This is a genomic window from Bifidobacterium sp. LH_558 (assembly GCF_056356295.1).
Genome location: NZ_JBKETZ010000002.1, coordinates 230,687 through 346,029 on the forward strand (window position 1 = coordinate 230,687; position 115,343 = coordinate 346,029).

Consider the following 115,343-nt stretch of genomic DNA (forward strand, 5'->3'; position numbering starts at 1 on the left):
CGAAGCGCAGGTGTTGATCCTCGACGAGCCGACCCGCGGACTCAACGATGACGAAGCCGTGACGGTGCTGAAGGCGCTGGCCAAGCTGGCGCACAGCGGCGATCCGAAGCATTGCGTGATCATCGTCACCACCGATCAGGAAGTCGCTGACACCGCCGATCAGATCATCCGCGTCTGACGACGGGCGCAACCCCGCCGCCTACGCCATCCACAACCTCAGAAGGCTCGGTCCAACATAACGGACCGAGCCTTCTGCATACTGGGCTATCGCCTAGCCGCGGCATCTCGCGCTCTCCAATCCGCGCACCGTCCACGAACCGTATGCATGACGAACTAATGACAGCCTTCATGACTGTTGAACCGTCACGCAGGTTCCGAGATCAGCGTTCAGATTATGCGCATGTCGTATTGGGCGGCCAGCGCGGGGATGTCGGGCACGCCGTACTGTTCGACGAGTTGCAGCCAGCGGCGTTTGTTCTCCTCACCGAAGCGTTCGGCGCGCGCCGTATAAGCGTCCACGGAAAGGAATTTGGGCGGCACCGACTTGCTGTGGTATTTGTCGGCCACCATCACCGCCTCCTGCTCGAGATTCGCCGGCACGTAGTCGTCGGGCGGCAGCGGTAGCCCTTGGCGCTCCACGTCCTCGCGCGTGAGGCCCACGCCCGTGTGGTTGCGTGCGAACTGGGCGATGTCTTCACGCACACCCTCGCCGATCAGATACTCGTAACCCAGCAGACCATGCAGAATATAGCGTTTTTTGCTGAACTTGAGTTCCTCGCCGTCAGTGCCGTCGTGTTTGAGTACGCGGTAGGTGCCGATATCGTGCAGCAGGCCGCCAATCAGCGTCAGATGCTCGTCCAGCAGACGCGGCGGCGTGGTACCGCCCATCACTCCGTCGGTCGGCGGCACCTCAGCTCCCCGTGGCAGCGTGCATTGGCGCACGAACAGCGCGTTGCGCCGACGCGCCAACTGGCAGGCGATCTGCGCCACGATCACGCAATGGGTATGCACCAGCTCATAGGCGGCCTCGGAAGGCGCGATTTTCCTATGCAGCTCGTCGACTTGCTCCAATGTAGGCACGAATCCGCTCATGCCCACATTGTATGCCGCGCGTTGCGAATCAGATGGAGCGTAGGTGGAAGGTGCCGTCGCGGTTGGAGGCGACGATCATCTGGTCGTTCTCCAAATCGGCCCAGCCCGCTTCGGCCGGCTGCTCGTATCCGGACGACGTCACCACCACGCCGGCATTGCGTCCTTGTTCGTCGCGCAGTTCGCGATAACGCATCACACGGTAGTCGTGCGCCTGCTCGCCGCGGCCGTACTCCTCGTAGACCTCCACGATACGCGCGCTGGTGCGTTCGCGGCCGGCCGCGCATAAGGCGATGAACTGGTCGTTGCTTTGGATCATGCAGTTGTAGCTGGAGCGCGGATACGCCTGGCGCAGTTCGCGCACCGCCTGCGAGACGGCCTCGTCGAGCGCGAAACCGAAGCCGATGTATTCGAGGATCACCGCGAAGAAAATCGCGGAATCGCTGCGTCCGCCGGTGGAAAGGAACACGGGCTGGCTCACCGGATACGTGCGGTTGGTGGTGATGTTGCGGCCGTGCGAATCGGAGATGTCGCCGTTGTGGATGAAGCTCAGCCCGTTGGCGAAGAACGGCTGCTGGTTCTCCATAATCAACGGCAGATTCGAGCTGGCGAGGCGCAGATGCCACAAAGCGCCGCGCGCGGCCTCGCGAGACATGGTCTCGAAGGTGCTGTCGTGGCGCGCGGGAACGGTTGACTTGTACAGTTTGGTGTTCGTTTCGGGCGTGGGCGCGCCGCCATCGGCTGCATTGGCGCGCTCGGCGGGGCTGACGACCTGGGCCACACCCCATCCGTCGTTATGGATTTCGGAGAGCTCGCAGAAGTCCTTAACGAGCTGATCGCCCAGGATATCGCAAAGACTGGCGTTCTCGCCGGCCGTCGCGTATCCCAGTAATCTGCACATAACAGCTCACCATAACGCACATAGGTTACGACGTGCGGCGGCGGTTATAACCATTGCCTATAACCGCCTCATATAGAGCGGAATTCAAGTTTGGTGTGCCGGTTTCGCCGGATAAGGCGAATTTCGCACACCAAACTTTCGGATCAAACGTTTTAGCCGAGCGCCTCTTCGCGGGGCCACACACCAAACTCGATATCGGGCTTTTTCAAGCCCGATATCGCGGGTGTCGAACCGGTTTATGCGGCTGGTCTGTCGGCGCCTTCTTTGGCGGCGGCCGCGGCTGCGGCGCTGACCTTGTCGATTGAAGGCACGGGCGCGGGCTGCGTCACATCGGTGCGCTGCAGACGCGGAGGCCTGCGCGTGCTCACGAACAGCGGCTGCACTTCGACCAGCGGATTGTAGGGCGCCAGTCCGAACCATTTGACCGGAGAGCCGGCCACATGGCGAATCGCGTACTTGGCGGACAGCGACAGCGCGCCGCGCTGCGACACCTTCGACTCCGGCATCAGCGCCTTGTGGATCAGCACGTAGCGGATCGTGCCGATGCCCGGATCGGCGTCCACCTTCGGATAGACGGATTTCTGCTTGGGCAGCTCGCCTGTCTTCGACAGGTCGTGCATGATCTGGTGCAGGTAGGCGGGAATCGACTGCGACACCTTGAACCCCAAGCGAATGCGCACGCGGAACACGTAGTTGGTGCCGAAATCCTCCACCGAGTATTCGCGGGTGAACGGCTCGTCCGAAGTCTCCACGCTCACCGCCCACCAGGCGCGGGCGCGCTTGGGGTGGTCGGCGAAAATCGAGAAGAAGATGTCGGTGTCGAGTCGTTTCATCTCGCAATCGGAGGTGAGGTAGACGATGTTGTCCGCGAAATACGGCACACGGAAGTCGCCGTGCAGCTTGTCGAGCGCGGGCAGGAAGTCCTGCGGCTGCATGTGGCGGCGTTGGGCGCGTTCCAGCTTGGTGCCCTCGTTCCATGTGTACATGATGAACAGAATCGCCAGCGTGAGCAGGATGGTGAACCAACCGCCGTGCAGGAACTTCGCCATGGACGCCACGAAGAACAGCATCTGGATGGCGAGGAACAGCACGGTGAACACCACGGCCCACACGCGCTTGCCCTGATACCACAGGTAGACGCCCAGCAGCACGGTGGTGGTGATCATCGTGATCGTCAGCGCCAGACCGTAGGCGGCGGAGATGTGTTCGGAATCCTTGAAGATGGCGAGCACCGCCAGCGTGGCCACGCACAGCACGATGTTGACGACGGGAATGTACAGCTGGCCGCGGGTGCGGGCCGGATAGCGCACCTGCAGATGCGGCATCCAGTTGAGGCGCGTCGCCTCGGAGACCATGGTGAACGCGCCGGTGATCAGCGCCTGGCTGGCGATGACGCCGGCCGCGACCGACAGCACGACGGCCAGGTAGCGCACGTTGGGACTCATCATCTGGAAGAAGGGATTGAGCGTCGCTGTTTCGGCGAAGGCTGGGTTGTTCTGGTTCTCGAGAATCCACGCGCCTTGGCCGAAGTAGCACAGCACCAGCGCCACCTTGATGAACGGCCAGGTGAAGTAGATGTTGCCGCGTCCCACATGGCCCATGTCGGAGTAAAGCGCCTCGGCACCGGTGATGGAAAGGAACACGGTGCCCATCAGGGCGATGCCGGCGGCGTTGTGCGGGCTGAACAGGAATTCGACGCCGTAGACCGGGTTCAACGCCTCGAACACGCTCCAATCATGGGACAGGTTCAGCACGCCCACCAGCGCAAGGAAGGAGAACCACACCAGCACCACGGAGCCGAACACCTTGCCGATGCGTTCGGTGCCGCGCGACTGCATGGAGAACAGCACCAGAATGATCACCGCGGTGATCATCATCGTCAGCATCGGGTTCTCCTCGAACAACGGCTCCAGCAGCGGAATCGTCTCCAAGCCTTCGACGGCGGAGCTGATCGACATGGCCGGAGTGAGCACCGAATCGGCGAGGAACGCCGCGCCGCCCAGCATGGCGGGGATCACCAGCCACGCACCGCGACGGCGGATCAGCGAATACAGCGCGAAGATGCCGCCCTCGCCGTTGTTGTCGATGCGCATGGCGATCAGCACGTATTTGATGGTGGTGATCAGCGTGATCGACCAGAACACCAGCGACAGCATGCCGAGTACGGCCTCGCGGTCCGCATTCGCGATGCCGCCCTGGCCGGAGAGGAAGGCCTGCGCGGTGTACAGCGGCGAGGTGCCGATGTCGCCGTAGACCACACCCAGCGCGACGATGGCCATGCCCCAGCCGAAACGGTCGGGGCCGGACTGCAGTCGGGCCCACCATCGGCCCAAGGGACCGCGGGTGTGGCTTTTGGCGAGACGCGCGGCCTCCTTGCTTTCGGCTTCCTGCTGCTTGGCAAGCTCTTCCCGCTCCTCGCGGGTCAGCGTGCGCCGGGAGACTTTGGGCGCGTTGGTGAAGGTGTCGGCCCTGAGCAAGGCCTCATCATCACGGGTTGTTGCGCGCGACTTATTATTATGCGTTGACTCCGCCATGCCGCATCCTCCATTGGCGGAGATCCACTCCGCTCATGAACGGTTCGATGTGAACCCTTATGGAATACGTTAGTATCCCGACGAACTTCTCACAAACAAGCCGCCAGTATAAGCCTGTCGCGCCCCACAGGCAAACCGGGCAAAAGCATCTCCGTCACAGGCCGTAGACGGTGGTGACGGACTCGCGGGTGGCGCGCGCCACCTCGACCACGGGCATATCCAGCGCCTCGGCGAGCGCGTTCAGCGTGTAGGGGATCATATACGGCGCGTTGGGGCGGCCGCGGTAGGGCATGGGGGTGAGGTAGGGCGCGTCGGTCTCCACCATGATGTGCTCGAGCCCCACTTCACGCACCGCCTCACGGATGCTTTCGTTGCCTTTGTATCCCACCGTGCCGGAGAAACTCAGATACCAGCCGTGTTCGCTGGCGATCTGCGCCATCTCGCGGTCTCCGGAATAGGAGTGGAATACGGTGTCCGAAGGCGCGTCGTCCCTGATCAGCGTTTCGATGACCTCGCGATGCGCGTCGCGGTCGTGGATCTGCAGGGGCAGGCCGAGTTCCTTGGCGAGGGAGATATGCGCGCGGAAGGCCTCGCGCTGCAGCTCCATCGCGTCTTCGCCGGTGCGGAACAGGTCCATGCCGGTTTCGCCGATGGCCACAACCAGGTCGGGAAAGGCGACGGCAAGGTAATGCACTTCGGCGAGCGCGTCCTCGAAGCTCACGTCGTGGTAGTCCTTGTAGGTGACCGGCAGTCCGTCGGGCCCAGGCACGGCGCGGTGACCGTGGCGCACGGCCTCGTTGGGGTGTATTGCGAGCGCCGCGTGCACGATACCTGGATGATCGAGGGCCATCTGCACGGCGGTCATCAGGTGCGGCAGCTCGCAACCGCACTCGATAATACCCTCAACCCCAACGGATTGCGCCTGGGCGAGCAGTTCGTCCACATCGTAGACGGGAACCACGGGCAGCCCTTTGGCTTCCGCCTCGTGGCTGACGGCCTTGGAAAAGGGCACGACGGAGGACAGATGGGTGTGGTTGTCGATGGTGCAGGCGTCTTCGGGCAGCGCCTCCGGAGCCGGCGCCCAGCTTCTGTCGCGGTGTTTGTTCTTGCTCATGGGTTCTACCGTACACCGCAAGCGAGTTCTCTTGTAAGGCATATAGGGTGGAGATATGGTTACTTTGCGTGATGTGGCGACGCGGGCCGGCGTATCCCCGTCCACCGTGTCGTATGTGCTGCGCGGCGACGCCCGCTTCCAGCCCGATACCGTCGCCCGTGTGCGGCGCGCGGCCGAGGAGCTCGGCTATGCGGCCAATCTTTCCGCACGCATTCTCAAGGCCGGGCGCAACGGCGTGATCGGCGTGGCCGTGTATGGATTGTCCATCTGCCAGCCGATGCGTTTGGCGGCCGCTCTTACCCGTGAGGCCGGCGAGCGCGGGCTGAACACCATCGTGCAGCAGACCGTCAACTCGCGCGAGGGGGAGCTGCGCTCGTTGGAGCAGGTGACCAGCCAGTTCTGCGATGGTCTGATTTTCAGCCCCAGCAGCGTCTCTCCCGCCGAGATTAAAGCGCATGTGGGCACCAAACCGATGGTGTGGTGTGAGGATTTCGCCGCCGAGCCGCTGTTCGATGCCGTGGTGACGCCCAGTTTCGAGGGGGCGCAGGTCGCCGTGCGGCATCTGCTGGGCGTGGGATGCCGCCGTATCGCCGTGCTTGGCGCGAATCCGCCGAAGTCCGGTCATGCCGATTCGGGCAATACCGCGTTCTGCGACCGGCGTCTGGCGGGTTGCGGGAGCGCTTTGGCCGAGGCGGGGTTCCCCTTGCCTTCCGACTCGATTATTCCGTGCCCATGGGATTACGAGGCCGCGCGTCTTGCCGCGATACGGTTGGCGGATGCGGGGCTTGCGGGTGGGTCTGATGCGGCTATTGACGGCCTGTTCTGCATGACCGACGTTGTGGCGATGGGCGCCGTGCGTGGGTTCGCCGACCGTGGCGTCCGCGTTCCCGAGGATGTGGCGATCATCGGCTTCGATGGCATTGCGGAAACCGCCTATACGGTGCCGTCCATCAGCACCATCGCCATCGATTACGACGATTACGCGCGCAAGGCGTTGGATCTGCTGATCGAGCGCATCGATCATCCCGCGGCGGCGGGTGGCGAGGGTGAAAGCGACAGCGTCGAACACGACGCCCCGCGTCGGCTGGTCGCCGATTTCTCATTGATGCAGCGGGAGTCCACGGCACGTCGGTAGGCACGCGTCCGCGACCGGCTGAGGCAACGCCGTCTCCGGTCACAACGCGCCATCATACGACCGGGCGGGTTGGCCGCGACCGCAACCAACCCGCCCAAGTCCTATATCGCGAAACGCAAACGGCTCACGCGACGTAGATCATACGACGTGGCTCACCGACGCCAGACCACCGCGGCCTGTCCGGGCTCCAGCGCGGCCACCGGGCCACGCGAGGAGCGTTCGTCACGCGGGTCGCCGACGATATCGGCATCGAACGCGAACGGAGAGCCGTCCGGGTTCTCGAACCGCTCCTCAACCACACGGGGAACACCGAGATCCGAGGTCCGCACAATCGAACCGGAGCCGAACTCCACCCCGTCGGCCCCCATGCCGGGCGTGCCGACCGTCAGCGTCACCGCGTCGCCGTCGCCGCGCACCGTCACCTCGACCTCGGCGCCTGACTCCAGCGCGCCGCTCTCCCCCAGCAGCGCACGCGCGCCGCCGAGATAGGTGTTGTCGCGGGCGAACACCGGCTGCGGCACCTCGCGGAACTGCTCCTCGTCGCCCGTCACCGTGCGCGAGACCAACCGCTCGTACTCCTCCAATGTCGAGGGGATCTCGCCCCGCTCTCCCACGCCGCGCATCCCGCTGTTCAGCGCGCGCACATTGTAGGCGCGCGTGCCGTGTCCCACGAAGCACCAGCCGTGCTGGTCATCGCTTTCGGGCGGCGCGCCCGCGGGGCGGACGAACAGGTTGTTGAGAAAACGGTCGTCGCCTCCGTAGACGAACATCGACCCGGCAACCTCGGTGGTGTGCGGGAAATGGTAGGGGGTGGAGCGGTCCAGCACCTGGATAAGCCTGATTTGGCCGGCGATGAGATTGTTCACGTACGCGCCGCCGTCGGAGAACACATCGAGCGCGAGCGGGGAGGTGAACACGTTGTTGGACACGGTGTAGGGGCCGTGGCTCACCTCGACCATGAGGTCGCGCGTGTTGTTCCAGTAGACGTTGCGGTCGATATGCGTGCCCTGCGTCTGCCAGTCGAGCCATGTGCCCAGCGTGCAGTCGTGGATGTTGTTGGCGCGGATCACCGTGTCGACGGCGGCGTGCAGTTTGATGCCGCCGATCTCATGGCCCCAGAACTCATGTTTGGTGGCGATGTTGTAGATATGGTTGCCCTCGATGACGCTGAACGCGCAGCCCATATGGCCCACCACGCCGTTCTGCCCGCAGTCGTGGATGGTGTTGCCGCGCACGACATGTCCGCCGACCACGCCTTTGCGCCAGCCGAATCGCAGCGCTTTGAACACGGCCTCCATCTGATATTGGTAGCCGGACTTGCGCCTGGTCACGGTGCAGTCGTTGTCGCCGGTGGAGCCTTCCTTGCCGAGGGAGACGGCGGAGCATTTCGCGTCGTGGATGTCGTTGTTTTCGATGATCCATCCGCGCGACCAATGCGCACCGATCAGACCGATTTGGTCGGCCGTGGGCGGAGCCCAAGGAGTCGCGGCCTGCGCGAGCTCGAAGCCCCGCACGGTGATGTAGTTGATTTGCGGGCGGGTCGGGTAGAACACGGTTTCGCGCACGCTGATCTCGGCGAGACGCTCGTTGGGGTCCGCGCCTTGGAAGTTGGCCCAGATGGTGGTGTTGCCGGTGTTGGCGTCGCCGCTGACCTCGGCGTACCACACGTGGGTGCTGCCTTCGCGGTCCGCGATCGGCGCGTCCAGCCACGAGCCGTGGTCGTGGCCGGTGAGGCGCGGCTTGGGGTCGAGCACCTCGATCAGGGAGAAGGCCTCGTACAAGGATTTGCCGTCGAGATACACGTCGCCCAGATGGCATGCGGGGGCGTCGGGATAGCCGGCGAGGATGCCGGCCGCCGTTTCGGCGTCCACCGCGGCGGCGGCATCACCGTCTGCCGAGGCCGCGGACGCTTCGGCCTTGGTCGAGGTAGTGGCTTCGGCTTCAGCCAGTTCGGCGTCGCCTTGCGCCTTTCTGCGCAATGTGGCCGCATGCGAGCTCGAGTCGACCACCCAGTCGCCGAACACCGTGCGCGCGAAGGGATTGAAGGCGCCGAACAAGGTGTTGGGCACCGTGACCGTCCACACATTCGGGTTGACGACGTCCTGCACCCAACCGGTGACGCGTTCGGCACCGGTGATGGTCACATGCTCCCCATCGGCCGCGCGGTAGACGATGCGGTTGCTCTCACTTTCGCCGCCGTGCGCGGGGTCTACGGATTCGCGGTACACGCCCTCATGCACCACGATCTCATCGCCGGCGAGCGCGATGGCCGCCGCCTCGTTGATGGTGGCGAAGGGCTTGTTTTCGCTGCCTTCGCCATGTGCGTCGGCTTGTTGGGCAACATGGTAGATCGCCATTGAACTTCCTTCCGTTCGCGGTTCGCACAAGCCCGGCGTTTCTTGCCGGCTCGCTGGCGACCATTCTATATTCAAACGTTTGAATAACCAAATGCCAGCGATTCCGCAATCAGATACGCGAATCGCACGCACATGGGGATTCCCGTATCGGAACGAGCAGCACTCGCACCGGCCCGAACAAAGAGAAACCCGGCGGAGGGAGCCGCCGGGTGAGAGAGAAGAGAGAAGAAGGGTTCAGTTATGGGGTTCTTGGGAACCTCACCAGCAGGTTCAACTGCTGACATGTTCTATATAACCGCCCTTTCCTTGGCGGTACGATGCGTGTTCCTGTGAATTGACTTGACGGTTTGTAACGGGTTTGTGATGCCCGTCCTCCGCCGACGTCAATCAGGCGAGCTTGGCCTGTTCGGCGGCCAGGCGCTGCGCTTCGGCCTCGCGGCGCGCGGCGAGCTCGGCATCGAATCGCGCCAGCTCCTCCTCCACGGCCTCCTTCGGAATCTTCGCGAAGATCGGCTCGGGCTTGGCGACGGGCGCGCCGACCTCGATCGGCTCGCTCTTCCACGGATGCACGTTCACACCCAGCTCGTAGTCACCGGTGATGATCGGATAGGTGAAGCCCGGCTTGTCGAGATCCTCAACCTCGCGCAGTTCGGGCAGCGGCGAGAACACGCCGGTGCCGCCGAGCGCCTCCCACACCTTCTGCGCGGCGTGCGGCAGGAACGGGGCGAGCAGGTGGTTCGCGTCGGAGACGGCCTGCGCGGCGACGTGCAGCACCGTGGCCAGTCGCGCCTCGTCGTCCTTGATCTTCCACGGTTCGGTGGCGGAGATGTACTTGTTGATGTCGCCGACCACGCGCATGGCCTCGCCCAGCGCGTTCTTCTGACGGTGCGCCTCGATGGATGCGCCGACCACGTCGAACGCGGCGGCGGTCTCCTCCAAGAGCCCACGGTCCATCTCGGTCATCGAATCCTCGTCCAGCGCGGGGATCGCACCGAAGTTCTTATGGATCAGATTGGCCACGCGGTTGACCAGATTGCCCCAGGAGGCGGCCAGCTCCTCGTTGTTGTGGCGCACGAACTCGGCCCACGTGAAGTCGGAGTCGGAGGATTCCGGCCCGGCCACGGAGATGTAGTAGCGCACGGCGTCCACGGGGTAGCGCGCGAGGATGTCCTTCACATAGATGACGATGCCGCGCGAGGAGGAGAACTTCTTGCCCTCCATGGTCATGAACTCGGATGCCACAACCTGCTCGGGCATGTTCAGCGGGCCATATTCGCCGGTTTCGCCGCCCTTGGAGCCGTCGCCGTTGTAGGCGAGCATCTCGGAGGGCCAGATCTGCGAATGGAAGGTGATGTTGTCCTTGCCCATGAAGTAGTAGCCCGGGGTGGCCGGATCGTTCCACCAGGCGCGCCACGCCTCCGGGTCGCCCTTGCGGCGGGCCCATTCGATGGAGGCCGACAGGTAGCCGATCACCGCGTCGAACCACACGTACAGTTTCTTATTCGGGTTGTCGATCCATCCGGCCACCGGCACGGGGATGCCCCAGTCGATGTCGCGGGTGATGGCGCGCGGCTTGACCTCGGCGAACAGGCCGAGCGAGAAGTTGATGACGTTGGTGCGCCAGCCCTTGCGGGTCTCAAGCCACGCCTTGTTGGCTTCGGCGAGCGCGGGCAGGTCGAGGAAGTAGTGTTCGGTCTCCTCGAAGCGCGGGGTTTCGCCGTTGATTTTGGAGACGGGGTTGATCAGCTCGTCCGGGTCGAGCTCGTTGCCGCAGGCGTCGCACTGGTCGCCACGCGCGCCTTCGGTATGGCAGATCGGGCACTCGCCTTCGATGTAGCGGTCGGGCAGAGTGCGGCCCGTGGACGGGGAGATCGCCACCTGCTGGGTGCCCTTGTAGATGTAGCCGTTGTCGAGGCACTGCTTGAACAGCTCCTGCACCACATGCTCGTGATTGCCGGTGGTGGTGCGGGTGAACAGGTCGTAGCTCAGGCCCAGATCGGCGAGGTCCTTGGCGATCACGCGGTTGTAGCGGTTCGCCAGCTCCTGCGCGCTCAGCCCTTCCTTCTCCGCCTCGACGAGGATCGGAGTGCCGTGCTCGTCGGTTCCGGACACCATCAGCACGTCGTTGCCCTTCATGCGCTCGTAGCGCGCGTAGACATCGGAGGGCACGCCGAAACCGGCCACGTGTCCGATATGACGGGGGCCGTTCGCGTACGGCCAAGCAACATTCACCAAAACATGACTCATAGTCCACGATTATCAGGCGCGGCGGGGACAGGCGGCCTCCCGCATCCAGCGCGGCCCACACGCGCGGGCGGGCAATCCACCGACATATCCACATAACGGCCTCGCGCGGAAAAAGTTGTCCACTTATCCACCAATTCGCATGGGCCTGTGGCGAGGCCCACACACGCATGCCTATGGTCGCCCTCATGATTGATTCACCCACCACCGCCGTGGCGGCGAACCCGCCCGGCCAAGCCGTACGCGACGATGCGACGGTCGCCCCGACGCCGCAGTCGCCCTCCGATCCGGTCCACCCCATGACGCCGCCCATCCTCTATACCAAGGACCTGCCGGGGCCGCTGAGCCTCAACCGGCTGTCCATGTTCGGCACGCTGCGCAAACTCGACGAAACCGCCGGCTATTGGAGCGACCACGGCGACACCCTGTACGGGCGTGCGACGGTCGTGGCCAGCGTGACGCCCTATTCGACCGTCGCCTGCTCGGCGACCGCCGCGTGGGTGTGGCTGGGCGGCGCGTTCCCACGCACGCTTGACGTGATCTCCAAATCGCATTTCCGCTCCATCAGCGTGGGCCGCAGGATCCGCGTGTTCAAGCGCCGCACGGCGGACGACCAGGTGATGCGCATCGCCAACCTCTCGCTCACCACGCCGCAGCGCACGGCCTGCGACCTGCTGATGATGCCGGAGGACCTTCCCGATCCGCTCGAAACCCAGGAGACCATCGGCGCGCTGATGTCGATATACCGCTTCAATCCCGCGGATTGTCTGAATATCGTGCGGCAGCACCGCTACCACAAATTCGCCGCCCGCGCCCGCCTGTTCTTCGAATCCATGCAGCGCGACCTGCTCCGAGAGCCGCCCGACGGGGCGTTCGCCGCGCCGCTGGACGAGTCCTTCGACATGCGGCTTATCCCCTCCTGCACGGCGGCATCCATCCGTTCGGTGGTTCCGACGCTGCGCCCGCAGGCGATGGCGGTCACGGCATGACGCCGCGGCGGAGGGCGCGTAAGGCGCGGCGGCTCAGCCAGCTGCGCCACACGCACCGGCTGCGTCGCGTTCTGGGACAGGAGGGCGTGGCGGAGGCTGATGGCTCCCCGTCCGTGCGCGGTGCGATGCGTGGCGCGATGCGCGCAGCGACGCCTCCGCCCGCCCCGCCGATCGCGCTAACCCCTTTGGTGGCGTGCGATCCGGCGACCGACGCGCAGCTGCTGTGGCATATCGCCCGCGAAGCGCCGGAGTTACGCCGTTGGCTGGTGGCCAATCCGCGGGCCGACGCCGAATTATTGGAGTTCGTCTCCCAGCAGGGCGGGCCGGGCGTGCGTCGGGCGTTGGAGGTGCTGCTGGACTCGCTTGAGGACGAGTAGGCGTGACGGCGAGAGACGCTGCTGCCACGACGGAGCCAGACCAACGTCAGCCGCGGGCCGCCGCCACGCAGTGATTCCCCGCTGGACGAGGCGCGGCATCAGCCTTTGAGCTTCAGTACCGCCGCATACACCTGCTTGCGGTTGGCGAGGCTGCCGTCGGGGTTGGGATGCTCCTCGACGACCTGCGAAATCGCCTCTTTGATGCGCAATCCCTCCTCCAGCGCGCGGTCGATGGCCAGCACGGCCATATCCTCGACGGAAAGCGAGGCGGGAGCGGCGGCTTGCGCCTCCTCGTCGGACGCGCCGCCGATCACCAGCACCATCTCGCCGCGCGGCGGATCGGAAGCCACCGTCTCGCGGATATGCGCGATGCTGCCGCGGCGAATCTCCTCATATTCCTTGGTCAGCTCGCGGCACAGCGCCATCGGGCGGTCCGGGCCGAAGCCCTCCAGCAGGTCGTCCATCGCGTCGGCGATGCGGTGGGGCGTCTCATAGAAAACGATGGTGCGGCGCTCGCCCTGCAGGGAACGCAGATGCTGCATGCGTTCGGCATGCTTGCGCGGCAGAAAGCCCTCATAGCAGAAGCGGTCGGTCGGCAGTCCGGACAAGGCCAGCGCATCAAGCACCGCGGAGGGGCCGGGCGCGCAGGTGACGGGCAGGCCACGTTCGATGGCGCGGCGCACGATCGCAAGCCCGGGATCGTTGATGGTGGGCATGCCCGCGTCGGAGACGACGAGGACGGTCGCGCCGGTTTCGACCTGGTCGAGCAGGCCGTCGGATTTGTCGCGCTCGTTGTGGTCGTGGTAGGCGATGACGCGGCCGCCCACCCGCACGCCCAGCCGGTTCGCGAGGTCGAAAAGACGGCGGGTGTCCTCCGCGGCGACGATATCCGCGCCTTCCAGCAGGGCCTTAAGCCGGTCGGAGGCGTCGGATGAGTTGCCGATCGGCGTGGCCGCCAGCACCACGGTCCCCTTGGGGATGACGACGCGGCGGGCGGAGTCGGAGGATTGCCCGGGATAATCCACCGGGGATTCATTTGCGGAGGTACCGTCTGCCACCTGCCCATCCGCGAGGTCGCTGCGGAACTGATCTGTCTGCTCATCCATCGTCATACGCCCAGTATCTCCCAAGCCCGGCACAACCGGCCGCGCACGGGTCTTCCCCAAAGCAGGCGACGTGCGACCTTTCCGAACAGGTACGTAACAATCGAACATTGCGAGTTTTGACGGAATCTCGCCATATTGCCGATTGTCATGTTCGTTTCGACCACACAAAAGGGTCGCACGGCAGGGGCGGGAGACACCTGCCGTGCGGCCGCCGCCCAACGCACGCGACACTATCCGAAAACTCTTATTTATAACCTTATAAATAATGTGTTACACTGAATGCATCCACACATACAGACGCAATGAAGCAGCCTGGAAAGGACTACAATGCAGTACGGCCATTTTGACGACGCGGCGCGTGAATACGTGATCGAAACCCCCGCCACTCCTCTGCCGTGGATCAACTATCTCGGCAACGAGGATTTCTTCTCGCTGATTTCGAACACCGGCGGCGGCTATTCGTTCTACAAGGATGCCAAACTCCGCCGCATCACCCGATACCGCTACAACAACGTGCCTTCGGACACCGGCGCGCGATCCTACTATCTGACGCTGATGGGCGGCGACGGCGACGAGCTCGCTCCGGTCGAAACCTGGTCGCCCACCTTCCTGCCGGCCAAAACTCCGCTCGACTCCTACCGCTGCCGTCAGGGCATCGGATACACCGTGTTCGAGGCGAGCCGTGGCGGCATCGAATCCTCCCTCACCGCGTTCGTGCCGCTGCGCACCTCGGCCGAGGTCAACAAACTCACCCTGACCAACACCACCAGCGAAACCCGCGTCATCGACGTGACGGGCGCGGTCGAATGGTGTCTGTGGAACGCGGTCGACGATTCGACGAACTTCCAGCGCAACCTCTCGACCGGCGAGGTCGAGGTGGAGCAGCGCGACGGCGCGACCCTGCTCTACCACAAAACCGAATTCAAGGAGCGCCGCGACCACTACGCCTTCTTCGCGGTAAACCACCCCACCATCGGATTCGACACCAGCCGCGACGAATTCCTGGGCCAGTTCAACGGATGGGACACCCCGCAGGCGATCACGGACGGCAAGGCGCGCGATTCCGTGGCGCACGGCTGGTACCCGATCGCGGCGAACCGCGTGCGCGTGACCCTCGCCCCCGGCGCCAGCGAAACGCTGGTGTTCACGCTCGGCTACATCGAAGTGCCGAACGAGAGCAAGTGGGAGGATCCCACCGACCCCGCCAAGGTCGGCATCATCAACAAGACGCCCGCGCACGAACTGTTCTCCCGACTGAACACCACCGAACTCGTGGACGCCGCACTGGCGGAACTCAACGCCTACTGGAACGATCTGCTCGGCATCTACAATGTGGAATCCGGCAATGAGAAGCTCGACCGCATGGTCAACATCTGGCACCAGTACCAGTGCATGGTCACCTTCAACATGTCCCGCTCCGCCTCGTACTACGAATCCGGCATGGGACGCGGCATGGGCTTCCGCGACTCCAACCAGGATCTGCTCGGCTTCGTGCACCTGGTGCCGCAGCGTGCGCGCGAACGCATCATCGACATCGCCTCCACCCAGATGGAGGACGGCTCGGCCTGGCATCAGTACCAGCCGCTGACCAAAAAGGGCAACGCCGACATCGGCGGAGGCTTCAACGACGACCCGCTGTGGCTGGTGGCCGGCGTGTACGCGTACATCGCCGAAACCGGCGACGCCGGCATCCTCGCCGAACCGGTGCCGTTCAACAACGTCGAAGGCTCCGAGAAGCCGCTGCTGGAGCACCTGCGCCGCTCCGTGAACTTCACCATCAACCACCGCGGCCCCCACGGCCTGCCGCTCATCGGCCGCGCGGACTGGAACGACTGCCTGAACCTCAACTGCTTCTCCTCCACGCCGGGCGAAAGCTTCCAAACGGTGGAGAACAACGACACCGGCATCGCCGAATCCGTGTTCATCGGCGGCATGTTCGTGCTCTACGGCGGCCAGTACGCCGACATCCTCGAACGCCACGGCGTCCAGGCCGGCATGAGCGAGGCCGAAGCCGCAGCCGAAGCCGCGGCCATCCGCTCCGCCATCGCCGACATGACCGAAGCCGTGGAGAACGGCGGCTGGGACGGCGAGTGGTTCCTGCGCGCCTGGGACGCCTACTCGCGCCCCGTGGGCACCCATGCCGACACCGAAGGCCAGATCTACATCGAACCGCAGGGCATGTGCGTGATGGCGGGCATCGGCCTCGACAACGGCAAGGCGCAGCAGGCGCTGGCCTCCGTCAAGAACCGCCTCACCTGCGATTGGGGCACCGCGATCCTCGCCCCCGCCTACTCCACCTACCGCATCGAACTGGGCGAAATCAGCACCTACCCGCGCGGATACAAGGAGAACGGCGGCATCTTCTGCCACAACAATCCGTGGATCTCCATCGCCAACGCGCTCGCCGGCAACGACGACGAGGCCTTCGCCGTCTACACGCGCAACTGCCCGGCCTGGCTGGAGGACAAGTCCGAGATCCGCCGCGTGGAGCCGTACGCCTACTGCCAGATGGTCGCCGGCCCCGAGTCGCCGACGCCGGGCGAAGGCAAGAACTCCTGGCTGACCGGCACCGCCGCGTGGACCTTCGTGGACGTCTCGCAGTATCTGCTCGGCGTGCGTCCCACGCTCGACGGACTGGCCATCGAGCCCCATCTGCCCGAGGAGTTCCAGAACCTCACCGTCACGCGTTCCTACCGCGGCACCGTCTACCGCATCGCCATGCGCCGCACCGGCGAGCGCACGCTGAGCGTGGGCGGCAACCGGGTCGACGGCGCGGTCATCCCCGCTCCGACCAACGCGGGCGGTACTATCGCAGGCGAAGGCATCGTGGACGTCCAGGTCACGTTCTGACGCGGCGGACCGGCGGCAAGTCAAGGAGGAACCACATATCATGCGCTATTTCGAACGCACCATCGCGGGCATCGACGGCAGCGAGGCGCTGCTCATCGGCTACTGCATCGACAACAGCCCCGAGGTCGACCCGAACCGCCGACGCCCGTCGGTGCTGGTCGTTCCCGGAGGCGGCTACGCGATGACCTCCGACCGCGAGGCCGAGCCGATCGCGCTCAAATTCGTGGCCGCCGGCTACAACGCGTTCGTTCTGCGGTATTCGGTGGCGCCCAGCCTCTACCCCACGGCTCTGGTCGAGGCGGCCGAGGCGATGCGTCTGATCCGCGGGCATGCGGACGAATGGCATGTGAATCCGGGCAAGGTGGCGGTGATCGGCTTCTCCGCCGGCGGCCACCTTGCCGCCAACCTCGCCACCACGGCCGGTGACGACGACCTGCGCGAGCACGGCTACGATCCGGACGCCGTGCGTCCGAACGCGCTGATGCTCGCCTACCCGGTGGTCACCTCCGGCCCGTTCGCCCACCGCGGCAGCTTCGAGATGCTGCTCGGCGAGCGCGAAGGCAATCCGGAGGCGCTGGAGGCGCTGTCCATCGAGAAGCATATCGACACGAAGACGCCGCCGGTGTTCGTCTGGCACACGATGCCCGACGATTGCGTGCCGGTGGAGAACACGCTGATGCTGATCCAGGCGTGCAAGGCCGCCGATGTGAGCGTCGAGGCGCATCTGTTCCCCGAAGGCGGGCATGGTCTGGCGTTGGGCACCGAGGAAACCGCGTGGGGCGGGCAGGGCAACATCTTCCCCTGCATCCAGGTGTGGCCCGACTTGGCCGCCGACTGGCTGGCGCGCACGTTCAGCGCGGCGGACAGGTAGGATATTCGTTACGCATATCGCATAAGGGAGCTGACATGGTCGTCGCCGCTTGGAACGCATTCCTCGACGAGGGAACGAATCGCCAGTCGGCGTCGCGCACCGCCGTCAACGCGGTGGCGCGCGACGTATCCGCCGGCAAGACCTTCGAGAAACGCAAACGCATGACTCCCGAGGAGCGTCATCTGCAGATTCTCGAGGCGGCGACGAAGGTCATCGCCGAAAAGGGATTCTGGGGCATGGCCCTGCAGGACATCGCCGACGAAATCGGCATCACCGAGGCGGCGCTGTACCATTACATCCGCTCCAAGGACGACCTGCTGCGCATGGTGCTCGCCGAGGGCTACGACACCCCGGACGCGGACGAGTTCAACGCCTCGTCGGCCACGCTCACCGACTGCGACGGCCATCGCGTCATGTTCTTCCCGCGATACTGCCTGAATATCGTGCTGTACAACCTGCAGCGCCCGGAATTGGTGCGTCTGTTCTCCACGCTTAACGGCGAGGGGCTGACGCCCGACCATCCGGCCCATGAGTTCTTCGTCGGCCGCCACCAGCGCAACTGGGAGCTGGTGCGTTCGATGGATTGGGCGCTGCCAAGCAGCTTCGATCTGGAGCGCTTCTGCCATATGCATATGCTCGCCATGTCCGCGATGGACGGCCTGCAATACCGTTGGCTGGCGGACGATTCCTTCAACATGCTCGAGGAGTGGCTCCACTTCTCCGACGAGCTGTTCCCCGCACGCGAATGGGAGGGACTGCGCGCCCCGGACGAGTACGACGCCGGATCGGACGGCTGTCTGCTGCCCCTTACGCTGCACTCCCGTTCATAACCTCGCCGACGAACGCGTAGTACGCGCCGATCAGACCGGCGTTGCCTGAGTGGCGGCAGCGTTTGACCGGCGTGTGGAAGTCCTTCCAGTTGGGGATGCGCTCCAAGGCGTCGCGCACCAAGGGCAGCAGAGTCACCTCGCGGCTGATCGCGCCGCCCAGCAGCACGCATTCGGGGTCGGTCGCGGTCACGATATTGAAAATGCCGACCGCGAGATAGTCCGCCCATCGTTCCACCACCGCGCGCACGCGGGGTTCGTCCAGGCGACGGAACAGCGCGCTGGGCACCACCGCGTCCTCGAGCACGCCGAACTCGTCGGCGTACATCTGCTTAAGTTTGGTCATCGACGCATAGTCGTGCAGATTGCTCATGCCGCCGGTTTCGTAGTTGATCATCATCATGCCGAATTCGCCGGCGCGCCAGTCGCGTCCGCGGTGGATCCGTCCGTCGAGGAACATGGCGCCGCCGATGCCGGTGTCGATGGCGACCAGGACGAAATCCTGCAGTTTCTTCGCGTTGCCGCTCATCTTCTCCGCGATGGCCGCGCAGTTCGCATCATTCTCCAGCCAGATGGGCAGCGGCGAATCCAGATAGTTGTTGAGTTCGTCGCCGATGGCGTGGCGGTACAGCAGAGGTAGAGGCCCGGCGGTGACGGCGCGTTGGCGCGCGGTGTCGACGAATCCGGGGAAGCTGATGGCCACGCCCGCGAGCGGACCGTCCTGCGATTTCACCACGTCGGCCAGGGCACGATAGAAGGATTCCGTGCTGTCCACCGGCGTGGGGATGGTGCCGGGCAGCCCCTGCCGCCCATCATCGAACAGCGAATACCGAATGAAATGCAGCCCCACATCAAACGCGAGCACGCGCGACGAAACGGCCATCACCCCTCCTCTCCTTATCGAGTTATTTAACTATAGCTCAATAAGACCTCCCCCATACAAGCCCTCCTCCGTCCATTCCCACAACAGGCCCATACACCCACATAAAAAACGACGGAGCCGAAGAACCCGTCCATCAAAAGGTTCTCCGGCTCCGTCACATTCCACCTGCGCAGGCGAGCGCGCCCATCGGGAATCGGGAGAGTCGCCTCGCCTACTCCTGGCTCTGGCTCTCGTACTGCTCCTTAACCGCCTGGCGAGCCGCGGTCATCTCCTTGCTGTTGGCCAGATCGACCTGATACACCTCGTCGTAGCCAAGCGACTCGATATTCGCCACGGCGTCGGACCACACCTGGTCGAATTCCGCGTCGCTGGCGCTGAACACCGCCTGCCAGCACGCGTTGACCACCGAGGTCTTGATCTGCCCGCGCACCGCGGAGATCTTGGAATCCTCGTCGGGCGCGCTATAGGTGGCGCCCGGGATCACCGCCAGCTTGCCGGACGATTCGAGATATTCCATGGTGGTGCGGGCGCCGCCCATATGCTCCTGCCAGTCCACGTCGAGCGCGGTGTCGCGCTTGGCCAGTTCGGAATCCCACATCTGGTAGTTGTAGGCCACGCCCGTGTTCGGGTCGATGTCCTTGTTGAGCACGGTGCTGACGTTGAGCTGGGAGGCGCCGGTGGTGTAGTCGCCGCCGCCGTATTCCTCCGGCACGGTCACGCTTTCGCCGGAGACGGCCTTGACGCCGAAGTCGGTCAGATACGGCTTGCCTTCCTCGTCGACATCCCACGTCAGGCCCTGCAGTCCGGCCGCGCCGTTGGTCTGCGAACCGGAGGCCTGGATGCCTTCGGGCGAGTACAGCCAGTCGATGAACTTGACCAGACGCTCCTTGTTCTTCGCCTTGGCGCCGATGGCGATGAAGGTGCTGGTGCCGTTGGGCTGGGCGCCCTTCGAGGCGATGGTCATATCGTCGATGTCGAGCATCATAAAGCCCTGGCCGGCCTCCTTATGGTCGGTGGTGTTGTAGGCCGCCTGCCCCAGCCACGGCCAGAAGGAGAACAGCACCTTGCCCTCCTTGTACTTGGAGTACATGGTGTCGTAGTTCTGCGTGGTGGATTCCGGATCCACCAGTCCCATCTGGTAGGCCTTGTTGAAGAACTTCAGCGCGCGCACGTACTGGCCGTCCTCGTCGATCAGCGACTGGTAGTCGTCGCCCGCGGCGTTGGACAGCACATAGCCGATGCCCTCGGCGTAGCCGTAGAACGCGGGGAACTGGTAGCCGTTCTGCATGGCCTCGCCGTCCCAATCCTTGAACAGCGACAGCGCGTAGATGTCGTTGGTGCCCTCGGTTTCGCGGGCCTTGTCCTGCATCTGCTTAAGCACCGGCAGCAGGTCCTCCAGCGTGCCCACCTCGGGGTATCCGATCGCCTGGTAGTAGTCCCAGCGCACGAACGGGCCGAAGGTCGGCTCCACGCCTTCGCTGGATTCCGTGGGAGACAGGGACGAGACGGAGGTCGGGATGCCCCACACGCCGCTTTCCTGGTTGGCGGTGGCCGTGAGCTCGTCGATCGCGCCCTGATACTGCTTGAGGTATTCCGTGTCGTCGATGTATTCGCTGATGTCGGCCACCAGCCCGGCCTTCACCACATCCTCGGCTTGTCCGCTGCCGCTGCCCATGATGATGATGTCGCCCAGATTGCCCGCGGCGGAACGGGTGTCGAACAGCGTGCTGCCACCGCCGGCCACGTTCGGGGCCACGATGTTGAGCGTGATGTTGAACTTGTCTTTGACGAGCTTGGCGAACCAGCCCTTCTGCTCACCCTGGTAGTTGGCGAGCGCGTCGAAGACCTCGACCGTCATCTCCGAACCGTCGTCGGGACCGTCGGCGGCGGTGTCGGCGCCGCAGGCCGCCATCGACGCGAACATGGCCAAAACACCGATTCCGGCCACCACTTTCCTGCCTAGATGCTTCATGATGCTTCCTCGCTTTCTTTGCCGAACACACGCGCCGCCCATCCTCGTTGATACCGGAGCCGGCGCGATATGACTCGATATTCAGACTATGGCGGGCCCGTTGGCACGCACGAATTATTTCGACGATTTTCGACGATTGCCCCATTCAATGCAGTTGCCCCGCCTCATGCGATCCCGCCGGCCGCCCGCGCGATCAGACCGCGCGATCAGTCCACGCGGTCAGTCCACGCAATCAGCCTTCGGTCCCCTTCGCCCGAGCCACACTGCCCCGGCGCAGATACGACACCGGCATCAGCTCCACATCCCCCTCCGGACGGCGGCGGCGCCTGCCCTCGATCAGATCCACCAGCACATCCACGGCTCGGTTGCAGGTGCTGTATGGCTGCATCGGAATCTCATCGATCTTCTCGCCCATGGCGGAGGCGTGGCCGAACGAACCCAGCATGAGCATGGAGATGTCGCGGGGCACGTCTTTGCCTTGGAATTGCAGCAGCGAGGCGAGGTTCGACAGGGCGGTCACATCGCATTGCCCGATCACCGCGGTGATCTGCGGATCCTGTTCGAACGCGCTCTCCACGATGCGCGTGACGTCCTCGGTGCCGCCGTCGCGCATGGTCACGAACGTCACCTCGACGCCCACCGCGCGCGCCCGCGCCATAATGGCGTCCCTGGTGCGCACCAGAAAGTTCACCTGCGAGAGGTAGGCGGCCACCGGCGAGCCGACGAACAGCACATGCCGGTGGCCGAAACGGCGCAGCACGTCGATCGCCTTGCGCCCCATCCTCTCGAAATCAAGATCGATGGCCACCAGCCCGCCTACCTCGCGCGGGCAGCCGATCGAAACGACCGGCACACGCGAGATCCGGGCGTCGGCCGCGCGCGGATCCTCCAGCGAGACGTCCAGCAGCACCACGCCGTCCACCGCGCCCGAATCCGCCATGCGCATGATATCCGTGCTCGCGGTTCCCTCGGTCATCACCAGCACGTCGTAGCCGCGTTTGCGGGCCTGCTTGGCGATGGCGAAGCAGAACGGCGCCCAGTACATGTAGTCGGTGTCATCGTCGATCGGCGAGCTCATCGCGATCACGCCGGCGCGCTCGCCCCGCACGGCATGCGTTTCGCCGCGCGCATGGTAGCCGAGCTCCCGCGCGGCCTGCATCACCTTCAGCTTCGTCTCGCCGCTGACGGAGCGTTTGCCGCTCATCACATACGAGACGGTGCTGACCGATACGCCCGCGCGGGCCGCGACCTCCTTTATTCCCGGCACTTTATTCCCGGCATCGCACGGCGAACACTTCCACGCCGTAGGGGGCCAGCTCACGCTCGCCGCCCGCGGCGTCGCCCTCCGTGCCACTCAGCAGGGCGTCCGCTTCTTCGGCAACGCAGGCCGGCATCTGCACGCGCCGCGTCTCGCCGGTCATATTCAGCACGAACACGAAATCCGTGCCGTCGTCGCCATGGCGAGCCATCACCTCCACGCCTTCCGGCGTTTCGAAGGCGAAGACGCCCAGCTCGTCGACAAGCGCGCCGAAGAACGCGTCCATACCGGCCTCGTCCAGCGGAGCGCCGACGTAATACGCCCGGCCCTGGCCGAATTCGTTGACGCTCAGCGCGGCGGTGTCGGCGTAGAACTCCTCACCACCGTATGTGGCCAGCGCACGCGCGCCCTCGAGATGCATGATGCTGGCGACGATCTCGCCACGGGCCAGGCCGCCGCCCAGCTCGCCGCCCAGACGCACCTCGATCGCCTCGCCCGGGGCGAGCGCGTCGATCTCCTCGACCCACATGCCGCACACGTCGCGCAGTTCGCCGGGGTAGCCGCCGGGCACCACCAAGTCATGTTCGTTGTGGATGCCCGCCATATAGCCGGTCACGAAGCGGCCGCCCTCGCGCACATACTCCTCGAGGGCCTCGGCCACGCCGGGCTTGACCATGATCAGCGCGGGCGCGACCACCATCGCATAGCGCTTGAGCTCCGCGGCCGGCGTGGTGCTGGCGATGATGTCGACCGACACATTGCGCCGGTGCAGCGCGCGGTAGAAGCGGTGCACCTCCTGCGGATACTGGAATCCCTTGGTCGGACCCACGCATCCTTCAAGCGACCAGTAGCTCTCCCAATCGAACATCACGGCCACGCGGGCGTGCGTCCGGGAGCCCATCAACCGGGCGCCCACGCGCTCCAGTTCGGCGCCGAGGGCCGCCGTCTCGCGGAACACCCGGGAATCCTCGGTGCCGTCGTGGCCGATCACCGCGCCATGGAAGCGCTCGCAACCGCCGATCGACTGGCGCATCTGGAAGAACTGCACCGTGTCGGCGCCGTGGGCCACCGCCTGCCAGCTCAGCGCACGCACCTCGCCGGGGCGCTTGACCTTGCAGAAGGGGAACCAGTTCTGCTGGTTCGGCGTCTGCTCCATCAGCATGAACGGCTTGCCGCCGCCCACACCTCTCATCAGGTCGTGGCACATGGCCGTGAAGCTGGAGGGCATGTCCATGCCGGGGTAGTTGTCCCAGCTGACCACATCCAGCTCGCGGCCCCAAGCGAAGTAGTCGAGGTCTTTGAACGTGCCCATGAGATTCGTGGTGATCGGGGTCGCTCCGTCATGGCGGCGCACCGCGTCACGCTCGTTCACATAGCAGGCGAGCTGCGACTCGTTCTGGAAGCGGCGGTAGTCCATCAGCAGGCCGGAGATCACCGACTTCTCCGTGCCGATGCCGTCGCCGTATTCCACCGGCGGCACCACGTCGGCCCAGTCGAGAATCGTATGACTCCAGAAGTTCGCGCACCACGCCTGGTTCAACGCCTCCAGCGTGCCGTATTTGCCGCGCAGCCATTCGCGGAAGGCCTCGGCGCACGTCTCGCAGTAGCACATGCCGCCACCGCCGCCGTATTCGTTGCCGATATGCCATGCCTTCAGGCCCGGGGTGCCCGCGTAGCGTTCGGCGAGACGCGAGGCGAGTTCGCCGGAGAGCTCGCGGAACACGGCGGAGTTCGGGCAGAAGTTGTGGCGGCCGCCGAAGACGTGGCGTCGGCCGTTGGCTTCGGTGCGGATGATCTCGGGGTGGGTGCGCACCAGCCAGGCCGGCAGCGCGGCGGTGGCGGTGGCGAGCACGATGTTGAACTTGTGGCGCACCAGCAGATCCACGATCTTGTCCAGCGCGGCGAAGTCGTATTCACCTTCCTTGGATTGCAGCAGCGTCCACGAGAACACGTTGATCGTGACCTCGTTGATATGCGCGTGCTCGAGCATCTCGATATCGCGCTCCCAGGTCTCCTCGGGCCACTGCTCGGGGTTCCAGTCGCCGCCGAAAAGGAAGCTGTCAAACAGGGGTTGCATCGCGGGTCTCCTTAGTGATGGTGGGGTATGAACGGGTGATATGGGGCGGGTGCGGGGTCGGCAGAACCGCCGGGCAGGGCACAGGACCGGCTTAACGGGCGGAGTCCGCCGCGTTCGGCGACTCCTCACCCGGCGCGCGGTAGGTCACGTCATGGAAGGCCACCTCGCCGCTGCCGTGCGCGTACACGCCGAGCAGCACGCCGGTGAATCCGCCCGCGTTGGCGAACGCAAGCACCTTGCCGGGCGCGAATCCCAGCGGCACGGTCGCCTCGTTGTCGGCGGAGCGCGCCTCAAAATGGTAGCCGCGATCGTCGCCGCGCACAACCAACGTCAGCGTCGGCGCCGAAGGCAGGCTGGTCATGCCGATTGTGGTGGCCAGTCCGGCGTTATGCACGCTGGCCTCCACGGTCACGGTGCCGTTGTTCGCCGCGTGGGCGGCGAGGGTGAGGTAGTGGCCCGCGTTGGCGTACACCACCACACCGGTCTGCCCCGTCTGCAGGCTTTTCGGATTGGTCAGCGTGGCCTGGAAGTCGAACCGCACGTCGGTCTGTCGCGTGCCGATCAGCGGAGCTCCGTGCGCGAGTCCGAAATCCTGCTCCTGGGCCCGCACGGCGATCGTCGCCGAACCATCCGTCGCATTCGACGATTCGACGCGGTGGCGATTCTCCGTATCGATGGCGGGCGTCACCCACGCGACCGCCTGCTCCAGCGAGCTGCCGTCGCCGACCAGCGCGCAGTCGTAGGACTGGTCGGCGAGATCCGGCCATCCATCCTTCCAATCGAACCAGACGGCGTAGGGTTCGCGCCCCACCCAGCCCTGGGCGGGATACTCGTCGTTGTTGCGGGTGCCATGGAACACCATCAGCGTGCGGTCGGACTCGAAGTGGGCGCAGTCGCAGTGCCCGATGGCCTGCAGCGTCAGGTGGGTGCTGCGGTTGGTGATCAGCGGATTGCCCGGATACATCTCATACGGCCCGTAAGGGTTGTCTGCGCGGGCGATGTTCTCCATATGGCCCGATTCGGTGCCTCCCTCGGCCCACATCAGATAGTATGTGCCGCCGCGCTTGTACAGATGCGGCCCCTCGGGGTTGGATCCGGTGATGCCCGCGCAGATGCGGCGACGCTCGGTGAGCACGGTGCCGCTCGCCGCGTCGATTTCGGACAGGTAGATGCCGGCGGGCTCGTCCTCGCCGCCGCCCTCGTTGCCGCAGATATAGGCCTTGCCGTCATCGTCGAAGAACAGGCTGGGGTCGATGCCGGGCCATCCCTCCACCCAGATCGGATCCGACCAGCCGGCATGGGGGTCGGTGGAGGTGAGGATCATATTGCCGGTGTTCACATTGGTGACGATGAGATAGTACGTGCCGTCGCACCAGCGCAGCGTGGGCGCGTAGATGCCCTGGTTGTTGTCCATCGACTCGTAGGGGAATTGGCTGGCGCGGTCCATCGCGTCACCGATTTTCGTCCAATGCTCGCCGTCCGCGCTTTCGAACACCGGCAGACCGGGGAAGTACTCGAACGAGCTGTTCACCATCAGATAGCCGCCCTCGGGCTTTTCGCAGATGGTGGGGTCGGGGTGGAATCCGGAGGCGATGCGCCGCGCCGGCTTGACGTTGAATAAGGTCATGGATGCTGCTCCCTTGCAACGAGCGAGGGAGAGACATAATCGCTGCCTCTCCCTCGCGTTTGGTTCTTCAATCGCCTACTTAGGCGTTCAGCGGGTCCGCGCCCGGACGCACCAGCACCGGCAGGGTGTGGTAGTCGTAGGTCTTGGTGTACCAGCGGCCCGGCTCGTGGGTCTCACCCGTGATCAGGTTGGTCCACGGCTTGCCCGCCTGGTCGCCGCCGACGTCCGGCACGTAGAAGCGTGCGGTGCCGTCCTCGCTGAACACCGGCGCCACCAGCAGGTCGTCGCCCAGCATGTACTGGGTGTCGATATCCTCGCAGGAGGGATCATCCGGGAATTCCAGCACCATGGCGCGCATCATCGGCACACCGGTCTCATGCGTGACCTTCGCCTGCTCGAGCAGATAAGGCTTCAAACGCAGCTTGAGCTTGGTGAACTCGCGGGAGACGTCCACCGCCTCGTCGCCGTACAGCCACGGCACCTTGTATTCGGTGGAGCCGTGGTAGCGCGAATGCGAGCTGAGCAGACCGAACTGGGTCCAGCGCTTGAACAGGTCGGGGGTGGGCTTGTCCTCGAAGCCGGCGATGTCGTGGCTCCAATAGCCGAAGCCGGACATACCGAAGCTCAGGCCCGCACGCAGGGACTCCGCCATCGAGGGATAGTTCGACGAGCAGTCGCCGCCCCAGTGCACGGGGAACTGCTGGCCGCCGACGGTGGCCGAACGGGCGAAGAGGATGGCCTCGTCCGCGCCCTTGACCTCGGCGATCACGTCGTACACCGCCTTGTTGTACAGGTAGGTGTAGTAGTTGTGCATCAGCTCGGGGTCGGAGCCGTCGAAGTAGCGCACGTCCTTGGTGGGGATGCGCTCGCCGAAGTCCGTCTTGAAGCAGTCGACGCCCTGGGCCATCAGTCGCTTGAGGTGGTTCTGGTACCATGCGGTGGCCTCGGGGTTGGTGAAGTCGACGATGGCCATGCCGGCCTGCCACAGATCCCACTGCCACACGGAGCCGTCCGCGTTCTTGATGAAGTAGCCCTTGGCCGCGCCCTCCGCGAACAGCGGGGACTTCTGGCCCACATAGGAGTTGATCCAGGCGCACACCTTCAGGCCGCGCTCATGGAGTTTGGCCAGCATGCCTTCGGGATCGGGGAACTTGGAGTCGTCCCACTCGAAGTTGCACCACTCGAGTTCCTTCATCCAACGGCAGTCGAAGTGGAACACGCTCAGCGGGATGTCGCGCTCGGCCATGCCGTCGACGAACTCCATCACGGTGTTCTCGTCGTAGTCGGTGGTGAACGAGGTGGACAGCCACAGGCCGTAGCTCCATTCGGGCACCAGCGGCGGCTTGCCGGTCAGGTCGGTGTAGGTGTTGAGAATGCCCTTGAGGTTCTCGCCGCCGATCACCGAGTAGCTCATCTCCTCGCCGGGCAGGGAGAACTGCACGCGGGAGACCTTCTCGGAGCCGATTTCGAAGCTGACCTTGCCCGGGGTATCCACGAACAGGCCGTAGTTCTTGTTGCTCAGGTAGAACGGGATGTTCTTGTACGCCTGCTCGGTGCCGGTGCCGCCGTCCTCATTCCAGATCTCGACGCTCTGGCCGTTCTTGATGAAGTTGGTGAAGCGCTCGCCCAGACCGTAGATCTTCTCGCCCACGCCGAGGTCGAGCTGCTCGGAGACGTGCAGCTGGCCGTCCGGATCGGTGACCAGCGCCTTGGCTCGCCAGCCGGAGTGGGCGATCTCCTTGCCGTCGTAGAGGTACTGGAAGTCGATGGTCTCGCCCTTGGCGATCTTCAGGGTCAGACGGCCGGAGGTGAACTCCCAGGCCTCGTCGTTTTCCTCGATGGTGACGTCCGGATCGGTTTCGTTGAGCTGGAACTTGGGGCAGTTCGAGCGGTCCTTGCGCAGGTTGATCAGACGCGTGGTGATGATGTCGGGGCGCGGCGAGGTGACCTCGATGGTGAGGATGCCGCCGCCGAGCGTCTGGCCGGGGTGGTGGATCGGCACGCCGAACGGGCAGAACAACGTGAGCTTCTTGGGCTCGACGTTGGCCGTGTAGATGTTGGCCGCGTATTTGACGTCGTAGCCGTCACGAATCAGCCAGCCGCCGTTGAGGAACTTCATAAAGCCTTGCTCCTTTGCAGTGCGGGGCCGCCCTCCTTCGACGGAACGCGGCCCGGTCGTCATTTGACTTATTTATAAGTTTATAAATAAGCTCAGGCGACACGCCCGAGAAGTCGAATATCGCGCACGGATTCACCCACATGCACCACAGACTCCGGCGCGAGCGCAAACCCACCGCTTGCATTCGACCAGTAGCGCAACGCCTTGCCCGCATCCATCATAATGCTGACCTGACGGGATTCACCGGCGGCGAGCGCCACCTTGGCGAAGCCCTTGAGCTCCTTGACGGGCCGGTCCTCGCCGGTGCCCTCCAATCCGAGATACACCTGAGGCACGGCCTTGCCGTCGCGCTCGCCCACATTCGACACGGTGAAGCTTACGCGGACGCAATCGCGGATGCCGTCGCGCACGCGGCGCACGTCGAGGTCGCGGTATTCGAAACTTGTGTACGACAGGCCATGCCCGAACGGGAACAGCACCGGCACATCGCGGGTTTCGTAATAGCGGTAGCCGACGTACACGTCTTCGGCGTAGTCGACGTGCAGACCGGGGCCGAAGGTGCCGACCGCATGGGCCGGGCAGTCCTCCAGCGCAAGCGGGAAGGTTTCGGGCAGATGTCCGGAGGGATTCACACGGCCGAGCAGCGTTTCGGCGAGCGCCGTGCCGCCCTCGCAGCCGTTGTACCAGCTCCAGACGATGGTTTTGGCGCGCGCCGCCCACGGCATCGCGACCGGAGATCCGGCCACGAAGGTGAGGATCGCGTTCGGGGCGGCGTCGAGCAACGCCTCGATAAGCGCGTCCTGCCCGTACGGCAGGCGCATGGTCTCGCGGTCGCGACCTTCCAGATCGTGCTCGTGGTCGAGTCCGCCGACGAACAGCACCGGGTCGCCGGCCTCGGCGAACTGGCGTGCCAGAGCCACGGCCTCGTCGCGCAGCTCACGCGCGCGTTCGGCGTCGTCGACATGCTCGCCGGAGGAGTTCTCCAGACTTTCCTCCTGCCAGGTGGCGTCCTGCATCACCTGCTTGGCGTCGTAGCCCGGCGCGTAGGTGATTTCGACGTTGCCGCCCAACTGGCCGTTGAGTCCGAGCAGCGGCGAGATCTCATGCAGCGCCTTGATGACGGCGGATCCGCCGCCGTTGGAGTGGATACGGTCGGCGTTGGCGCCGACGATAAGCAGACGGCGCATGGCGCGCGCGTCCAACGGCAGCAGCCCGGCCTTGTTCTTGAGCAGCACGACAGCTTCGCGAGCCGCCTCCAGAGCCGCGCTCGTGTGCTCGACGGTGGCGTAGGATCCGGCGGCACGGTCGGCGCGGACCTCGCCCAGCATGTGCAGCGCGTCCATCACGCACAGCACCCGCCACACCTTCCTGTCCACGTCGGCCTCGCTCACCTCGCCGGATTCGACGGCCGCCTTCAGCGGGTTGGCGAAGAAGTATTCGTCGAAATTCGCCGTCACCGACATCTCCACATCGAGCCCCACCTCCGCGCTGGCCTTGGTGCGCTTAACCGCGCTCCAATCGGAGACCACGAAGCCGTCGAAGCCCCATTCGTCGCGCAGAATGTCGTCGAGCAGCTCTTTGGATTCGCAGCATTGCGTGCCGTTGACCAGATTGTAGGCGCCCATCAGCGACAGCACGCCTCCGTCGTTCACCGCCTCCTCGAAGGCCGGCAGGTAGATCTCGCGCAGCGCCCGCGCGCTAATCGTCTCGTCCACCTCCAGACGGTCCGTCTCCTGGCTGTTGGCCGCGTAATGCTTGGCGCAGGCCGTCACATCGGATTCCTGCACGCCTTGGATGTACGCGACGCCCATATCCGCGGTGAGACGCGGGTCCTCGCTCATATATTCGAAATTGCGCCCGCATAACGGACTGCGCTTGATATTGATGGAGGGGCCGAGGATCACGTCCTTGCCGCGGCCGCGCGCCTCCTCGCCGAGCACCTCGCCCACGAGACGGGCGAGCCGCGGATTCCATGTGGAGGCGAGGGCGGAGCCGGACGGCAGGTAGGTCACGTAGTCGCGCGTGTTGTACAGCGGCATCCAGTTGTCGTTGTGCAGTTCGGCGCGCACGCCCATCGGGCCGTCATCCATCTTGAGCGCGGGGATGCCCAGACGCGGCACGCCTTCGGTGCGGAACAGGCCGGCGGCATGAATCATGCCAATCTTCTCGTCCAGCGTGAGTTGCGCGAGCAGCTCGCTTGCCTTCGTCTTGTTGGCTTCGGTGATGACGGTCATCGGGGTTCTGTCTCCTGTGGATCGGTGAGGATGCGCGGAATGCGCGGATTCGTGCGGCCGCGTGGTCGTGCGCGGCTGCACGGGTTCGTGTTGTTATGCGATGGTGATGGCGAATCCGACCGGCAGATCGGCCGCGACGCCGGGTCGTTCGGCGGGGGTGACGACCAGCCCCTCGTCGGTGCGTTCCCACGGCACCGCGCCCGCGCCCAGCTGTTCCACGCCGGTGACGATGCCGTGGAACGGCGCGCGCTGGCCGTCGTGGTAGGCGAAGAAGCTGGCGATGGTCAGCTCCTTGACGCCGTTCGGGTTCAGGCAGAAGGCGTAGATGTCGCCGTTGTTCGTGGTGAACCGCCAGTCGGCCGAGGTCCATTCGACCGGCTTCTGGTCGGCGAAGGAGCCCGACTCCGGCTGGGTCGGCCCCTCGCCGCTCACCCGCCACGGGCGCGCGCCGTAGATGCCGGCGCCGTTGGCGGAAAGCCATGCGCCGATGCCCTCAAGCAGCTCGCGGTCGTGCGGGGCGATCGAGCCGTCGGCGCGGGGGCCGACGTTGAGCAGCAGGTTGCCGTTCTTGCTCACCGTATCCACCAAAGTGACGACCAGTTCCGACAGACTCTTGTATTCGAGGCTGTTGGTATAGCACCACGAGTTGCGGGCGATGGCCGTGTCGGTCTGCCAGACGAACGGGGTCGGGGCCGCGAAGCCACCGCGCTCCACATCGGCCAGTCCCGCGCCGAAGGCCATGCCGTCGTCCTTGTAGCACACGATCACCGGCATGCCCCACTCCACGCCGCGGTTGTAGTAGTAGGCGGCGAAGCGCTTGATGTACGGCTTGAAGGATTCGTGCTGGATCCACCAGTCGAAGTAGACCATCTCCGGACGGTACTTGTCGACCAGCTCGCACACGCGCAGCAGCCAGTCGTCGAGGTACTCCTCGTCGGGTCGCGGCAGACTGAACAGGTCCTGGTTGTCGGGCTCGGGGTGGGCGGGCCAGTAGAAGTCGCCGCGGCTCATCGGCTCCTTCACATCCGAGTCGAATTCGCGGCCGTGGCCCATGAACCACCAGTGCTCGGCGCGGTGGTTCGAGGTGGCGAAGTGCATGCCGTGGCGCAGCGTGGCCTCGCGCAGCTCGCCGATGATGTCGCGCTTGGGCCCCATCTCGGCGGTGTTCCAGTGCGAAAGCTCGCTGGCGTACATCTGGAATCCGTCATGGTGCTCGGCCACGGGGAAGTAGTATTTCGCGCCGGCGGCATGGAAGGCGTCAAGCCATTCGTCCGCGTCGAAGGCCTCGGCGGTGAACATCGGGATGAAATCCTTGTATCCGAACTCTTTCTGCGGGCCATAGGTGGCCACATGGTGCTCGAACTCCGGGTACCCCTGGATGTACATGTTGCGCGAATACCATTCGTTGCGGTATTCGGGCACGGTGTACAGACCCCAGTGGGTGAAAATGCCGAATTTGGCGTCGGGGAACCAGCCCGGCACCTCGACGCGGGAAAGCGACTCCCAGGTCGGCTCGTACGGACCGGCGGCGATCACCGCGTCCACTTGCTTGAGATCAATCATCGAATGTGCTCCTGTTCCAATCGAAACCAACGGCCTGACACCACGAGCGTGCGATGATCATCGCGCCCCGCTCGAAGGGGTGCACGCGGTCCGGGCTGGCGAGGCAGCCGTGCAGCTGGGTGAGCCAATGGTCCACGGCGGCCTGGGTGTCCACGAACACGGCGTCGTGTCGCTCGGCCACGCGCTTGGCGGCGGCCGCGTACTCCTCGACTTTAGCGCGCATCTGGTCGTGCGGGTTGGGTTCGAACATGAACGGACGCATCACGATCAGGCCTTTGAGATTCGGCGCCTCTGCCTTGGTGCGCTCAAGCAGCTCGTCGTAGATGCGCTCGTACTCCTCCACGGTGTTGAGGCGGGCCTGCCACAGGGGGCCGTCGAAGTGGCGCCACGCGTCGTTGACGCCGATCATCACGGACACATAGTCGGGGTTGAGGTCGATGACGTCCTGCTGCCACCGCTCGGCCATCAGCACGATGTCGTCGCCGCTGATGCCGGAGTTGATGGTGCACAGCGCGCGGTCGGGATAGACCGCGGTCAGCAGATTGTGCAGCGTGTTGACGTAGCCGTTGCCGTAGCCCCAGCCGCCGGGGGTGGCGGTCCGGTCGCGGTTGGCGTCGGTGATGGAGTCGCCTACGAACACGATGCGTGAGGACTTGGGAAAAAGAAACATGGGATTCCTTGGGGAGGGGACGGCGGCGTCCCGGAACGTGATACGCATGCGGGGTACCGATTCCGGTTCGTTGAGTCGGTACCCCGCATGATGATTCGATATTCAGTTATAAAGGGGGCTCCGGCGGAGACGGAGGCGTTCCGCCGGAGACAGACCAACGGTCTTCACAACCGTCGACGGTCACTCGTCGCTGCCGTGCTCCGCTTCGTAGTCCTTGACGATCTGCTCGCGGGCGGCCTGCTGGTCCTTGGCGTTCGTCATGTCGACCTCAAGCACTTCGTCGATGCCCAGACCCTTGACGGTTTCACGCATCGTGGCCATGATCTGGTCGCATTCCTCCTCAGTTTCAGCGAAGGAAGCCTGCCAGGAGGCGTTGATGATCTCCGTCTTCACCGAACCGCGCAACGTGGTGATCTTGGAGTCCTCGGTCGGAGTCACGTAGGAGGCGCCGGGGGCAACGTCAATCATGTCGTTGGCCTCAAGGTACTCCATCGTGGTGCTGTAGCCTCCCATGAACTCGGACCAATCCTTGTTCAGGGCGTAATTGTTGGACTTCTCCAGCTCGCTCGGCCACATCGAGGCGTTGTACGGATAGCCGGTCTCAGGATCGACGTCGTTGACCACCACGGTCGGATAGTTCAGCGCGGAGATGCCGTCGGAGTAGGAACCGCCGCCCCATTCGTCCGGAACGTTGGCGCTGCCGCCGTTCAGCACGGTGGAGCCGAATTCGGTGAGCACGGGCTCGCCGTCCACGACCTCCCAGTTGAGACCCTCGGGGCCGGCCGCGCCGCCGGTCTGGGCGCCGGAGCAGTAGATGCCCTCAGGCGAATACAGCCAGTCGATGAACTCGACGAGACGCTGCTTGTACTTGCTCTGGGAACCGATGCCGATGAACTGACGCTCGCCATTCGGGTGGGCGCCGTAGGAGAAGATCTTCTGGTCCTTGAGCGGAGCGATCATGAAGCCCTTGCCGGCCTCCTTGTTCTCCACGGTGTTGTAGGCGGCCTGACCCAGCCACGGCCAGAAGGAGAAGAGGATCTTGCCTTCCTTGTACTTGGAGTTCATGGTGTCGTAGTTCTGGGTGGTCGACTCGGGATCGACGATGCCGGCACGGTAGGCGGCGTTGAAGAACTTGATCACTCGATCGTAGATGCCATCCTCGTCGGCGACGGACTCATAGCCCGAACCGTCCGCCTTGGCCAGCACGAAGCCCAGCTCGTCCCATCCGTAGAAGCAGGTGGGCTGCTTGGCGTTGTTCATCATGTTGCCATCCCAGTCCTTGAACAGGCTCATGGCATAGATATCGTTGCTGCCTTCGGTTTCGCGGGCCTTGTCCTGCATCTCCTTGAGCACGGGGATGAGGTCCTCGAGGGTGTTGATCTCGGGGTAGCCGATGGCCTTGTAGTAGTCCCAACGCAGGTAAGGGCCGAAGGTGGGCTCCAGGCCTTCCGAGGGATCGGTCGGAGGACGCGACGACACGGAGCCGGGGACGCCCCACACGCCGGAATCCTGGCCGATGGTCTCGTTCATGGAGTCGATGGCGCTCTGGTACTTCTTGATGTTGTCCATACCGTCGAGGTACGGAGTCATGTCGGCGAGAAGATTGGCCTTGACCAAGCGCTCGCCCTGGCCGCTGTCGTAGCCGTAGATGATCAGATCGCCGAGGTTGCCGGCGGCGGAGCGGGTATCGAACAGCGTGGTGCCTCCGCCCGCGACGTTCGGGGCGATGATGTTGAGCTTGATGTTGAACTTGTCCTTGATGAGCTTGGCAAACCAGCCTTTCTGCTCACCCTGGTAGTTCGCCAAGGCGTCGAACACCTCAACGGTGATCAGCTCGCCATTGTCTTCTGCATCGACGGCGGTGTCGTTGCCGCCGCATGCCGCCAGCGACATCGTCATCGCCGCGGCCAGGCCCACGGCAATCGCCGAGGTGACCTTCTTCTTGATGGACATGGGGTTTCCTTTCTTCTGTTTTCTTATAGTGATGTGAAGTCTTGTCGGCGACCGGGGCGCGGCACGCCCCGGCCCACCTTCGAGATCAGCCCTTGACGGCGCCGAGCATCATGCCCTTGACGAAGAAGCGCTGGAAGAACGGGTAGACGAACAGGATCGGCAGCACAACGATCACGGAGACGGTCATACGGATCGAGGTCGGAGTCTGCTGCGTGGCCAGGGCCGCCACGTTGATCGCGGTACCGGCGCTGGCCTTCACCGACGCGGCCAATGCGTTGGCCTGGTTGATGTAGGTGTAGAGCAGATACTGCAGCGAGTACAGCTTCGAATCGGTCATGTACACCAGCGTGTCCTGGAAGGAGTTCCACTGGCCGACGGCGGAGAAGATGCCCACGGTGGCCAGAATCGGCGTCATCATCGGCAAGACGATCTTCCAGAACACCGTCAGCGTGCCGGCGCCGTCCATCTCGGCGGCCTCCTGCAGCGAGGCGGGAATCGACTCGACGAAGGTCTTGACCAAGATGATGTTGAACGGCTGCACGATGGCGGGCAGGATGTACACCCAGAAGTTGTTGGTGAGTCCCAGGTTCTTCATCGTGATGAACATCGGGATCAGGCCGGCGTTGAAGTACATCGTGACCACGATCACGCGGTACCACAGCTGGCGGTGCCACATCTTCTTCTGAGTGAACATGAAGCCCAGGAAGGCACTGGCGGCCACGGTGAGCACGGTGCCGATCACCGTACGGGCCAGGGAGATGAAGGCGGCGGTGGACAGGCCATCAAGGGCGAACACCTGCTTGTAGTTCTCCCAGTGGATGCCCTGCGGCAGCCAGTTCACCTCGCCCGCGGCCGAGGCCGCGTTGTCGGAGATCGAGTTGATGATCAGGTAGTAGAACGGGTACACGCAGATAAACGCGAAGATGACGCAGAAGATGATGTTGAACACATTGAACGCTTCTTCGCCTTTGGTGCGACGCATCGCCGGAGCGATACCCTGCTTGATTGTACGGCTCATGATGTTTTCCTTACCCTCTCCGCTTGCTCAGACAATCGACTCGCCACGGGTGCGCTTGGACAGCCAATTCACCAGAATCAGCAGGCCCACGCTCACCAAGGACTTCAGCATCGAGATGGCCGTCGCCAGAGACAGGGAGTTCTGTCCCATACCGATGTTGTAGACGTAGAGGTCAAGCACCTGGATGTGCTGCATGTTGAACGCGTTCTGGAACACGTAGTACTGGTCCATACCGTTGTTCAGGAAGTTGGAGACCGACAGCATGAGCAGCACGAAGTAGGTGGGCAGCAGCTGCGGGACGGTGACGTGCAGAATCTGCTGGAAGCGGTTCGCGCCGTCGACCTGAGCGGCCTCATACAGTTCCTGGTCGATGCCGGAGATGCCGGCGAGGTAGAGGATCGAGCCCCAGCCGACGCCCTTCCACAGGTTCCACAGCAGCATCTTGAGCCAGGTGTGGTCGTCGGAGTCGAGGAACTTGATCGGCTCGGTGATCAAGTGCAGGTTCTCCAGCAGCTCGTTGATCATGCCGGTGGAGGAGAACATCGCGAACGCCACGGCGTACACCAGAACCCAGGAGATGAAGTTCGGCAGCGTGGTGAGCGTCTGCACCAGGTTCCTGAACCACTTGGCGCGCACCTCGTTAAGCATGATCGCGAAGATCAGCGGCAGGAACGAGGTGAGGATGTTCAGGCCGCTCATGGCGAAGGTGTTGATGAGCACCTGACCGATGGCCCTGAGCTGAGCCGGGTTCTGCACCATCATCTCGAATCACTGCAGACCGACGAACTCGCTTTCGGACAGCGGGATCGGCGGCTTGTAGTCATAGAATGCGTAGACCCAGCCGAACAACGGCAGATAGCTGAACAGCAGGGACAGAATCAGGAACGGAACGATCAGCAGCCACAGGTTGATGCTGTGGCGCTTGGAGCTGTTGTTCCTATTGAGTTGCTTCTCGGCCTTGCGCGCCATGCGACGCTTGCGGCGGGAATCAATCCCGCCGGCACCGTTCGACGCGACCACGTCGCCCGAAGCAGCAGCCACTCCGGCTCCCTCTGAAGACGGCACCTTCTCCTCCTTTGGTTCGGTGAATATTCCTAACGAAACGATCCAAGACATATCGGTGGCGCATCATTGCCGCCAGACTTGAACCTGCTTATTTATTAGGTTATAAATAAGCATAGTATACTGGTTTTCAGCGGCTGTCAAACCGGCTGCGACACGTGGTGACTGGTACGATTTCCAAGGAAGGAAAGCAGCAATGAAATTTAACCTTGAAGGCCCCTTTTGGCAGTTCGTCACATTGTGCGTGCGATATCTCGCGCTCAATCTGGTATTCATCGTCACGTTGATTCCGGTGGTGACCATCGGCCCCGCACGCGCCGCCCTCTACAGCACGGTGTTCGCCTACACCGACAATGAGGACATCCCTCTGTGCCGCGAATATCTGAAGCGATTCAAACGCGAGTTCGTGCGAGGCATTGGCGCCTCGCTGATCTTCGTCGTACTGGCGGCGCTGATCATCTTCGGCCTCGTGTTCTGGAACGCGCTCGACACCGATCTCGCGTACGTGACCCTGCCGTTCCTTATCCTCGCGGCAGCCATCGTCTTCCTCACCTTCGAATACTACTTCCCCCTGCAGGCGCGATACAGCAACACCTTCCGGGCCACGCTGCTCAACGCGGCGCGTCTGCCTTGGGCGGCATTCCGCCACACGCTGGCCATCATCGCCATCGACATCGCCGCGGCCGCGCTGTTCAGCTTCACCGGATTCTTCCGAGTGCTGTTCATTCTGTTCGGCTGCGCATGGCTTGCCTATGCGAAATCCCTGGTCTACCTGCGCATCTTCGACCATGTCAGCGGCGACCCCACCAAACCGCGCAACGACCAGCCCGACTACTCGCTCCCCACCGCCTCAATCCAGTAAACGGCGGACGCGCCACGCGGAAGTTTTGCTTATCCGCAAGTCGTGGTATCTTATTTCGAGTTGCGTGCAAAACCGCCAGACGGGGTACACGCACTGGAGGATTCGCCTAGTGGTCTATGGCGCACGCTTGGAAAGCGTGTTGGTGTAACAGCCTCACGAGTTCGAATCTCGTATCCTCCGCCACCAGGGTTTTGAAAGAAATTTCAAAACCCTTTTTCGTTTTCAGGGCAGCAAATCCGAGTCAACAACGAGTTTGGTGTGTCGGGTTTGCCGAATATGGCCGATTTTGCACACCAAACTCGAGAATCAATCGTTTTATGCGAGCGAGGCTCAGCGACCCGACACACCAAACTCTTCATGACCTCATTCAGACACGCATTCGGCGGCTGATTCTGCGCAACAGGCAGTTCGAAAGAGGCCCCCTCGTTCCTTGTCGATCCACGACATCGCACGGAGCCAGTTGTATCCTGGATCCATCCAGAATTCGTTGAGCGGGACGGGATGCGTGGGCATATGGCAGAAAACGAAATCGACGGCTGCAAGGTGATTCGAGTCGTCGGAGCCGCCATTATGAAAGACGGCATGGTGTTGTGCGCACAACGCGGCAAGGAGAAATCTTTGGCGGACTACTGGGAATTCCCGGGAGGCAAGATCGAACCGCATGAAACCGCTCGTGAGGCGTTGCACCGTGAAATCGAAGAGGAACTGCTTTGCGAAATCGAAATAGGCGAGGAACTGTGCACATCCACATATGTTTATGACTTCGGCACAGTGCAATTAACGACATTTCTATGTCACCTTATTGAGGGCACTCCACATCTAACCGAACATCAGAGGATATGTTGGCTCATACCGGCAAAGCTGCCCGATCTGGACTGGGCACCGGCGGATCGGGAAGCCGTACGCCTTATCGCCACAGCGACTCAGACACGTCAGTAATCAAGCAAGGACCTCACGTATGAACGGCCAATTCTCCGCCACCGCTCGCTTCGACACGAACTTGGACGCCGGCTCTTCATCAGTGCTGGAGGACGTGGTCTCGGGACTTATCCAATCCACAATGGACGCTCCTGGCGTATACTCGCCAAAACTCATCGCCAACCGACCGGGCAACACCATGTGCGACGCGATCAGCGAAGAGCTGGCCAACAGCGAATCCTTCGACATCTCCGTGGCGTTCGTGTCGGCCAGAGCGATTCGCACGCTTTTTGAGTCCTTTAAAAGCAGGGCGGAATCTCAAACTTCAGACAGCACGCCAAGCCGCCTCATCACTTCCACCAAAAACTATTTCAACTCGCCTTCGGCATTCTGGGATCTGCTGCGTTTGAAAAACACCTCGAATGTAGATGTTCGCGTGTGGGCGGAACCATCAGACAAACTCAGCGCCCACTCGAGGCAAGGGCAACCGTTCCATCCTAAAGGCTATGTATTCGCTCGCCGCATGGAAGACGGCAAGCCATACTACAACCTATATGTGGGCAGCTCGAACCTCACCCACAAGGCGCTCAACAGCCAACGCGAGTGGAATCTCAAGATCTCGTCGCTTAAAGAAGGCGAGTTGGTTGAGCAATTCCAAAACGAGCTGGATTCTCAGGTCGCGAATTCCGTGCCTCTGACCGAAGAGTGGATCAAACAATACGAGGAGGACTTCAAGAAATACGCACCGCCGAGACGCGAAATCCTCAAGTCTCTCGAAAACATTGAAATCACGCCCAACGCCATGCAGCAGGAAGCGTTGATGAACCTTGCGAAGCTGCGCAAGCAAGGCGAGCATCGAGCGATACTCATCTCCGCCACCGGCACCGGAAAAACATATCTGTCGGCATTCGACGTAAGGGCGGTCAAGCCCAAACGCATGCTCTACATCGTGCATCAGCAACAGATTCTCACCAGCGCGATGAAGTCCTATCAGAAAGTGCTGCACTGTGCCCCCGAGGAAATGGGACTGTTCACGGGAGGCAGCAAACAATCCGACCGTAAATACGTGTTCGCAACCATCCAGACGCTCTGCAAGCCAGAAGTGCTGCGCCAATTCGATTCCGACGAATTCGACTATATTCTGGTCGATGAGGCCCACCATGTTGGCGCCGACAGCTACCAGCGCGTCATCGACCACTTTAAGGACGCCGATTTCATACTCGGTATGACCGCCACCCCGGAGCGCACCGACGGCATCAACATCTTCAAGCTTTTCGGCCACAACATCGCGTATGAGATTCGTCTGCAGCGAGCGCTCGACGAAGACATGCTGTGCCCGTTCCATTACTACGGAGTCGCGGAATATCTTGGATCCGACGACCAACACGGCCGGAGAATCGACGTGTCCAACGGCCTGTCGGCCGACGACAGCAAGCAGCTCAATTACGAGATCAGCCAGCTCGCGACCAGCGAACGCGTCCGCTATATCATCGACAAACTTCAACAATACAGCCCTTATCACCAGCCGATCACAGGGTTGGTGTTCTGTAGCAGACAGGAGGAAGCGGTAGAGCTGTCCCGCCTGTTTAATCAGGAATACAACCAGCAGGCCGAGCGTACCTATCGCACCGCCGCGATCACCAGCGCCACGCACCCGAAGCAATCAGACCGAGAAACGATGGTCAAACTGCTGGAAGAAGGTGAATACGACTATCTGTTCACCGTTGACCTGTTCAACGAAGGCATCGACATCCCCGCCGTCAACCAAATCGTGATGTTGCGCAACACGCAGTCCAGCATTGTGTTCACACAACAGCTGGGGCGCGGACTAAGGAAGTTTCCGCACAAAGACAGCGTTATCGTCATTGATTTCATCGGCAACTACGCCAACAACTACCTCATCCCCGTCGCCTTGTACGGCAATACCGGCGACCGCGACACCGCACGCAAGAACCTGCAGCGCCGCACCATCGGATTGTCTTCAATCAGCTTTGATTCCATAGCCAAAGAACGTGTGCTTAAATCTCTGGACACGGCCGATTGGTCGGACATGAAGAAGCTCACCGAACAATACCGGCAGCTGCGCTTCCAACTAGGCCGCATCCCTATGCTCATCGACGTATACGAGCACGACCCGTCGTTGCCGTTCACACTCGCCTCGAAGAGTGGGAATTATCTCGATTTCGTGCGTTCCCGGGAACAGAGTCTGAGCCGCAGCAAGCGCAATGAAAACGATGAGCCCTCATACTTGGATCAACTGGAGCCCGTCGACGACACTGCAAACGGCATTCTGAAAATGGCGACCGAACTCTTGGTTCCCGGGCTACGCCCGCATGAGTTGGTCATATTGGATCGCCTGTGCCGCTTCCAGGAAGAGCGCATAAGCGATGCCGCGGGTTCCCGGAACGTCGGCTGGCAACCGGCAGCGCCACTTGCCTTAACGGAACTGGCCGACGTCATCGCCGAGCAATTCCCCGATGCGTATCTGAACCAAACCCAGATCGACTCGGCGCTTCGCACGCTTGACTTCTCTTACTTCATCGCCGCGAATCATAAACGATTCGGCGCAACACCATTGATTGAAACCACAACCGACGGCCAGCACGTGCAACTGAGCGAGACATTCGCCTACCTGCTGTCCAGCAACCGGACGTTCCGCATCTTCTTTGCCGACGCGCTGCGGTGCGGCCTGTCCAACTGTCGAGATCTGTTCGCCCACGCCAAAGCTCAGCAACGGGAACTCGACCACGGCTTCCTATACGAGCAGAAGTACACACTCGCCGACGTGGTCCGCCTGCTCGGCTGGAGCAAGGAGATGAACGGACAAAACGTCGGCGGATACTTCTGCCACCGCGATACCGGCACCATGCCTATCTTCGTCAAGTACGCCGCAAGCCAGTACGAGGATGAGTTCCTCGGACCGCAGGACATGCGCTATTACAGCAAGAATGGGCGTACGCCCGGCTCACCGGAGTTCCAGTGGATGAACGAAGGCCGCAATACGCCCGGCTGGCAAGGCACCCACTTCATCCCGTTGTTCGTTATGCGCAAAGAGGAGGCCAAAGAGGCTCGATACTATTACGTCGGACATGTCGCTTCATTCAGCGACCTTATCCCCACGCAGAAACCCGACGCGGATGGCTCCAAAACGGTCAATGTCACCGTCACCAATCTGCGTCTTGCCAAGCCGCTCGACACGGAACTCTATCGGCATCTGACAGGGCGGTCGACCTGCTAACCCCACTTTCAGCCCAATTCCTTAGGGAACGGAAGCCAAGCACCGTGGGATTTTGCGCGATTCCGCGACAACTTCATGCGGGTTAGCGCACAAGACGATATCGGCGTTTAGGGCTGTACTTGGAGCCGATGCCCTCGACCACGCCTTCAGCCATCATGCGAGAAATATAATCGCGGATTGTCTTCGTGGATAATCCCGCGGCATTCGCCAACTCAGATGTGCTGGCGCTTTGCCGTTCAGTCAAATACGTCAAGATGGCTTGCTCTATGTTGCCACGCGAATACGAAACACCCTCCTGCTCGGTCATCTTGCGATGTCGGAACAGAATACGAAACTCACTCAACGTGCTTACCGAAATAGGAGGGTCCATCAGAGCCTCGGCAAGAGATCCTTTGATGATCGCGTATCCGGTTCCGCGGTTCTCAACCACACGACCAACCTTGCCATCGATATCGGTATAGGGAACATCCTCAAGAATTCTCGAAAGAAACTGATTTCTAGACTGCGTCCCGCCTTTTTCACCAAGCTCTTCGACTGTCAAAGGGCCAAACAAGCCACCTGGATTAATGATTTCAAGCCGATCCGGATACAGTTCCACACGCACCGGAGATCCCTGCGCATCCAACGAATAGTCCCTGTGCATAAGCGCATTCGCGACCGCCTCACGAACGGCGGCGAGCGGATACTCCGGCACATCCTCGCGCAAGGCGCCTTGGACCACAGCCCCATGCCTAATATTGCGCGACACCGCTCGCAAAGCCGTCAGCAGCATGACGGGAATCGAACCATCGATGTTCTCTGAATCCACGAAACGACGCCCACCCGTAGCGGCATCCCCCTTGACCGAAGTCGGAAAAGCCGAAAAGACGACATTCAAGCGAGGGAAAAACTTTTGGGGAAACGAGCCAAGCGCCAACAATCCCGCGATTGTAGGACGCAGCGCGCCTTGAGAATCATAGGCCACAATCCGGCGATTCACCATCAGCTGCTCATCGCTCATCGAAGAGGTGCCGCCAAACGATCCACCGCGCTGAATCCTCAACCAACCATCCAGCAATTCCTTATCAAGATCATCAACAGTGGCGTCAAACACCATATCAACGTCATTACGAGCCACACGATGCTGGTTTTCCACAAAACGATCGATCTCGTACATCGTCAGGCGGTAGTCGCCATCCCCCGTCCTCAAGTACGAGCCTTGCACCCTGCCATGTTTTTTGACATAACAAGGCTTCTGCGCCGCCGACAATTCAGGAACATTGGCCACAACAACCGGCTTGCCGTCATAACGCAGCACAAGAATATCAGCGTGCACAGCTGGAACGATATGCTCACGAGCCGTCTGGGCCAGCCTCGACTGCAGCAGTTTCACATCGACATCAACCGCTCGGAACGTTTTTTCGGAAATGCCCAGCACTATGACGCCACCAGAAGTGTTGGCGAACGCCACCATTGATTCCACGACCGAGGAAGGAAAACCACCTCCAGCTTCTTTGATTTCGTAATCAGCCAAATCCGTGCCGACCTCACGCATCAAATCAATCGCGTTCGCCAAATCCCTGTCGTTGGAAATTTTTGAGAACATGAGAGCCTGCCTTAAATCAAGAAAGCCAACCTAGGAACTTAGCATAACACAACTTCCTAGGTTCCTAGGTAAAGTTCCTAGGTTCCTAAGTAGACTTCCTAGGTTCCTAGGTAAAGTTCCTAGGTTCCTAAGTAATCTTCCTAGGTTCCTAAGTAATCTTCCTAGGTTCCTAGGTAGAACTTCCTAAGTCCTCGAACCTGCCTTCCGACATACATTCGCCTCACCACACGCGAAGACGCGCCAATGATCGGGCGCCATCTGACCGCGGTGGGCCAACGGACCGGTTCGACACGCCGACATGGGGGTGTCGGCACACGTTTTGCGCGTATAGCCGCGCGTTTAAGGCAGAGTCCTTGATTCGAAACATTGTGGAGGGTAGCGTGTTCGTTGGGGAGGAAGGCTCACTTGCGAAGGGGCTGCTACCCTGAGCGGTCGTCGTTGTGGTTTGAACACGGCCGCACCTTCCCCTTTCTCAGCCCGCGATTCACACCGCCTCATAAGCCGACCTTCGGCCATACGCACATTCACGACATTCCTTCTCGACCTGCGCCCCGCACCATCCCATGAGACTGGACGCATACAGGAAACTCCCATAATCGGCCGGTACCGTAAGTTACGGTTGCGTAGGTTACCGTACGCGAAGAGACGGGAAGTGCCATGAGCCACAGCGAACCGGTCGTATCATCACGTCAGCACGGCGCCGCGCCTTCATCCACAACCGGCGAGAGCGTGCGGCATGCGGTCGAGTCCGTCATCCGCATCACCTTCGATCCGACTTCGCGGGCCGCGCGCAAAGCCCAACGCCGATACGAGCAGGAAACCGCCAAAGAAGCGGCCCAGCAGACCTGCCGCGCGGCCAAAGTCGCGGCCGCCACCTGCACCGACCCCACCGTCATCGCCCAAGCCCAGTCCGCCTATGATGCGTTGCTCGCCGAGCGCCAACGCCGTGCCCAACTCAAACGCGAGCTCACCATCGTGCGCCAGCGTTACATCGATTCGAAAACCGACTGCCGTCGCGCCAAACGCGCATCGCTCGATGCGGATGCCCGCGCCGGCATCGTCACGCTCGACGGCTACGGGCAGCGCAAACCCCGGATGCGCGGCTGGCTGCACGCCATGATGACCCCGCTGGCACTGGCCGCATCCATCGTGCTGATCTGCTTGGCACCCGCCGGCATGATGAAAGCCGCCTGCGCCGTCTACGGATTGTCGGCCGTGCTGCTGTTCGGCAATTCCGCGCTGCTGCACCTGAAATCGTGGAGTCCGCGCATCACACAGCTGCTGTGCGGCATCGACTTCTCCAATATCTTCCTCATCATCGCGGGCACCAACACCCCGATTGTGTGTGCGTTGCCGCCGAGCGTGCGCTGGCCGTATCTGGCGTTCATCTGGTCGGCGGCGCTGATCGGAACCGTACTGCATCTGCTGTGGATCCGCATGCCGGATTGGATCAATTCCGTGATCTATGTGACGATCGGCCTCGCGCCGCTCGCGATTATGCCGATTCTGTGGGCAAGCCCCACGGTGGGACCGGCCGCGACTGTGCTGATCGCCGTGGGCGGGGCCTGCTATATCGCGGGCGCGGTGTGCTTCGCGATCCGCAAGCCCAATCCGATTCTCGGATGGTTCGAGTTCCACGAGGTGTTCCACCTTGGCACCGTCGCCGGATACGTCTGTCATGTGGTGGCGGTGTATCTGGTGGTATGCGGCATGCGTTAGCCTTCCAGCACGCCGAGCACCTTCTTCTCGTTGTAGAACGCGAACACCACGCCGCCGATGCCGCACAGCACCGCGGCGCAGATCGCGGCGATGCGATAGCCGGTCCCGGACGCCATGCCGATGGTCGAAACGCCGGTGAACAGCAGCATGGCCACGCTCTGCCCCATCTTCATCGCGAACGTGCGGGCCGCATAGAACATGCCTTGGCGGTCCTGGCCGGTGGTTTTCGAACTGGCGTCGGCGATATTCGCGACGATCGCCTGCGGCAGGATGCCGAACGCGGCCATCGGGATCGCACCCACCACCGACAGAATCAGACCCTGAACCATCGGCGGAATCGCACCCAACAGGCCCGAGCCGAGCATGCCGGCGAAGGCGAACGCGCAGGTGAACAGCACGAACGCGCCCAGCAGCAGCCTCTTCTTGCCCACGCGGTTGGCGAACAGATTGACCGGCAGATAGAACAGCACGGACACGGCGGTCATCAGCACGAAATACACCGTCGACGTGGTTTCGGGCAGCTTCAGCAGGCTGGTCACGAAGAACGGCAGGCCGGTCTGGAAGGTGGTGATCGCCACCCAATAGACCACGTCGGAGCCGACGAATTTGCGGAATTCGCCGTCACGGAAGGTCTCTTTGAGCGAGACGAGCGTGGATTCGCTGGTCGGCTGGGATTTGACGTATTCCTTCTCGTCGATGGCGAGCACAGGCACAAGCATGCATACGAACGCGATCGCCGCCATGATGGTGAAGGTCACGCGGATGGCGGTGACGCGGTCGAGCCCCGGCGTCATCGCACCCCAGATCACGGGTGCCACGTAGGCGATGGCGGTGCCGAACACCCACGTGAACGAGATGGCGGTGGAGATGTTGAGCTGCTGTTTGGAATCATGCCCAAGTTCGGCGATCAGCGCGTTGTAGGGCGTGCAGTAGAAGGTGAGCGCGATGTAGTAGCCGATCACAGTGACGAACAGGAACGCGGCGTTCACCCAACTGGTGCCGTTCACGGGGCTCCAGAACACGAGCACGGTGACCACGGCCAGCGGCAGAGCGGCGAATTTCAGGAAGGGGATGCGGCGGCCCGCCTTGGACTTGCACCGGTCGGACAGGCTCGCCACCGCCGGGTCCACGAACGCGTCGAAGAAACGCGCGAACGCGGTGATACCGCCCACCACGGTCACCACGCCCAGCACCACCAGTCCTTGCGGCACGAACACGGTCTGCCCTTGGTCGATGGTCTCCTGGTCGGGCTGGTAGAAGTAGACCAGCCAGTTCGAGATGATGCCGGACAGCAGGGCCCAGCCGAACTGTCCGACGGCGAACGCCCACACCTTGGCGGCGGGCAAATCTTTGACCGCACGCGCGGCGCGGGTCGATGGCATCGTTGCATCGCTCATAGTGAACCTCCCCCATTGCGAAGTTGACACTATGTTAACGCAATCCTCTCCCTACAATGGACACCATGAGTCGACTCGCCGAACGCATGCCCCACACGATGGCGCTTCCACGCGCGTTGGGCACAGGGATCATCATTCGCACGTCGGCACCGCTCAGCGGGGAGACGCAGGCGCGAATCCGCATATTTGCCGATGAGTATGAGCGTTGTTTGTCGCGCTTCCGCCCTGACTCGCCGGTTTCGGCGATGCGCGAGGACAGGCACGGCGGCACCTTCTTTTTTCCCAACTGGGCGACTCCGTTGTTTGATCTGTACGATCGGCTGGGGGAGGCCACCGATGGGGCGATCGACCCCTGCGTGGGCGAGGATCTGACTCGGCTCGGCTACGGTGCCGACTTGAGTTTCGTTATGGAGGCGGATGCCGACGGACGTTTGGGTAGCGTTCATGGCCGTCCGACTTGGCGCGATGATGTGGAGCGACATGGCGGCACATTGGTCACCAAACGGCCTGTTTCGTTGGATTTCGGCGCGTGTGGCAAAGGGTATCTCGTCGATCTGCTGGCGACTTTTCTTGGCTCAGGCGAAGATGCCGGACGCGCAGAATGGTCGGATGACGAAATCGGACGCGAGAGCCGGAGAGAGAACGGAGAGATGGGCGCCAGCCGGGCGGACGGTAACGAAACGGAATCCGCTTGCTGGCTCATCGACGCCGGGGGCGATCTGCGCGTCCATTCCCCCGGCGAGCCGATCACCATCGGTCTGGAGGATCCGGCAGATCCAACCAAAGCCGTGGGCGTGGCCGAGATCGATGACGGCGCGTTCTGCGCGAGCGCGCCGAGCCGCCGCCATTGGGGCGAAGCCGCGGGGCAACGGCTGCATCATCTGATCAACGCCGTCGACGGACGACCGGCGAGCGATGTCGCCGCGACTTGGGTTGCGGTGCCGTCGCGGACCTCCGCAGAACCACCCACCGCATTGGCCGACGGGCTGGCCACCGCGTTGTTCGTCGTCAGCCCCGAACGATTGCGCGCGCGGTTCGTCTTCGACTGCGCCGTCATGCGCCCAGACCGCACCGCATCCATCAGCCGCGGCTTTCCCGGCAACCTGTTCGCCTGCTAGACGATTCCCCGCGGCGCGCCCATAAATACCGGTCGGCATGCATGATTCAGTCGCCCAACCGCATGTTTCAGTCATCTTGGCGCTTTTCGTCAAGTTCAGGCGGATACGATGGCGGATAACAGACGGGAGCCGTTTGTAGGACAGTGGCGTTCCATAGTGAGGAAAGGCAGATGATCATGGGGGGGACATGTCTGCTCCATCGCGGGATGCGACCGCGAAGCCGAAGCGCAGGGGATGTGCTGCGCGCATTTCACCGCCGCGCTAACCCACGGCGTATTTCATACACCGGGTTCGCGCGCGTCCTCTCCCCCATCGTCCTGAAAAATCCACTCCGCTCAGGACGACGGGGATTGGACCATCAGACTCGTCAGTCGGTGAGGGCGAACTGCGAGTTGTAGAGGCTCGCGTAGAAGCCGTCGGCGGCGAGCAGTTCCTCGTGTGTGCCTCGCTCGACGATATCGCCGTCGCGCATCACGAGAATCATGTCGGCGTCGCGGATGGTGGACAGTCGGTGCGCGATCACGAAGCTCGTGCGGCCCACCGTCAGCTGGTCCATCGCCTTTTGGATGAGTTCCTCGGTGCGCGTATCCACCGACGAGGTCGCCTCGTCGAGGATGAGAATCGGCGCGTCCTGCACCATGGCTCGGGCGATGGTGAGCAGCTGCTTCTGCCCCGCGGACAGCGCGGTTTTGTCGTCGAGCACGGTGTCGTAGCCCTGCGGCAGCGAGCAGATAAAACGGTGCAGACCCACGGCTCGGCACGCATCCTCGACCTGCTGGTCGGTGACGTCCGGCTTGGCGTAGACGATGTTCTCGCGCACGGTGCCGTGGAACACCCACGTGTCTTGCAGCACCATCGAGAACTGGTCGTGCACGTTCCAGCGCGGCACGGACTTGGTGTCCACGCCGTCGATGGAGATTGATCCTCCCGAGATCTCGTAGAAGCGCATCAGCAGGTTCACCATGGTGGTTTTGCCCGCGCCGGTGGGGCCGACGATGGCGACTTTCTGCCCGGCCTTCACCTCGGCGGAGAAATCGTGGATGACGGTGCGCTCGGGCGTATAGCCGAAGCTCACGTGGCTGAATTCCACGTCGCCGCGCACGCGCGTCGGCTTGCCGTTTTCGTCGCGGCCGTAGCCGAGCATCGGCTTGAAGTCGGATTCGTCGGCCATTTCGGGCTCGTCGAGGAATCCGAACACGCGCTCGGAGGCGGCGGCCGTGCGCTGCAGGTTCTGGAAGGCCTGCGCGAACTGGCTCAACGGCTGGGTGAACAGGCGGATGTACATCATGAACGCCACGATTACACCGAAGGTGATGGTGCCGTTCATGGCGAGCGCCGCGCCCACCACGCACACCACCACATAACCGAAGTTAGAGACGAAGTTCATCAGCGGCATCATCAGGCCGGAGAGGAACTGCGACTTCCAGCCGGAATCGTACAGGTCGGCGTTGTACCGCTCGAACTGCTCGATCGACTTGGCTTCGCCGGAGTAGGCCTTGACGACCACATGGCCGGTGTACATCTCCTCGACGTGGCCGTTGACGTCTCCCAACGCGATCTGCTGGCGGGTGAAGTACTTCTGCGAGGCCATCATAATCACCATCATGATGATGACGCCGGCCACCGCGGCGCCGATGGCGCACAGGGTGAGCTGCCAGCTGTTGTAGAACATCATGACGAGCGAGCCGACGAACAACGTGATCGAGGTGATCAGGCTGCCCAGGCTCTGCCCCAGCGTCTGGCCGATGGCGTCCACATCGTTGGTGATGCGGGAGAGCACGTCGCCGTAGCTGACTTTGTCGAAGTATTTAAGCGGCAGTTTGTTGATTTTCGCGCTGATGGCCGTGCGCAGGTTCTGCGCCACCCGCTGGGTGACGGTGGCCATCAGCAGGCTCTGCAGGTAGCCCAGCAGCGCGTAGCCGACGTACAGCGCCACAAGGATCAGCGCGATATGCGTGACGGCCTCGAGGTCGATCGCACCGAGCACGGGCTTGCCGTCGACCAGCGCGGGCAGGCCTTTGGCGATTTCGTTGGTGACGTCCTTGAGTTTGTCGGGGCCGACGATCTGGCAGATGGTGCCGGCCATGCCAAGAATCAGCGCGATGATGACGGCCGGAATAAAGTTTTTGGCGAAGTCGATGAGCTTGCCCATCGAACCACCGAAGTCGGCGGGTTTCTCGACGACGCCGCCCATGCCGGGGCCGTGTCCGCGTCCGCCCATCGGACGCCTGCGTGTGGTTGTTTCAGTCATATTCGTCACGTCCTTACGAGGCAAGTTCTTCCGGGGTGAGCTGGGATTCCGCGATCTGCCGGTACACGTCGCATTCGTCGAGCAGCTGCTTGTGGGTGCCGTGGCCGACCATGCGCCCCTGTTCGAGCACGACGATCTGGTCGGCGTCCATGATGGTGCCGATGCGCTGGGCGACGATCATTTTCGTCGAGCCCTGCGCGTGGGTTTTGAGCGCGTCGCGCACGGCGCGGTCGGTGCGGAAGTCCAGCGCGGAGAAGGAATCGTCGAAGATGAGGATTTCCGGATTGCGCCACACCGCGCGGGCGATGGAGAGGCGCTGTTTCTGCCCGCCGGACACGTTGGATCCGCTTTGGGCGATGGATGCCTGGTAGGCGCCGTCCATGTTCTCGACGAATTCCGCGGCTTGGGCCACGTCGCAGGCCTCGCGCACGGAGTCGGTGAGTGCTTCGCCTGTCAGCACGCCTTCATTACTCGACAGCACGCCTTCCCTCGCCCCGCCGAGCGCCCCCTCTTTCGTCATGCCGAGCGCAGTCGAGGCATCCCCCTCGCGAGATCCTTCGACTCCGGCCTGCGGCCTACGCTCAGGATGACGGAGCGAGGAACGTCCGTCGCCGTAGCTGACGTTGGATTCGACCGTGCCCTTGAACAGCACGGAGGTCTGCGGCACGTAGCCGATTTTGTCGCGCAGGGCCTTGAGTTCGTAGTCGCGCACGTTCACGCCGTCGACGAGCACCTCGCCCTCCGTGGCGTCGTAGAAGCGCGGCACGAGGTTGATCAGCGTGGATTTGCCGGAGCCGGTGGATCCGATGAAAGCGATGGTCTGGCCGGGTTTGACGGTGAAGCTCACATGTTCGAGCATCGGGGACTGCGAATCGGGGTAGGTGAAGGTCACGTCGCGGAATTCGACTTCGCCGGACACTCCCGGTTCACCCGACGTGCGGGGGCCGTCCGCGATGGTGGGCTTGGTGTCGAGCACTTCGAGCACACGCTTGGCGGACACGTCGGCGCGGGGCCACAGCACGAACACCATGCTCAGCATCAGGAAGCTCATGATGACCTGCACGGAGTAGCTGGAGAACACTACCATATTGGAGAACAGGGTGAGTTTGTCGGTCGCTTCGGCCGCTTCGATCAGATACGCGCCGATCCAGTAGACGGCCAGCATCAGGCCGTTCATCACGGTGTTCATCAGCGGCATCATGATGGCCATGGCGCGGTTGGTGAACAGCTGGGTGTCGGTGAGGTCTTTGTTGGCCTTGGCGAACTTCGTCTCCTGGTAGTCCTCGGCGTTGTAGGCGCGCACCACGCGCAGGCCGGTGAGGTTCTCGCGGGCCACGAGGTTGATGTTGTCGGTGAGCTCCTGCATGGCGCGGAACTTCGGCATGACCAGCGCCATCAGCGCGGCGACGCCCACCAGCAGAACAGCCACGGCGATGCCGGTGGCCAGCGTCCATTCGAAGCCCTTGCCGGCGATTTTGCACACAGCCCACACCGCCATAATCGGCGCTTTGACGATCATGGTCAGGCCCATGGTGATGAACATCTGAATCTGCGTGACGTCGTTGGTGGAGCGCGTGATCAGGCTGGCGGTGGAGAAGCGGTTGAGTTCGGCCGTCGAGAACGATTCGACCTTGGCGAACTCCAGACTGCGCAGACGCTGGCTGAAGGATGCGGACACGCGCGCGGCGAAGAAGCCGGTGATGATGGCGCAGGCCACGGAGCCGAGGGAGATCGCGAGCATCTTGCCGCCCGCGATCCAGATGTCGCCCATCTCGCTGCCCGGGGTTTCGACCAGTGTGGTGATCTGGGACATGTAGTCGGGCAGTTCCAGGTCAAGCCAGATCTGCGCGACGATGAAGACGAGGGCGACGAGCATCTCGCCGACCTCCGTCTTCGACAGATATTTGCAGATACGAAGCATGATTTCCTCTCAATATTTATTTCTTACAGTGTTCATTATTGGACGACACATAGCCTATGACAGGCTTAGACACGCACTCCACGCTCCCAGCGAAACGATCTTCACCGAGATGCTGAATTCACTCCGCCGAAGCGGACGAAGCCTCTGCGAACGCCTTGTCGATCTGCTCTTGGGTCGGGCGCGGCTCGCCCGGGGCGCACAGCGAGGCGTAAGTCATGAACTCCACGACCAGATCGACGAACTCCCGCGTGCGGCGCTGCCCCATCTGCTGGAACACCCAGCACATCATCGAGCGCATCTCCTCGGCGCGCTCCTCGCTTTTCGCGCGCCCCGCATCCGTGAGATTGACCAGAATATTACGCCGATCATCAGGATCGATTTCGCGCGTGATATAACCCTTTTTCTCCATCGAGGCCAGCAGCGCGGACACGCGCCCGGAACTGCTTTTCATCGCCGCGGCCAGCTGCGATGGCGTCATCGTGCCATGGGTGGACAGCTCGCGCAGCGCGAACGGCTCGCCTTTCACGGAACGGCTGACCCGCTCCGCCATCACCGAACGCCGCTCGCGAACCCCTGACATCAGCTCGTCCAAGGCCTCAAGCTCCCACGACGACATATCCACTCCTTTCGCAAACACCCATCATAATATCTTACGGTGTTTACTATTCGCCGTGTGCGAGATTATGCCTTTCCTTAGCCGCGTCGCAAGGCGGCTTTGAGGTCGCGGCTGCGATACCGTTCACGCAGCCAGCAGTAGCCGCCGAACGCGACCAGCCACACCAAGCCGGCGATGGCGGAGCCGCGTGTATCGTCGGCGAGGAACAGCGTGGCGTACACGAACACGAAGAACACGATGGCGATGGTGTTGAGCCACTTCCACGCCGGCATCACGAAACCGTCGGCGATGAAGTCGCCGCTGCGGCGGTAACCGCGGTGCGCGATCATCGTGAGGATGTAGATGAACAGGAACACAGCCGAGCTGGCGGACGAGAACAGCACGAACGCGCTGGAAATCTGCGGGAACGCGTTAACCACCGGGGAGAGGATGATCAGGGCGGCCGAGGCGATGATCGCGCGGGCCGGCACCTTGCGCTCGGAGACGATGCCCAGCTTATTCAGAGCGGGCGAATGGGATTCGGCGGCCAGCTGGTAGAGGTGGCGGCCGGCGGAGTACAGCAGCGAGTTGAGCGCGGACGAGGCCGCGGTGATCACCACGAAGAACACGAGCGCGGACGCCCAGTTGAGGCCCGCGTACTGGAACACCATAATGAACGGCGAGGCGAAGGAGCCGTCGTCGTTCGGCTGGAACGTGGTCCACGGCACAATGCACATAATGGCCACCAGCGCGCCCACATAGAAGATGAGCACGCGCACGATGATCTCGTTGATCGCCTTGGGCAGCACCTTGCGCGGATTCTGCGTTTCGGAGACGGTGACGCCCACGAATTCAATCATCTCGTAGGCGAAGAACACCATCTGGAAGCTCATGAGGAACGCCAGCCAACCGTTCGGTGCGATGGAGAATCCGTCGATCAGATTGGAAACGCTCGCCTGCCCGGCGGGGCTCGCATGGTCCATGCCTTCGATCTGCACGGCCGGGTATTGGAAGCCGATCACCACCATGACCACGGCGGTGGCGATCATCGCGACGATCAGCGTGATTTTGATCATCGAGAACCAGAATTCCACCTCGCCGAACACCTTGACGGCGATGAGGTTGATCGAGACGAGCACCACGAGGAAGCACAGCTCGATCAGCCACTTCCATGAGCTCAGGTCGATGCCGAAGGTGTCGAAGAAGGTGACGAAATACGTGGAGACGGCGGTGATCTCGGTCATGCCGAGCAGCACCAACGCCACCCAATACGACCATCCGGCGAAATGCCCCCAGCCGTTGCCGAGGTAGCGCGTGATGAAGTTGATGAACGTATGCTGGCTCGGGTCGCGGTACATCATCTCACCGATGGCGCGCATCAGGAAGAACATGATGATGCCCACCGCGATATACACGAACACGATGCTCGGGCCGGTGAGGCTGATGGACTTGCCGGACCCCAAAAACAGGCCGGTGCCGATGGTGCCGCCGATGGCGATGAACTGCACATGGCGGTTCGTCAGGCCACGGTTCATCTCGTTGTTCTCATCCAGACTCTCGACGGAGGCGAGCTGGCCAGTGGTGTTCTTCGATGCGGTCATAAGGAGCCAACCTACCCCGCTTATGTTACGAACCGAACACGCGGCCCATCGTGCGGTACATCACACGGCCCATCGTGCGGTACATCGTGCATTCCATCGCGCGGTGGCGCCCATAGTACGGCACTTCCCATGGTGCGATGCCACAGAAACGGCGGAAAATCAGCCCACCGCACCATGTGACGCCGAAACCCTACTCCACGGATTTGAGGGAGCTGACCGGGTCGATGCGGTCGAGCACCGGATTGGTGAGCAGCTGCACTGCCAACGCAAACACCAGCGTCGTGGCGGCCGCGATCGCATAGCTCCACCAGTGCACCGACACCTCGAAGTAGATGCTCGGCATGTTGAGCACGGCGGTGAGCATGCCGCCGACCACCCGGCCGAGCGGCAGTCCCACGGCGATGCCCGCGAGGGTCAGAATCATCATCTCCTTGTTCACGTAGGTATGCACCTCGCGGTCGTAGAAGCCGAGCACCTTAAGCGTGGCCATCTCGCGCACACGTTCGGAGACGTTCGTGTTCGCCAGCGTGAACAGCACCACCAGCGCGAGGCTGCCGGCGAGCGCGACGATCAGCGCCACGACGGCCGCCATGAGTTCGAAGGTGAAGCTGCGTTCCATATCGTCGCAGCTGATGGCGGAGAGCACGGCGGTGTCGGTTTTCAGCTCGTCGGCGTAGGCGATCTTCTCGTCGGCCGTGCCGTCGAGCGTGGCGAGCATGGCGTTGAGGGTGAGCGGCGCCTGCACGTCGAAGGCCTGCCGGTACGTATCCTCGCTGATGTACACGTCGGAGCCGATGAGGTTGCGCGAGACGGCGGCGACCGTGGCTGTGCCGTGGCGCATGTCGCCGTCCACCAGAGAGATGTGGTCGCCCGCCTGGATATCGAAGGCGTTGGCCGCGGACTGGGAGACGATCACGCCGCCGTTGTCCAGCACAAGCGTTTCGCGGGTATCCGTCGCGTCCTGCAGGGTGATCATCTCGCCGAGCGCGCCCTCGCTGCCGTCCGGCACGATCATTAGCTGGACGGTTTCGCTGCCGGAGTCGGATTGCAGTTCGCCGCTTTCCACACGCAGGCTCAGCGTCTCGTCGACTTGGGAGTCGGCGGCGACGCGGGCGCGCAGCTCGTCGGCGGAATCGTCGTTGGCCACCACCATCAGGTCGTACTGGTAGATGTCTTCGTATTGCTTGGGGCCGAGGGTGTCGACGGTGTCGCTGATGGCCAGCCCGCACACGATAAGCGCGGTGCAGCCGGCCACGCCGCCGACGGTCATGATCAGGCGGCTTTTGAAGCGGAACAGGTTGCGCACGGTGACTTTGTTGAGGAATCCCAGCCGCCGCCACAACGGTTTGATGCGTTCGAGCAGCACGCGCGCGCCGGCTTTGGGAGCTTTGGGACGCATGAGTTCGGCCGGGGTATGTTTGAGTTCGCCCGCGCAGGCCACGGCGGTGGCCACAAGCACGCCCACGAGGAACAGCGCGATGCCGGCGGAACCATACAGCCAGTCGTATTCGAGGATGATGCCGGGGATCACATACATATCCTCCAACACGAGCAGCAGGAAGGAGGGGATGCCGAGGAATCCGAGCAGCAGGCCCAGCGCGCCGCCGACCAGGCAGGCGAGCGTGGCGAACAGCAGGTATCGCAGAGCGATGACGCGGCTGCCGTAGCCGAGCGCGGTGAAGGTGCCGGCCAGCGAGCGCTCCTCCTCCACCATGCGGGTCATGGTGGTCAGGCTCATCAGCACGGCGACAAGCAGGAACACGACGGGGAAGGCGTATCCGATGGATTGGATGGAGCTGACGTCGGATTCGAGCGCGCTAAATCCGCCGATCGACGAGCGGGTTTGCACATACCAGCGGGCGGAGGCGATATCGTCGATGGTCTGCTGCTGTTTGGCGAACTCGTCCTCGGCTTGCTGGCGCTGGTCGTCGAGTTCGCTTTGCGCGTCGGCGAGCTGTTTCTCGCCGTCCGCGAGCTGCTCCTCGCCGTCCTCCAACTGCTTGAGTCCCGATTCCAACTGCTGTTTGCCGGAGGCGAGCTGCGCGGCCTGCTCCTCCAATTGGGTGGCCTGCGCCTCGAGTTGTGCGGATTGCTCTTCCAAGGCGGTCGACTGTTGGTTGAGTTCGGCGGCGCCCGCCGCGGCCTCGTTCTCCTTGGCGGTTAGTTGCGCGTTCTGCTCGTCGAGTTGCGACTGCCCCTCGTTGAGTTGGTCGAGGTTTCCCACGAGTTGGTCGCGCTGCGTCTGCATCTGCTCCACGCTTTGCGCGAGTTGCTGTTTGAGATCGCCGATTCCGTTGACTGGCGGCGTGGTGGGGTCGACGGGGATGCCGAGCGCGGTGAGAATGCTCGCGATCCGTTCCCAGGTGGCTTGGTCGATATCGTCTTCGGGCAGCTGGTCCAGCACGGTGAGCGCTTGCTCGGCCAGCGGCAGCATCTGGTCGATTTGGGCGATGCCTTGGTTGACTTGGGTGAGGTTGCTGGTCAGGGTTTGTTGGGCCGCGTCCAGCTGCGCGCGGGCGGAGGCGAGCTGCTGTTGGCCGGATTCGAGTTCGGCGCGCGCCTGCGCGATCTGCTGGCGACCTTGCGAGATTTGCTGACGGCCGGACGCGATCTGCGAGCGCGCCTGCGCGATCTGGCTTTCGCCGGATGAGATCTGCGCTTGTTGGGATTCGAGTTGTTCGCGGCTTGCGGCGAGGGTGGATTTGTTCTCTTCGAGTTGGGCGCGCTGTTCGTCGATCTGGCGTTGGGCGTCATCGAGTTGGGCGAGCGCGTCTTGTTCCGCTTCGTCGAGTTGGGATTGCGCCTCGTCTACGATGCGCTGGCGGCGGTCTTTCTGCTGCTGGTCCTGCACGGTGTTTTCGATGCGGTCGACGACCTGCTCAACGGTCTCCTCGTAGGAGTCGGAGAAGGAGTCCTCGTCCGCGGCGCCCTCGACGGTCAGGCTGATGGCGGTGTAGACGTTGCCGCTCACACCGTCGCTTGAGGTGAAGAAATAATAGTCGGCGGTGGTGGGGCTACGGAACGCGGCGGTGCTGTAGCCGGTCGGGTTGGTCAGATCCTTGGGATCAAGCACCATGCCGGTGATGGTGAGTTTCGTCGGAAAGGACGGGGCCGTCTCCTCATCCTCATCGGCGTCGTCGGAGTCGGTGGCGCTGTCGGAAGCGCCGAAGTCGTCGGAGCCGGCCGCGCCGGAATCAGACGAGTCAGACGAACCGGAGCCAACCGAGTCAATAACGGATTCCTCATCATCAGTGGGGGTGACGGTGAGGGTGTCGCCGATCTCATATCCGGAGTCGACGAGGAACTTCTCCGTGACGGCCACCTCGCCCGCCTTCTCGGGCATGCGGCCTTCCTGCAGGTACGGCTGGTCGAGTCCTTTGGTGCCGATTTCGGTCATCGTCACGTTTTTGCTGGTGCCGGCGACTTTGGTGGCCACGCTTTGCGTGCGTTCGGCCTGCACGGTCTGAACGCCCTCCACCTTCTTGAGGGCGGCCACGTCGTCGTCGGTCAGACCATAGGTGGAGAGCACTTGGATATCATGCAGTCCTTGCGCGTCGTACAGTCGGTCGGCGGCGTGGAACATGTCGCGGCAGCCGGCGTAGATGCCGGTGAGTACGGCCACTCCCAGCATCGAAATCACCGCGATGGAGAGGAAGCGTTTCCAGCCGCGCAGCCAGGCGCGCACCGTGTCTTTGGCGAACGCCCCGCCGGAGACACCGCCCATACGATGTTTCACGGGGTGTTTCACGCCTTGTCTCATGTGTTTCACGCTATGTTTCACGCTCGCTGCGCGCCGGAATGCCACCGTCACCACCTACCATTCGATGTCGGCGATGGGGGTCGGCGTGGGATGCTCCTCCTGGCCCGTCACCTTGCCGGAACGGAAACGGACCACCTTATGCGCCATCGGCGCCAGCGCCGAATTGTGGGTGATGATCATCACGGTCATATTCTCGTCGCGGCAGATGTCCTGCAGCAGCTGCAGCACGTCCTTGCCGGTTTCGTAATCCAATGCGCCGGTCGGCTCGTCGCACAGCAGCAGCTTCGGCTTCTTCGCGATCGCGCGCGCGATGGACACGCGCTGCTGCTCGCCGCCCGAAAGCTGAGCGGGAAAGTTGTTGAGGCGATCGCCCAACCCCACTTTGGCCAATGTTTGGGCGGGGTCGAAATGGTCCTCGCAGATTTGCGAGGCGAGTTCCACGTTCTCAAGCGCGGTGAGGTTCGGCACCAGATTGTAGAACTGGAACACGAAGCCGATGTCGGTGCGGCGGTAGCCGATCAGGTCGCGTTTCTTCAGTTCGGTGATGTCGCGGCCGCCGACGACCACCCGGCCCGAGGTGGCGGTATCCATGCCGCCCAGAATGTTCAACGCGGTGGTTTTACCTGCGCCGGACTGCCCAAGGATCACGGTGAGCTTACCTTCGTCCGCGGTGAAGCTCGCCTCGTCGAGCGCGCGGATGACCGTGCCGCCGGAAGGATATTCCTTGATCACCCGGTCGAATTCGATGTAGGCCATCGTGCACCGCCTTCCCACCATGCCATTGCGTCTGCTACGATTCAGTAAAACAACACCGTGTCGGTTTCGCAACCAACAGTCGCTCCGCAGTTTGTCGGCCACGAAGCCGCACGCCCAGCCCGGCCACTTCCACCCCAGCCCAGCCCAGCATCTTCCCAGCCCAACACCCCCGTCAGAATGTACCGTGAAACATACCAATCCACACTGTTTCACGGGATCTCCTGAACTACCCCCGTCGGAATGTACCGTGAAACACAGCGGTTTGCGATGTTTCACGGCACATTCCGACGGAACGGCATCGAACGAAAGAGTCATCATGTCAGCGAAGACACTCACGGAAAGCCGACGCACACGGTATACCCGCCAGGCCATGCGGGACGCGCTGATGGAGCTGCTCGCCGACCGCACGCTCGCGCAGATCTCCGTCAAACAGCTCTGCGAGCGCGCCGACGTGAACCGCTCCACCTTCTACGCGCATTACGACGGCCTCGAAGACCTGCTGCACGACATCGAAGACGACACCATCGCCTGGGTGCGCGGCGCGCTCGACCAACTGCTCAGCCAGCCCGACCAGGCCGGCATCGAGCACATCATCGCACGCATCTGCCAATACATCGCCGACAACCGCAACCATCTGCAAGTGCTGATGAGCCCCAAAGCCGACCTTGGCTTCCAACAGCAGTTGCTGGGGCTCATCTACTCACGGCGTGACGTGGCGGCCCAGCTGCAGCCATACAGCGCCGATCCGGCCGAGGCCGAAATGCGCATGCGTTTCGCGGTCTCCGGATCAATCGGCCTGCTGCAATACTGGCTGTCCACCGACCTGGCCGCCCCGGCCGACACCATCGCCCGCACCATCTGCGCGATGACGTTGCCCGCCGCCTCCGACACCCCGTCGGAATGTACCGTGAAACATAGTGATCCGCGTTGCTTCACGGCACATTCCGACGCATAGCGAACGACGCGAGGCGACGCGGGATGCCCGACCGTAGAATGGCGGGAGCATTGTTCAAGAAGAAGGTGACCATGAACGAAAGCAATCCCGCCGGCGCGCAGGCGGCAAGCACAAGCACCGCGCATATCGACCACACCGAGCCGCCGGTGCCCGGCACGCTGCGCAAAAGCCTGAAGAACCGCCACATCCAGCTCATCGCGTTGGGCGGCGCCATCGGCACGGGCCTGTTCTACGGCTCCAGCGAATCGATCGCGCTGGCGGGACCGTCGATTCTGCTGGCGTATCTGGTCGGCGGCATCGCGATCTTCATGATCGTGCGCGCGCTGAGCGAGATGTCGGTCGAGGACCCGAAGGCGGGCGCGTTCAGCTATTACGCGACCCAATACTGGTCGAAGCGCGCGGGCTTCGTGTCGGGCTGGAACTACTGGTTCAATTACATTCTCGTCTCCATGGTGGAGCTGGCCGTGGTCGGCTCGTTCGTGAACTACTGGTTCCCCGCGATTCCGCAATGGGTGTCGGCGGCGGTGTTCCTCGTCATCATCACGGCCGCGAATCTGCTGGGCGTGAGCAAATTCGGCGAATTCGAATTCTGGTTCGCGATCATCAAAATCGTGGCCGTGGTCGCCATGATTCTCGGCGGCCTCGCCGTGTTGGTTTTCGCGCTGCCCACCGCCTCGGGCGTGCGCGCCTCCTTCGCCAACTGGTTCACCGCAGGCGACGGATTCCTGCCGAATGGCCTGATGTCGCGCGCGGACGACGGTTCATGGACCGGCCTGCTGATGGCGCTGGTGGTGGTGATGTTCAGCTTCGGCGGCACCGAGCTCATCGGCATCACCGCGGGCGAAACGGAGAATCCGCGCGTCACGATTCCGAAGGCCACCAACGGCATCGTCTGGCGCATTCTCGTGTTCTACATCGTCGCGCTCGGCGTGATCATGGCCGTGGTGCCGTGGAACACCATCGACGGGCAGACCAGCCCGTTTGTGCAGATCTTCGACTCGGTTGGCATCCACGCGGCCGCCGGCATCCTCAACTTCGTGTGCCTGACCGCCGTGATGAGCGTCTACAATTCCGGCCTGTACGCCAACTCGCGCATGCTGTATTCGCTGGCCCGCCAGGGCAACGCGCCCGCATTCCTCGGCAGGCTCAACAAGCGCGGCGTGCCGGTGGCGGGCGTGCTCGCTTCCGCGGCGATCACCGCCGTCGCCGTGGTGGTCGTGTTCCTGTGGCCGACGTTCGCGTTCAACTATCTCATGTCCATCGCCACCATCGCCGGCATCATCAACTGGACGATGATTATGATCACCGAAATGCGCTTCCGCACCATGGTCGCCGCGGGCCGCTCCCCCGCCGATTCCGCGCTGGCCGGCAAATCCGGGCAGGAGGCGCTGGACGCCATCCACTTCAAGCTGCCGTTCGCGCGCGTGACTCCGTGGGTGACGCTCGCGTTCCTCGCGCTGGTCGTGGTGCTGATGTGCTTCTCCGACAGCTATCGAGTCGCCGTCATCGCCGGTGTGATCTGGCTGGCCATCCTGCTGTCCGCCTACCAGCTCACGCAAGCCAAGCGCAAGTAGGAATCGCCATTCTCCGCGAATGCCGCAGCCGACCGGTGCGAACCCGGCCGACTGCGGCATTCGTCATTTTGGATGGCCGTCCACACTTGTCATTTCAAGTGAAATACCCCGTCATTCTGAGCGGAGCGCAGCGAGGCGCAAAGGTCTCAGACATAGCGCATCTGAGATGCCTCGACTCCGCTCGGCATGACGACATAGAACGGCATCGCGCGGAACGGAGCGACCTTCACCCACCACGCTCATATGCGAATTCTTATTTGACTCGCAACTTGGAAAAACGGTAATCACATCCACAAAACGGCTATTTTCCAACGATTCTTTATTTGACTGGTATTTGATTCTTATTTGACTGGCGCGTCTTGTGCGTGCCTTGACGGAGGACTTGCCATAATGGAACGCGGCGCCGGCATGCGTGCGTCACGGGAATCTTAAGGAGCGGAACAGCGATGTTCATCGAACGGTATTACGAGGACCTCAACCATCTGCACGTCGGAACCATGCCGAACCGCGCGTATTACGTGCCGGCCTCGCAGCGCATGGACACGGTCGGCGAACGCCGCGCCGATTCCGACCGCTTCACGCTGCTCAACGGCGACTGGGATTTTCGCTATTATCCGAGCATTTGGGATCTTGACGCGGAGGTCCAGCGCGCGCACCAGCGTCATGAGCCCGCGTTCTGCGACCAGGGTTTCAACGCGGATCCGGCGGCCGGCTTCGGCACGATCGCGGTGCCGAGCGTATGGCAGACGCAGGGCTTCGACGGCCATCAGTACACGAATATCAACTATCCGTTCCCGCTCGACCCGCCCTTCGTGCCGCAGGACAATCCGTGCGGCGTGTATCTGACCGACTTCGAGTGGACGCCCGATCCGGCCGCGCCGCGCGCCTTCCTCAACTTCGAAGGCGTGGATTCCTGCTGTTATGTGTGGGTGAACGGCGTGTTCGTGGGCTATACGCAGGTTTCGCACTCCACCAGCGAATTCGACGTGACCGACGTGCTGGAGCCGGGCGGCAACACGCTCGCCGTGTTGGTGCTCAAATGGTGCGACGGCAGCTATTTGGAGGATCAGGATAAGTTCCGCATGTCGGGCATCTTCCGCGATGTGTACCTGCTGGCCCGCCCTGAGCTCACGATTTGGGATTATTTCGTCCGCACTCCGATCACCTGGGCGGATGCGCCCGATGCGTCCGATGCGCCTGACCCGGTTCGCGCCGACGTGTCGGTTGAGCTTGCGTTCCTGGGAGGCGAGACGGCGGTTGCGGCGAGCCTGTTCGACTCCGACGGACGCGAGGTGGGTTCCGCTCGTTACGTGGCGGATACCTCTGGGCCCGATGCGAGCGCGGCAGACGCGGCGGAATTGACGGACGCTCCCGCACGCATGCTGTCCATCGCAATCGAAAATCCGCATCTGTGGAATGCGGAGGATCCGTATCTGTACACGCTGGTGCTGGAAACCGAGCATGAGACGATCACCTCGCTGGTCGGCGTGCGCGAGGTGGGCAAAATTCTGACAGACGGCCACGAGGTGATCACCGTGAACCGCCGTCCGATCAAACTGCATGGCGTGAACCGGCATGATTCCGATCCCGTGACCGGGCCGGTGATCAGCGAGCAGCAGATGCTGACCGACCTGACGCTGATGAAGCAGCATAACGTCAACTCGATCCGCACCAGCCATTATCCGAACGCCCCGCATTTCTACGACCTGTTCGACCGTCTCGGCTTCTTCGTGTGCGCGGAGGCGGACAACGAAAGCCACGGCACCAGCTCGGCCATCGACCCCGACATGAGCCAGTCGGCGAGCCTGAAGCGCTGGAACCGTCTCATCGCGGACAATCCCGCATGGACCCAATCCACCGTGGACCGCACGCAACGCAGCGTGGAGCGCGACAAGAACCACGCATCCATCATCATCTGGTCCATGGGCAACGAATGCGCGTACGGCTGCACGTTCGAGGCGGCGCTGGCATGGACGAAGGCCTTCGACCCGACCCGCCTGACCCACTACGAGTCGGCGCGATACATCTCCGACGCGCGACTGGACGAGGCCGGCGCCAACGCGACCGCCGATGCCGCCCTGCCCACGCCGAGCGTCCCGGAAGAGCCCACGGGCAGCGTCTCCGCGCCGACCGGCATTCTGGATGAGGGGCTGGCCCGCGCGACCTACGACTTCAGCAATCTCGACATGCATTCGCGCATGTACGCCACGGTGGAGTCCATCGACGAGTATTTCTCCGCGGAGGGCCCGCGCGGCGACGGGTCGAACGGCGACGACGGCGACAATGGCGTCAAACCGTACATCCTGTGCGAATTCTGCCATGCGATGGGCAACGGACCGGGCGATCTGGAGGATTATTTCACCCGCATCCAGCGCTACCCCGGTCTGGTGGGCGGCTTCATCTGGGAATGGTGCGACCATGCGATCGACCGCGGCACCAACGCGGCCGGCCGGCGAGAATACGCATACGGTGGCGATTCGGGCGAGTATCCGCACGACGGCAACTTCTGCATGGACGGCCTGGTCTACCCCGACCGCACGCCCCACACCGGTCTGGCGGAGTTCCGCAACGTGTACCGCCCGGCGCGAGTGGTGGATTTCGACCGTGCCAGCGCGACTGTGACGCTGCACAACTATATGGATTTCCTCACGCTGGGCGAGGCGGCGCGAGTGCTGGTCGAGCTGTATTTCGACGGCGAGCTCGACTCGTATTATCTGTTCGACGACGACGATCAGGCGCAGCTGGACGCCATCAAGCCGCACTGCGAGGGTAAGGTTTCGCTGAGCGGATTGGATATTCCGGATGACGTGACGGGCCGCATCACCGTGGTGTTGCGGTATCTCACGCCGCACGCCGTCCACGCGCATGGCGTGGAGCTGATGCCCGAACTATTCGAGCTGGGATTCGACGAGATCGCCGTGCCCACCGAGGACAACCGCAATCAGATCGCGCTGGCCACCCGCGAGCTCGCCGCCGGGCGTGCGGGCGAGTGGATGGAGGATTATCTCAGCGACGAGGCGATCGAGGCGGGTCGCGCCAGCGGCGCGCACGCCACGCCGACGGTGCGCGAATGCGGTGCCGAACTGGTGATTGAAGGCGAGGATTTCCGGTATGCGCTCGACCGCCGCACCGGCCTGTTTGCTTCGATGGTCTACCGCAACCGCGCGCTGCTGGACCGCCCGATGGAGCTGAACGTTTGGCGCGCACCGACCGACAACGACCAGTACGTCAAGGCCGAATGGATGCGCGCGCAATACGACCACGCCTACGCCCGCGCCTACGAGGTGGCGGCGGCCGCAGATGAGGGTGAGGACGCGACGGCCGAACGCGCCTCCCGCCCGGTGGTGATCAGGGCGCAGATGGCACTGGTCGCTCCGGTGGTGCAGCGCATCGCCGACATCGACGCCGTGTGGACCATCCATCCCTCCGGCGCGGTCGAGCTGAAGATGGACGTGGAGCGCGATACGGCCTTCCCGTTCCTGCCGCGTTTCGGCGTGCGTCTGTTCGTGCCGAAGCGGATGGATCAGGTGGGCTACTGCGGACTGGGACCGAACGAAAGCTACGTCGACAAGCGCCGCTCCAGCTGGCACGGCGTGTTCGAGGGGACGGTGGATTCGCTGTTCGAGCCGTATATCAAGCCGCAGGAGAACGGCAACCATCACGACTGCGATTGGGCGCGGTTGGCCGACGACGAGTGCGAGCTCACCGTGCTGGCCGGCTCCGGCACCGCGGCGGACGGCTTGGGCACTTTCGACTTCCAAGCCCTGCCGTACACGGCTGAGGAGCTGACGCGCAAGGCGCATAACGCCGAGTTGGAGCGCGCCGACTCCACCGTCGTCTGTGTGGACTACCGCCAGTCGGGCATCGGATCGAACAGCTGTGGCCCCAGACTCGCCGCGCAATACCAGCTGGACGAGCCACGCTTCACCTTCTCGGCGATGTTCCGCCCCGCCCTCGCCGAACGGTAGACGTCGACTGACGCTTTACCCGTAGAGATCCCTCGACTTCGCTCGGGATGACGATGGTCATGGCTATTCGTCATCCCGAGCGGAGCGCAGCGCAGTCGAGGGATCCCAAGTGCTCCCGACCCAAGATGTCACGGACGCATCCGCCCCAAGACGTCTCGGTCGCGCTCGGGATAACGAATAGGGGCTCCGCGGTGGCGAAGCCCCTGTGTGATTGGGTGCGCGGAGACGCGCCGTCGCTATCGACTACTGAGCGTCGAAGGCGGTGGCCTCCGGCACGGTGCCGAGGGTCTGCTCGTTGTTGGCCCACTCAGTGGACCAGCCGTCGACGAAGGCGGTCTCGACCGCGGACCATTCGCCGGTGCCCTGCGCGTATTCGACCAACGCGTTGGAGATGCCGTCCTGCCACTGCTGATCCGGCACGGTGAAGCTGCGGATCTCCGTCTTGCCGGCCTCGGCGTAGGCGCGAGCGGCCTCGGTGAGCGGGTTGTCCGGCTGCATGTCGTCGCCGAAGGTGGTGAACGGCACGGAGAAGCCCATATCCTTGGCAAGCACCTGCTGAGCTTCCTCATCGGTGACCAGCCATTCGATGAAGTCGAGCGTGGCCTGCTTGTCCAGATCGCTGGCGTTCTTGTTCACAGCCCAGCTGGCGTCGTACACGCCGGCCACACCGTTCTCCTCCTCGCCTTCGATGCCCATGAAGTACGGAAGCATGCCGAGGTCCTCATCGGCCACCTCGTTGTCCTTGATTTGGGTATAAGCCCACACGCCGTTCGGATAGAATGCCACCGAACCCAACGCGAATTCGGAGGTGCAGTCGTCGTAGGTCATCGAGCTGATCAGACCGGCCTCGGTCGGGCTGTTGTTGAGCTCAAGATCAAAGAGATCCTTGTAGTTGTCGAGGTAGGTGCCTTCGATCTCGCTGGAGAACGTGGTGTTCAGATCCTTGTACTCGTAGTAGATCGGCAGGCGGGCCATATGCGCGGTGAAGCGGTAGGTGTCGGAGGAGTCGAGGCCAGGCGTGGCGATGGCGCCGTCGAGGCCGAGGTCGTCCTTATGCTCCTGGATGCTTTCCACGACCTCCTTGAAGGTGTCGTAGTCGGTGATGTCGTCGGCGGAGTCGATCACCGCGTAGTCCTTGGCGCAGTATTCCTCGAGAATCGCCTTGTTGTAGATGATGCCGTACCATTCGGCCGCGTACGGCAGGGTGTAGGCGTTCTCGCCCACCTTGTAGGAGTAGGCCTTGCCCTCATCGGTGAGCAGGTTGTACACCTCGGTGTCCTGCAGCGGCTCCACATAGTCCTGATACTTGGCGAACTGGTCGTAGCCGGAGATGTTGAACATCGTCGGCGCGTTCGACTTGGCCAGCTCGGAGGTCATCGTGGAGTCGTAGGTGCCCGCGGTGGCCGTCTGGATGTCCACCTGCACGCCGGTTTCCTCGGTGTACGTCGCGGCGAGCTCCTCCAGCTGGTCGACGATTTCGGACTTGCTGTTCATGAAGTAGACATGCCCCTTGCTGGGATCGGCGTTACTGCTGCCGCAGCCGGCGAATCCGACGCCCATGGCAAGCGCGGCGACAACCGCGACGGCCTTCTTCAGATTGTTCATTTCTCTTCCTTACTTCCTTGTTGGATGGTGGATATTCAGTTATGTCGTGTGTGTGGGGGGTGGCGGGGCGATGAGTCAGCCCTTCACCGCCCCGCCTCCGGCCCTGCAATTATTGACCGCCTCCGGCGGGCTCAACGCTACCTTCGCCGACCCTGCCGGGCCGGCTCAGGCTGGCGCTATGGACAGGCCACCGGCCTGTCCATGTGAAGGGCATCAGCCCTTCACCGCGCCAGCCATTACCCCCTTGATAATGTGTTTTTGGCAGAGCATGTAGAAGACGATGATGGGGATGATCGCCAGGACGAGACAGGCCATCATGGCGCCCATGTCCACGGAGCCGTAACCGCCCTTCAAGTACTGGATAGCGATGCTCATGGTCTTGAAGCGGCGCAGGTCCAGCGTGAGGTAGGGCAGCAGGTAGTCGTTCCAGATCCACATGGCCTGCAGAATCGCCACCGAGATAATCGAGGGGCGCATAATCGGCACCACGATTTGGAAGAAGATGCGCGGCACACTCGCGCCGTCGATCATCGCGGACTCCTCCAGCTCGACCGGAATGCCCTTGACCACGCCGGTGAAGATGAACACCGCAAGGCCCGCGCCGAAGCCCAGGTAGACGATCCACAGACCCCAAGGGGTGTTGAGCCCCAGCATGTCGGCGAGCTTGGAGAGGGTGAACATCACCATCTGGAAGGGCACGATCATATTGAACAGGAACAGCACATACAGGGACTTGGCCGCCCAATTGTTCACGCGCACGATCCACCACGCGCACATCGAGGTGCATAGCAGAATCAGCAGCACCGAACCGACGGTGGTGACCACAGTCCATCCGAAGCTGGCGAACAGGTCGGTGGTCTCGACGCCTCGCACGTAGTTATCGAAGCCGACGAAGGCCTTGCCCGTGGGCAGGGAGAACGCGTCCTTGGAGATGTAGGCCTTCTGTTTGAAGGAGTTGATCAGAACCAGGACGATGGGGAACACCCACACAATCGAGACCAGTGAGAAGAACACGGTCCACAGGCGGGGATGCTTGACGGTTTCGCTGTTCACGCGGACACCTCCTTGCTGGTGGTGAGTTTGTTCTGAATGACTGCGATCACGGCCACCAGCACGAAGAACAGCACCGCCTTCGCCTGGCCCACGCCTTCCCAGCCCACACGGCCGTAGAAGGTGCGGTAGATGTTCAGCGCGATGCCCTCGGACGTGTTGCTCGGCGCGCCATTGGTCAGGGCGAGGTTCTGGTCGAAAAGCTTGAAGCCGTTGGTCACGGTCAGGAAGGAGCACACGGTGATGCTCGGCATCATCAACGGCACGATGATCTTGAACATGGTCTGCGATCCGGTCGCGCCGTCCACGGCCGCGGCCTCGAGCACGTCGGTGGGCAGGGACTGCAGGCCGGCGATGTAGATGATCATCATGTAGCCGATCTGCTGCCAGCACACCAAAATCACGATGCCCCAGAAGCCGTACACGCCCGAATAGGTGATCGAGCGCGACCAGTGCGCCAGCACGCCGTTGAGCAACAGCAGCCAGATGTAACCCAGGATGATGCCGCCGATGAGGTTCGGCATGAAAAACACCGAACGGAAAATCGTGGAGCCCTTGATCTTCTTGGTGAGCATGTACGCGATCGCGAACGCGGCCACATTGATCACCACCGTCGTCACAATCGTCATCAGCGTGGTGAACACCAGCGAGCGCAGGAACTCACTATCCTGCAGGGCCCGCACGTAGTTCTCCAACCCGGTGAACTCGGCGTCCGTGACCGTGGTGAAATTGCAGAAGCTCAGGTACACGCCCATCACGAACGGCACCACGAACCCGATCACGAACGCGGCGAACGTGGGCAGTGCGAACAACGCCCACCACCTACGTATCGTTTTGCCGGTCATGGTAATCATCTTCGATTCGACCTTTCTCTCAATCCATCAACAACCACACGGTCGTGTCTTGCGGCAGACGACCGTCTTCGGCGAGCGCGCCGGAGGCCAGCAGCGGTTCTCCCGCCGGCAGCGCGATCGGCGTCTCGCCAAAATTCGTGATGCTCGCCCAACCGTTGGAACGGCGGTAGGCGATGACGCCGCCATGCTGCCCGTCGGCGCCGTCGCGTGCGTCCGAGGCACGGTCCTCGTCCAGCCAGATGAGGTCCGTGTCTTGCGGCATGTACCGGTGACGCAGCTCAAGCGCGCGGCGGTACAGATTCAGCATGGAATCGGGGTCGCTCTCCTGCACGTCGGCGGCGAGGTCCGCATACCAGGCGGGCTGGGGCAGGTGCGGAGGCAAAGCGGGGCAGCCGGCCTGTTCGGCGGTGACGCCGGCGCCGACGACCTGAATCGCCGGAGAGAATCCGTAGCCGGCGGTTCCATCCTCGTCGCTGGACTTCCACGGAAGCGGCACACGGCAGCCATCACGCCCCTTTTCGAGCTGGTGACGGGCGGTGTGGAATGCGGTCGGGTCCTCGAGCTGGTCCCAGGGGATATCCGCCACTTCGAACAGGCCGAGCTCCTCGCCTTGGTAGATGTAGGCGGAGCCGGGCAGCGCCAGTTCCATGAGGATGGCGGCGCGGGCGCGGCGGGTGCCGACCTCGCGGTCCTCCTTGTACGAGGTGCCGTTGCGCAGCAGCCAGTCCTTGACGACCTGATGGTGCGAGGCGGCCGGCATCTGCGGCAGGCCGTAGCGGGAGGCGTGACGCGGCACGTCGTGGTTGCTCATCACCCAGGTGGCGGTGGAGCCGGAGACGCGCGCGGAGTCGAGCCCCTCTTCGATGGCGAGATGCATGGCGTCGCGGATCCAGTCGGTTTTGGCGAATTCGAAGTTGAACACCTGGCCGAGTTCGTCGGTGGAGGCGTACAGATGCTGGCGTTCAGGGTTCACCCACGCTTCGGCGACGGCGAAGGCCGGCGGATCGTATTCGTTGAACACTTCGCGCCATTCGCGGTAGATCTCGTGCACATCGTCGCGGTCGTACAGCGGATGGCTACCGTCGGACGGCAGGGAGGGCAGGATGATACCCCAGTCATCGAGGTCGTCGCGGTCGAGGTCTTTGGCCAGGCCGTGCGCCACATCCACGCGGAAGCCGTCGGCGCCATGGTCGAGCCAGAACCGCAGGGTTGTGAGGAAGTCGGCGCGCACTTCGGGATTGTTCCAGTTCCAGTCGGGCTGCTCGACGGTGAACATGTGCAGATACCACTGGCCGTCGCTCACGCGCGTCCATGCGGGGCCGCCGAAGCTGGCCACCCAGTCGGTGGGAGGCAGCTCGCCGTGTTCGCCGCGCCCGTCGCGGAAGATGTAGCGGTCGCGTTCGGGGGAACCGGGGCCGGCGGCGAGGGCGGCCTGGAACCATTCGTGCAGGTTGGAGCTGTGGTTGGGAACGATGTCCACGACGATTTTGATGCCGGCCTGGTGGGCGGTTCGGGCGAGTTCGTCGAAGTCATCCATGGTGCCGAGCTTGGGGTCCACGTTGCGATAGTCATCCACGTCGTAGCCGCCGTCGGCGAGCTGGCTGGGGTAGAAGGGGCTCAGCCAGATGGCGTCGACGCCGAGCCGCTTGAGGTAGGGGATTTCGCTGGTCACGCCGGCGATGTCGCCAAGACCGGAGCCGGTTGAGTCTTTGAAGGACCGCGGATACACCTGGTACACCACGGCCTGCTTCCACCACAGGGCCGGATCGTCGGCCGCTGCGTTCTGGATGTTCTCGGACACGGTATCTCCTCTCGCGACTGTGCTAGTTTCGCCGAATGATGCTAGCGCTTTCATTGCTACTTCAGCCGGCAGCTTCATGCTTTTTCCTTGCAGAATAAGCGTTTTTTGTTCTTTTTTATCGGCGTTGACTGGTGGCTCTCAGCCACACTGCTGATGTTCGGTGATAGAAATGATAGCGCTTGCACTCAAGGTGCGCAAAATTACATCCACGCTCGGCGTGTCACCGCATTTTTCCTAACATCCGCTACTATGGAAGCGGTAAACATAGCCACAGGGTTCAGGAGGTTCATCATGGAGAGGGCAACCATCAGCGATGTGGCGCAGCTGGCAGGCGTCTCCCAGGCGACGGTCTCCCGAGCCCTGCGCGGCGTCTCCAAAGTCTCCCCCGAAACCCGCCTGCGCGTGGAGCAGGCGGCCAACAATCTCAACTTCACCCTGTCGAAAAGTGCATCCGCCCTCGCCTCAGGCCGGACCATGCGTGTGCTGCTGCTGGTCTCCGGCACGCTTGACCGCTGGTTCAACTCGTCGGTGCTCCAAGGCGTCTATGATGTGCTCTCCCCCGAAGGCTACGACATCATCCCCTCGTTCGTCACCAACCGCGCCCAACTCGACCACTATTTCGCGGAACTGCCCAAAAACCGCAATGCGGACGCGATTATCGTCTCATCGTTCACCTTCACCACGGAGCTACACCACCGCCTCACTTCCATGGGCATGCCGGTGGTCGGACTCGACTCCCCCTCGACCGACGGATTCGACGCCTCCATCGCCATCAGCAACGCCGACGGCCTGAGGCAAAGCGTGAACCTTCTGCATTCGCTGGGGCATCGCAGACTCGCGTTCGTCCGCGACCATGTGCCGCAGGATATGGTCTACAGCACCACCACCCGCGCGGACTGTTTCGCCAGCGCCGTCGACGCGCTGGACGACGGCACCGAATACACCATTCTGACGGCCCACACACACGCCAACACCATCGAACCGGACGAGCTGGCGCCGGAACTGGCCTCGCTCGTGCTGGCATCGCCCCTGAGACCGACTGGACTGGTTGTGGAGACCGACGAACTAGCCGTGCCGCTTATGAAGGAACTGCGCCACCAGCATATGCGATTCCCGGAAGACATGTCCATTGTGGGATTCGACGATGCGCCGATCTCCCGCGTGGTCGATCTGACCACCATCCATCAGAATCCGATCGAACTCGGCCACAGCGCCGCCCGCAAAGCGCTGGCGCTGATGCGGGGCGAAACCCTTGAGCGCCCCCATGAAGTGCAGCCCACCACCTTGGTATTGCGCGACACCACCGGACGCGCGCCGAACGTGGCCTAAGCCGCGAAACTCGGCCGCGCCGGCGCAACACATGAATACCTGAATACATAAAAGGCCGCCGCTCCGAACGAATCGGGGCGGCGGCCTTTCTGGAAGTCTCAGCTAGCGGGCGAAACGGGTCGCGCGGCTAGCGGACGGAATCAGTCCTGCACCTGGGCGCGGGCGATCTTGCCGGTGAAGGAGTTGGCCATATCGGCATCCTCGTCCTCGCCGTTGTTCCAGGAGAACATGGCGCGCAGCTTCGGACCGACGGTCTCGATGCGCACGTTGGAGTACTCCTCCTGCAGGGCCTTGAACTTCGGGGCGCCGGCGTCCTGGTCGTCGATGAACTCCTTGGCGAAGGAGCCGTCCTGGATGCGGGCCAGGTGGTACTCCATACGCTTGCGGCAGTCCTCACCGATGACGGTGTTGACGTAATCGCCGTACTGGGCGGTGTCGGAGCAGGACCAACGATCCTTGTTCAGGCCGCCTTCGTTCATCAGGTCGACGATCATCTTCAGCTCGTGGCACACCTCGAAGTAGGCGATCTCCGGCTGGTAGCCAGCGTCGGTCAGCACCTCGAAGCCCATCTCGACGAGCTTGTTCACGCCGCCGAGGAGCACGTTCTGCTCACCGAAGAGATCGGTCTCGGTCTCCTCCTTGAAGGTGGTCTTGATGGCGCCGGCGCGCAGGGCGCCCAGAGCCTTCGCGTAGGCCAGGGTCAGCGCCCAGCCGTCACCGCGGGGATCCTGCTCGACGGCCACGACGACCGGCACGCCACGGCCGGCGGCGTACTCACGACGCACGATGTGGCCCGGGCCCTTCGGGGCGACCATGAACACCGGGTGGTCCTCGGTGGGCTTGATGTAGCCGTAGTGGATGTTGAAGCCGTGGGCGAAGGCCAGCGCGGCGCCCGGCTTGATGTTGGGCTCGATGTCGTTGGCCCAGATGGTGCGCTGGTACTGATCGGGAGCCAGGATCATGATCACGTCGGCTTCGGCGGACGCCTCGGCCACGGACTTGACCTCAAGGCCCTGCTCCTTGGCGAACTCGACGGACTTCGAGGTCGGACGCAGGCCGACGACGACGTCGACGCCGGAATCACGCAGGTTCAGCGCGTGGGCGTGGCCCTGGGAGCCGTAGCCGATGATCGCGACCTTCTTGCCAGCGAGCACGGACAGATCGCCGTCGTTCTCGTACCAGATTGTTGCTGCCATTCTTGGCACTCCTTTGAATTGTTGTGTGGACGGCAGTCTGCCGCCCGACAGATGTTAGTTCAGTTTTACACAAACCGATGGTCACAAGCATAGAGGGATTTTGTCCCTCAAACCGATGCCTATCCTACCTTTAGCCCCGCACCGACGCGAATCCCGTCCAAAACGTGAACCGCGTTACTGGGCTGCGGCGGCGTGAAGCGGGCAGTCCAGTGGACTGCCCGTAGCCGACGCCCGAGAGAGGCGACAGCCGAGCGAGGGAAATAAGTCAGTCATTGACGTTAGTCAATGTCCGCGTGGGCCTCACTTGGTGAAATCCACATCCTTCGTCTCATGGCAGGTGATCACGGCGATCAGGCAGCACACCGCCATCACTCCGAGATACAGGCCCACGGAACGCACGCCCCAGTTGGCGGACAGCCACGTGGCGATGGTCGGCACGAAAGCCGCGCCCACGATGGCGGCGAGGTTGTAGCTGATGCCGGAACCGGAGTAGCGCACATTCGCCTCGAACAGCTCGGGCAGGGTCGCGCCGATCGGACCGAAGGCGATGCCCATCAGCGCGAAACCGACGCACAGGAACACCATCACGGCCACGAAGTCGCGCTTGCCCTCGCCCATCAGCAGATAGGGGAACGCGAAGGCGAACACCACCAGCGCCACGGACGAGAACATCAGCACGCGGCGGCGGCCGATCTTGTCGGCGTACACGCAGGAAAGCACGATGAACAGCGCGAACACGCACACCGCGGCCATCAGCATCAGCAGATACTCGCGGTTGGCGAAGCCGAGTCCGCCGCCGCCGTTCTCAGCATCCTTGGTGCCCCAGGCGAGCGACCAGGTGGCCAGCGTGTAGAACAGCGTGTAGGTGACGGCCACGAGGAACGTGCCCTGCAGCACCTGCTTCCAGCTCTTGCGGAACACCTCGACCAGCGGCGCCTTGACGACCTCCTGACGCTCCTGCGCCATGCGGAAGATCGGCGTCTCCTCCATATGCACGCGCACCACCAGGCCGACGACCACCAGCAGGGCGCTCAGCAGGAACGGCACGCGCCATCCCCACGAGAGCATCGCGGCGTCGTCGTTGAAGGTTTCGAGCAGGAAGTAGGTGCCGTTCGAGAGGAAGAAGCCGATCGGAGCGCCCAACTCGGGGAAGGAGCCGTACAGCGCGCGCTTGTTTTCGGGCGCGTTCTCGGTGGCGACCAGCGCCGCTCCGGACCATTCGCCGCCCAGGCCGATGCCCTGCGCGAAGCGGCACAGGCACAGGATGATAACAGCCCAGATGCCGATCGTCTCGTAGGAGGGCAGGCAGCCAATCAGGAAGGTCGAGATGCCCATGGTGAGCAGGGAGACGACCAGCGTGGTCTTGCGGCCCATGCGGTCGCCGAAGTGGCCGAAGATAAGCGAGCCGACGGGGCGGGCAATGAACGCGACCGCGAAGGTCAGCAGCGCGCCGATCGAGGCGGCCAGGCCGGTGCCGCCGAAGAACACGGTCGGGAAGTAGCTGGCCGCGGCGGTGCCGTAGGCGTAGAAGTCGTAGAATTCGATGGCGGTGCCGACCATGGAGGCGGCGATGACGGTTTTCACCGAGTCGCGGGCCATGGCTTGGACTTTGCCGGCCGCAGTTCCAGTCGTGGGTTCGACTGAGGTCATGAGATGCTCCTGAAACGTCTGTATGTGGTGTTTTGCATCCGATCTGGGATTTCGTTTTCGCCTTACTCCTTGTGGGAGGCACGAAAAAGCCCCACACCGCGTGCAGGGCTTTGCCGATTGTGTCGACCACCACCCTGCCTTCGTTGGCGGGGCGTGATTGGATGCTCGAAATCAGTCCGCCAGCGAAGACGGAATAATAATTCGTGCGGACACAAAACGTTCCATCATCACGGCGAACCTCCTTTCGTTAACGTTGTCGCTTCGGGCGGCTGCCCGAACTAGGCAATGAACTTAAGCGCGCGGCCGCTCCATCTCCAGCAGAGGTTCACTATGTGGTCACGTCGGCCGCATACAGACGAGCGACCTCACGCATTGGAGATCCTTCGACTCCGCACTTCGTGCTCCGCTCAGGATGACGGAAGAAAAGGCCGACAATCCGCCCAGGATGGCGTTACCGGGTGGTGGCGCAGGGGACGAAGGCTACGGGGATAACGTCTTCGCCGGCGGGGGCGAGCGGTTCGGTGTCATCGGCCTCTCCACGCGCGCCGCCGCCCGCGATGGCCTGCTCCACACGGTCGGCGATCCGACATGCAAGAGCGGCGGAGTCCTGCCGGACGGACGAAAGGCGTAATCCCGCGGCATCGGCCATATACGTGCCGTCATAGGCGATGACCTGCAGTTCCTCGGGCACGCGGATACCCCGGCGGAACGCCTCCTGCACCACGTAGGAGGCCACAAGATCCGATCCCACCACGGCGTCCGCATCGGGGAAACGGTCGAGGACCGTGCGGGCGGTGCGCGCGTGGGATTTCAAATCGGCGACCACGCCGGCGTCCACGTAATCCCAGCGGATACCAACCTGCTCCACCAGCCGTTCAAGCGTGAGATGGTAGCGGACCGTGGGGAATGTGGTGCCGTCGCTTGCCCCTGCGAACTGTTCGCGAGGACCGCCGACCGTCACCACATGGCGAGCGCCGGTGGCGATGAGATGCTCGGCGATCAGACGGCCACCCTGCTCGTGGTCCGAGCTGACGGAGGGGATGCCGGCGCCCAGCCGCCGGTCGAAGGCGACCACGGGTCGGCCGATCGAGGTCCAGTAGTCCGCCGTGTGTTCGGTGTGCGCGGCCATGACGATGCCATCCATCATGTGGCGGCGCAGCATATCAACGTATTCGGCCTCGCCGGTGGATACGTCGGCGGTGGAGCACAGCAGCGTACGCAGGCCGCGCGCGGCGAACTCGCGCTGCAGGGCGGCAGTCAGCGTGGCGAAGAACGGATGGCTGATGGTCGGCACGATCACGCCGATGGTGTTGGTGCGGTCATGGTAGAGGTTACGCGCCAGCTCATTGGGAATGTAGTCGAGGGCACGCATCGCCTCCTCGACTTTGGCGCGCATATCGTCGGAGACATAGCCGGCGTCATTCACCACCAACGAGACGGTGCTCAACGAAACGCCGGCCCGTTTCGCCACATCGCGCATGCCTACCACAGTCGTCACCTCCGCTGCGTTTCCGGTATCGAACAGTTATCGAACACTATTCTCCCAGTGTAGCCCAAAAGCGCGGTGCCACATCACCACTCACAGCGGCCGTCATAAAGCCCTATCCCAAGCGGGACAACGAGTTTGGTGTGCCGGGTTCGCCGGAAACGGCCGATTTTCCACACCAAACTCGAGAATCAATCGTTTTATGTGGAGCCGGCTCGACGGCCCGGCACACCAAACTTAAAAATCCGGGTCGAAAGACCCGGATTTTGTCGATATATGTTGACGACTCAGACGGCTGTGGTGGCGGCGCTGATTAGCGGCTGACGGCCACCGCCAAGACGGCCGCGACGGCGACGCAGACCATCGCCGCGGGGAACAGGGCGATCAGGCCGAAGGCCGAAACCAGCCAAGCGCCCGCGACGGCGGCAACAATCAGGCCCAAGGTGTTGGCCACATTGAACGCGGCCAGGTCTCGGCCGGAACGGCGCGGATCAGGCAGAGACTCCATCACCAGCGTCTGGCTGAGCGCGTCATACAAGCCAAGGGCGAAGCCGGCAAGCAACGCGAACAGACACAGTCCGATGAGGTTCGGCAGCACCAGCGGCAGGGCGAGCGCCACCACATAAAGCACGCATGCCACGCCCACCGGGCCACGAACGTCGTCGTAGCGCTCGTTGATCGGACCGGCCACGCGAGCGGCCACGACGGCACCCAGAGCGGTGGCCAGACCAAGCGCGGCGATCCCCATGCCGGCCGCGAGGGTCAGCGGCGCGGAGTCGCCCGCCTGCTGCACAGCCACATCCTCGTTGTAGTAACGCACGATCAACCACAGGAACACACCGGTCAATCCCATGCCCGCCATCATGAGCAGACGCGCGCAGAACATGCGGGCGAAACGCGGGGCGTTGCGCGGCGGACGCAGCTGCCCCCACACATCCTCGCCGCGGAAACGCTCGCGGGGAATGGATTCGCTGGAGGGTTCGCGCGGCCAGACCAGCGCCACCGCGATGCCCGACAAGGCGAGCACCAGCGCGGCCAGGGCGAAGGGCGCATACCCGCCGTTGCCATCGACGATGATGCCGGCAGCGCCCAGCCACGCGCCCAACAGCTGGCCGATCAGCTGGCCGATGCCACGCCAACGCACCAGCGAGACGCGGAATTTGTCGGGCACACGTTCGCTGAACGCGGCGACCAGCGGCACGGTGAGCATGGCGTACGCGATGTTGAGCACCATCCAGAAGAAGCCCAGCGAGATCGGCCCTTCGACCGCGCCAAGAATCAGCGTGGTCAACGCGGCGAGCAGACCGCCGGCGACCATCCACGGGGTGCGACGGCCAAGACCCACACGCGTGCGGTCGGAGAAGGCCGCGATCAGCGGGGAGGCGACCAACGAGACGACGGCGCCAAGCGTGACGATCACGCCGAGCGGCACGGCGACGGCGGCAGCCGCGGCCGATGGGTCGCCCGCCACCGAATCGGCGGCGAGCGCGGGATTCAGCCCCACCACGCGGCCGACCGCGGCGGGCAGCGCCACCATCGTCAGCGCCACCCAAGGCATGGTGACCAGCACGGCGGCCAGCGCAAAGCCCCACTTCAGGCGCGCGACCTGCACAGCGCTGGGCTTTTCGCCGTTCGCCGCCACTATGGGGTCGCGCATATCAAGGAAGGCCGAGGTCAGGTCGGGCACGGCCGCGTCGACGGAGGCCGCGGCCGACGCGGGCGAGCCCGCGGCGGCCAGCTGGGAGGCCTGCGCCTCGGCTTGCACGGTGGATGATTCGGGGGCGCGACGGCTGCTGCGCATGGCCAGCCGTGCCAACGCCTCCTTCTCCTCCGGGGTCAGCACCTTCTCGTAATCCGGCCTATCGTCGATGCCGGGGCGGACGTACACCGCGCCGGGCAGAGGGGGCGGAGTGGGTTGGCTCTGCTGATCATCGCTCATGATGGCTCCTCACGCATCGCAAGTTCATGTTCATCTACGGTCTTATACGCGAAAAAGGCCTCCCGCGACGCACGTGCATCCACGCATCGCAGGCGGCCTCTCATCCGTGTTCTAGGCTACGCCAAACCCGGCACAATCACCGGGTGGTCTCTCCGAGAACGAGCTTCACCGGCACCACGTCGAGCTCGTCGTCCACCGGGGTCTCCTCGATAATCTGCATCATTCGGGTGACGACCCGTTCTGCCAGACCGTCCATATCCTGCCGCACGCAGGTCAGCCGCAGCCCCGCGGCATCGGCCACGAAGGTGCCGTCGTAGGCGATGACCTGCAGGTCCTCGGGCACGCGGATCCCTCGACCGTAGGCCTCCTGCAGGCAGTACGAAGCCACCAGATCCGACCCCACCACGGCGTCCACGTCGGGGAAACGCTCGAAGACCTCGCGCGCGGCTCGCGCGTGGTCGCCGAGCGCCGACACTTCGCCGGCCTCCACGTAGTCGCAGGGAACGCCATGCTCGCCCATCATCCTCTCCAGCATCATGTGGTAGCGCACCGAGGGGAAGGTGGTGCGGTTCTCGATGCCGGCGGGCAGATCCTCGAACTGCGAGCGCAGACCGCCGACGCTGACCACGTGGCGCGCGCCGGTGGCGATGAGATGCTCGGCGATCAAGCGACCGCCCTGCTCATGGTTCGAGCATACCGAGGGGATGCCGAGGCCGAGGTAGCGGTCGAGCGAAACCACCGGGCGTCCGATCGACACCCAGAAGTCCTCCTGCCATTGCGTGTGCGCGGCCATGACGATGCCGTCCATCATGCGCCGCTGCAGCATGTCGATGTATTCCTTCTCGGTTTTCTCCGATCCCGAGGTCGAGCACAGCATGGCGTGCATGCCTTTGGCCGCGAACAGCCGTTGCAGCGCGGCGACGAAGGACGCGAAGAACGGATGACGGACGGTGGGTACGATGATGCCGATGATGTTCGTCCGGTTGCGGTATAGGTTGCGGGCCAGCTCGTTGGGGATGTAGTCCAACGCCCTCATCGCCGCGGTGACGCGGGAGCGCATCGATTCGGACACATATCCCGTGCCGTTGACCACCAGCGACACCGTGCTCAGGGACACACCCGCCTTCTTCGCCACATCGCGCATACCGACCATGTGTCTGACCTCCGTGTGATTCGGATTTTCGCCGGCCTCGCCGCACCGGTCCCGTTCATGGACCGGCCGTTTGGCGGGGCGACATAGAAATGCCCGGAACATGGCATCATGGCATCCCATGTTCCGGGCGGTTATTCATGCAAGAGACATTGTGCCGTGAACCATCAGCCCTTGACCGCGCCCGAGGTCACGCCGGCGACGACGTAACGCTGCAGGAACAGGTACAGGATCAGGATCGGCAGCATTGCCAGGAGCAGCGCCGCCATGATCAGGCCGATGTCGTTGGAGTAGGTGCCGTAGAAGATCTGCGTCGCGATCGGAATCGTGTACAGTTCCTTGCGGCCCAGCACCAGCGAGGGGAGCAGGTAGTCGTTCCAGAAGGCCATCGCGTTGATGATGGCGACGGTGGCCGTGGTCGGCTTGAGCAGCGGGAACACGATCTGCCAGAACGTGCGCCACTTGGTGCAGCCGTCGATGGACGCGGCCTCCTCCAGTTCGGCGGGAACATTCGTCTTGATCGCGCCGTGGTACATGAAGGTGGTCAGCGAAGCCGCGAAGCCCGTGTGCATCAGAATCAGCGTGATACGGCTGTTGAGCACGTTGAGCAGGCCGCCGTAGACGGAGACCAGCGGCACCATGAGCACCTGGAACGGGATGACCATGGAGGCGACCATCGCGGCGAACAGCAGGCTGCTCGCCGTCCAGCGCGGGTTGCGCACGATCACATACGCGGCCATCGCGGAGAACAGCACGGTCAGCACCGTGGCAGAGACGGTCACGACCAGCGAATTTCCGAACACGGTCCAGAAATTCATCTTCTCCATGGCTTCGGGGAAGTTGTCGAGCGTGAAGCCGCGTTCGCCGATCAATGCCAGAGGCTCGGTGTTGATGTCCGCCTTCTCTTTGAAGACGTTGATGAGCACCAACAGGAACGGAGCGATGAACAGGAAGAAGAGGATGATCAGCAGGACCATCGTCAAGGCATGCAGAACCTTGGTTCGAGTGCTTTGTTGGCCTTTGATGTTCATTATGCTGCCACCTCACCCTTCTTGCCGAAGTAGACCTGCAGCGCGCCGATGATCGCGCAGATCACGAACAGGATCAACGCCTCGGTCTGGCCGACGCCGTAGTTCTTGTAGACGAACGCCTGGTTGTACACGTGCATCGCGGCCATCACCGACGAGTTGAACGGCTCGCCCTTGGTCAAGGAGAGGTTCAGGTCGTAGACCATGAAGCAGCGCGTGGTGCTCAGGAAGATGCACTGCACGAAGGAGGCGCGCATCAGCGGGATGGTCACGTGCCACATCGCCTGCGCGGAGTTGCAGCCGTCGATCATCGAGGCTTCCTGAAGGCTTTTGTCGACGCTCATGAAGCCCGCCACGTAGATGAGCATCATGTAGCCCGCGTACTGCCAGACCGATACGAGTATCAGGCAGAACATGGCGCCGTTGGTTGTGGAAAGCAGCGACGCGTGGTCGGTTTGCGTGATGGCCTCGCCGATGGCGACGAAGGCGCGGTTGAAGACGAACTTCCACACGTAGCCCAAGACGATGCCGCCGATGAGGTTCGGGATGAAGAAGCCGGCGCGGAAGAAGTTCTGTCCCTTGATGCCGCTGGTCACCAGGAACGCGAGGAAGAAGGCGACGATATTCACCAGGATGACGGAGATCACCGAGTAGACGACCGTGCGGCCCAAGGCGGACCAGTAGGCGGTGTCGGCGAATGCCTCGGCGTAGTTGGCCAGACCGACGAAGGGCTTGGAGGTGGCGACGCCATCCCAGCTCGTGAGGGTCAGATACAGGCCGTAGAAGAAGGGCACGATCACCACGGCGCAGAACAGGATGCCTGCGGGGCCGGCGAACATCAGGAACTGCCCAAGTTTATACGTGAACTTGTTTTGCTTCATTGCAAATTCCATTCATGTCCGGGAGTGCGGACGCCCGGTCAGAGGCGTCCGCACTCCGTGTGTTGACATTATCGGCCAGTTCAGGACTCGACGCCCGAGAGGGTGGCGGTCGTCCAGTAGGACTGGATGGCGGAGGCGAGGCCGTCGCGGTCCGTTTCGTCCGCGAGGTACTTCTGGAACTCGGCACCGAGCACGGAGTAGTGGTCATCGGGCAGGTGGCTGTAGTTCGGGTACATCGCGCCGGCGTCCGCGAATTCCTTGACGGACTTGGACAGCGGGTCGGAGACCTCACCGGTGGCGGACTTGAACGGGGAGATCAGCGAGCAGTCGTTCATGATGAAGGACTGGCCTTCCTCATCCTCGGCGAGCCAGTTGAGGAAGTCCTTGGCGGCTTCGCGCTGCTCGTCGGTGGTGTTCTCGGAGGAGTCGATGAACATGAACTTGGAACCGCCGCCGACGATCTTCTCGTTGGAGCCGTCGTCCAGATCGTTCGGGACCGGCATGATGCCCATGTTCTCGGTGTAGTCGTACTGGTTCAGCACGGACCAATCCCAGTTGCCGCCGAACATGAAGGCGATCTCACCCTCGGCCAGCTTCTGCTCGGTCACCTCGCGCTCGGCGGAGATGGCGCTGCCCTTGGCGTAGTTGTTGTCCTTGAGCACATCGAAGAAGTCCATCAGGGAGTTCCACTTCGCGTTGTTCTCAAGATCGGCGGTGCCGTCGAGCAGGGAGCTGACGAAGGCGTCCACGTCTTCCTGCTCCTCGTACACCTGCGGCAGGAAGTGTCCGGCCAGCGACCAGTCTTCCTTCATGATGCCGACCGGGGATTCCATGCCGCCGGCCTTGAGCTCGTCGATCAGGTTCTCGAAGTCCGAGAGGGTCTTGATGTCGTCGGGGTTGAACTCCTCGCCGGTGATGTTCTCGATGGCGTCGGCGTTGTAGATCAGACCACGGGCCTCGACGGTCAGCGGCATGCCGTAGATCTTGCCGTTGACGCCCAGCGCGTAATCCGTGTCGGAGACCCAGGACTCGTCGGACAGATCGACGGCGTGCTCCTCGGCGAGGGAGTAGATGTCCTTATCGTCCACCATCGAGATGGTGTAGGGGTCGTTGGAGGCGTACCTGGTGGCGAGGTGGGCGGCCACGGTGTCGTTCGAGTAGTAGACCTCGACGTTGACGCCCTTCTCTTCCGAGTACTTCTCGGCCATCTCCTCGAACTGGTCCTCGATCTCCACCTTGGAGTTGAAGATGGTGATGGTCGTCTTACCCGAGTCCGCGTTGGACGAACCGCAGGCGCTCACCATACCGACGGACATCAGCACCGCAACGGCGGCCGCGCCGAGTTTCTTCCATGACTTCATGTTTATCCCTTTCTGTTCCAGTGTCGCGAGGCAGCTCTGCCTCGTTCTGGTCCAAAGCCCGGCACCCTGACTGCCATGTACGGTATGCCGTGCTCCTTCTTGCCAACATCCCGACCCGCCTGTGTCGAACCGGTTTGATAGCTGACATGTTCGATGATAAAGTCGAACCGGTTCGACGTCAACCGGATGTGCGTCACCGGCGTGTCTCCCGCCATTGGAAGGCCCCGCCGCCACCGGTTCCGCACGGCCCGCACACCCCACACGCAGGGCATACCAACAAGGAGGTTCCCATGGCCCACTGGCTTGACGACGCGGTGTTCTACGAGATCTACCCGCAGTCGTTCCAAGACTCCGACGGCGACGGCATCGGCGACTTCAACGGCATCGTCTCCCGCCTCGACTACATCCGCGAGCTCGGCTGCAACGCCATATGGATCAACCCCTGCTTCGATTCCTCGTTCTACGACGCCGGCTACGACGTGCGCGACTACTACCGGGTCGCCGAACGCTACGGCACCAACGAGGACCTCAAGCGCTTGTTCGACGAGTCCCACCGTCGCGGCATCAAAGTGCTGCTCGACCTCGTCCCCGGCCACACCGCCATCGACAACCCCTGGTTCCAGGAATCATGCCGCGACGAACGCAACGCATGGACCGACCGCTACATCTGGGCGCCGATGAACCAGGCGCCCGACCTCAACTCGCGCTACGACTCAATCAAGGGCTTCCTCGGCGGCATCTCCGAACGCCCCGACCGCGCCGCCGTCAACTGCTTCTCCACGCAGGTCTGCCTGAACTACGGCTTCGGCACCGTAACCGAGGATTGGCAGTTCGCCGCCGACTCCCCCGAAGCCGAGGCGGGCCGCCTGCTCATCCAAGACATCATGGCGTTCTGGCTGGGACTCGGATGCGACGGCTTCCGCGTCGACATGGCGGCCAGCCTGGTCAAGGAGGATCCCGACCACCGTTGGACCTCCCTGCTATGGCGCAAGGTGCGCGCCTTCCTCGACGAGCGTTTCCCCGACGCGGTGCTCGTCTCCGAATGGGGCAATCCCTCCGAAGCGCTTAACGCCGGCTTCGACATGGACTTCCTGCTGCATTTCGGCCCCTCGCACTATCTGGATCTCTTCCGCGAGAACCCCTGGTTCTCCGCGGCCGGCGGCGGCGACGTCAGCGCCTTCGTCAACGCCTATCAGGCCATGGTCGAGGGCACGCAGGGCCGAGGGCTGATCTGCATCCCCTCCGGCAACCACGACATGATCCGCATGCGCGACACCCTCACCCTAGATGAGATGAAGCTGGCCTTCGCGTTCCTGATGACCATGCCCGGCTGTCCGTTCGTCTACTACGGCGACGAAATCGGCATGCGCTACGAGCATGGACTCAAATCCAAGGAAGGCGGCTACGAACGCACCGGCTCGCGCACGCCCATGCAGTGGAACGACGGCACCAACGCCGGATTCTCCGCGGCGCCCGCCGAAGACCTGTATCTTCCGCTCGACGCAAGCCCCGACCGCCCCACGGTGGGCGCGCAGCAAGGCGATGAGGAGTCGCTGTGGACCACGGTGCGCGATCTGATCACGCTGCGGCATGACCACGACTGCCTGCACGCCGGTACTCTGATCGAATTCCTCCACGTGCCCGACCACGCCTGTCCGCTGGTCTACCGACGCGCGGGCGAAGGCGAGACGATCACCGTGGCGATCAACCCGTCGAACACCAGCGCGACCTGCGCGCTGGCCGACGAGCCCGGCGGCGTGCTGCATGCGATTGGAGAGGCGGCCGACTGGAACGACGGCACGCTTGACGTGCCCGCGGGCAGCGTCACGCTATTCGTCCGCTGAGGCGGGCCTCAACAGCCGACAGACAGGGACGCGAGCGGTCACACGAACGTCGATTTGACGAGTTTGCCGTTCGCGTCCACATCGTTGTCGAGTCTGCGGAAAATCGGATCATACAGCCAAGCGCAGCAGTACTGGGGCAACGAGACGCCCAGCAGCAGAATCAGCGGAATCGCATAGCCCAGATACTGCAGGTACGCCAACACGAACGCCACCATAACCACCAGCATTCCCAACGTGCGCGGAAAGAAGCCGAACGCGAGCTTCGCGGCGTTCGCCACATGTCCCTTCACGCTGTTCTCATAGCGCGACAGCATCACGAAGTAATACTGGCTCACCACAAGCACCAGGCAGCCGGTGATGGCCAACGCGCCCTCCAACAGAATGCGCACCGGGCCTTCCATGCCCATCAGAATCCACACATCCCCCAGGCCGATGGCGACCAATACCAGCACGACCAGCCAGAACGCCGTCGCCTGCTTGAAATTGCGCTTGAACGATTCGAAGAACTGCCGAGCGATGTAGTTCTCCTCACGCCGCACCAGGCGCCACAGCACCGAATGCATCGCCGTGAACGAGGCGCCGGCCGTCACGATGGGGATGCTGCACAGCAGCGTCAGCACGTTCAGCACGATCAGATCGAACAGGACGCTCATGATTCTGAAGAACGGGTTGTTCTGGTCGAATAATTTGCCCATGCGCCACCATCCTAATGCCTATGGCTGTGTTTGTGATTGCAATTGCTCGATTGCACTTACTCGATCGCATACGCACGCGACTGTGCGTGCGACTGTTTGTACGCTTCGGAACCACCCACGCCCGAAGTCCCGCTTGGGGCGCGCTGATGTGATGGATATGCCGATGGCGGGGCGGGCGAGGCGGGTTGATCGCCCGTTCCCGCCCGCCATCGGCATCGCCGCGTCAGGCCGCGACCGGCGGGTTGTTCAGCAGGTCGTCGGTGGTGTGTTCGCCGGCGGCGTCGGTCCAGGTCAGCGAGGCGACCGGAGCGGTGCTGTCGACACCGAGACCGCGCTTGGGCTCGAAGGTGAGCGAAGCGGCGGTGGCGGCACCCTTCCACGTGAAGGTGATCGACTCGTCGCCGTCGGCCGCGTAGCTGAACTCGCCGTCGAAAGCGTCGAGTTCGTTGCGGAACTTGGCCAGCGCGCTCAGGGCCTTGACCACCGGGAGGGCGAGCTGCTCGTCGATTTCGGCGGTCGAATAGTAGTGGCGGTTGATGTCGCGGCCGTTGTTGGTGCGGCGCAGCAGCTCCATGTCGTTCACGCCGGCAAGCGCGCCCACATAGTAGACCTGCGGCACGCCCGGCAGGAAGAACTGCACGGCACGGGCGGCCAGATAGTGCTGGTCGTTGCAGCCGAGGGCCGAGTAGTAGGTGGAGTTCACCTGATACAGGTCGAGGTTGCTGGCGGCCGCACCGGTGGCGGCCTGCGATTCGCCGTGGGTGTTGGCGTGGATGGTGTTGACCAGGTTGTCGACGTCCTCGTCGGGCACGAGGCCCTTCAGGGAGCGGTCGAGCTGGTCGGAGCCGATGTCGATCACACCGATGCCGTCGTGCGTGTCGAGCACGGTGACGGCGTTGTTCGGGCGGATCTCGGTCCAGTGGGCGACGGGCTCCACATGGCCGGTGAACAGGCTGTGCAGCAGCAGCGGAGGCAGGGCGAAGTCGTAGACGCGGTCCACCTTGGAGGCGATCTCCACCTGCTTCTTGTAGTAGGAGTGCACCTCGATGAGGATCTCAAGTCCGCGCTTGACGCCCTCTTCGCGCAGGCGGGAGATGAGCTGGAAGGTCTTGGGGGTCATGAAGCAGCTGGTGCCGGCCTCCTTGGCGCCGTAGCCGACGGCGTCGAGGCGGATGTAGCTCACGTGGCTGGCGGCCATCTGGTCGAAAATCGACATGAGGTATTCCCAACCCTTATCGGAGTCGGTGTCGATGTCGACCTGCTGCGGGGTGAAGCTCACCCACACGAGGCGGGTTTTGCCGGCGAACTTGTAGTGCGTGAACGGCAGGCCCGGGCGCGGGCGGTAGATGCCGGCGAGGTCCTCTTCGGTGGCGCCGTCCGGGAAGACGGAGCTCATGGTCAGGAACATCGGGTAGTACTCGGACTCCTCGCCGTTGGCGAGCACGTCTTGGAACTGCTCGGACTCCCAGCTCATGTGGTTGACGATCGCGTCGACCATGATGTCGTGGGTGGTGGAGAGTTCGGCAACATCGCTCCAGTCACCGAGGCGCGGGTCGACCTTGGTGTGGTCGATGGGGTCGAAGCCGGCGTCCGCGCCGTCGAACGGGGTGAAGAACGGCAGGATATGCACGCCGTCATACACGCCGTCGAAGCGGGTGCGCAGGATGTCGGTCATCGACTTGAGATCGCCGTCGCCGAGGCGGTCGGCGTAGGTGATGAGTTGCACCTTGTTCTTCAACGTGGTCCTCCTTCATATCGGTATCAAACCGGTTCGATACTATCGCCTTTTGACCCCAACGTCCAATTCGTCATAGGTTGCGACGCGTTATCGAATCAGGCGCAGGCCAGGCCGACCCACCAGCCGCAGATCACGCAGACGATCGGCACGGCCACGGTGGCCAGCAGATACAGGCCGGCGGTCGCGAAACGTTCGCGGCGCGCCAAAGACACCATCTCATTGATGGCTGTGGAGAATGTGGAGAACCCGCCCAGGAATCCGGTCACGAACAGCAGGTAGGTCGATTCGGGCACGGACTGGCTCACCCAGGTCGCGGCGGCCAATCCCGCGCAGAAGGTGGCGATCACATTGATCACGAAGGTCGCCAACGGGAAAGCGCGCTCCCACCACCGCTGGATCGACGTGTTGAACACGAATCGCGTCACGGCGCCCAAGCCGCCGCACAGGCACACCAGAAGGAAGGTCGTCATCCTCGCACCTCCCCCGTGGTCGGATCGCCCGCCAACGGAATCTCCGCGGTGATGGGATCCGGCTCGTACGCGGGCGGCCAATACCCCGTCGCTTCGCTGGCCATGCCGTTCGCATCAGCCACACCTGCGGAGGCGACCGCACCGTCCGCACCGGCTGCACCGGCTACACCAGTCATACCAGCCATGCCGGTCGCACCAGCCAACTGCTCGACGCCGGCGATATCGACCGCGCCAGCCGTAGCGGATGAGGCGGCAACGGCGTCAACATCGCCAACGGAAGGGGCCAAGGCGACGTTGGAAAGAGCAGAGGCACCGATGGCCGCACCATCCTGCAGCGACAGGGGCTGCCCGTAGTCGCCGGTCGGCGGACCGGAAACCGGCAGCTGCTCGACGATTTCGACCCGATGCGAATGGATGATCACCGTGCCCGCGGACACGTCGATGGGCTGGTTCTCACCAGCGGGCGAAACGGCCGCATGACGGGCGCTTTGGCTCTGATGCTTGGCCAGCGTCTCGGCCACGGCCCTCGCCGCGCGACGCGACGACATCCGCAATCCCAGCACGGCACCGATCCACGACACCACCAAGCCGCCCACGAAACTGGCGGCCCAGTAGAACGCGAATCCCATGTAGTGGCCGTCCTGCAAGGCGAGCAGCCCCTCGACGGCCATCGCGGAGAGGGTGGAGAATCCGCCGCACATGCCCATACCCACACCGCGCGAAGTGAGCTGGCGCGTGCGTTTGCGGATCCACGTGGCCTGCGAGACGTACGAGGTCAGCAGCGCGAAGATGAAACAGGCCAGCATGTTGGCCGTGAAAGTGGCGGGATGGAAGGCGCTCCAGAAGCCGCTCTCGGCAAACGCCCCCGGCATGGCGAGCCCCAGCCCATAGCGCATGCCCGTGCCGACGCAGCCGCCGACGAACACCACCAAATAAATCATGCCATCGGCAAGCGGATTGAAGCGCGCCTGCACGCGTTTGATCGGAGCCAGCGGAATCTGCGGCGGCGTGGGCGCGGCGGCCGCACCGGTCGGGCGCGGATTCACCTGCGCGGCGGAGATTTCCATCGTGCTGGTCGCCGGCTCGGCGGATTGCGCATCGTCGGCACCGCCGGTGGCTGCCTCGGAGGCAGCGAAATCCGCCCCGACCGTCGGATTGACAAGATCCACAGGGGGCAGTTCAGGGACTTGAAGCGGGGAATCACCGTGTCGCATATGGAACAGCTATCGTGACAAGCGGGCCGACGGGCTTCGCATTAGTCAATCAGCGAATGCACGGCGATGATATGGTCGCGCTGCGGTCCCACGCCGATTGCGGAGATGCGGCAGCCGCTGAGCTCCTCCAAGCGCTTCACATACGCCTGGCAGGTGGCGGGCAGCTCGCTGAATTCATGGCAGGTGGAGATGTCCTCGCTCCAGCCGGGCATCGTCTCGTAAATCGGTTTGGCGGCGGCGAAGGCGGCCTGATCGGTCGGCATATCGTCGTGACGCTCGCCGTCCACATCGTAGGCCACGCAGATCGGGATCTCCTTCAGGCCGGTGAGCACGTCGAGCTTGGTGAGCACGATGTCGGTCAGGCCGTTGACCTGGGTGGCATAACGGTTCACGACCGCGTCGAACCAGCCGCAGCGGCGCGGGCGGCCGGTGGTCACGCCGAACTCGTGCCCCTGCGCGCGCAGCCATTCGCCGGATTCGTCGAACAGCTCGGTGGGGAACGGGCCCTCGCCCACGCGGGTCACATACGCTTTGGAGACGCCGATCACACGGTTGATTTTGGTGGGGCCCACGCCCGTGCCGGTGCAGGCGCCGCCCGCGGTCGGGTTGGACGAGGTGACGAAGGGGTAGGTGCCGTGGTCCACGTCGAGCATGGTGGCCTGGCCGCCCTCGAACAGCACGGTTTTGCCCTCGTCGAGCGCCTTGTTGAGCACCAGCGAGGTGTTGGCGACGTACGGCTTGAGGCGTTCGCCGAGCGCGAGCAGCTCGTCGGTGACGGCGTCCACGTCGATGGCGCGGCGGTTGTACAGTTTGAGCAGCATCTGGTTCTTCTGGTGCAGGCTGGCCTCCACCTTGTCGCGCAGATGCTCGGCGTTGAACAGGTCGTGCACGCGGATACCCACGCGGTTGATCTTGTCCGCGTAGGCCGGGCCGATGCCGCGGCCGGTGGTGCCGATCTTGCGCTTGCCGAGGAAGCGTTCGGTCACCTTGTCGATAGTGCGGTGGTACGGCGCGATGATGTGCGCGCCCTCGCTCACCAGCAGGCGCGAGCAGTCCACGCCGCGGGCTTCGAGTCCGTCGATCTCTTCAAAGAGCACTTCGATGTCGACGACCACGCCGTTGCCGATCACCGGGGTCACGTTGCTGTTGATGATGCCGGAGGGCAGCAGGTGCAGCGCGTACGATTCGTCGCCGACCACCACGGTATGACCCGCGTTGTTGCCGCCGTTGAAGCGGGCGACGTAATCGACTTTCGTGCCGATCAGATCAGTCGCCTTGCCTTTGCCTTCGTCGCCCCACTGGGCACCGATCAGGATGATTCCAGGCATCTCGCACCTCCGCCTTGTGCAGTCGAACGGCGGAAAACCTCACATCTCCCGCCGCCAATACCCTACCCCGAGCCCTAAACCGAGGCCACTCGGAACTACTTGAGGGCGCGGCCGGCGGAACCGAGTTGCTTGCACGCCTCGACCACGCGAGCCGCCATCGCGGACTCCGCCTCGCGCCCCCACGAGCGCGGGTCGTACAGCTTCTTATCGCCCACTTCGCCATCGATTTTGAGCACGGAATCGTAATTGGCGAACATATGCCCGGCGACGGCGCGTGAGAACGCATACTGGGTGTCGGTGTCGATGTTCATCTTCACCACGCCGTGCCCCACCGCCTCGGCGATCTCTTCCGGAGAGGAGCCGGAGCCGCCGTGGAACACCAACGCGAACGGCTTGCCTTCGGGCATATCCGGCAGCGCGCACGACGAAACGGCGGAGGCGGCAAAACTGCCCAACCGCCCATCATGCATGGCGTTCCACACCTCGCTCTGGATCTCGCCCAACAGTTCGGGACGCAGTTTCACCACGCCCGGCTTGTACGCGCCATGCACGTTGCCGAAGGTGAAAGCCGCCATGTATCGGCCGTGCTCGCCCACGCCCAAACGCTCGGCCACGCGCAGGCCGTCCGCCGGAGTGGAATACAGTTTTTCGTTGATTTCGGCCGTGTGGCCGTCCTCTTCGCCGCCGACCGCGCCGATTTCGATCTCCAGCACGGTGTGCGCCTTCACCGACTTTTCCAGCAGCTCGGCCGCGATGCTGAGATTCTCCTCCAGCGGCACGGTGGAACCGTCCCACATATGCGACTGGAAGGTGGGTTCCTTGCCGCGCGCGACCTCGGCCGCCTCGTGCGCAAGCAGCGGACGCACCCACTCGTCGAGGTATTGCTTGGCGCAATGGTCGGTGTGCAGGGCGATGGTGATATGCGGATAACGCGCCGCGACCTCATGCGCGAACGCCGCGAACGCCAGCGAGCCGACCACACGATCGTTCACCGACTGGCCGGAAAGATAGGCGGAGCCACCCACCGACACCTGGATGATGCCGTCGGATTCCGCTTCGGCGAAGCCCTGCAGCGCTGCGTTCAGCGTCTGCGTGCTGGTCACATTGATGGCGGGATACGCGTAGCCGCCGCGGCTGGCGGCGTCGAGCATTTCGGCATAGCGTTCGGAAGTTGCGATCGTCATGCCTCCCATTATCCTCCCGCACAGCGGCAACCACGATAACCCGCTCGCCAATCCACCCATTTGTGCGTGAACTCACACTCATATTGAGGCGGTTTTCGAGTTTGGTGTGTCGGGCCGGAAAGCCTTGCTCAGATAAAACGTTTAATTCTCGAGTTTGGTGTGCGAAATCGGCCGCTTCTGCCGAATCCGACACACCAAACTCGATATGACGTGTATTGGAGAGGAATCTCGGCCGTAGTTGGAACGGCACCGCCGACGAATCTCAAATGCGCAGACAATAGAGAATCCGCGGAAGCCCTGAGAAATGGAGAGAATAGGGGCTTCCGCGGAAAGATTGGATAGTAGGGATAGGGATTAGAGGGCCGGGGTGGCGGAGGGCTGCGCGGCGGCTTCCTTGCGACGGGCGAGGAATCGCTTGATGGCGAGCACTTCGCAGCCGATGAGGGCCAGCGCGATCACCGCCACGGCACCGTAGTAGGCGTACTGCCAGGCCGGGGTCTCCACCTTGGGTTGCCCATCCTCGTACAACCAGCTGTTCACCGCCGTGTAGAGGATGTTGTGCGAGGCGTTGCGCATGGCGATCACCGAGGTGGCGGAGTCATCGGTGATGACGTTCGCGCCTTCGATGGTGGCGAGCATCGCGTCGTTGCCGTTGCGGATGGCCTGGTCGCCGATCTGGTAGCCGAAGCCGCCGAAGTAGTCGGTTTCCACGAATCCACGGAAGCCCCATTCTTCACGCAGCACACCGTTGAGCAGAGCCGAGTTGGCGGAGGAGTATCCGTTGCCCACGTAGTTGAAGGAGGCCATCACCGCGGTGGCGCCGCCGTCCTTCACCGCCAATTCGAAGGGCTTGAGATAGTTCTCACGCATGGTCTGTTCGTCGGCCCAGGTGCACAGCATAGCCACACGGTTGGTTTCCTGGTCGTTAAGCGCGAAGTGCTTGATGAAGGGGTAGACGCCCTTCGCGCGAGCGCCGGCGACCTGCTGGGCGGCCATGATGCCGGAGAGGGTCGCGTCTTCGGAGAAGTATTCGAAGTTGCGGCCGGCGTACGGCGTGCGGTGGATGTTCATGGCGGGCGCATACCAGCCAGTCACATTCATCTCGCGGGCCATGTCGCCGATGGTTTCGCCGAACTGACGGGCCAGCTCCTTGTTGAAGGTGTTCGCCACGCTCACGCCGGAGGGCAGGCCGATGGAGCCGACGCCGGTGAAGTTGTTGTTCAGCGTGGACGGACCGTCGACGTCGCTCTGGCGGGGCTTGTCGATGGAGGCCACTTCGGCGTTGCCATAGCCGGCGAAGGCGATGAGCTGGTTCATCTCGTCGTAGGTGAGTTCGTCGAGCAGCTCGTCCCACAGCGGATCGTCGTAGTCCTTGCCGTACAGCTCGTACAGGCTCACGCCGTTGCTGGCACCAGTGGTCGGCATTTCGTCGGACTCGTCGTTCTCGTTCTCGTAGTTCGAGGCGTTCACGAACGTCGCCTTGTATTCGTCGGGCATGGAGTAGGTGCTCGGCGCGGCTGTGGTTTCCGCCAAGTTCGCGAACTGGTCGGCGCGCGACAGCGTCTCAAAAGTCGGGGCGATGTCGTCGAACTGGTTGGTCACTTCGGTGGCGTCGCTGGAGCGGTGGTTCTCGCCGGAGTAGACGATGGTTTCCGGCACGGTCACGGTCTGTTCGTCGAGCACGGTGTGCGAGTCGGCGTTAATCGAGATCTCGTAGTCGCCGGATTCAAGCACATAGGCGCGAGCATCCTCATAGTCGTACGAGGCCATATCCTCATCCTGGAATTCGATGGTCACGGTTTCGGATTCGCCCGGTTCCAGCTCGCCGGTTTTGGCGATTTCGATGAGGTTCGCAGACGCCTTCTCGATACCACCGTTGGTGTACGGCGGATTGTAGAACACCTCGACCGCATCCTTACCGGCCACGTCACCCGTGTTCGTCACGGTCACATCGAAGCTGATCGTGCCGTCGGAGGCATAGGTCACCTCACCCATCTCCTGAGAGAAGGTGGTGTAGGACAGACCATAACCGAAGGGATACTGCACCACCGCATCGTAATCGATCGCACCTTCATCGGCGGCCGTCTCGTAGAACTTGTAGCCGGTATAGATGCCTTCGACGTAGTTCACGAAGCTGGGCAGCACGTGCAGGTCCTGTCCCGCGAAGGCGGTATCCACGGCGAACTCGTCCATGTTGTCGTACTGGAACTGTCCAAAGTTGTTGTACCACGGCGCTTGGGTGAAGTCGCGCACGAAGGTATCGGTGGCACGGCCGGAGGGATTCACGGTGCCGGCAAGCACTTCGCCGAGCGCGGTGAAACCGGTCTGCCCGGCGGGCGGTGCCCACAGCACGGAGGTGATCTCGTCGTAGCTGTCGACGAAGCTGAGGTTCAGCGGGTTGGCGCCGTTGTAGACAAGCACCACATTGTCGAAGTTCTCGGTGACCAGATCGAGCATGTTCTCTTCGGTCTGGGACAGGTCGAGATACCCTTCGCCTTCCTCGAAGTCGTTGTAGTCGGCCGAGTTGTTCTGGTAGACGGACACGGCTTCGCTTGTCTCACCGGGATCGGTGACGGCGCTTTCGGCGGGGCCGAACTGGCGGTAGGTGCCCATCTTGGTCATATCGGATGGCAGATCGAAGCATTCGCCGCCGGTGCGCGCCAGCACCACAACCGCGGTGTCGGAGAATTCACGCGCGTTGGCGAGCAGATCCTCACCGTAGGATTCCGCGGTGGGTTCGGGAAGCGTCCAATCCTGGGTTCCGGCGCCGTTGACCGGACGGTCCGCACGGTATTCGGTGTAGAAGTCCGACAGTTCCGTATTCGTTTCGATGCCCGCATCGTTGATTCCCTGCAGGATCGAGGTGGTCGGATACTGGTCGTTCATGGAGCCGGATCCGGTACCACCATAGATCGGATTGGTGGAGGCCCAGCCAAACACGTTGACTTTACTGGTCGTCAGCGGCAGACTTCCGTCTTCGTTCTCCAGCAGCACGATGCCTTCGCGTTCAATATCCTCGGCCAACTCCTCGGTCGCCGCGATGGTCTCCTCGGTCAACGTGCCGCTGCCGGACATCAGCGACAGCATGGTGTTGAGTGGTCCGAACAGCATGGTGCTCACAGCCGCGACCATGGCGATTACCGCCACGATCCACGTCTGCGCGTGCGCCATCTTGCGCGCCGCGGTGTTGGCAACGGTTCGTTTGTTCAACGCGAACGTCGCCACCAGCGCCACCACCAGCACGACAGCCATCACAATCAGCTGCGTCTGCACGGAGGCGAGGGTGCTTAAAACATCCGAGATTTCAATTCCCAGCATGCGAATGCTCCTTCATGTCGTCTTCATATCTCCCTTCGCCGCGGTCGCGTCATTGAGGAACGCGCGGTGCGAAGATCCTTGGAATTCCCCGGCTGCAACGCTTGGAATCCTTAGGTGATTTCGACGATATGAGAGGTCGCCGCTCCTCGCGAGCCGAGGTACGGGAGCGGTCGGCGAACGGTCGCGAACGGTTCACGGCCTCCGCTCGAGCTTGCTGGGATCAGGCTCAGCCCACCTTGGGCAGCACGATATTGAGATCGAAAATGCCATCCTGCGCGGTGATGGTCATGTCGCCGCCCAACTGTTCGACGATCATGCGGATGCTTTTCACTCCGTACCCATGGCTGACAGCATCGGCTTTGGTGGTGACCAATTCGCCGTCGCCACCGCGCTTGACCTGATCGTAGTAGTTGGTCACATGGATGTTCACGAAGCCGCCGCGCGTCACGCCGGTGAGTTTCACCACCCGGCGTTCCTCGTCATCCAGCCGCTCCACCGCTTCGATGGCGTTGTCGAGCGCGTTGCCGAACAACGAGTAGATGTTGTAGTCGCTGACGCGTTCCAAGCATCCCGCGTCGACCATGTAGGTGAAGTGGATCGATTTGCGGGCGCATTCTAGGCTTTTCTGCGTGAGCACCACGTCAAGCGCCGCGTTGCCGGTTTTGGCGATGTTGTCGTAGGTTCCCACCGATTCGGCGATTTCGTCGAGCACGGCATGGGAGGCTTGCGCCCCTTCAGCACCGCCATCCACCGTGGACCGCAGACGGGCCACCTGATGTTTGAGATCGTGGTAGCGCACGTTCGTCGTCTCTATGGTGTCTTTCAGCAGTTCGTAGTAGTTCGTGCGCAGATCGTTCATCCGCCGCACGAAGGCGAGTTCGTCGGATAGGCGTTGGTTGCGCGCCAGTTCGGCAAACACCAGCAGGATCATCACGCAAGTGAGTACGGAAACCGCCCTCATCGCGAACAGCGTCGCAGCCGCATGCTCGTCGGTGTAGGCGAAGCTGCTCAATCCGATGGTGACCAGCAGCACGCTGACGACCAGAAAACCCAGACCTCCCGGCGAGAGTCGCACTCCCAATACGTCGAAACGGCGGATATACCACCAGGCGAACGCGCCGTATACGACGGCGAATAATACGATGCGCATCAGCTCGCCGAACGCCCACGTCCGCGCCAACTCCAACGGCAGCATCGCCCTGCCCAAATGTCCGATTTCGACCAGCGCCGCCGCGATATGCTGCAAGGCGTACCCGCAGACGCCGATTTGCGCGGCGACGCGCACCTCGCAACGATAGACGTAACGCAACGCAATCATTGAAGCCAGGAACAACATCCCGAACCGGATCATATGGCGCAAATACAACGCCTGCACACCATCCAGTGCAATCAGACACGCCAACATGCACAGCAGCATCCCCGTCGCAGCCGCGATGGCCCGGCCAAACGGCGGTCGGGGTAGCCAACGCACGGCGAACAACGCTTGCGCCACCACCAGCTCCACGGTGAATGCCCCCAGATTGAATAGACTCAACGGCGTGACGGAGGCGGGCAACCACTCGAGACTCATCACAGCGCGCCTCCCATCGAAGCGGTGACTGCGCGCAAAATCTCCTGCTTTTTGGAGCGGCTGACCTCGATGCTGCTCGACCCAACCGTGACCAGATTGCCGTCGAGCCCGGTGATGTTGTCGACGTTCACCAGGTACCAGCGGTTGCATCGCATGAAATTACCCTGTGCCAGCGCGGCTTCGGCCTGGGCGAGCGTGCCTTTGACGGTGAAATCGCCGTCGGTGGTGTGGTAGGTGATGTAGTGGTTCTGCACCTCCACGTAGTCGATGTGGCTCAGCGGCAGCACCTGCACGGCGCCGCGCGTCACGAGGCGGATGGCGCTCTGCTGGCGGCGCTCCATGCGCAGCAGGGCCTTGCGCATCACCATGTCGAAACTGTAGTAATCCACCGGCTTGACGACGAAATCCAGCGCCTCCACCTCGTAGCCTTTGATGGCAAGCTGCGCCATATTGGTCACGAAGACGAGAATCGTGGCCGGATCGCTTTCGCGGATGACCTGCGCGGCCTTGATGCCGTCGACCTCGTCCATTTCGATGTCCAGAAAAATGATGTCGTACGTAGGCTGATAGTGGTGCAGCAGGGCGACCGCGCTGGGAAACTCCTCGACCGACACGTCCATGCCGTCGCGGTTTTCGGCGAACCGCGTGAGATACCCACACAGCCTCGCACGGGCCTCGACGTCATCGTCAACCACAGCCACCGCAACCATCGCACCCTCGCTTTCCTCGAATCCCAGCTTAACAGCGGACCTCGCACGGCGGCTCGGCTCGCCGACCTACGCGGCGGGAAGGTCGAGACGGTAGCCCATGCCGGGGTCGGTGTGGAGGTATTGCGGGTGGGCGGGGTCGGGCTCGATTTTGCGGCGTAACTGGGAGATGTAGAGGCGCAGGTATCCGGAATCACTGATGTGTTCGGAGCCCCAGATCTCAGTGAGCAGGTCCTGACGGGTGACCAGCCGACCGGCGTTGCGCACCAGCATCTCCAGCACCTTCCATTCGGTGGGGGTCAGCCGCACACGCTCCTGACGGGCGTCCGTGTCACCTACGCTGCGGAACACGGCATGGGCGGCCAAGTCCACGGTCACATCGCCCAGCACGACTTGCGGGGACTGGGCCTCCTGCGCACCGTCCGACTCCTGCGGGATGCGTCGACCCAGCGCGCGGATGCGGGCGAGCAGCTCGTCGATGGAGACGGGCTTGGTCACGTAATCATCGGCCCCTGCGTCGAGCGCGGCGACCTTCTCGCGCGCGTCAGTGCGGCCGGACACCACGAGAATCGGCGCGTCGGTCCAGCCGCGCACGCCTTGGATCACGCCCATACCGTCCATTTTCGGCATGCCAAGGTCAAGCACGAACAGGTCGGGATGCTCCTCGACCGCGACTTGGATGCATTGCACGCCGTCCGCCGCGGTGACGATCTGATACCCCTGCGAGCGCAGGGTGATCCGCAGCGCCTTGAGGAACTGCGGATCGTCGTCGGCCACCAGAATCTTCATCATCGCACCTCCTTCGGGTTCGTACGGACATCATCGACCGCCCCGTCCGGGCCTCCGCCCGCGACGTTCAGCGCGCGGCCCACCAGCCCTTCGAGCACGTCGGCCGAGGCCTCGCCGCGCAACGGCAGCATCACATCGGAGAGCATACCCGACACGGCCATGGTCGAGGCGGGAATGTCGGCCGGCGGGATGGGCTGCCCCAGCCGCAGCGCAGCATCGGCCGCATGCAGCCCGATCACCAGGGTCAGCCCGCCGCCCGGAGTGTCCTCCGCTTCGATCGAACCGCCCATCGATTCGACGAATCCCTTCGACAGCGCCATGCCCAGCCCCAAGCCGGTGGTGTTGTCGGTATCGCCCAGCCGGTGGAACGGCACGAACATGTCGGCCTTACGCTCGTCGGGCACACCCGGCCCACGGTCGGCCACGCGAATCTCCACCATGCCGTTGAACGCGGAGGCCGAGATGCGGATGCGCCCTTCCTCGGAGGTGAATCGCATCGCATTATCCACCACGTTGGCCAGCGCGCGTCTCAGCAGCGGCGGATCGGCCATCACCAGCGGCAGTTGCGGGTCGAGGTCGAGGTCCACCTTGCCCGGCCCGATATGCCGCTCGTCGAGCACGGGCACGATGGCCGCGCCCACGTCGGAGGCAACCATCGCCAGCGGCAGTGCCCCCTCGCGGATGCGTGAGACGTCGAGCAGGTCCGTGACCAGTTTGGTCAGCTGCCCCAATGATTCGTCCGCCACCGCCAGCAGTTCATCGCGGTCCTCCTCGCTGATCGTGTGGCCCATGCGCCGCAGTCCGGAGACCGCCGCGGTGGCCGAGGCCAGCGGACGACGCAGGTCGTGGCTCACCGCGTTGAGCAGGGCCGTGCGCATCTTCTCCGCCGCGGCCAAAGGCTCGACTTCCTGCGCTTTTTGGGCCAGCACATTGTGCTCGAGCACCGTGAGAATCTGCGAGGCGACCGCCATAAGCAGCCGCTGGTCGTTGGCTTCGATGGCGCGGCCGTACAGTTCCAACGTCACGCCCTCGTCACCGATGGCGATGGTGCTGGGAATTGCGGCGTCAGCCTCGTCACCATCCGACGCCAGCACCTCATCACCCCGCACCACACGCACGCGGGTGAAGCCGAAGGCCTCGCGCATGCGCGCCACAATCGCCTCCAAAGGATCGCCGCTGCGCAGCACGGCACCGGAGATGGCGGCCAGCATCTCCGACTCGGCGGACGCGCGCTGCGCCTGCCGCGCCCGCTCGCCGGCCCGGTCCACCACAAACGAGACGATCACGCCCACGGCCACATACAGCAGCATGGTCAGCCAATCCTGCCAATGCGGCATATGCAGGGTGCCGGTCGGCGCGACGTACAGATAGTCGAGCGCAAGTCCGGAGAGCACGGCGGCCATGGTCGCGGGCGCGACGCCGCCGATCAGCGCGGACGCGACCACAATCAGCTGCAGCACCAGCGCGTCGCGTGCGGCGAACATCGGGTCCGAGGCGAACGCCAGCAGTCCGGCCACCGCGGGCACGGCGAAGCAGGAGAACAGGAATCCCGCCGCGATGCGGGGCATGGTCATCGTGCGGCGGGCGCGAGGCAAGCGCCACCGCAGCAGCGTCTGCCGGTGGGCGAACGCGTGGGTGACCACATGCACATCGATATCGCCGGATTTGGAGATGATCTCGTTGGTCGAGGAGGGGCGGCCGAGCCAACGCGAGATCGCGGAGCGGCGCGAGACGCCGACGATGATCTGCGTGGCGTTGTTGGCGCGCGCGAATTGCAGCAACGCGTCGGCGATGCTTTCGCCGGTGATCTGATGGTAGGACCCGCCCAGCTGTTCCACCAGTTCGCGCTGCTGCTCCAGCAGAACGGGGTCGGATCCGCGCAGTCCGTCCTCGCTGGTCACGTGCACGCCCATCAGGTCGCCGCCGCCGGACGCCCGGGCCACGCGAGCGCCGCGACGCAGCAGCCGCTCGCCTTCGGGCCCGCCAGACAGGGCAACGACCACCCGTTCGCGAGTCTCCCATTTGGCGCTGATGTGGTGCTCGTCACGGTAGGCTTTGAGCGCTTCGTCCACGCGCCCTGCCAGCCACAGCAACGCCAGCTCACGCAGGGCCGTGAGATTGCCGAGGCGAAAATAATTGGACAGGGCGGCATCCACCCGGTTCGGCTGGTACACCAGTCCGGCCGCAAGCCGCTCGCGCAGGCCCTCCGGCGGCAGGTCCACCAGTTCGATCTGTGTGGCGGCGCGCAGCACTTTGTCGGGCACCGTCTCGCGTTGCGCGCTGCCGGTGATGCCTCGCACCACATCGTTCAGCGATTCGATATGCTGCACGTTGATGGTGGTGATCACGTCGATGCCCGCGTCGAGCAGGTCCTCCACGTCCTGCCAGCGCTTGGCGTGCACGGAGCCGGGCGCGTTGCTGTGGGCGAATTCGTCGACCAGCGCCACCTGCGGCCCGCGTTCGACGACTTTGAACAGGTCCATCTCGTCAAGCCACATGCCGCGGTAGCGCACACGGCGGCGAGGCACCTGCTCGATCCCTTCGGCGGCCTGCGCGGTGGCCTGCCGGCCGTGCGTCTCCAACAAGGCGATGACCACGTCCTTGCCTTCGGAGCGCAGCCGCCGCCCCTCCTGCAGCATCGCGTAGGTTTTGCCCACGCCAGGCGCCGCGCCCAGCAGCACCCGCAGCGATCCTCGTGTGTTCGCCATCGTCCCGTCCGATCTATCCGGCCTTGCCCACCCCGACTGTACCGCACCATGGACCGCACGATGGGGTGGCGCGTGGGTATTACTCCAGTTCGTCGAGCGCGAGGTTGAGGGTGACGACGTTCGCCACCGGCTCGCCGATGAATCCCAGCCCACGACCGGTGGTGTTGCGCCGCACCAGCTTCTCGACCTGCTCGACGGACAGCCCGCGCGCCTCGGCCACGCGCTCCACCTGGATGGCCGCGTATTGGGGGCTGATATGCGGGTCGAGTCCGGAGGCCGAAGTGGTGACGGCATCGGCCGGTACGTCTCGCACGTCCACACCCTCACGCTCGGCGATGGCGGCGCGACGCTCCTCGACCGAGGCGATCAGCCCCTCGTCCTGATGCCCCTTATTGGTCGCGCCGGAGGCCGCGGCATCGTAGCCGTCACCGGCCGCGGAGGGGCGCGACTGGAAGTATTGGGGCAGCGCGCGGCCGCTCTCGTCGGTGAAGGACTGCCCGATCAGGGACGAACCGACCACCTCGCCCTCGCTGTTGGCCAGCATCGAACCATTGGCTTGGGCAGGGAATCCCAGCTGGCCGATGCCCACCATCAGCAGCGTGTAGGCGATGGCGAGCGCGGTGAACACGATCACCGCCTTGAATCCCGCCCAATAGGTGCGCATATGCAGCGCCAGCGCGTTCTTCATAACAGATACTCCTTTCGTGGGCGAGCCGGCTCACAAGCCGGGGATCAGCCGAATGAACAGGTCGATGGCCCAGATGCCGACAAACGGCGCGATAATGCCGCCCAGGCCATAGATTTTGAGATTGCGACCGAGGATTTTCTCGCCGCTTTCGGCGCGGTAGTCCACGCCTTTGAGCGCGAGCGGAATCAGCGCCACGATGATGGCCGCGTTGAAGATCACCGCGGATAGCACGGCGGACAGCGACGAATGCAGCCCCATGATGTTCAGCGCCGACAACCCTGGAAACCGGTCCATGAACATGGCGGGGATGATCGCAAAGTATTTCGCGATGTCGTTGGCGATGGAGAAGGTGGTCAGCGCGCCGCGCGTGATCAGCAGCTGCTTGCCGATGCGCACGATGTCGATGAGTTTGGTCGGATCGGAGTCGAGGTCGACCATATTGCCGGCCTCCTTCGCGGCCGAAGTGCCGGAGTTCATGGCCACGCCCACGTCGGATTGGGCGAGCGCGGGAGCGTCGTTGGTGCCGTCGCCGGTCATCGCCACCAGCTGGCCCTTCGCCTGCTCGGCCTTGATGTAGGCGAGTTTGTCTTCCGGCTTGGCTTCGGCGATGAAATCGTCGACTCCGGCCTCCTGCGCGATGGCCTTCGCGGTCAGCGGGTTGTCGCCGGTGACCATCACCGTGCGGATGCCCATGGCACGCAATTCCTCGAACCGTTCGCGCAGCCCCTCTTTGACCACGTCTTTGAGTTGGACGACGCCGAGCACGCGCACCGTGCGGCCGGCCGTCTGTTCGGCCACGACCAGCGGGGTGCCACCCTGCCTGGAGACCGAGTCGACCCGGTCGTGCATCGCGTCGATCACGCTTTGTTCGACGGCCGCGCCCTCGGCCGCGATCCACGCTTCGATGGCGGAGGTCGCGCCTTTGCGGATGCGTTCGCCGCCCGGCAGGTCCAGTCCGGACATGCGGGTTTCGGCCGTGAACGCCACCGGCTGCGCGCCGGGAACGTCGTTGAGATGCTGGCCCATGCTGGCGGCGAGCGCCACGATGGATTGGCCTTCGGGGGTGGAGTCGGCCAGCGAGCTCAACGCGGCCGCGCGCACGAGGGCGCTTTGCTCCACGCCGGGCAGCGGGTGGAAGGCCGACGCTTGGCGGTTGCCGTAGGTGATGGTGCCGGTTTTGTCGAGCAGCAGGGTGGTCACGTCGCCGGCGGCTTCGATGGCGCGGCCGGAGGTGGCGAGCACGTTGCGCTGCACCAGCCGGTCCATGCCGGCGATGCCGATGGCGCTCAGCAGCGCGCCGATGGTGGTGGGGATCAGGCACACCAGCAGGGCGAGCAGCACGGTCAGGCTGACGGACGCACCCACCGCTCCGGCCTGCGCGTTGAGGCTCAGCACCACGACGAGGAAGATGATGGTCAGCGAGCTGAGCAGCACGTTAAGCGCGATCTCGTTGGGGGTTTTCTGCCGGTTCGCGCCTTCGACCAGCGCGATCATCTTGTCGACGAAGGATTCGCCGGGCTTTTGGGTGATGCGCACGACGATGCGGTCGGAAAGCACGCGCGTACCGCCGGTGACGGCCGAACGGTCGCCGCCCGATTCGCGGATCACGGGCGCGGATTCGCCGGTGATGGCGGACTCATCCACCGAGGCGATGCCGGAGATGATGTCGCCGTCCCCGGGGATCAAATCGCCCTCTGCGACCACGACCACATCGCCCAACCGCAGATCGGAGGACGGCACCTCCTCGATATAGGCCGGACCATCGCCGTGCTCGGGGCCGCGTGCGTCGGGGTCGGCAGACTCGTCGTAGCCGACGACGCGGCGAGCCGGCGTGGTGGTGCGGGTTTTACGCAACGCGTCGGCCTGCGCCTTGCCGCGGCCCTCGGCCACGGATTCGGCGAGGTTCGCGAACAGGACGGTCGCCCACAGACAGACCGCGACCAGCCAGGTGAAGTAGATCGGCTCGCCCTGGCGCATCTCCACGTCGAAAATCTGCACGATGCCGACCAGCGTGAGGAACACGGCCCCCACCCAGACGATGAACATCACGGGATTGCGCCACATGACGCGCGGATCGAATTTACGCAACGCGGTTATCATCACATCACCAAACCTTCCGCCAACGGGCCCAACGCAAGCGTCGGGAAGAACGTCAGCGCGGAAACGACCACAATTACAAACACCAGCAGGAATACGAACAGGGCGTTGTCGGTGCGCATCGTGCCCACGGTGCGCGGCACCGGCTCCTGGGCGGCGAGCGAACCCGCCAGGGCGACCACCAGCACGATCGGCACGAAGCGTCCGAGCAGCATCGCCAACCCCAGCGCGGTGTTGAACCAAGGGGTGTCGGCACCCAAGCCAGCGAAGGCGGAGCCGTTGTTGTTGGCGGCGGAGGTGAAGGCGTAGACCACCTCGGTGAAGCCGTGGTTGCCGGTGTTGTTCAGCGAGCCCGCGACCGACTCGCGCACGGCGGGAACGGCGAAACTCAAAGCCACGCCCGTAACCACCAGCACCGGCATGACGAGGAAGTAGAGCGAGGCCATCTTCATCTCGCGTGGGCCGATCTTCTTGCCGAGGTATTCCGGCGTGCGGCCCACCATCAGGCCGGCGATGAACACGGCCACGATAGCCATCACCAGCAGGCCGTACAGGCCGGAGCCCACGCCGCCGGGGCTCACCTCGCCGAGCATCATATTGAACAGGAGCATCATGCCGCCGAGCGCCGTGTACGAGTCGTGCATGGCGTTAACCGCGCCCGTGGAGGTGGAGGTCGACACGGTGGAGAACAGGCTGGACCAGACCACGCCGAAGCGACTCTCCTTGCCTTCCATCGAACCGCCGGCCAACAGCGTGAGCGGGTCGGCGGAGAACGATTCGAAGCACACCAGCGCGAGGAAGGACGCGGCGAACAGGGCCGCCATCGCGCCCAGCAGCGCCCTGCCTTGGCGCACGTCGCCCACCATGCGGCCGAACGTGCGGGTCAGCGCGACCGGAATCGCAAGCATAAGCAGAATCTCGACGAGATTGGTCCACATATTCGGGTTCTCGTACGGGTGCGCGGCGTTCGCGTTGAAGAAGCCGCCACCGTTGGTGCCGAGCTCCTTGATGACCTCCTGGCTGGCGACCGGGCCCTGCATGATCGTCTGGGTCGTGGTGCCGGAGACGGTGGCCGTCTCGACGAAACCCGCGAGATTCTGCACCACGCCGAGCGCGATGAGAATCGTGCCCATCACCACGCAGATCGGTAGCAGCACGCGCGTCACGCAGCGGGTCAGGTCAACCCAGAAATTGCCGATGGTCGCGGATCCGCGCCATGCGAAACCGCGCATCAGCGCCACGGCCACGCAGATGCCGACCGCGGCGGAAACGAGGTTTTGGGCGGTCAGGCCGGCAATCTGCACCGCGTAGCCCAGCGTGGCTTCGGGCGAATAGGCCTGCCAGTTCGTGTTGGCCACGAAGGAGACGGCCGTGTTGAACGCGAGCGGCGCGGGCACGTTGGCGTTGCCCAGCGAGTACGGCAGCCAGGCCTGTACGCGCTGCAGGGCGTAGAGCGCGAGCAGACCCACCAGCGAAAAGGCGAGGATGGCGCGCAGATAGGCCTTCCAGCTTTGGCTTTTCCTGGGGTCGACGCCGATGACGCGGTAGATCGCGCGTTCGGCGCGCAGATCGTGTTCGGCGGTGAAAACATGGAATATATAGTCGCCCAGCGGGTTGGCGAGCGCGGCGAGAAGCGCCACGACCAGCGCGAGGGCGAGCAGCGCGTATACGAGCACCATGGCCGCTACGCTTTCAGAATCGCTCCGGGCGGCACAGGGCGTAGAGCATGTAGGCCACGCCCAGTACTCCCCCGACCACTCCGGCGGCGGTGAATACTGCGAGGATCATAGCCGGTCCACCGCCTTGCCCAACGCATCCAACGCGGCGAACAGAACCACCGCGCCCACCACATAGGCCACATCAAGCCACCATGGCATCGTTCTCTCCATTCCATCGAGCGCCTACCATCAGGCGCTTTGCAGCATTCAGCCTAGGCGCGAGGCGCGGGGTGTGGAGGGAAACTAACGGAACCCATACGGGCGTGGAGATAACCCTAACGTTTTGCTAACGGCGGGGCGTGCAGCAGCCGCTTCAGCCGCGGTTGGCGCGCCAGTTGAGCAGCGAACCGGCGACCACCAGCACTGCGCCGCACCAGAACGGCAAGGACAGCGACAATCCCAACAGCAAGGCGCTGGCGGCGACGGAAAGCAGCGGTGTGGCATACGAAGCCACGGCGAGTTTGCTCAGACTGCCGTGCAGAATGCCGTATCCCCAGCAGGCGTAGCCGCCGGCGATCACCGCGGCCGCGGCCGGCACGGCCAGCCAGGCGCCGACCTGCGGCATAACGTCAGGCATCCCCTCGCCGGAGGCAAAGTGGATGACCCACAACACCACGGCCACACAGGGGAAGAACACGGAGGTGCCGTCCTGCCCTTCGGACAGAACCGGTGTGATCACGGCGTACACGGCCCACGCGAACGCGCCCGCGAAGGCGAGCAGATAGGGCAGCGGATTCGAGGCGACGTTGGCGGCGGCGACTTGCCAGTCGAGGCCGCTGTTGCCGCCGACGGACAGCACCACGCCGCAGGTGGCGACGACCGCGCCCGGTAGCACGCGCCAGACCGCGCCTTTGGCTCGAGGTTTGGCGAGGGCGGCGGCGAGCAGCACCATCATCGTGGGCCATAGATAGTTGACAAGGCTGACTTCCACGGACTGCGTGGCCGTGGAGGCCAGGCCGATCGACAAGGAGATCGCCGTCTCGTAGAACACGAACAACGCGCCGCCGATAAGCAGGTAACGCTTGGGATACGCCTTTAAAGGGGCGGGGCGATGGAAGATCATCAGCAGCACCACGCCGGTGGTGTATACCATCGCCGTGCCGAGCGTGGCACCGAAAGCGTCGGTCACGATACGTACCAACGCGACCATCAGGCTCCACAACAGAATCGCCAACAGCCCCACCGCGGTCGCCCGCGAAGAAATCACATGCCGACGCCCGTTCGCCAGCTCGCCCAGTGACTCTGACGCCTCCACCTTGCCCGGTTTGCCTGACTCGTCCGTCTTGACCGGCCCATTCGTCTTGTCCAGCTCATCCACCTTGCCCATGCTGCCCTCTTCGTCGCACCACCACAATTTGCCAATACGCACGCTAGACAATCGCCAAGACGCTTACGCAACGAGCCACGCCGGCAGGAGACATCACCTCGGAATAGATTGTGGCCACCACGCGTTCACGAGGCAGCTTTCATCAGATTTCATCTAACGTTTCTTGTGAAAAATGGCCGGATCAGGCCGATTTGAAGTGGAGCGGATGACGGGAGTCGAACCCGCCTCTAAAGCTTGGGAAGCTTTCGTTCTACCGATGAACTACATCCGCAGATGTCGCCAACCGCAAGCGCGGCCGCGCACAAGCAGACAGTCTACCACGAGTTGGCGAGGCGCGGCATATCCTCCCAGAACATGTCGAAGGCAACCGCCCGCAGGATGCGGAGGCGTTGCCCGGCATCATCGACGACCTCAAAAACAAGACACTCAAAGCGCCGCCATCGACCAGTTTCTGGCGATATGGGCTAAGAAACGAAAAACCGTCGTTCCACACCGTCTCAGAGAAGACGATGCGAAACGACGGCCAACGCTGTCAACGACCTGCCATCAGATGGTGACTCGCCACTTGTGGCCCCACCGGGCGATCACAGGGACGAATCCAGCCGTCGAGACATACGCCGCATAAGCCACGGCGATGGAGTAGTTCGCACATATTTTGCTAGGTGGAAGGCTCATGATCATCGCCGCCGTTCAACCGATCAGAACTTGTGCGCGTTGACGTAGTCCCAATCGACCTCCAGGCCGTGGCCCGGAGCGGTCGGCGGAACCCAGTAGCCATGATCGATGCGGTTCTGGTCCTTGAAGATGCCCAGGCGGGTCCACGTGCCGCCGTCGGTCATCTCGGAGGCATAGATGTTCGGGATGCAGCTGAGCAGCGAGGCGCTCAGTTCCATCACGAAGTGCGGCGTCATGGGCAGGTTGTGCGCGCGGGCGGCCGCGGCGATATCGAGATAGCCGGTGATGCCGCCGACACGTCCCAGATCGGCCTGCACGTAGTCGCAGGAGCCCTGCTCGAAGTGCTGGTTGAACTGGTTGAGCGTGTAGGTGTTCTCACCCAGGGCAATCGGGGTGTTCACGCGCTCGCGCAGCACCTTGTGTCCGACGATGTCGTCGCTGGGCAGCGGCTCCTCGATCCACAGCAAGTTGAGGTGGTCGAACTTCTTAAAGGCACGCAGCGCGGCGGGCAAAGACCAGCCCTGATTGGCGTCCACAGCCAGCGGGAATCCGGGCACGGCTTCCTGAATCTTGGTCAGACGCTCCACGTCCTCCTCGATGTCGGGCTTGCCGACCTTGACCTTGGCGCAGACATAGCCTTCGGCCTTCCAACGCTTGACCTGCTCGATAACCTCTTCAACGGTCAGGTTCAGGTTGATGCCGGAGCCGTACAGCGGCACGCGGTCGCGCACCTTGCCAAGCAGATCGTACAGCGACACATCCAGAGACTTGGCGAGCAGATCCCAGTAAGCGATGTCGAGCGCGGACAGGGCGTGGGTGGTGACGCCGGCGCCACCGACATCGTGGATGTACTTGTAGGAGCGTCGCCACAGTCCCTGCGGGGACACCTTGAGACCGATCACATCGGGGATGATCTCTTCGTCAAGCTGCGCGATGGTGGCGCCACACCAGCCGGAGGTGTGGCTGAAACCCACGCCGGTCAGACCGTTGGAGCCCTGCACCTCGGCGATAACGACCTCGATGTTCTCCACATGGTGGATCTGATCGCCCCAAGGTCCTTCGGGCAGCGGCACGCGGGTCGGGGTGAGCTTGATGCTTTCGATGGTGGGGATGTTGCTCATGATGTTCTCACTTTCTGTATTGATTGCGTATAGCTTTGGGTTGTTATGGATCGCCCATACGGCGGGATGGCCGCGATGGGAACGATTTTTATTTATTCGGCCTGCGCCTGATCCTTCTTCGAGACGGACCCTGCGGATACCGCATGGTCGAACACTTCCGGCAGCACGAAAGTGGCCGCGAGGAAAGCGATGGCGGGGAAGATCATGACGATCAGATCGGCCTTGACCACACCGAGGGTCTCGAACAGCGTCGGGAACACCCACAGCGTGACGAACGAGGCCAGCTTGACGAAGGTGTAGGCGATACCGGAAGCGGCGCCACGGTAAGCGGGCTTGGCCACAAGCGAAGCAACGGTCTGGCCGCTTTCCGAGGACCAGTAGTGACCCCACAGCATGACGCCCGAGCCGAGGATGATGACGACCATCATGCTGTTCGCGATGCCGATCACGGAGATGAGGATGCCGACGAACACCAAGCCGAAGCCCCACTGGCTCAGTCCCTTGTGCCCGACCTTGGGCAGAAGCAGCGGACCGACGAAAGCGGAGATCGAAGCCAGCACGTAGACGGCGAACATGGCGAGATTGTTCTGCACCAGCGTCGCGATGCCGAGGCCGGCGAGGATGGTCGGCAGATAGAAGGAGAACGAGTAGTTTTCCAGAGCCTGCACGAAGTTCGAGGTCCACGCGAAGATGGTGCTGCGACGGGTGAAGCTGTCGGAGAACAGATCCTTGATGGTCTCGGCCCAAGTCGGATGCGGGATGGCCACATCATTGTCCGGAACGATGCCGGCCAGGCAGTCGTTGCCGTAGTAGTCGGCGGCCACCTTGCGGGCTTCCACGAAGCGACCATGCTCGACGTACCACGTCGGCGTCTCAGGCAGGTTATGACGGGCGAGGAGCAGCAGCACCGCAGGAATGGCCGGCACGGCGAGCACGATGCGCCAGGTGACGTTCGGGTCGAGGCTGCCCAGCTCGAAGCAGGTGACGAGGAAGATGGCGCACAGGATGCCCAGCGAGAACATGAACTGCCAACGATTGGCCATAACCTCACGCTTGCCCTTGGGCATGATCTCCATCATGTAGGTGAAGCCGTTCGCAACATCCGCGCCGACCGGAATACCGGCGATGCAGCGGATGATGGCCAGCACCTCCATGCTCGGCGCCATACCTTGGGCCACGGCGCACACGGCGAACATCGTCATGGAAGCCATGAAGATGTTACGGCGGCCGTATTTGTCGGTGAGCCAACCGCCGAGAATCGCGCCTACGATGGCGCCCAGCTGGGTGCCGGCGGAGGTGAAGCCCAGCAGACCAGCGCTCGGGTTAAACACATCCCTCAGATGCGTCATGATGAACGACATCGAGTAGATATCCCAGCTCTCGATGAGCAGGGCCGTGACCATCAGCCATCCGGCTTTGGATGATTGTTTGGCCTCCTGACGATCGAGCACGGCCTTCGCCCGCTCGATCGTGTCGTATATGGCTAGATTGCCAGCTGCCATTGCACACTCCTTCGTGCAGGACGATCTGCAGAACAGACCGTCATTCCAAGTGGTTGTGCGGCATTCCTTCGTCTTCACTGTCCCGGAACACCACGGTTATTTTTTGCGTATACGTGTGATATATTAGAAGTCGTCGGACAGGATTTGTCAACTCGACGACACACCGAGCCACCGATGCCCCGACAAAAACGACCCACACGCGGCACCTATGCCGCCAACGATGGCGGACACGCCACCCGCGTGTTTTCCGCACAAGAAAGGAAAGAGACCGTGACAGCATTCACCTGGTCCGAGCTCGACACCCGAGCAGTCAACATGGCCAAAGTTCTGGCCGCCGACGCCGTGGAACACGCGGGACATGGTCACCCCGGCTCCGCCATCTCATTGCAGCCAATCACCTACACCCTGTACCAGCATTTCCTCCGGCACGACCCGGCCGACCCGCAGTGGCCCGGCCGCGACCGCTTCATCCTCTCCGGCGGACACGCCTCGCTCGCCCAATACATCCAGCTGTACTACGCCGGATATCTCACGCTTGACGACCTGAAGAACTTCCGAGGCGATGCGAACACCCGCACCCCCGGGCATCCCGAATACGGCCTGACTCCGGGACTGGAAATCACCACCGGACCGCTTGGGCAAGGCCTCGCCTCCGCCGTCGGATTCGCCTATGGCCAGCGTTACCAGCGCGGTCTGCTTGATCCGGACGCCCCGGCCGGCACATCACCGTTCGACCACAACATCTGGGTCGTATGCGGCGAAGGCGACGTCGAGGAAGGCGTCTCCGGCGAGGCGAGCTCGCTGGCGGGCAACCAGGACCTCGGCAACCTGTTCGTGATTTTCGACGCCAACCATATCCAAATCGAAGGTGAGACGCAGATCGCGTTCGCCGAGGATGTGCTCAAGCGCTACGAATCCTACGGCTGGTATACCGACGAAGTGAGTTTCATCCAGCCCGACGGCTCCTACAAAGAAGACGCCGAGGCGCTGGCCGAGGCGCTGCACAAGGCCGAGCAGGTCACCGACAAGCCGCACTTCATCAAGGTCGATACGCTGATTGCCTGGCCCACGCCTGGCAAGATCAACGACCCCTCCACCCACGGCGCATTGCTGGGACCGAAGGCAATCGCCGACCTCAAGGAACTGCTCCACTTCCACCCCGACCAGGACTTCCAGGTGGAAGCCGACGTGCTGGACCGCACCCGCGAAGTCGCCAAACGCGGTCAAGCCGCCCACGAGGAATGGAACCACCGTTACACCGCGTGGCGCGAAGCCAATCCGGACAAGGCCGCGCTCTACGACCGACTGGTCGCCGGCGAACTTCCCGAAGGATTCGATCAGGCCATTGACGAGCTCGAAGAAACCTACCGCGTGGGCAACGAAGTCGCCACGCGCATGGCGTCCGGAGCCGTTATCAACGCCATCGCCCCGGTGATGCCGGAACTGTGGGGCGGTTCCGCCGATCTGGGTGGGGCCAACCTGACCGACATCGACGGCGCAACCTCATTCGCCCCGGCGCGATACGCCACCCCCCAGCACCCTCAAGCCACGCCTTACGGTCGTCAGATGCACTTCGGCGTGCGAGAGTTCGCCATGGGCGCCATCACCAACGGCATCCTGCTCGGTTCGCTCACCCGCCCGTTCTCCGGCACATTCTTCCAGTTCGCCGACTACGAGCGTAGCGCCGTGCGTCTTGCGGCGTTGATGGACATCCCGAATCTGTATGTGTGGACGCATGACTCCGTCGGCCTGGGCCAGGATGGTCCTACGCACCAGCCCGTAGAGCATCTGGCTGCCTATCGCGCCATTCCCAACCTGGACGTGGTGCGTCCGGCCGACGAATACGAAACCGCCGAAGCCTATCGCTACTTCTTCGAAAAGCCCACCACGCACCCAACCGCCATGGTGCTCAGCCGCCAGCCGCTGCCCACGTTGGCCGCCACCGCCGAAAAAGCCCGCGAAGGCGTTAAGCACGGCGCCTACACGTTGGAGGAAGTCGAAGGCACGCCTGACGTGATTCTTATGGCCACCGGTTCGGAAGTGCAGGTGGCCTTGGAGGCCGCCAAAACGCTGACCACCGAGGGAATCAAGGCTCGCGTGGTCTCCATGCCGTCCATGGAATGGTTCGATCAGCAGAGTGCCGAATACCGCGACTCCGTGCTGCCCCCGAACGTGTTCGCACGCGTGTCGGTCGAAGCCGGATTGGCCCAGCCGTGGCACAAGTACCTCGGATCGTTCGGCCGGGCCGTTTCCGTCGAGACCTTCGGTCTGCAAGGCGAAGGCCTGCAGAACCTCAGGGACCTCGGAATCACCGCCGAGCATGTCGTCGAGGAGGCCAAGGCCTCGATCAAGGCGGCCTCCATCATCGGCTGACATCTCCCAACCGGCTGACATACCGACCAACCAACCAGTCAGCCGAAGGCCAGCCATTCGCGCCCGGCACCGCCTCATCGCGGGCCGGGCGCCTTTATGCAACTGCGTGCAAACAGACGGCATTCTGCGCAAACCATCGAGATATACTCGAGATATACTAAGTTTCTGTTGTTTCTCGATAACCGCAATCAGCGCCGGATCTTCATGCGGCATGAAAAGGAGGGCCGTGGTGGGTCAGAACAAGCGCGACATCGCCTATGAGTATCTGCGCAAACAGATTGTGTTCTGCACGCTCAAGCCAGGCGATTTCATCGACGAACGGCAAATCACCGAACAGCTCGGCATCAGCCGCACCCCCGTACGCGAGGCTATCACCAAGCTTGCCGAGGAAAATCTTGTCACTATCTTTCCCCGCAAAGGCATCGTCGTCAGCCAGATATCATTCAGTGACCTGCGCGAAATGATCGAATGCCGCCTGCTTGTGGAGCCTTATCTGATACATCAGACGTTCGCCCAGCTGGACACCGCGGCATTGCAGGCGCTCCGTGACAGAGTCGAGGAAAAGGGCTCGGCCACCGGCGTCGACGCGGATGCCATCGAAGACGATTTCGATTATGCCTTCCACATGTACTTCGCCAAACGCGCGGGCAACCATTATCTGGAGGGGCTCATGTCCACGCTGCTGGCGCTCAGCCAACGCAGCCGTATTTTCCTGCCCTGGTCGCCGGAAAGAGTGTCCGAAGCCTCCAACGAGCACATCGCAATCATCGATTGCGCATTGGCCGGCGATGAGGAGGGCACAACCGAGGCGATCCGCGCACATCTCATCCACTCACGAGACGCCTATACGCAGGTATTCAAATCACACAGCGATTTCTTCCGCATCTGAAATCGGTCGGCGTGGATGGAATACAATGAGCAACACAATCTGCGACACCGCGTAAACCACACGGCACCGCATCGCATATGAGGAGCGACGACGATGTTTGAACCCACCAACGAATACCATCCCAACCCCGGCCGCTACGAGGGCATGACCTACAACCGCTGCGGCGACTCCGGCCTCAAACTGCCGGCCGTCTCGCTCGGCTGCTGGCACAACTTCGGCGACATCACGCCATACGAGCGCATGAAGGAGCTCACGTTCACCGCCTTCGACCACGGCATTACCCACTTCGACCTGGCCAACAACTACGGCCCGGAGCCGGGCAGCGCCGAGAAAAACGTGGGCCGACTGATCCGCGAATACTTCAAGCCGTACCGCGACGAGCTCATCATCAGCACCAAGGCAGGCTACGAGATGTGGTCCGGCCCGTACGGCGACTGGGGCTCGCGCAAGTATCTGCTCGCCTCGCTCGACCAGAGCCTGACCCGCCTCGGCCTGGACTATGTGGACATCTTCTACCACCATCGCCCCGACCCCGAAACCCCGCTCGAGGAGACTATGGGCGCGCTGGCGAGCGCCGTGATCAGCGGCAAGGCGCTGTACGTGGGCCTGTCGAACTACGACGGCGAACGACTGGAGCAGGCGGCGGAGATTCTGTCCGATCTGCGCGTGCCGTTCGTCATCAACCAGAACTGCTACAACATCTTCGACCGCACGGTGGAGCGCAACGGATTGAAGGACACCGCCGCGCGTCTGGGCAAGGGCATCATCACGTTCTGCCCGCTGGCGCAGGGCATGCTCACCAATCGTTACCTGAACGGCATTCCCGCCGATTCGCGCATCAAGTCGGACGGACGCTTCCTGCAGGCCGACGCGCTGAGTGAGTCGAAGCTGAACGCGATTCGCGCGCTTAACGATCTGGCCGCGCAGCGCGGGCAGACGCTGGCCGAGATGTCGCTCGCTTGGCTGCTGCATGACGGCGTCGTCACTTCGGTGCTGGCGGGCGCGTCGAAGCCCGAGCAGATTCTCGACAATATCGGCGCGCTGAACAACACGACGTTCACCGACGAAGAGCTGCGCCTAATCGACGAGATCTCGCAGAAAGCCTAGTAACCGACTTGAGTGGAGTAGGGGGACTGCTGCACGGGCATGCCGCGCATCTCCTGCGCCATCTGCATCAGGCGCGCGATACGCTCTTCGGTCGGCGGGTGGGTGGAGAACAGCTTGGAGAAGCCCTGCGCAGAGAAGGGATTCGCGATCATCATCGAAGAGACCGACTGCGTAGCCGCGGTTTTGCGCATCGGTGTGGCCTGCGCGCCGTAGGAGATTTTGTTGAGCGCGGAGGCGAGCGCCTCGGGGTCGCCGGTGAGCACGCTGCCGTCTTCGTCGGCGTCGAATTCGCGGGTGCGCGAGATGGCCATTTGGATAAGCGAGGCGCCAATCGGTGCGAGAATCGCACTGAGCAGCACGCCGATCAGCCCAAACGCGCCCGAACTGTTGTCACGGCTGTCGCGCGAGCCGCCGCCGAAATACATCAGCGAATACCCCAAATAGGTAATCACCGTGGCCATGGCGGAGGCGATGGCCGAGGTGAGGATGTCGTGGTTGTAGACGTGCATCAGCTCATGCCCCAGCACGCCGCGCAGCTCGCGACGGTTGAGGATCTGCAGGATGCCCTGCGTGCAGCAGACGGCGGCGTGACGCTCGTTGCGGCCGGTGGCGAAGGCGTTGGGACTGGCCGTGGGCGCGATGTAGATGCGCGGCATCGGCTTGCCCGCGGTGGCGCTCAATTCGCGCACGATGGCGTAGATTTCGGGGGCCTCACGCTCGGAGACTTCGCGCGCGCCCATCGAGGCGATGGCGAGTTTGTCCGAAAACCAATACGAGCCGAATGTGGTGATTAATCCGATGACGATGTAGATGCTCAGTGTGCTGCGCTGGCCGCCGGTGGCCCACCAAATCAGCATGATGACGCCCCACATCAACGCGAATAACAGCGTTGTTTTCAGACCGTTGTAATGGCCGTGCACCTGCGTTTTCCCATACATAGGGCTCAGCGTAAAGAGCGCGGCTGGAAGTTATCTGAATATCAGCTCACAGCGGGAATAGGCCGCCCGCCACCACTCTCCGTCATCCTGAGCGGAGGGCGCAGCCCGGAGTCGAAGGATCTCGCGCACTGGTCACTGGTGTGAAATCCTTCGACTCCGCTACGCTCCGCTCAAGATGACGGAGGAATCAGAATTAACGCGAGCCGAATCAGGCGTGGGCCAGAGCGCGCATCTGATCGGGGTCGATGACCTTCTTGTGCTCGCGGCCTTCCTTCGCGCCCTCGGCGCGCTCGTAGGCGTCGACCTTCTTCCAGCCGGCGAAGTCGATCGGCTTGACGCCACGGCTTTCCAGCAGACGGTCGATGGACTCGGGATCGCGGTCCTCGGCCACGCGGCCACCCTCGGCGGCCTTGGCCAGATCCTCCAGCATATTGGTCACGATGGCGAGCGCGTCGGACTTGGTGGAGCCGATCAGACCCACCGGGCCGCGCTTGGCCCAACCGGTGGCATACAGACGCTCGCGCACCTCGCCGCCGGCGGCTTCGGTGGTGATGCGGCCGTCGCCGTTGGCGTTGGCCAGATGCGCGCCCTTGCCGTCGTAGGCGATGCCGGGCGCTTCGGCGGGCTGGTAGCCGATGGCGTGGTACACGGCCTGCACCGGATAGTCGGTGAATTCGCCGGTTCGGCTCATCACGCCGTCGGCGCTGGTTTCGGTGCGCTCCACGCGGATCGCGACCACCTTGCCGTCCTCGCCCAGCACCTCGGTGGGGGCGGAGTTGAAGTGCACATAATACTTGCGGTCGGCGGGATTGCCTTCGAAGTCGACGTCGCCGTCGTCCTCCATATCCAAGGCCATCTCGCGGATGGTGAACAGCTCCTCGACCATCTGGCGGGTGAGCTTGTCCTTGCCGGCCACCTCGATGGTCTCCTCGTCGAGGTCGAAATCGTCCTCGTCGATGATGAGC

The 115,343-nt window shown here is 63.1% G+C and carries 79 protein-coding genes and 2 tRNA genes (2 of these 81 running past the window's edge); 21 read left to right on the top strand and 60 right to left on the bottom strand.

Annotated elements, in window-relative coordinates; genetic code table 11:
* A protein-coding gene (locus AC1AV0_RS03785) for an ATP-binding cassette domain-containing protein (protein WP_476571248.1) crosses the window boundary here: on the top strand, positions 1 to 178 show its final stretch. The gene continues 1,169 nt to the left of window position 1, outside the view; only the last 178 of its 1,347 coding nucleotides appear in the window; its start codon lies beyond the left edge, outside the window; it ends in the stop codon at positions 176 to 178.
* A 209-nt stretch (positions 179 to 387) separates the two neighbouring features.
* Here AC1AV0_RS03785 and AC1AV0_RS03790 read toward each other — a convergent pair whose 3' ends face one another.
* The 4 genes from AC1AV0_RS03790 to AC1AV0_RS03805 all read right to left on the bottom strand — a co-directional run bounded on the left by AC1AV0_RS03790 (position 388) and on the right by AC1AV0_RS03805 (position 5,638).
* A complete protein-coding gene (locus tag AC1AV0_RS03790; protein ID WP_476571250.1) occupies positions 388 to 1,092 on the bottom strand; it encodes an HD domain-containing protein in 705 nt (234 codons plus the stop codon).
* A gap of 28 nt (positions 1,093 to 1,120) precedes the next feature.
* Positions 1,121 to 1,990, bottom strand: coding sequence for a class II glutamine amidotransferase (locus tag AC1AV0_RS03795; RefSeq protein WP_476571252.1), 870 nt, complete (start codon positions 1,988 to 1,990; stop codon positions 1,121 to 1,123).
* 236 nt (positions 1,991 to 2,226) lie between these two features.
* On the bottom strand, positions 2,227 to 4,524 hold the full coding sequence (locus AC1AV0_RS03800; protein WP_476571254.1) for a KUP/HAK/KT family potassium transporter: 2,298 nt from the start codon (positions 4,522 to 4,524) through the stop codon (positions 2,227 to 2,229).
* Between the two features lie 154 nt (positions 4,525 to 4,678).
* Positions 4,679 to 5,638 (bottom strand): TatD family hydrolase, encoded by a 960-nt coding sequence (locus AC1AV0_RS03805; RefSeq protein ID WP_476571256.1) that lies wholly within the window; start codon positions 5,636 to 5,638, stop codon positions 4,679 to 4,681.
* Positions 5,639 to 5,693: 55 nt separating this feature from the next.
* Between AC1AV0_RS03805 and AC1AV0_RS03810 the strand changes: the two genes are divergently transcribed.
* The gene (locus AC1AV0_RS03810; RefSeq protein WP_476571258.1) at positions 5,694 to 6,773 is read left to right on the top strand and encodes a LacI family DNA-binding transcriptional regulator; all 1,080 of its coding nucleotides are present in this window, start codon (positions 5,694 to 5,696) and stop codon (positions 6,771 to 6,773) included.
* Positions 6,774 to 6,925: 152 nt separating this feature from the next.
* Here AC1AV0_RS03810 and AC1AV0_RS03815 read toward each other — a convergent pair whose 3' ends face one another.
* Together AC1AV0_RS03815 and metG are read right to left on the bottom strand one after the other, a co-directional pair.
* Entirely contained in the window at positions 6,926 to 9,130 is a 2,205-nt protein-coding gene (locus tag AC1AV0_RS03815) for a right-handed parallel beta-helix repeat-containing protein (RefSeq protein ID WP_476571260.1), read from the bottom strand.
* 387 nt (positions 9,131 to 9,517) lie between these two features.
* A complete protein-coding gene (gene metG / locus AC1AV0_RS03820) occupies positions 9,518 to 11,377 on the bottom strand; it encodes a methionine--tRNA ligase (protein ID WP_476571262.1) in 1,860 nt (619 codons plus the stop codon).
* A gap of 185 nt (positions 11,378 to 11,562) precedes the next feature.
* Between metG and AC1AV0_RS03825 the strand changes: the two genes are divergently transcribed.
* Both AC1AV0_RS03825 and AC1AV0_RS03830 read left to right on the top strand, forming a co-directional pair.
* Positions 11,563 to 12,363 carry a hypothetical protein gene (locus AC1AV0_RS03825; protein WP_476571264.1) on the top strand — a complete coding sequence of 267 codons (801 nt, stop codon included), beginning with the start codon at positions 11,563 to 11,565 and terminating at the stop codon, positions 12,361 to 12,363.
* Entirely contained in the window at positions 12,360 to 12,740 is a 381-nt protein-coding gene (locus AC1AV0_RS03830; RefSeq protein WP_476571266.1) for a variant leucine-rich repeat-containing protein, read from the top strand. The genes AC1AV0_RS03825 and AC1AV0_RS03830 overlap by 4 nt, the downstream gene beginning before the upstream one ends.
* Positions 12,741 to 12,838: 98 nt before the next feature.
* Here AC1AV0_RS03830 and rsmI read toward each other — a convergent pair whose 3' ends face one another.
* A complete protein-coding gene (gene rsmI / locus AC1AV0_RS03835) occupies positions 12,839 to 13,846 on the bottom strand; it encodes a 16S rRNA (cytidine(1402)-2'-O)-methyltransferase (RefSeq protein WP_476571268.1) in 1,008 nt (335 codons plus the stop codon).
* A 327-nt stretch (positions 13,847 to 14,173) separates the two neighbouring features.
* Between rsmI and AC1AV0_RS03840 the strand changes: the two genes are divergently transcribed.
* Genes AC1AV0_RS03840 through AC1AV0_RS03850 form a run of 3 tightly spaced genes read left to right on the top strand, consistent with a single transcriptional unit; the run spans position 14,174 to position 18,397 of the window.
* Positions 14,174 to 16,696, top strand: coding sequence for a glycoside hydrolase family 94 protein (locus AC1AV0_RS03840; RefSeq protein ID WP_476571270.1), 2,523 nt, complete (start codon positions 14,174 to 14,176; stop codon positions 16,694 to 16,696).
* A gap of 40 nt (positions 16,697 to 16,736) precedes the next feature.
* Complete coding sequence (locus AC1AV0_RS03845; protein WP_476571272.1) at positions 16,737 to 17,567, top strand: alpha/beta hydrolase; 831 nt, start codon at positions 16,737 to 16,739, stop codon at positions 17,565 to 17,567.
* A 35-nt stretch (positions 17,568 to 17,602) separates the two neighbouring features.
* Complete coding sequence (locus AC1AV0_RS03850; protein WP_476571274.1) at positions 17,603 to 18,397, top strand: TetR/AcrR family transcriptional regulator; 795 nt, start codon at positions 17,603 to 17,605, stop codon at positions 18,395 to 18,397.
* Here the strand turns inward: AC1AV0_RS03850 and AC1AV0_RS03855 are convergent.
* The 13 genes from AC1AV0_RS03855 to AC1AV0_RS03915 all read right to left on the bottom strand — a co-directional run bounded on the left by AC1AV0_RS03855 (position 18,375) and on the right by AC1AV0_RS03915 (position 36,833).
* Positions 18,375 to 19,277 (bottom strand): ROK family protein, encoded by a 903-nt coding sequence (locus AC1AV0_RS03855; RefSeq protein WP_476571275.1) that lies wholly within the window; start codon positions 19,275 to 19,277, stop codon positions 18,375 to 18,377. The genes AC1AV0_RS03850 and AC1AV0_RS03855 overlap by 23 nt on opposite strands.
* Positions 19,278 to 19,488: 211 nt before the next feature.
* Entirely contained in the window at positions 19,489 to 21,249 is a 1,761-nt protein-coding gene (locus tag AC1AV0_RS03860) for an extracellular solute-binding protein (RefSeq protein ID WP_476571277.1), read from the bottom strand.
* Positions 21,250 to 21,481: 232 nt separating this feature from the next.
* Positions 21,482 to 22,516 carry a LacI family DNA-binding transcriptional regulator gene (locus AC1AV0_RS03865; protein WP_476571279.1) on the bottom strand — a complete coding sequence of 345 codons (1,035 nt, stop codon included), beginning with the start codon at positions 22,514 to 22,516 and terminating at the stop codon, positions 21,482 to 21,484.
* Between the two features lies 1 nt (position 22,517).
* The gene (locus tag AC1AV0_RS03870) at positions 22,518 to 24,584 is read right to left on the bottom strand and encodes a beta-galactosidase (RefSeq protein WP_476571281.1); all 2,067 of its coding nucleotides are present in this window, start codon (positions 24,582 to 24,584) and stop codon (positions 22,518 to 22,520) included.
* A gap of 91 nt (positions 24,585 to 24,675) precedes the next feature.
* Positions 24,676 to 26,211, bottom strand: a complete 1,536-nt coding sequence (locus tag AC1AV0_RS03875) for a glycoside hydrolase family 43 protein (RefSeq protein ID WP_476571283.1) — start codon at positions 26,209 to 26,211, stop codon at positions 24,676 to 24,678.
* 79 nt (positions 26,212 to 26,290) lie between these two features.
* The gene (gene yicI / locus AC1AV0_RS03880) at positions 26,291 to 28,330 is read right to left on the bottom strand and encodes an alpha-xylosidase (RefSeq protein WP_476571285.1); all 2,040 of its coding nucleotides are present in this window, start codon (positions 28,328 to 28,330) and stop codon (positions 26,291 to 26,293) included.
* 92 nt (positions 28,331 to 28,422) lie between these two features.
* Positions 28,423 to 30,564 carry a beta-glucosidase gene (locus AC1AV0_RS03885; RefSeq protein ID WP_476571287.1) on the bottom strand — a complete coding sequence of 714 codons (2,142 nt, stop codon included), beginning with the start codon at positions 30,562 to 30,564 and terminating at the stop codon, positions 28,423 to 28,425.
* Positions 30,565 to 30,657: 93 nt separating this feature from the next.
* The gene (locus tag AC1AV0_RS03890) at positions 30,658 to 32,127 is read right to left on the bottom strand and encodes an alpha-L-fucosidase (RefSeq protein ID WP_476571289.1); all 1,470 of its coding nucleotides are present in this window, start codon (positions 32,125 to 32,127) and stop codon (positions 30,658 to 30,660) included.
* On the bottom strand, positions 32,120 to 32,797 hold the full coding sequence (locus AC1AV0_RS03895; protein WP_476571291.1) for an SGNH/GDSL hydrolase family protein: 678 nt from the start codon (positions 32,795 to 32,797) through the stop codon (positions 32,120 to 32,122). The genes AC1AV0_RS03890 and AC1AV0_RS03895 overlap by 8 nt, the downstream gene beginning before the upstream one ends.
* A gap of 180 nt (positions 32,798 to 32,977) precedes the next feature.
* A complete protein-coding gene (locus AC1AV0_RS03900) occupies positions 32,978 to 34,750 on the bottom strand; it encodes an ABC transporter substrate-binding protein (protein WP_476571293.1) in 1,773 nt (590 codons plus the stop codon).
* 85 nt (positions 34,751 to 34,835) lie between these two features.
* Positions 34,836 to 35,768 carry a carbohydrate ABC transporter permease gene (locus AC1AV0_RS03905; protein ID WP_476571295.1) on the bottom strand — a complete coding sequence of 311 codons (933 nt, stop codon included), beginning with the start codon at positions 35,766 to 35,768 and terminating at the stop codon, positions 34,836 to 34,838.
* A 27-nt stretch (positions 35,769 to 35,795) separates the two neighbouring features.
* Positions 35,796 to 36,530 carry an ABC transporter permease subunit gene (locus AC1AV0_RS03910; RefSeq protein WP_476571297.1) on the bottom strand — a complete coding sequence of 245 codons (735 nt, stop codon included), beginning with the start codon at positions 36,528 to 36,530 and terminating at the stop codon, positions 35,796 to 35,798.
* A gap of 6 nt (positions 36,531 to 36,536) precedes the next feature.
* Positions 36,537 to 36,833 (bottom strand): hypothetical protein, encoded by a 297-nt coding sequence (locus AC1AV0_RS03915; protein ID WP_476571299.1) that lies wholly within the window; start codon positions 36,831 to 36,833, stop codon positions 36,537 to 36,539.
* A 193-nt stretch (positions 36,834 to 37,026) separates the two neighbouring features.
* On the opposite strand from AC1AV0_RS03915, the gene AC1AV0_RS03920 reads away from it, so the two are divergent.
* The 4 genes from AC1AV0_RS03920 to AC1AV0_RS03935 all read left to right on the top strand — a co-directional run bounded on the left by AC1AV0_RS03920 (position 37,027) and on the right by AC1AV0_RS03935 (position 41,848).
* Entirely contained in the window at positions 37,027 to 37,692 is a 666-nt protein-coding gene (locus tag AC1AV0_RS03920; protein ID WP_476571301.1) for a YesL family protein, read from the top strand.
* 95 nt (positions 37,693 to 37,787) lie between these two features.
* Positions 37,788 to 37,875: transfer RNA gene (locus AC1AV0_RS03925), tRNA-Ser, on the top strand.
* 330 nt (positions 37,876 to 38,205) lie between these two features.
* On the top strand, positions 38,206 to 38,631 hold the full coding sequence (locus AC1AV0_RS03930; protein ID WP_476571303.1) for a (deoxy)nucleoside triphosphate pyrophosphohydrolase: 426 nt from the start codon (positions 38,206 to 38,208) through the stop codon (positions 38,629 to 38,631).
* Between the two features lie 19 nt (positions 38,632 to 38,650).
* Positions 38,651 to 41,848 (top strand): DUF3427 domain-containing protein, encoded by a 3,198-nt coding sequence (locus AC1AV0_RS03935; RefSeq protein WP_476571305.1) that lies wholly within the window; start codon positions 38,651 to 38,653, stop codon positions 41,846 to 41,848.
* Between the two features lie 82 nt (positions 41,849 to 41,930).
* Here AC1AV0_RS03935 and AC1AV0_RS03940 read toward each other — a convergent pair whose 3' ends face one another.
* Positions 41,931 to 43,433: an ATP-binding protein gene (locus AC1AV0_RS03940; RefSeq protein WP_476571307.1), complete on the bottom strand. Its 1,503-nt coding sequence runs from the start codon at positions 43,431 to 43,433 to the stop codon at positions 41,931 to 41,933.
* 924 nt (positions 43,434 to 44,357) lie between these two features.
* Here AC1AV0_RS03940 and trhA point away from each other — a divergent pair.
* Positions 44,358 to 45,152 (top strand): PAQR family membrane homeostasis protein TrhA, encoded by a 795-nt coding sequence (gene trhA, locus AC1AV0_RS03945; protein WP_476571631.1) that lies wholly within the window; start codon positions 44,358 to 44,360, stop codon positions 45,150 to 45,152.
* Here the strand turns inward: trhA and AC1AV0_RS03950 are convergent.
* Positions 45,149 to 46,534: an MFS transporter gene (locus AC1AV0_RS03950; protein ID WP_476571633.1), complete on the bottom strand. Its 1,386-nt coding sequence runs from the start codon at positions 46,532 to 46,534 to the stop codon at positions 45,149 to 45,151. The two genes, trhA and AC1AV0_RS03950, sit on opposite strands and share 4 nt — an antisense overlap.
* Before the next feature lie 80 nt (positions 46,535 to 46,614).
* Between AC1AV0_RS03950 and AC1AV0_RS03955 the strand changes: the two genes are divergently transcribed.
* On the top strand, positions 46,615 to 47,667 hold the full coding sequence (locus AC1AV0_RS03955) for an FAD:protein FMN transferase (RefSeq protein WP_476571309.1): 1,053 nt from the start codon (positions 46,615 to 46,617) through the stop codon (positions 47,665 to 47,667).
* Between the two features lie 367 nt (positions 47,668 to 48,034).
* On the opposite strand, the gene AC1AV0_RS03960 is transcribed toward AC1AV0_RS03955, so the two are convergent.
* The 6 genes from AC1AV0_RS03960 to AC1AV0_RS03985 all read right to left on the bottom strand — a co-directional run bounded on the left by AC1AV0_RS03960 (position 48,035) and on the right by AC1AV0_RS03985 (position 58,551).
* The gene (locus tag AC1AV0_RS03960; RefSeq protein ID WP_476571635.1) at positions 48,035 to 49,861 is read right to left on the bottom strand and encodes an ABC transporter ATP-binding protein; all 1,827 of its coding nucleotides are present in this window, start codon (positions 49,859 to 49,861) and stop codon (positions 48,035 to 48,037) included.
* Positions 49,862 to 49,931: 70 nt separating this feature from the next.
* Positions 49,932 to 51,839: an ABC transporter ATP-binding protein gene (locus AC1AV0_RS03965; protein ID WP_476571311.1), complete on the bottom strand. Its 1,908-nt coding sequence runs from the start codon at positions 51,837 to 51,839 to the stop codon at positions 49,932 to 49,934.
* Positions 51,840 to 51,957: 118 nt separating this feature from the next.
* Complete coding sequence (locus tag AC1AV0_RS03970; RefSeq protein ID WP_476571313.1) at positions 51,958 to 52,455, bottom strand: MarR family winged helix-turn-helix transcriptional regulator; 498 nt, start codon at positions 52,453 to 52,455, stop codon at positions 51,958 to 51,960.
* A gap of 77 nt (positions 52,456 to 52,532) precedes the next feature.
* Positions 52,533 to 54,035 carry an amino acid permease gene (locus tag AC1AV0_RS03975; protein WP_476571315.1) on the bottom strand — a complete coding sequence of 501 codons (1,503 nt, stop codon included), beginning with the start codon at positions 54,033 to 54,035 and terminating at the stop codon, positions 52,533 to 52,535.
* Between the two features lie 190 nt (positions 54,036 to 54,225).
* Positions 54,226 to 57,795: an ABC transporter permease gene (locus AC1AV0_RS03980; RefSeq protein ID WP_476571317.1), complete on the bottom strand. Its 3,570-nt coding sequence runs from the start codon at positions 57,793 to 57,795 to the stop codon at positions 54,226 to 54,228.
* 54 nt (positions 57,796 to 57,849) lie between these two features.
* The gene (locus tag AC1AV0_RS03985) at positions 57,850 to 58,551 is read right to left on the bottom strand and encodes an ABC transporter ATP-binding protein (RefSeq protein WP_476571319.1); all 702 of its coding nucleotides are present in this window, start codon (positions 58,549 to 58,551) and stop codon (positions 57,850 to 57,852) included.
* 316 nt (positions 58,552 to 58,867) lie between these two features.
* Here AC1AV0_RS03985 and AC1AV0_RS03990 point away from each other — a divergent pair, with 316 nt between their 5' ends.
* The 3 genes from AC1AV0_RS03990 (at position 58,868) to AC1AV0_RS04000 (ending at position 65,048) form a co-directional block, all read left to right on the top strand.
* The gene (locus AC1AV0_RS03990; protein ID WP_476571321.1) at positions 58,868 to 59,506 is read left to right on the top strand and encodes a TetR/AcrR family transcriptional regulator; all 639 of its coding nucleotides are present in this window, start codon (positions 58,868 to 58,870) and stop codon (positions 59,504 to 59,506) included.
* Between the two features lie 23 nt (positions 59,507 to 59,529).
* Positions 59,530 to 61,080 (top strand): amino acid permease, encoded by a 1,551-nt coding sequence (locus AC1AV0_RS03995; RefSeq protein WP_476571323.1) that lies wholly within the window; start codon positions 59,530 to 59,532, stop codon positions 61,078 to 61,080.
* Between the two features lie 446 nt (positions 61,081 to 61,526).
* Positions 61,527 to 65,048, top strand: a complete 3,522-nt coding sequence (locus AC1AV0_RS04000) for a glycoside hydrolase family 2 TIM barrel-domain containing protein (RefSeq protein ID WP_476571325.1) — start codon at positions 61,527 to 61,529, stop codon at positions 65,046 to 65,048.
* Positions 65,049 to 65,291: 243 nt separating this feature from the next.
* On the opposite strand, the gene AC1AV0_RS04005 is transcribed toward AC1AV0_RS04000, so the two are convergent.
* The 4 genes from AC1AV0_RS04005 to AC1AV0_RS04020 form a co-directional block, all read right to left on the bottom strand.
* Positions 65,292 to 66,653, bottom strand: a complete 1,362-nt coding sequence (locus tag AC1AV0_RS04005; RefSeq protein WP_476571327.1) for an ABC transporter substrate-binding protein — start codon at positions 66,651 to 66,653, stop codon at positions 65,292 to 65,294.
* 213 nt (positions 66,654 to 66,866) lie between these two features.
* On the bottom strand, positions 66,867 to 67,706 hold the full coding sequence (locus AC1AV0_RS04010; RefSeq protein WP_476571329.1) for a carbohydrate ABC transporter permease: 840 nt from the start codon (positions 67,704 to 67,706) through the stop codon (positions 66,867 to 66,869).
* Complete coding sequence (locus tag AC1AV0_RS04015) at positions 67,703 to 68,557, bottom strand: carbohydrate ABC transporter permease (protein WP_476571331.1); 855 nt, start codon at positions 68,555 to 68,557, stop codon at positions 67,703 to 67,705. Before AC1AV0_RS04015 ends, AC1AV0_RS04010 begins: the two co-directional genes overlap by 4 nt.
* A gap of 19 nt (positions 68,558 to 68,576) precedes the next feature.
* On the bottom strand, positions 68,577 to 70,412 hold the full coding sequence (locus AC1AV0_RS04020) for a glycoside hydrolase family 13 protein (RefSeq protein WP_476571637.1): 1,836 nt from the start codon (positions 70,410 to 70,412) through the stop codon (positions 68,577 to 68,579).
* Between the two features lie 237 nt (positions 70,413 to 70,649).
* Between AC1AV0_RS04020 and AC1AV0_RS04025 the strand changes: the two genes are divergently transcribed.
* The gene (locus tag AC1AV0_RS04025; RefSeq protein ID WP_476571333.1) at positions 70,650 to 71,687 is read left to right on the top strand and encodes a LacI family DNA-binding transcriptional regulator; all 1,038 of its coding nucleotides are present in this window, start codon (positions 70,650 to 70,652) and stop codon (positions 71,685 to 71,687) included.
* Between the two features lie 140 nt (positions 71,688 to 71,827).
* Here AC1AV0_RS04025 and ilvC read toward each other — a convergent pair whose 3' ends face one another.
* The 8 genes from ilvC to AC1AV0_RS04065 all read right to left on the bottom strand — a co-directional run bounded on the left by ilvC (position 71,828) and on the right by AC1AV0_RS04065 (position 82,378).
* A complete protein-coding gene (ilvC, locus tag AC1AV0_RS04030; protein WP_476571335.1) occupies positions 71,828 to 72,883 on the bottom strand; it encodes a ketol-acid reductoisomerase in 1,056 nt (351 codons plus the stop codon).
* A 300-nt stretch (positions 72,884 to 73,183) separates the two neighbouring features.
* On the bottom strand, positions 73,184 to 74,533 hold the full coding sequence (locus tag AC1AV0_RS04035) for an MFS transporter (protein ID WP_476571337.1): 1,350 nt from the start codon (positions 74,531 to 74,533) through the stop codon (positions 73,184 to 73,186).
* Positions 74,534 to 74,984: 451 nt separating this feature from the next.
* Positions 74,985 to 76,022, bottom strand: coding sequence for a LacI family DNA-binding transcriptional regulator (locus AC1AV0_RS04040; protein WP_476571640.1), 1,038 nt, complete (start codon positions 76,020 to 76,022; stop codon positions 74,985 to 74,987).
* Between the two features lie 310 nt (positions 76,023 to 76,332).
* A complete protein-coding gene (locus AC1AV0_RS04045) occupies positions 76,333 to 77,958 on the bottom strand; it encodes an MFS transporter (RefSeq protein WP_476571339.1) in 1,626 nt (541 codons plus the stop codon).
* Positions 77,959 to 78,094: 136 nt separating this feature from the next.
* Complete coding sequence (locus AC1AV0_RS04050) at positions 78,095 to 79,111, bottom strand: LacI family DNA-binding transcriptional regulator (RefSeq protein WP_476571341.1); 1,017 nt, start codon at positions 79,109 to 79,111, stop codon at positions 78,095 to 78,097.
* 164 nt (positions 79,112 to 79,275) lie between these two features.
* The gene (locus AC1AV0_RS04055) at positions 79,276 to 80,139 is read right to left on the bottom strand and encodes a carbohydrate ABC transporter permease (protein ID WP_476571343.1); all 864 of its coding nucleotides are present in this window, start codon (positions 80,137 to 80,139) and stop codon (positions 79,276 to 79,278) included.
* Positions 80,139 to 81,017 carry a carbohydrate ABC transporter permease gene (locus tag AC1AV0_RS04060; RefSeq protein ID WP_476571345.1) on the bottom strand — a complete coding sequence of 293 codons (879 nt, stop codon included), beginning with the start codon at positions 81,015 to 81,017 and terminating at the stop codon, positions 80,139 to 80,141. Before AC1AV0_RS04060 ends, AC1AV0_RS04055 begins: the two co-directional genes overlap by 1 nt.
* An 80-nt stretch (positions 81,018 to 81,097) precedes the next feature.
* Complete coding sequence (locus AC1AV0_RS04065; RefSeq protein WP_476571347.1) at positions 81,098 to 82,378, bottom strand: ABC transporter substrate-binding protein; 1,281 nt, start codon at positions 82,376 to 82,378, stop codon at positions 81,098 to 81,100.
* Between the two features lie 290 nt (positions 82,379 to 82,668).
* Between AC1AV0_RS04065 and AC1AV0_RS04070 the strand changes: the two genes are divergently transcribed.
* Positions 82,669 to 84,222, top strand: coding sequence for an alpha-amylase family glycosyl hydrolase (locus AC1AV0_RS04070; protein WP_476571349.1), 1,554 nt, complete (start codon positions 82,669 to 82,671; stop codon positions 84,220 to 84,222).
* 38 nt (positions 84,223 to 84,260) lie between these two features.
* On the opposite strand, the gene AC1AV0_RS04075 is transcribed toward AC1AV0_RS04070, so the two are convergent.
* From AC1AV0_RS04075 to AC1AV0_RS04160, 18 genes are all read right to left on the bottom strand, one after another.
* A complete protein-coding gene (locus tag AC1AV0_RS04075; protein WP_476571351.1) occupies positions 84,261 to 84,917 on the bottom strand; it encodes a YesL family protein in 657 nt (218 codons plus the stop codon).
* A 223-nt stretch (positions 84,918 to 85,140) separates the two neighbouring features.
* Positions 85,141 to 86,655, bottom strand: coding sequence for a sucrose phosphorylase (gene gtfA / locus AC1AV0_RS04080; protein WP_476571353.1), 1,515 nt, complete (start codon positions 86,653 to 86,655; stop codon positions 85,141 to 85,143).
* Positions 86,656 to 86,750: 95 nt separating this feature from the next.
* Positions 86,751 to 87,125, bottom strand: a complete 375-nt coding sequence (locus AC1AV0_RS04085; protein ID WP_476571355.1) for a fluoride efflux transporter FluC — start codon at positions 87,123 to 87,125, stop codon at positions 86,751 to 86,753.
* A complete protein-coding gene (locus AC1AV0_RS04090; protein ID WP_476571357.1) occupies positions 87,122 to 88,294 on the bottom strand; it encodes a fluoride efflux transporter FluC in 1,173 nt (390 codons plus the stop codon). Before AC1AV0_RS04090 ends, AC1AV0_RS04085 begins: the two co-directional genes overlap by 4 nt.
* A gap of 86 nt (positions 88,295 to 88,380) precedes the next feature.
* Entirely contained in the window at positions 88,381 to 89,667 is a 1,287-nt protein-coding gene (locus AC1AV0_RS04095) for an adenylosuccinate synthase (RefSeq protein ID WP_476571359.1), read from the bottom strand.
* A gap of 95 nt (positions 89,668 to 89,762) precedes the next feature.
* Entirely contained in the window at positions 89,763 to 90,851 is a 1,089-nt protein-coding gene (fbaA, locus tag AC1AV0_RS04100; RefSeq protein WP_476571361.1) for a class II fructose-bisphosphate aldolase, read from the bottom strand.
* Positions 90,852 to 91,205: 354 nt separating this feature from the next.
* Positions 91,206 to 94,169: a glycoside hydrolase family 3 N-terminal domain-containing protein gene (locus AC1AV0_RS04105; RefSeq protein ID WP_476571363.1), complete on the bottom strand. Its 2,964-nt coding sequence runs from the start codon at positions 94,167 to 94,169 to the stop codon at positions 91,206 to 91,208.
* 226 nt (positions 94,170 to 94,395) lie between these two features.
* Positions 94,396 to 95,739, bottom strand: coding sequence for a sensor histidine kinase (locus AC1AV0_RS04110; RefSeq protein ID WP_476571365.1), 1,344 nt, complete (start codon positions 95,737 to 95,739; stop codon positions 94,396 to 94,398).
* Positions 95,739 to 96,449, bottom strand: a complete 711-nt coding sequence (locus AC1AV0_RS04115) for a LytR/AlgR family response regulator transcription factor (RefSeq protein WP_476571367.1) — start codon at positions 96,447 to 96,449, stop codon at positions 95,739 to 95,741. The genes AC1AV0_RS04110 and AC1AV0_RS04115 overlap by 1 nt, the downstream gene beginning before the upstream one ends.
* 66 nt (positions 96,450 to 96,515) lie before the next feature.
* Positions 96,516 to 97,238 carry a response regulator transcription factor gene (locus AC1AV0_RS04120; RefSeq protein ID WP_476571369.1) on the bottom strand — a complete coding sequence of 241 codons (723 nt, stop codon included), beginning with the start codon at positions 97,236 to 97,238 and terminating at the stop codon, positions 96,516 to 96,518.
* Positions 97,235 to 99,943 carry an ATP-binding protein gene (locus AC1AV0_RS04125; RefSeq protein ID WP_476571371.1) on the bottom strand — a complete coding sequence of 903 codons (2,709 nt, stop codon included), beginning with the start codon at positions 99,941 to 99,943 and terminating at the stop codon, positions 97,235 to 97,237. The genes AC1AV0_RS04120 and AC1AV0_RS04125 overlap by 4 nt, the downstream gene beginning before the upstream one ends.
* Before the next feature lie 79 nt (positions 99,944 to 100,022).
* Positions 100,023 to 100,631 (bottom strand): K(+)-transporting ATPase subunit C, encoded by a 609-nt coding sequence (gene kdpC, locus AC1AV0_RS04130; protein ID WP_476571373.1) that lies wholly within the window; start codon positions 100,629 to 100,631, stop codon positions 100,023 to 100,025.
* A gap of 30 nt (positions 100,632 to 100,661) precedes the next feature.
* Positions 100,662 to 102,731 carry a potassium-transporting ATPase subunit KdpB gene (gene kdpB, locus AC1AV0_RS04135; RefSeq protein ID WP_476571375.1) on the bottom strand — a complete coding sequence of 690 codons (2,070 nt, stop codon included), beginning with the start codon at positions 102,729 to 102,731 and terminating at the stop codon, positions 100,662 to 100,664.
* Positions 102,731 to 104,407, bottom strand: a complete 1,677-nt coding sequence (gene kdpA, locus AC1AV0_RS04140) for a potassium-transporting ATPase subunit KdpA (protein WP_476571377.1) — start codon at positions 104,405 to 104,407, stop codon at positions 102,731 to 102,733. The genes kdpB and kdpA overlap by 1 nt, the downstream gene beginning before the upstream one ends.
* A 352-nt stretch (positions 104,408 to 104,759) precedes the next feature.
* On the bottom strand, positions 104,760 to 105,773 hold the full coding sequence (gene yddG / locus AC1AV0_RS04145; RefSeq protein WP_476571378.1) for an aromatic amino acid DMT transporter YddG: 1,014 nt from the start codon (positions 105,771 to 105,773) through the stop codon (positions 104,760 to 104,762).
* A 197-nt stretch (positions 105,774 to 105,970) separates the two neighbouring features.
* Positions 105,971 to 106,044, bottom strand: a tRNA-Gly gene (locus tag AC1AV0_RS04150).
* A 427-nt stretch (positions 106,045 to 106,471) separates the two neighbouring features.
* Positions 106,472 to 107,569 (bottom strand): mandelate racemase/muconate lactonizing enzyme family protein, encoded by a 1,098-nt coding sequence (locus tag AC1AV0_RS04155; protein WP_476571380.1) that lies wholly within the window; start codon positions 107,567 to 107,569, stop codon positions 106,472 to 106,474.
* A gap of 92 nt (positions 107,570 to 107,661) precedes the next feature.
* The gene (locus tag AC1AV0_RS04160; protein WP_476571382.1) at positions 107,662 to 109,071 is read right to left on the bottom strand and encodes an MFS transporter; all 1,410 of its coding nucleotides are present in this window, start codon (positions 109,069 to 109,071) and stop codon (positions 107,662 to 107,664) included.
* A 270-nt stretch (positions 109,072 to 109,341) separates the two neighbouring features.
* Between AC1AV0_RS04160 and tkt the strand changes: the two genes are divergently transcribed.
* From tkt to mgrA, 3 genes are all read left to right on the top strand, one after another.
* A complete protein-coding gene (gene tkt, locus AC1AV0_RS04165; RefSeq protein WP_476571384.1) occupies positions 109,342 to 111,444 on the top strand; it encodes a transketolase in 2,103 nt (700 codons plus the stop codon).
* A gap of 229 nt (positions 111,445 to 111,673) precedes the next feature.
* Entirely contained in the window at positions 111,674 to 112,333 is a 660-nt protein-coding gene (locus tag AC1AV0_RS04170) for a GntR family transcriptional regulator (RefSeq protein ID WP_476571386.1), read from the top strand.
* Positions 112,334 to 112,426: 93 nt separating this feature from the next.
* Complete coding sequence (mgrA, locus tag AC1AV0_RS04175; RefSeq protein WP_476571388.1) at positions 112,427 to 113,440, top strand: L-glyceraldehyde 3-phosphate reductase; 1,014 nt, start codon at positions 112,427 to 112,429, stop codon at positions 113,438 to 113,440.
* On the opposite strand, the gene htpX is transcribed toward mgrA, so the two are convergent.
* A complete protein-coding gene (htpX, locus tag AC1AV0_RS04180) occupies positions 113,437 to 114,378 on the bottom strand; it encodes a zinc metalloprotease HtpX (protein WP_476571390.1) in 942 nt (313 codons plus the stop codon). The genes mgrA and htpX overlap by 4 nt on opposite strands.
* Positions 114,379 to 114,586: 208 nt before the next feature.
* On the bottom strand, positions 114,587 to 115,343 hold the 3' portion of the coding sequence (locus AC1AV0_RS04185) for an FAD-dependent oxidoreductase (RefSeq protein WP_476571392.1). It continues 689 nt past the right edge of the window; 757 of the gene's 1,446 nt are visible here — the last part of the coding sequence; its start codon lies beyond the right edge, outside the window; the stop codon is at positions 114,587 to 114,589.

What these genes read in the sequence shown, in the direction of transcription:
- AC1AV0_RS04085 (WP_476571355.1), bottom strand. Translation starts at nt 87,125, where the DNA reads ATGACGACCTTCCTTCTGGTGTGCCTGTGCGGCGGCTTGGGCGCCGTG.
- AC1AV0_RS03960 (WP_476571635.1), bottom strand. Translation starts at nt 49,861, where the DNA reads ATGGGCGGCGTCGTCGAGAAACCCGCCGACTTCGGTGGTTCGATGGGC.
- AC1AV0_RS03845 (WP_476571272.1), top strand. Translation starts at nt 16,737, where the DNA reads ATGCGCTATTTCGAACGCACCATCGCGGGCATCGACGGCAGCGAGGCG.
- AC1AV0_RS03975 (WP_476571315.1), bottom strand. Translation starts at nt 54,035, where the DNA reads ATGACCGCATCGAAGAACACCACTGGCCAGCTCGCCTCCGTCGAGAGT.
- AC1AV0_RS03930 (WP_476571303.1), top strand. Translation starts at nt 38,206, where the DNA reads ATGGCAGAAAACGAAATCGACGGCTGCAAGGTGATTCGAGTCGTCGGA.
- yicI (WP_476571285.1), bottom strand. Translation starts at nt 28,330, where the DNA reads ATGAAGTTCCTCAACGGCGGCTGGCTGATTCGTGACGGCTACGACGTC.
- AC1AV0_RS04015 (WP_476571331.1), bottom strand. Translation starts at nt 68,557, where the DNA reads ATGATTACCATGACCGGCAAAACGATACGTAGGTGGTGGGCGTTGTTC.
- AC1AV0_RS03815 (WP_476571260.1), bottom strand. Translation starts at nt 9,130, where the DNA reads ATGGCGATCTACCATGTTGCCCAACAAGCCGACGCACATGGCGAAGGC.
- AC1AV0_RS04045 (WP_476571339.1), bottom strand. Translation starts at nt 77,958, where the DNA reads ATGAGCGATGATCAGCAGAGCCAACCCACTCCGCCCCCTCTGCCCGGC.
- AC1AV0_RS03885 (WP_476571287.1), bottom strand. Translation starts at nt 30,564, where the DNA reads ATGACCGTCATCACCGAAGCCAACAAGACGAAGGCAAGCGAGCTGCTC.
- htpX (WP_476571390.1), bottom strand. Translation starts at nt 114,378, where the DNA reads ATGTATGGGAAAACGCAGGTGCACGGCCATTACAACGGTCTGAAAACA.
- AC1AV0_RS04055 (WP_476571343.1), bottom strand. Translation starts at nt 80,139, where the DNA reads ATGAACATCAAAGGCCAACAAAGCACTCGAACCAAGGTTCTGCATGCC.
- AC1AV0_RS03990 (WP_476571321.1), top strand. Translation starts at nt 58,868, where the DNA reads ATGTCAGCGAAGACACTCACGGAAAGCCGACGCACACGGTATACCCGC.
- AC1AV0_RS03875 (WP_476571283.1), bottom strand. Translation starts at nt 26,211, where the DNA reads ATGACCTTATTCAACGTCAAGCCGGCGCGGCGCATCGCCTCCGGATTC.
- yddG (WP_476571378.1), bottom strand. Translation starts at nt 105,773, where the DNA reads ATGGGCAAGGTGGATGAGCTGGACAAGACGAATGGGCCGGTCAAGACG.
- rsmI (WP_476571268.1), bottom strand. Translation starts at nt 13,846, where the DNA reads ATGGATGAGCAGACAGATCAGTTCCGCAGCGACCTCGCGGATGGGCAG.
- AC1AV0_RS03825 (WP_476571264.1), top strand. Translation starts at nt 11,563, where the DNA reads ATGATTGATTCACCCACCACCGCCGTGGCGGCGAACCCGCCCGGCCAA.
- AC1AV0_RS04060 (WP_476571345.1), bottom strand. Translation starts at nt 81,017, where the DNA reads ATGAAGCAAAACAAGTTCACGTATAAACTTGGGCAGTTCCTGATGTTC.
- AC1AV0_RS03935 (WP_476571305.1), top strand. Translation starts at nt 38,651, where the DNA reads ATGAACGGCCAATTCTCCGCCACCGCTCGCTTCGACACGAACTTGGAC.
- AC1AV0_RS03790 (WP_476571250.1), bottom strand. Translation starts at nt 1,092, where the DNA reads ATGAGCGGATTCGTGCCTACATTGGAGCAAGTCGACGAGCTGCATAGG.
- AC1AV0_RS03870 (WP_476571281.1), bottom strand. Translation starts at nt 24,584, where the DNA reads ATGCAACCCCTGTTTGACAGCTTCCTTTTCGGCGGCGACTGGAACCCC.
- AC1AV0_RS03830 (WP_476571266.1), top strand. Translation starts at nt 12,360, where the DNA reads ATGACGCCGCGGCGGAGGGCGCGTAAGGCGCGGCGGCTCAGCCAGCTG.
- AC1AV0_RS03850 (WP_476571274.1), top strand. Translation starts at nt 17,603, where the DNA reads ATGGTCGTCGCCGCTTGGAACGCATTCCTCGACGAGGGAACGAATCGC.
- AC1AV0_RS03810 (WP_476571258.1), top strand. Translation starts at nt 5,694, where the DNA reads ATGGTTACTTTGCGTGATGTGGCGACGCGGGCCGGCGTATCCCCGTCC.
- AC1AV0_RS03800 (WP_476571254.1), bottom strand. Translation starts at nt 4,524, where the DNA reads ATGGCGGAGTCAACGCATAATAATAAGTCGCGCGCAACAACCCGTGAT.
- AC1AV0_RS03965 (WP_476571311.1), bottom strand. Translation starts at nt 51,839, where the DNA reads ATGCTTCGTATCTGCAAATATCTGTCGAAGACGGAGGTCGGCGAGATG.
- fbaA (WP_476571361.1), bottom strand. Translation starts at nt 90,851, where the DNA reads ATGACGATCGCAACTTCCGAACGCTATGCCGAAATGCTCGACGCCGCC.
- AC1AV0_RS04105 (WP_476571363.1), bottom strand. Translation starts at nt 94,169, where the DNA reads ATGCTGGGAATTGAAATCTCGGATGTTTTAAGCACCCTCGCCTCCGTG.
- AC1AV0_RS03980 (WP_476571317.1), bottom strand. Translation starts at nt 57,795, where the DNA reads ATGAGACAAGGCGTGAAACACCCCGTGAAACATCGTATGGGCGGTGTC.
- kdpC (WP_476571373.1), bottom strand. Translation starts at nt 100,631, where the DNA reads ATGAAGAACGCGCTGGCGCTGCATATGCGCACCTATTGGGCGGGATTC.
- AC1AV0_RS04110 (WP_476571365.1), bottom strand. Translation starts at nt 95,739, where the DNA reads ATGAGTCTCGAGTGGTTGCCCGCCTCCGTCACGCCGTTGAGTCTATTC.
- AC1AV0_RS03840 (WP_476571270.1), top strand. Translation starts at nt 14,174, where the DNA reads ATGCAGTACGGCCATTTTGACGACGCGGCGCGTGAATACGTGATCGAA.
- AC1AV0_RS04160 (WP_476571382.1), bottom strand. Translation starts at nt 109,071, where the DNA reads ATGGCAGCTGGCAATCTAGCCATATACGACACGATCGAGCGGGCGAAG.
- AC1AV0_RS04005 (WP_476571327.1), bottom strand. Translation starts at nt 66,653, where the DNA reads ATGAACAATCTGAAGAAGGCCGTCGCGGTTGTCGCCGCGCTTGCCATG.
- AC1AV0_RS03985 (WP_476571319.1), bottom strand. Translation starts at nt 58,551, where the DNA reads ATGGCCTACATCGAATTCGACCGGGTGATCAAGGAATATCCTTCCGGC.
- AC1AV0_RS04120 (WP_476571369.1), bottom strand. Translation starts at nt 97,238, where the DNA reads ATGATGAAGATTCTGGTGGCCGACGACGATCCGCAGTTCCTCAAGGCG.
- AC1AV0_RS03860 (WP_476571277.1), bottom strand. Translation starts at nt 21,249, where the DNA reads ATGAAGCATCTAGGCAGGAAAGTGGTGGCCGGAATCGGTGTTTTGGCC.
- AC1AV0_RS04020 (WP_476571637.1), bottom strand. Translation starts at nt 70,412, where the DNA reads ATGAAAGCGCTAGCATCATTCGGCGAAACTAGCACAGTCGCGAGAGGA.
- ilvC (WP_476571335.1), bottom strand. Translation starts at nt 72,883, where the DNA reads ATGGCAGCAACAATCTGGTACGAGAACGACGGCGATCTGTCCGTGCTC.
- AC1AV0_RS04065 (WP_476571347.1), bottom strand. Translation starts at nt 82,378, where the DNA reads ATGAAGTCATGGAAGAAACTCGGCGCGGCCGCCGTTGCGGTGCTGATG.
- AC1AV0_RS03920 (WP_476571301.1), top strand. Translation starts at nt 37,027, where the DNA reads ATGAAATTTAACCTTGAAGGCCCCTTTTGGCAGTTCGTCACATTGTGC.
- AC1AV0_RS04075 (WP_476571351.1), bottom strand. Translation starts at nt 84,917, where the DNA reads ATGGGCAAATTATTCGACCAGAACAACCCGTTCTTCAGAATCATGAGC.
- kdpA (WP_476571377.1), bottom strand. Translation starts at nt 104,407, where the DNA reads ATGGTGCTCGTATACGCGCTGCTCGCCCTCGCGCTGGTCGTGGCGCTT.
- kdpB (WP_476571375.1), bottom strand. Translation starts at nt 102,731, where the DNA reads ATGATAACCGCGTTGCGTAAATTCGATCCGCGCGTCATGTGGCGCAAT.
- AC1AV0_RS04115 (WP_476571367.1), bottom strand. Translation starts at nt 96,449, where the DNA reads ATGGTTGCGGTGGCTGTGGTTGACGATGACGTCGAGGCCCGTGCGAGG.
- AC1AV0_RS03955 (WP_476571309.1), top strand. Translation starts at nt 46,615, where the DNA reads ATGAGTCGACTCGCCGAACGCATGCCCCACACGATGGCGCTTCCACGC.
- AC1AV0_RS03805 (WP_476571256.1), bottom strand. Translation starts at nt 5,638, where the DNA reads ATGAGCAAGAACAAACACCGCGACAGAAGCTGGGCGCCGGCTCCGGAG.
- metG (WP_476571262.1), bottom strand. Translation starts at nt 11,377, where the DNA reads ATGAGTCATGTTTTGGTGAATGTTGCTTGGCCGTACGCGAACGGCCCC.
- AC1AV0_RS03995 (WP_476571323.1), top strand. Translation starts at nt 59,530, where the DNA reads ATGCCCGACCGTAGAATGGCGGGAGCATTGTTCAAGAAGAAGGTGACC.
- AC1AV0_RS03855 (WP_476571275.1), bottom strand. Translation starts at nt 19,277, where the DNA reads ATGGCCGTTTCGTCGCGCGTGCTCGCGTTTGATGTGGGGCTGCATTTC.
- AC1AV0_RS04000 (WP_476571325.1), top strand. Translation starts at nt 61,527, where the DNA reads ATGTTCATCGAACGGTATTACGAGGACCTCAACCATCTGCACGTCGGA.
- AC1AV0_RS03795 (WP_476571252.1), bottom strand. Translation starts at nt 1,990, where the DNA reads ATGTGCAGATTACTGGGATACGCGACGGCCGGCGAGAACGCCAGTCTT.
- AC1AV0_RS03905 (WP_476571295.1), bottom strand. Translation starts at nt 35,768, where the DNA reads ATGAGCCGTACAATCAAGCAGGGTATCGCTCCGGCGATGCGTCGCACC.
- AC1AV0_RS04035 (WP_476571337.1), bottom strand. Translation starts at nt 74,533, where the DNA reads ATGACCTCAGTCGAACCCACGACTGGAACTGCGGCCGGCAAAGTCCAA.
- AC1AV0_RS03970 (WP_476571313.1), bottom strand. Translation starts at nt 52,455, where the DNA reads ATGTCGTCGTGGGAGCTTGAGGCCTTGGACGAGCTGATGTCAGGGGTT.
- AC1AV0_RS03910 (WP_476571297.1), bottom strand. Translation starts at nt 36,530, where the DNA reads ATGATGGTGCAGAACCCGGCTCAGCTCAGGGCCATCGGTCAGGTGCTC.
- AC1AV0_RS03890 (WP_476571289.1), bottom strand. Translation starts at nt 32,127, where the DNA reads ATGATTGATCTCAAGCAAGTGGACGCGGTGATCGCCGCCGGTCCGTAC.
- AC1AV0_RS04125 (WP_476571371.1), bottom strand. Translation starts at nt 99,943, where the DNA reads ATGGCGAACACACGAGGATCGCTGCGGGTGCTGCTGGGCGCGGCGCCT.
- AC1AV0_RS04070 (WP_476571349.1), top strand. Translation starts at nt 82,669, where the DNA reads ATGGCCCACTGGCTTGACGACGCGGTGTTCTACGAGATCTACCCGCAG.
- AC1AV0_RS03940 (WP_476571307.1), bottom strand. Translation starts at nt 43,433, where the DNA reads ATGTTCTCAAAAATTTCCAACGACAGGGATTTGGCGAACGCGATTGAT.
- AC1AV0_RS04155 (WP_476571380.1), bottom strand. Translation starts at nt 107,569, where the DNA reads ATGAGCAACATCCCCACCATCGAAAGCATCAAGCTCACCCCGACCCGC.
- AC1AV0_RS04095 (WP_476571359.1), bottom strand. Translation starts at nt 89,667, where the DNA reads ATGCCTGGAATCATCCTGATCGGTGCCCAGTGGGGCGACGAAGGCAAA.
- AC1AV0_RS04025 (WP_476571333.1), top strand. Translation starts at nt 70,650, where the DNA reads ATGGAGAGGGCAACCATCAGCGATGTGGCGCAGCTGGCAGGCGTCTCC.
- AC1AV0_RS03950 (WP_476571633.1), bottom strand. Translation starts at nt 46,534, where the DNA reads ATGCCATCGACCCGCGCCGCGCGTGCGGTCAAAGATTTGCCCGCCGCC.
- mgrA (WP_476571388.1), top strand. Translation starts at nt 112,427, where the DNA reads ATGTTTGAACCCACCAACGAATACCATCCCAACCCCGGCCGCTACGAG.
- AC1AV0_RS03900 (WP_476571293.1), bottom strand. Translation starts at nt 34,750, where the DNA reads ATGTCCATCAAGAAGAAGGTCACCTCGGCGATTGCCGTGGGCCTGGCC.
- AC1AV0_RS03895 (WP_476571291.1), bottom strand. Translation starts at nt 32,797, where the DNA reads ATGTTTCTTTTTCCCAAGTCCTCACGCATCGTGTTCGTAGGCGACTCC.
- AC1AV0_RS04050 (WP_476571341.1), bottom strand. Translation starts at nt 79,111, where the DNA reads ATGGTCGGTATGCGCGATGTGGCGAAGAAGGCGGGTGTGTCCCTGAGC.